General features: G+C 29.5%; 89 protein-coding genes (1 of these 89 running past the window's edge). 44 read left to right on the forward strand and 45 right to left on the reverse strand.

Going from position 1 to position 114,432, the window contains the following annotated elements:
• The 4 genes in view from ACJJVK_RS16585 to ACJJVK_RS16600 are tightly spaced (at most 25 nt apart) and all read left to right on the forward strand, a layout consistent with a single transcriptional unit that may run on beyond the window.
• On the forward strand, positions 1 to 249 hold the 3' portion of the coding sequence (locus ACJJVK_RS16585) for an RNA polymerase sigma factor (RefSeq protein ID WP_405568094.1). The gene continues 318 nt to the left of window position 1, outside the view; the window shows 249 of its 567 coding nt (coding positions 319–567); its start codon lies beyond the left edge, outside the window; the stop codon is at positions 247 to 249.
• On the forward strand, positions 239 to 763 hold the full coding sequence (locus tag ACJJVK_RS16590) for a hypothetical protein (RefSeq protein WP_405568096.1): 525 nt from the start codon (positions 239 to 241) through the stop codon (positions 761 to 763). Before ACJJVK_RS16585 ends, ACJJVK_RS16590 begins: the two co-directional genes overlap by 11 nt.
• Complete coding sequence (locus ACJJVK_RS16595) at positions 744 to 1,832, forward strand: hypothetical protein (protein WP_405568099.1); 1,089 nt, start codon at positions 744 to 746, stop codon at positions 1,830 to 1,832. Before ACJJVK_RS16590 ends, ACJJVK_RS16595 begins: the two co-directional genes overlap by 20 nt.
• Before the next feature lie 25 nt (positions 1,833 to 1,857).
• Positions 1,858 to 2,592, forward strand: a complete 735-nt coding sequence (locus tag ACJJVK_RS16600) for a head GIN domain-containing protein (RefSeq protein WP_405568101.1) — start codon at positions 1,858 to 1,860, stop codon at positions 2,590 to 2,592.
• A gap of 97 nt (positions 2,593 to 2,689) precedes the next feature.
• Here the strand turns inward: ACJJVK_RS16600 and ACJJVK_RS16605 are convergent, their stop codons facing one another.
• A complete protein-coding gene (locus ACJJVK_RS16605) occupies positions 2,690 to 3,865 on the reverse strand; it encodes a GlmU family protein (RefSeq protein ID WP_405568102.1) in 1,176 nt (391 codons plus the stop codon).
• Between the two features lie 102 nt (positions 3,866 to 3,967).
• Positions 3,968 to 4,747: a choice-of-anchor V domain-containing protein gene (locus ACJJVK_RS16610; RefSeq protein ID WP_405568104.1), complete on the reverse strand. Its 780-nt coding sequence runs from the start codon at positions 4,745 to 4,747 to the stop codon at positions 3,968 to 3,970.
• Between the two features lie 266 nt (positions 4,748 to 5,013).
• Between ACJJVK_RS16610 and ACJJVK_RS16615 the strand changes: the two genes are divergently transcribed.
• Positions 5,014 to 5,556, forward strand: a complete 543-nt coding sequence (locus ACJJVK_RS16615) for an acyl-CoA thioesterase (RefSeq protein WP_215995152.1) — start codon at positions 5,014 to 5,016, stop codon at positions 5,554 to 5,556.
• Positions 5,543 to 6,121, forward strand: coding sequence for an NUDIX domain-containing protein (locus tag ACJJVK_RS16620; protein WP_405568106.1), 579 nt, complete (start codon positions 5,543 to 5,545; stop codon positions 6,119 to 6,121). The genes ACJJVK_RS16615 and ACJJVK_RS16620 overlap by 14 nt, the downstream gene beginning before the upstream one ends.
• Positions 6,122 to 6,211: 90 nt before the next feature.
• On the opposite strand, the gene ACJJVK_RS16625 is transcribed toward ACJJVK_RS16620, so the two are convergent.
• The 7 genes from ACJJVK_RS16625 to ACJJVK_RS16655 all read right to left on the reverse strand — a co-directional run bounded on the left by ACJJVK_RS16625 (position 6,212) and on the right by ACJJVK_RS16655 (position 14,758).
• Entirely contained in the window at positions 6,212 to 6,976 is a 765-nt protein-coding gene (locus ACJJVK_RS16625) for a DUF6503 family protein (protein ID WP_405568109.1), read from the reverse strand.
• 43 nt (positions 6,977 to 7,019) lie between these two features.
• A complete protein-coding gene (locus tag ACJJVK_RS16630) occupies positions 7,020 to 7,787 on the reverse strand; it encodes a DUF6503 family protein (RefSeq protein ID WP_405568111.1) in 768 nt (255 codons plus the stop codon).
• Between the two features lie 81 nt (positions 7,788 to 7,868).
• Positions 7,869 to 9,635 (reverse strand): ABC transporter ATP-binding protein, encoded by a 1,767-nt coding sequence (locus ACJJVK_RS16635; protein WP_405568114.1) that lies wholly within the window; start codon positions 9,633 to 9,635, stop codon positions 7,869 to 7,871.
• A gap of 111 nt (positions 9,636 to 9,746) precedes the next feature.
• Complete coding sequence (locus ACJJVK_RS16640) at positions 9,747 to 10,559, reverse strand: hypothetical protein (RefSeq protein WP_405568117.1); 813 nt, start codon at positions 10,557 to 10,559, stop codon at positions 9,747 to 9,749.
• Positions 10,560 to 10,876: 317 nt separating this feature from the next.
• The gene (gene acs, locus ACJJVK_RS16645; protein ID WP_405568120.1) at positions 10,877 to 12,784 is read right to left on the reverse strand and encodes an acetate--CoA ligase; all 1,908 of its coding nucleotides are present in this window, start codon (positions 12,782 to 12,784) and stop codon (positions 10,877 to 10,879) included.
• 16 nt (positions 12,785 to 12,800) lie between these two features.
• The gene (locus tag ACJJVK_RS16650; RefSeq protein ID WP_405568122.1) at positions 12,801 to 14,489 is read right to left on the reverse strand and encodes a sodium:solute symporter family protein; all 1,689 of its coding nucleotides are present in this window, start codon (positions 14,487 to 14,489) and stop codon (positions 12,801 to 12,803) included.
• Between the two features lie 11 nt (positions 14,490 to 14,500).
• Positions 14,501 to 14,758, reverse strand: coding sequence for a DUF4212 domain-containing protein (locus ACJJVK_RS16655; RefSeq protein ID WP_215995158.1), 258 nt, complete (start codon positions 14,756 to 14,758; stop codon positions 14,501 to 14,503).
• Between the two features lie 91 nt (positions 14,759 to 14,849).
• Between ACJJVK_RS16655 and ACJJVK_RS16660 the strand changes: the two genes are divergently transcribed.
• Positions 14,850 to 15,617, forward strand: a complete 768-nt coding sequence (locus ACJJVK_RS16660) for a sulfite exporter TauE/SafE family protein (RefSeq protein ID WP_405568125.1) — start codon at positions 14,850 to 14,852, stop codon at positions 15,615 to 15,617.
• Positions 15,618 to 15,690: 73 nt separating this feature from the next.
• Positions 15,691 to 16,485: a TerC family protein gene (locus ACJJVK_RS16665; RefSeq protein WP_215995159.1), complete on the forward strand. Its 795-nt coding sequence runs from the start codon at positions 15,691 to 15,693 to the stop codon at positions 16,483 to 16,485.
• Positions 16,486 to 16,525: 40 nt separating this feature from the next.
• Here the strand turns inward: ACJJVK_RS16665 and ACJJVK_RS16670 are convergent, their stop codons facing one another.
• The 7 genes from ACJJVK_RS16670 to ACJJVK_RS16700 all read right to left on the reverse strand — a co-directional run bounded on the left by ACJJVK_RS16670 (position 16,526) and on the right by ACJJVK_RS16700 (position 21,901).
• The gene (locus ACJJVK_RS16670; protein ID WP_405568127.1) at positions 16,526 to 16,894 is read right to left on the reverse strand and encodes a glyoxalase; all 369 of its coding nucleotides are present in this window, start codon (positions 16,892 to 16,894) and stop codon (positions 16,526 to 16,528) included.
• Positions 16,891 to 17,370 carry a hypothetical protein gene (locus ACJJVK_RS16675; RefSeq protein ID WP_215995161.1) on the reverse strand — a complete coding sequence of 160 codons (480 nt, stop codon included), beginning with the start codon at positions 17,368 to 17,370 and terminating at the stop codon, positions 16,891 to 16,893. The genes ACJJVK_RS16670 and ACJJVK_RS16675 overlap by 4 nt, the downstream gene beginning before the upstream one ends.
• An 87-nt stretch (positions 17,371 to 17,457) precedes the next feature.
• On the reverse strand, positions 17,458 to 18,645 hold the full coding sequence (fabV, locus tag ACJJVK_RS16680; RefSeq protein WP_405568130.1) for an enoyl-ACP reductase FabV: 1,188 nt from the start codon (positions 18,643 to 18,645) through the stop codon (positions 17,458 to 17,460).
• A gap of 24 nt (positions 18,646 to 18,669) precedes the next feature.
• On the reverse strand, positions 18,670 to 19,335 hold the full coding sequence (locus ACJJVK_RS16685; protein ID WP_405568133.1) for a hypothetical protein: 666 nt from the start codon (positions 19,333 to 19,335) through the stop codon (positions 18,670 to 18,672).
• 1 nt (position 19,336) lies between these two features.
• Positions 19,337 to 20,284 carry a phosphoribosylaminoimidazolesuccinocarboxamide synthase gene (locus ACJJVK_RS16690; protein ID WP_405568136.1) on the reverse strand — a complete coding sequence of 316 codons (948 nt, stop codon included), beginning with the start codon at positions 20,282 to 20,284 and terminating at the stop codon, positions 19,337 to 19,339.
• Between the two features lie 46 nt (positions 20,285 to 20,330).
• Positions 20,331 to 20,951 (reverse strand): hypothetical protein, encoded by a 621-nt coding sequence (locus ACJJVK_RS16695; RefSeq protein WP_405568137.1) that lies wholly within the window; start codon positions 20,949 to 20,951, stop codon positions 20,331 to 20,333.
• Positions 20,948 to 21,901: a PhoH family protein gene (locus tag ACJJVK_RS16700; protein ID WP_215995165.1), complete on the reverse strand. Its 954-nt coding sequence runs from the start codon at positions 21,899 to 21,901 to the stop codon at positions 20,948 to 20,950. Before ACJJVK_RS16700 ends, ACJJVK_RS16695 begins: the two co-directional genes overlap by 4 nt.
• Before the next feature lie 126 nt (positions 21,902 to 22,027).
• Between ACJJVK_RS16700 and ACJJVK_RS16705 the strand changes: the two genes are divergently transcribed.
• Genes ACJJVK_RS16705 through gldG form a run of 5 tightly spaced genes read left to right on the forward strand, consistent with a single transcriptional unit; the run spans position 22,028 to position 26,088 of the window.
• Positions 22,028 to 22,888 (forward strand): S-adenosyl-l-methionine hydroxide adenosyltransferase family protein, encoded by an 861-nt coding sequence (locus ACJJVK_RS16705; protein ID WP_405568140.1) that lies wholly within the window; start codon positions 22,028 to 22,030, stop codon positions 22,886 to 22,888.
• A gap of 6 nt (positions 22,889 to 22,894) precedes the next feature.
• A complete protein-coding gene (locus ACJJVK_RS16710; protein WP_215995167.1) occupies positions 22,895 to 23,191 on the forward strand; it encodes a putative quinol monooxygenase in 297 nt (98 codons plus the stop codon).
• A 19-nt stretch (positions 23,192 to 23,210) separates the two neighbouring features.
• Positions 23,211 to 23,735, forward strand: coding sequence for a GNAT family N-acetyltransferase (locus ACJJVK_RS16715; RefSeq protein ID WP_405568143.1), 525 nt, complete (start codon positions 23,211 to 23,213; stop codon positions 23,733 to 23,735).
• Positions 23,736 to 24,455, forward strand: a complete 720-nt coding sequence (gldF, locus tag ACJJVK_RS16720) for a gliding motility-associated ABC transporter permease subunit GldF (RefSeq protein ID WP_405568146.1) — start codon at positions 23,736 to 23,738, stop codon at positions 24,453 to 24,455.
• A complete protein-coding gene (gene gldG, locus ACJJVK_RS16725) occupies positions 24,448 to 26,088 on the forward strand; it encodes a gliding motility-associated ABC transporter substrate-binding protein GldG (RefSeq protein WP_405568148.1) in 1,641 nt (546 codons plus the stop codon). Before gldF ends, gldG begins: the two co-directional genes overlap by 8 nt.
• A gap of 102 nt (positions 26,089 to 26,190) precedes the next feature.
• Here gldG and ACJJVK_RS16730 read toward each other — a convergent pair whose 3' ends face one another.
• Entirely contained in the window at positions 26,191 to 26,955 is a 765-nt protein-coding gene (locus ACJJVK_RS16730; RefSeq protein WP_405568150.1) for an NAD(P)H-binding protein, read from the reverse strand.
• A 113-nt stretch (positions 26,956 to 27,068) separates the two neighbouring features.
• Here ACJJVK_RS16730 and ACJJVK_RS16735 point away from each other — a divergent pair, with 113 nt between their 5' ends.
• From ACJJVK_RS16735 to arsB, 3 genes are all read left to right on the forward strand, one after another.
• The gene (locus ACJJVK_RS16735; RefSeq protein ID WP_405568151.1) at positions 27,069 to 27,917 is read left to right on the forward strand and encodes a DUF2911 domain-containing protein; all 849 of its coding nucleotides are present in this window, start codon (positions 27,069 to 27,071) and stop codon (positions 27,915 to 27,917) included.
• Between the two features lie 232 nt (positions 27,918 to 28,149).
• The gene (locus tag ACJJVK_RS16740; protein WP_405568153.1) at positions 28,150 to 28,782 is read left to right on the forward strand and encodes a low molecular weight phosphatase family protein; all 633 of its coding nucleotides are present in this window, start codon (positions 28,150 to 28,152) and stop codon (positions 28,780 to 28,782) included.
• A gap of 3 nt (positions 28,783 to 28,785) precedes the next feature.
• Complete coding sequence (gene arsB, locus ACJJVK_RS16745; RefSeq protein ID WP_405568154.1) at positions 28,786 to 29,835, forward strand: ACR3 family arsenite efflux transporter; 1,050 nt, start codon at positions 28,786 to 28,788, stop codon at positions 29,833 to 29,835.
• Between the two features lie 123 nt (positions 29,836 to 29,958).
• Here arsB and ACJJVK_RS16750 read toward each other — a convergent pair whose 3' ends face one another.
• The 3 genes from ACJJVK_RS16750 to ACJJVK_RS16760 all read right to left on the reverse strand — a co-directional run bounded on the left by ACJJVK_RS16750 (position 29,959) and on the right by ACJJVK_RS16760 (position 35,359).
• Positions 29,959 to 30,930: a Gfo/Idh/MocA family protein gene (locus tag ACJJVK_RS16750; protein ID WP_405568157.1), complete on the reverse strand. Its 972-nt coding sequence runs from the start codon at positions 30,928 to 30,930 to the stop codon at positions 29,959 to 29,961.
• Between the two features lie 2 nt (positions 30,931 to 30,932).
• On the reverse strand, positions 30,933 to 32,645 hold the full coding sequence (locus tag ACJJVK_RS16755; protein ID WP_405568159.1) for a sodium:solute symporter: 1,713 nt from the start codon (positions 32,643 to 32,645) through the stop codon (positions 30,933 to 30,935).
• 227 nt (positions 32,646 to 32,872) lie between these two features.
• Positions 32,873 to 35,359, reverse strand: coding sequence for a PIG-L family deacetylase (locus ACJJVK_RS16760; protein ID WP_405568161.1), 2,487 nt, complete (start codon positions 35,357 to 35,359; stop codon positions 32,873 to 32,875).
• A 221-nt stretch (positions 35,360 to 35,580) separates the two neighbouring features.
• On the opposite strand from ACJJVK_RS16760, the gene dnaN reads away from it, so the two are divergent.
• The 5 genes from dnaN to ACJJVK_RS16785 all read left to right on the forward strand — a co-directional run bounded on the left by dnaN (position 35,581) and on the right by ACJJVK_RS16785 (position 40,440).
• On the forward strand, positions 35,581 to 36,699 hold the full coding sequence (dnaN, locus tag ACJJVK_RS16765; protein WP_405568164.1) for a DNA polymerase III subunit beta: 1,119 nt from the start codon (positions 35,581 to 35,583) through the stop codon (positions 36,697 to 36,699).
• An 84-nt stretch (positions 36,700 to 36,783) separates the two neighbouring features.
• On the forward strand, positions 36,784 to 37,377 hold the full coding sequence (locus ACJJVK_RS16770; RefSeq protein ID WP_405568166.1) for an ACP phosphodiesterase: 594 nt from the start codon (positions 36,784 to 36,786) through the stop codon (positions 37,375 to 37,377).
• A gap of 37 nt (positions 37,378 to 37,414) precedes the next feature.
• Positions 37,415 to 39,112, forward strand: coding sequence for a gamma-glutamyltransferase (gene ggt / locus ACJJVK_RS16775; protein ID WP_405568169.1), 1,698 nt, complete (start codon positions 37,415 to 37,417; stop codon positions 39,110 to 39,112).
• 45 nt (positions 39,113 to 39,157) lie between these two features.
• Positions 39,158 to 39,577 carry a VOC family protein gene (locus ACJJVK_RS16780; protein ID WP_405568172.1) on the forward strand — a complete coding sequence of 140 codons (420 nt, stop codon included), beginning with the start codon at positions 39,158 to 39,160 and terminating at the stop codon, positions 39,575 to 39,577.
• Positions 39,577 to 40,440, forward strand: a complete 864-nt coding sequence (locus ACJJVK_RS16785; RefSeq protein WP_405568174.1) for an RluA family pseudouridine synthase — start codon at positions 39,577 to 39,579, stop codon at positions 40,438 to 40,440. The genes ACJJVK_RS16780 and ACJJVK_RS16785 overlap by 1 nt, the downstream gene beginning before the upstream one ends.
• On the opposite strand, the gene ACJJVK_RS16790 is transcribed toward ACJJVK_RS16785, so the two are convergent.
• Positions 40,415 to 41,908 carry a PLP-dependent aminotransferase family protein gene (locus ACJJVK_RS16790; protein ID WP_405568175.1) on the reverse strand — a complete coding sequence of 498 codons (1,494 nt, stop codon included), beginning with the start codon at positions 41,906 to 41,908 and terminating at the stop codon, positions 40,415 to 40,417. The two genes, ACJJVK_RS16785 and ACJJVK_RS16790, sit on opposite strands and share 26 nt — an antisense overlap.
• Before the next feature lie 85 nt (positions 41,909 to 41,993).
• On the opposite strand from ACJJVK_RS16790, the gene ACJJVK_RS16795 reads away from it, so the two are divergent.
• The 15 genes from ACJJVK_RS16795 to ACJJVK_RS16865 all read left to right on the forward strand — a co-directional run bounded on the left by ACJJVK_RS16795 (position 41,994) and on the right by ACJJVK_RS16865 (position 58,196).
• Complete coding sequence (locus ACJJVK_RS16795; RefSeq protein ID WP_405568178.1) at positions 41,994 to 42,524, forward strand: DinB family protein; 531 nt, start codon at positions 41,994 to 41,996, stop codon at positions 42,522 to 42,524.
• The gene (locus ACJJVK_RS16800) at positions 42,511 to 42,801 is read left to right on the forward strand and encodes a DUF1272 domain-containing protein (protein WP_405568180.1); all 291 of its coding nucleotides are present in this window, start codon (positions 42,511 to 42,513) and stop codon (positions 42,799 to 42,801) included. The genes ACJJVK_RS16795 and ACJJVK_RS16800 overlap by 14 nt, the downstream gene beginning before the upstream one ends.
• Before the next feature lies 1 nt (position 42,802).
• Positions 42,803 to 43,318, forward strand: coding sequence for a GNAT family N-acetyltransferase (locus tag ACJJVK_RS16805; RefSeq protein WP_405568181.1), 516 nt, complete (start codon positions 42,803 to 42,805; stop codon positions 43,316 to 43,318).
• Between the two features lie 2 nt (positions 43,319 to 43,320).
• Positions 43,321 to 43,980 carry a pyridoxamine 5'-phosphate oxidase family protein gene (locus ACJJVK_RS16810; protein ID WP_405568184.1) on the forward strand — a complete coding sequence of 220 codons (660 nt, stop codon included), beginning with the start codon at positions 43,321 to 43,323 and terminating at the stop codon, positions 43,978 to 43,980.
• Positions 43,981 to 44,029: 49 nt separating this feature from the next.
• The gene (locus ACJJVK_RS16815) at positions 44,030 to 45,307 is read left to right on the forward strand and encodes a hypothetical protein (protein ID WP_405568187.1); all 1,278 of its coding nucleotides are present in this window, start codon (positions 44,030 to 44,032) and stop codon (positions 45,305 to 45,307) included.
• Complete coding sequence (locus ACJJVK_RS16820) at positions 45,307 to 46,389, forward strand: AI-2E family transporter (RefSeq protein WP_405568189.1); 1,083 nt, start codon at positions 45,307 to 45,309, stop codon at positions 46,387 to 46,389. Before ACJJVK_RS16815 ends, ACJJVK_RS16820 begins: the two co-directional genes overlap by 1 nt.
• A gap of 7 nt (positions 46,390 to 46,396) precedes the next feature.
• Positions 46,397 to 47,593 carry a class I SAM-dependent methyltransferase gene (locus ACJJVK_RS16825; protein ID WP_405568191.1) on the forward strand — a complete coding sequence of 399 codons (1,197 nt, stop codon included), beginning with the start codon at positions 46,397 to 46,399 and terminating at the stop codon, positions 47,591 to 47,593.
• A 181-nt stretch (positions 47,594 to 47,774) separates the two neighbouring features.
• Positions 47,775 to 48,581 carry a formate dehydrogenase accessory sulfurtransferase FdhD gene (fdhD, locus tag ACJJVK_RS16830; protein WP_405568194.1) on the forward strand — a complete coding sequence of 269 codons (807 nt, stop codon included), beginning with the start codon at positions 47,775 to 47,777 and terminating at the stop codon, positions 48,579 to 48,581.
• Entirely contained in the window at positions 48,574 to 50,865 is a 2,292-nt protein-coding gene (locus ACJJVK_RS16835; protein ID WP_405568197.1) for an FdhF/YdeP family oxidoreductase, read from the forward strand. The genes fdhD and ACJJVK_RS16835 overlap by 8 nt, the downstream gene beginning before the upstream one ends.
• Positions 50,866 to 50,874: 9 nt before the next feature.
• A complete protein-coding gene (locus tag ACJJVK_RS16840) occupies positions 50,875 to 52,401 on the forward strand; it encodes a hypothetical protein (RefSeq protein ID WP_405568200.1) in 1,527 nt (508 codons plus the stop codon).
• Positions 52,402 to 52,435: 34 nt separating this feature from the next.
• Positions 52,436 to 54,067, forward strand: a complete 1,632-nt coding sequence (locus ACJJVK_RS16845) for a beta-N-acetylhexosaminidase (protein ID WP_405568202.1) — start codon at positions 52,436 to 52,438, stop codon at positions 54,065 to 54,067.
• Between the two features lie 5 nt (positions 54,068 to 54,072).
• On the forward strand, positions 54,073 to 55,149 hold the full coding sequence (locus tag ACJJVK_RS16850) for a mevalonate kinase (protein WP_405568204.1): 1,077 nt from the start codon (positions 54,073 to 54,075) through the stop codon (positions 55,147 to 55,149).
• A gap of 10 nt (positions 55,150 to 55,159) precedes the next feature.
• Entirely contained in the window at positions 55,160 to 56,032 is an 873-nt protein-coding gene (locus ACJJVK_RS16855; RefSeq protein ID WP_405568206.1) for a sugar phosphate nucleotidyltransferase, read from the forward strand.
• A gap of 49 nt (positions 56,033 to 56,081) precedes the next feature.
• A complete protein-coding gene (locus ACJJVK_RS16860) occupies positions 56,082 to 57,890 on the forward strand; it encodes a sodium:solute symporter family protein (RefSeq protein WP_405568208.1) in 1,809 nt (602 codons plus the stop codon).
• Between the two features lie 87 nt (positions 57,891 to 57,977).
• Positions 57,978 to 58,196 (forward strand): hypothetical protein, encoded by a 219-nt coding sequence (locus ACJJVK_RS16865; RefSeq protein WP_215995198.1) that lies wholly within the window; start codon positions 57,978 to 57,980, stop codon positions 58,194 to 58,196.
• 211 nt (positions 58,197 to 58,407) lie between these two features.
• Here ACJJVK_RS16865 and ettA read toward each other — a convergent pair whose 3' ends face one another.
• From ettA to ACJJVK_RS16965, 20 genes are all read right to left on the reverse strand, one after another.
• A complete protein-coding gene (gene ettA / locus ACJJVK_RS16870) occupies positions 58,408 to 60,099 on the reverse strand; it encodes an energy-dependent translational throttle protein EttA (protein ID WP_405568212.1) in 1,692 nt (563 codons plus the stop codon).
• 52 nt (positions 60,100 to 60,151) lie between these two features.
• A complete protein-coding gene (locus ACJJVK_RS16875; protein ID WP_215995200.1) occupies positions 60,152 to 60,334 on the reverse strand; it encodes a CAL67264 family membrane protein in 183 nt (60 codons plus the stop codon).
• Positions 60,335 to 60,450: 116 nt separating this feature from the next.
• Positions 60,451 to 61,443: a UDP-3-O-(3-hydroxymyristoyl)glucosamine N-acyltransferase gene (gene lpxD / locus ACJJVK_RS16880; protein WP_405568216.1), complete on the reverse strand. Its 993-nt coding sequence runs from the start codon at positions 61,441 to 61,443 to the stop codon at positions 60,451 to 60,453.
• Positions 61,444 to 61,530: 87 nt separating this feature from the next.
• Positions 61,531 to 62,091, reverse strand: a complete 561-nt coding sequence (locus ACJJVK_RS16885; protein ID WP_405568219.1) for a hypothetical protein — start codon at positions 62,089 to 62,091, stop codon at positions 61,531 to 61,533.
• Positions 62,092 to 62,174: 83 nt separating this feature from the next.
• A complete protein-coding gene (locus ACJJVK_RS16890; protein WP_405568221.1) occupies positions 62,175 to 64,199 on the reverse strand; it encodes an FAD-dependent oxidoreductase in 2,025 nt (674 codons plus the stop codon).
• Between the two features lie 120 nt (positions 64,200 to 64,319).
• Positions 64,320 to 65,027, reverse strand: coding sequence for a pirin family protein (locus ACJJVK_RS16895; RefSeq protein WP_405568224.1), 708 nt, complete (start codon positions 65,025 to 65,027; stop codon positions 64,320 to 64,322).
• 132 nt (positions 65,028 to 65,159) lie between these two features.
• Positions 65,160 to 66,029 carry a pirin family protein gene (locus ACJJVK_RS16900; RefSeq protein ID WP_405568227.1) on the reverse strand — a complete coding sequence of 290 codons (870 nt, stop codon included), beginning with the start codon at positions 66,027 to 66,029 and terminating at the stop codon, positions 65,160 to 65,162.
• Positions 66,030 to 66,140: 111 nt separating this feature from the next.
• Complete coding sequence (locus tag ACJJVK_RS16905; protein ID WP_405568229.1) at positions 66,141 to 66,578, reverse strand: MarR family winged helix-turn-helix transcriptional regulator; 438 nt, start codon at positions 66,576 to 66,578, stop codon at positions 66,141 to 66,143.
• A gap of 245 nt (positions 66,579 to 66,823) precedes the next feature.
• Positions 66,824 to 67,072, reverse strand: coding sequence for a glutaredoxin family protein (locus ACJJVK_RS16910; RefSeq protein WP_405568230.1), 249 nt, complete (start codon positions 67,070 to 67,072; stop codon positions 66,824 to 66,826).
• 2 nt (positions 67,073 to 67,074) lie between these two features.
• Positions 67,075 to 67,608, reverse strand: a complete 534-nt coding sequence (locus tag ACJJVK_RS16915) for an NADPH-dependent FMN reductase (protein WP_405568233.1) — start codon at positions 67,606 to 67,608, stop codon at positions 67,075 to 67,077.
• A 101-nt stretch (positions 67,609 to 67,709) separates the two neighbouring features.
• Complete coding sequence (locus ACJJVK_RS16920; protein ID WP_405568235.1) at positions 67,710 to 68,111, reverse strand: OsmC family protein; 402 nt, start codon at positions 68,109 to 68,111, stop codon at positions 67,710 to 67,712.
• A 477-nt stretch (positions 68,112 to 68,588) separates the two neighbouring features.
• The gene (locus ACJJVK_RS16925) at positions 68,589 to 70,277 is read right to left on the reverse strand and encodes a hypothetical protein (protein WP_405568236.1); all 1,689 of its coding nucleotides are present in this window, start codon (positions 70,275 to 70,277) and stop codon (positions 68,589 to 68,591) included.
• Between the two features lie 346 nt (positions 70,278 to 70,623).
• Complete coding sequence (locus ACJJVK_RS16930) at positions 70,624 to 71,148, reverse strand: hypothetical protein (RefSeq protein ID WP_405568239.1); 525 nt, start codon at positions 71,146 to 71,148, stop codon at positions 70,624 to 70,626.
• A 241-nt stretch (positions 71,149 to 71,389) separates the two neighbouring features.
• Entirely contained in the window at positions 71,390 to 72,625 is a 1,236-nt protein-coding gene (locus ACJJVK_RS16935) for a DUF6638 family protein (protein ID WP_405568240.1), read from the reverse strand.
• Positions 72,626 to 72,669: 44 nt separating this feature from the next.
• On the reverse strand, positions 72,670 to 73,254 hold the full coding sequence (locus ACJJVK_RS16940; RefSeq protein ID WP_405568243.1) for an NUDIX domain-containing protein: 585 nt from the start codon (positions 73,252 to 73,254) through the stop codon (positions 72,670 to 72,672).
• Entirely contained in the window at positions 73,247 to 74,386 is a 1,140-nt protein-coding gene (locus tag ACJJVK_RS16945; RefSeq protein ID WP_405568245.1) for a hypothetical protein, read from the reverse strand. Before ACJJVK_RS16945 ends, ACJJVK_RS16940 begins: the two co-directional genes overlap by 8 nt.
• Position 74,387: 1 nt before the next feature.
• Positions 74,388 to 76,346: an AAA family ATPase gene (locus ACJJVK_RS16950; protein ID WP_405568248.1), complete on the reverse strand. Its 1,959-nt coding sequence runs from the start codon at positions 76,344 to 76,346 to the stop codon at positions 74,388 to 74,390.
• Positions 76,347 to 76,417: 71 nt separating this feature from the next.
• On the reverse strand, positions 76,418 to 77,461 hold the full coding sequence (locus ACJJVK_RS16955; protein WP_405568250.1) for a hypothetical protein: 1,044 nt from the start codon (positions 77,459 to 77,461) through the stop codon (positions 76,418 to 76,420).
• On the reverse strand, positions 77,462 to 78,013 hold the full coding sequence (locus tag ACJJVK_RS16960; RefSeq protein WP_405568252.1) for a hypothetical protein: 552 nt from the start codon (positions 78,011 to 78,013) through the stop codon (positions 77,462 to 77,464).
• 171 nt (positions 78,014 to 78,184) lie between these two features.
• A complete protein-coding gene (locus tag ACJJVK_RS16965; protein ID WP_405568254.1) occupies positions 78,185 to 79,528 on the reverse strand; it encodes a microtubule-binding protein in 1,344 nt (447 codons plus the stop codon).
• 245 nt (positions 79,529 to 79,773) lie between these two features.
• Here ACJJVK_RS16965 and ACJJVK_RS16970 point away from each other — a divergent pair, with 245 nt between their 5' ends.
• The 3 genes from ACJJVK_RS16970 to ACJJVK_RS16980 all read left to right on the forward strand — a co-directional run bounded on the left by ACJJVK_RS16970 (position 79,774) and on the right by ACJJVK_RS16980 (position 88,832).
• Positions 79,774 to 83,070 (forward strand): T9SS type B sorting domain-containing protein, encoded by a 3,297-nt coding sequence (locus tag ACJJVK_RS16970; protein WP_405568257.1) that lies wholly within the window; start codon positions 79,774 to 79,776, stop codon positions 83,068 to 83,070.
• A 5-nt stretch (positions 83,071 to 83,075) separates the two neighbouring features.
• The gene (locus ACJJVK_RS16975) at positions 83,076 to 85,793 is read left to right on the forward strand and encodes a T9SS type B sorting domain-containing protein (RefSeq protein ID WP_405568261.1); all 2,718 of its coding nucleotides are present in this window, start codon (positions 83,076 to 83,078) and stop codon (positions 85,791 to 85,793) included.
• A 324-nt stretch (positions 85,794 to 86,117) separates the two neighbouring features.
• On the forward strand, positions 86,118 to 88,832 hold the full coding sequence (locus tag ACJJVK_RS16980) for a T9SS type B sorting domain-containing protein (RefSeq protein WP_405568263.1): 2,715 nt from the start codon (positions 86,118 to 86,120) through the stop codon (positions 88,830 to 88,832).
• A 70-nt stretch (positions 88,833 to 88,902) separates the two neighbouring features.
• Here the strand turns inward: ACJJVK_RS16980 and infB are convergent, their stop codons facing one another.
• Genes infB through rimP form a run of 3 tightly spaced genes read right to left on the reverse strand, consistent with a single transcriptional unit; the run spans position 88,903 to position 93,566 of the window.
• Positions 88,903 to 91,776: a translation initiation factor IF-2 gene (infB, locus tag ACJJVK_RS16985; protein ID WP_405568265.1), complete on the reverse strand. Its 2,874-nt coding sequence runs from the start codon at positions 91,774 to 91,776 to the stop codon at positions 88,903 to 88,905.
• 60 nt (positions 91,777 to 91,836) lie between these two features.
• The gene (nusA, locus tag ACJJVK_RS16990; protein WP_215994908.1) at positions 91,837 to 93,093 is read right to left on the reverse strand and encodes a transcription termination factor NusA; all 1,257 of its coding nucleotides are present in this window, start codon (positions 93,091 to 93,093) and stop codon (positions 91,837 to 91,839) included.
• Positions 93,094 to 93,104: 11 nt separating this feature from the next.
• Positions 93,105 to 93,566, reverse strand: a complete 462-nt coding sequence (rimP, locus tag ACJJVK_RS16995) for a ribosome assembly cofactor RimP (protein ID WP_405568268.1) — start codon at positions 93,564 to 93,566, stop codon at positions 93,105 to 93,107.
• Positions 93,567 to 93,763: 197 nt separating this feature from the next.
• Here rimP and ACJJVK_RS17000 point away from each other — a divergent pair, with 197 nt between their 5' ends.
• A complete protein-coding gene (locus ACJJVK_RS17000) occupies positions 93,764 to 94,594 on the forward strand; it encodes a universal stress protein (RefSeq protein ID WP_405568271.1) in 831 nt (276 codons plus the stop codon).
• A gap of 82 nt (positions 94,595 to 94,676) precedes the next feature.
• Positions 94,677 to 95,093, forward strand: a complete 417-nt coding sequence (locus ACJJVK_RS17005; RefSeq protein WP_405568273.1) for a lipocalin family protein — start codon at positions 94,677 to 94,679, stop codon at positions 95,091 to 95,093.
• Between the two features lie 35 nt (positions 95,094 to 95,128).
• On the opposite strand, the gene recR is transcribed toward ACJJVK_RS17005, so the two are convergent.
• Positions 95,129 to 95,746, reverse strand: a complete 618-nt coding sequence (recR, locus tag ACJJVK_RS17010) for a recombination mediator RecR (RefSeq protein WP_405568274.1) — start codon at positions 95,744 to 95,746, stop codon at positions 95,129 to 95,131.
• A gap of 94 nt (positions 95,747 to 95,840) precedes the next feature.
• On the opposite strand from recR, the gene ACJJVK_RS17015 reads away from it, so the two are divergent.
• The 3 genes from ACJJVK_RS17015 to ACJJVK_RS17025 all read left to right on the forward strand — a co-directional run.
• Entirely contained in the window at positions 95,841 to 97,277 is a 1,437-nt protein-coding gene (locus ACJJVK_RS17015) for a sodium:solute symporter (RefSeq protein WP_405568276.1), read from the forward strand.
• Positions 97,278 to 97,796: 519 nt separating this feature from the next.
• Positions 97,797 to 107,819, forward strand: coding sequence for an Ig-like domain-containing protein (locus ACJJVK_RS17020; RefSeq protein WP_405568279.1), 10,023 nt, complete (start codon positions 97,797 to 97,799; stop codon positions 107,817 to 107,819).
• Between the two features lie 1,097 nt (positions 107,820 to 108,916).
• A partial coding sequence (locus tag ACJJVK_RS17025) for a choice-of-anchor A family protein (protein WP_405568282.1) occupies positions 108,917 to 114,432 on the forward strand: 5,516 nt, incomplete at its 3' end.

Genomic DNA, 114,432 nt, shown 5'->3' on the forward strand with positions numbered 1-114,432 from the left:
ATTGAAGATGAAGCAATAAATTACACAGGTTTAAATCCTAAATTGGTTTTAAACACTTTACAAGGATTAAAAGATAATTATAGAGTTGTGCTCACTCTTAATTTAATAGAAGGTTTTGATTATGAAGAAATTGCACAAATATTAAATTACACAAACGAAAATGTGAGAACCACAGTTTCTAGAGCAAAGAAAAAATTAAAGCAAGTTATACTTGCCCAAAATATACAAGCACAAGCTTATGGAAGATAAATTACATAACTTTTTTTCTGAAAATGATTTCGATTTTCAAGAACCACACTCAGGCCATTTAGAGCGTTTTGAACGTAAACTAAATTCACCTAAGAAAGTAAACCGTACTTCTTGGAAATGGCTTTCTGTAGCAGCATCTGTAGTTTTAGTTCTTGGCTTTTGGTTAGGTAGCACTCATCAAAAAAGAATGATAGATTTAGCAGACGTTTCTCCTAAATTAGAAGAAGTACAAGACTATTTTGTAACGACTATTAATCAAGAATTAAAAACGGTAGAAAAAAACAGAAGTTTAGAAACAGAATCTATAATAGAAGAAGCTTTAGATCATTTAGAAGAATTAGAAGATAATTACAGACTTTTTATTTTAGAACTAAATGCAGATGTTAATAAAACAACAATCATCAATTCTATGATTAGAAACTATCAACAACGTTTAGAAATTTTAGAAAATGTATTGCAACAAATTGAACAGATTAAGAATCCAAACCTTTTAAATGATGAAATCTATATATAAAATTACATTCCTATTTTTACTTTTTCCACTCATAGCATTCGCAAATAGTGATGGTAAAAAACAAGAAAAAAGTAAAGTTATTACTAAAGAATACAAAGTAAATGCTAATGCTAAAGTAGCTATTAACAACAGGTATGGAAATTTAGACATTACCACTTGGGATAAAAACCAGGTAGAAATTGAAGTTACCATTACTGTAAAAGGTGATAACTTAGAAAGTTTAGAAGATAAGCTAGCTAGTATTGATGTAGAGTTTGAAACGTCTTCAAATTTTATATCAGCAAAAACAATTTTTGAAAAACAGCAAAAAAATAGTTGGTCTTTCTGGAAAAAAAGTAATAATGTTAGCTATAAAATAAATTACAAAGTAAAAATGCCAAAAACTAATACTGTTGATTTAGACAATGATTATGGAAGTATTTTTTTAGGTGATTTGTCTGGTAATGCAAATATTAATTGCGATTATGGTAAAATTATTGTTGGTGAACTATCTGCAAGTAATAACAATATTAATCTAGACTACTGCTCTTCATCTACCATAAGTTACATGAAAAGTGGAAATGTAAATGTTGATTATTCTAAAATTACTATTGATGAAGCTGAAGATTTAAAAGTAAATGAAGATTACTCTACTATTAAATTTGGTAAAGTTAAAGACATCAATTTTAACGCAGATTATGGTTCTGTAACTATTGATGAAGCTGTAAATGTAGATGGTAACTCAGATTATGCAAGTATGCGAATTGGTACTATTTATAAAACTTTAACCATAGAAACTGATTATGGAAGTGTTTCTGTAAAAAGATTGGCAAAAGGTTTTGAAAGTGTAGAAATTGACGGACAATATGCAGGTATTAAAATTGGTGTAGATGAAGATGCTGTTTTCGATTTTGTGCTAGACTTACAATATGCTGGTTTTAAATATGATGATGATCAAATTGAGTTTTTCAAGAAAATATCTAAATCAACAAAAAAATATTACGAAGGTAAATTTGGTAAAGGAAATTCTGATGCTAGAATAAAAATAAGATCTCAATATGGTGGTGTATCCATCAAAGAAAACTATTAATCAAATCAATTTAAAAAATAAAATTATGCTTAAAAAAATTACTTTATTACTATTTACAATTACTTTAAGTTTATCTACCAATGCACAAAGTTGGTGGGGAAGTAATAAAAAAATAAAAGGAAATGGAAATGTTGTTACTGTAAATAGAACAACATCAGATTACGATGGAATTTCAGTTGGCGGTTCTTTTGATGTTATTCTTGTAGAGGGTAAAGAAGGAAACATAAAAATTGAAGGTGAAGAAAACATTATACCTTATGTAGAAACAGAAGTGAGTGGAAATACACTTAAAATTAAATATGAAAAAAACATCAATATTAACACTACAAAAAGACTTACTGTAACAGTAACTTATAGAGATATAGATAAAGTTTCTTTAGGTGGTTCTGGTAATATTTCTAACGAAGGCACTATAAAAGCTAGCGATTTAAAAACTTCTTTAGGTGGATCAGGAAACATTACTTTAAAAATAGATGCTGATGAAGTTAGTGCAAACATTGGTGGTTCTGGAAATATTAAACTAGAAGGAACTTCTAATGAATTAAGTTGCTCAATTGCTGGTTCTGGAAGCATAAAAGCTTATGAACTAAGTACAGATACTTTAAATGCAACAATTGCAGGTTCTGGTTCTATAAGAACTACAGTAAAAACCAAAATTAAAGCAAAAGTAGTAGGTTCTGGAAGCATTTATTACAAAGGAAATCCTAAATATGTAGATTCTAAATCTGTAGGTTCTGGTGATGTAATTGATAGAAATTAAAGAGAAACATCATTTTAATAATAAAAAAAGACCTAAAAATGAAAATTCATTTTTGGGTCTTTTTTATTTTATAACTTTAAAAATCAGTTACTAATTTTTAATAGTTTCTGTATTGTTGCGTTTCTTCAAAAACATGTTGTAAAATTCGTTTTTCTACATCATCAAAAACTAAATTTCTACGTTTCATAACTACAGTAGCTACTTCGTAAACTTTATTAGTTTTATATTCTGTAAATCCAGATGCACCTCCCCAACTAAAAGATGGCACAAAATTTCTTGGAAAACCACTTCCATAAATATTAGCAGAAACACCAACTACAGTTCCTGTGTTAAACATTGTATTTATACCACATTTAGAATGATCTCCCATCATTAAACCACAAAATTGCAATCCGGTTTTTGCAAATCTACCAGTTTCATAATCCCATAATTTTACCTCAGCATAATTATTTTTTAGGTTAGAGTTGTTAGTATCTGCACCTAAATTACACCATTCTCCTAAAACTGAGTTTCCTAAAAAGCCATCATGTGCTTTACTAGAATAGCCCATTAAAACTGAGTTATTAACCTCACCTCCTACTTTACAATATGGTCCTAATGTGGTAGCTCCGTAAATTTTAGCACCCAATTTTAAAACTGAATGGTCACACATTGCCAAAGCACCTCTCACAACACAACCTTCCATTATTTCTGCATCTTTACCAATATAAATTGGTCCATTAGAAGCATTTAAAATAGCAAAAGATATTTTAGCTCCTTCTTCTATAAAAATATTTTCTTTGTTTACACATTGTACAGTATCAGGAATTGGTTGAGACGTTCTGCCTTCTGTAAGCAAATCGAAATCTTCTTGAATGGCTTTGTTGTTTAATGAAAAAATATCCCAAGTATTTTTTATTTGAATAATATCTTCATCAAATTCAATTGCAGTGTATTCGTCGAAATTTACTTCTTCTTGTGTATCCGAAGTAAAAAAAGCAATTACATCATCACCTTTAAAAATAGCTTCATTTTCTGATAAATTTTTAACTTTTTCTACCAAACTATTTGTTGGGCAAAAAGAGGCATTTATTAAAATATTCTCTGCCATTTCTACCATAGGATATTTTTCTTCTAAATACTCTTCTGTAACTGTAGTTGTAGTTAAGCTTAAATATTTTTCCCATTTTTCTCTAATGGTTAAAATACCTACTCTTAAGTCTGCAACTGGTTTTGTGTATGTAAATGGTAAAAGGGATTTTCTAACATCTCCATCAAATAAAATATAATTCATTTCTTGGGTTTTATAGATAAACGAATTTAGTTTTTTTAAAGCACAAAAAAAAACCGATTGCAATAAATACAACCGGTTTTCATCATTTGAACTGAAAAGATTTTACTTTTTTATAAATTTCTGACTTCCAATTTTATCATCAGAAACCACTTTTAAGATATAAACACCTTTTGATAAATCACTTACGTTAATTTTACTATTTAATTCAGTAACATTATGTGTTAAAACTAATTTACCTATATAATTATAAAATTGAACAGATGCTTTACTTGAACCAGAAGGTAATTGAATCGTTACATTTTCTACAGCAGGGTTTGGATATAAATCAAAGTTTAAACGTTGAGCTTCTTTTATGCTTAATGAAGGCGAAGATGTACTTGCTGTTACTACTTGATCTCCACCATCAAAAGCACTTCCATTTCCATTAGCTGCATTTACGGCAGTATAAAATGTTACATTACCTAAATCTGTAGAAGGCGATCTCCAGGTAAAAGACCAATCTCCAGAATTTGAAGGAAAAGTGTGTGTTACTGCTTTATTACTATTTACTGTTCTACTACCAGATCCTGCAGTAAAAGTACCAATTTTTGCGTTCGAATTACTTTCAGCTGTAAGTTGAAAACCATGAGCAGAAGAACTAGAAGTTGTATTTACATTTATTGTATAATCTGTATCTAACAGATAACCTGTAACAGGAATATTAGACGTTATTATAGCAGATGCATTAAAATTACCTCCACTATGACATGCAGCACAAGTTGCACCTCCATCTCCTGGAGAGCCAGATCTAGCATCTGTTCTACCACCAGAACTAGACATTAATAAAAAAGCTGAAACTGGTATTAGTAATAAAAAAAGTTTAAAAATGTAGTGTTTTTTCATTTGTTTTGAATTTAGTTGATTATACTTTTATCGTTAATTTTAAAACATTTACTAGAAAACAGATTATTGTTAAATAATTAATTCTATTTCCTGAACAACACTGTAAATAAAGCAATTAGACAAATAAAAACAAACAAATAGTAGTTAAGAGGGAAAAAACAACCTCTAAAAAGGAATATTATTACTTAAAAATATCCTCTTTTTAGAGATATCTAAAAAATACCAAAAAAAAAGAATTGTATTTTTGAAACATAACTTGTAGCAATATGAAATATAAACACATAAGTGAATCTCAATTAACAATCAATGAGTTAATGCTTCCTTCTCATTCTAATTTTAGTGGTAAAATACATGGTGGACATATTTTAAACCTAATGGATCAGATTGCATTTGCTTGTGCATCTAAACATTCTGGCTATTATTGTGTTACAGCTTCTGTAAACAAAGTAGATTTTTTAAACCCAATAGAAGTTGGTGAATTATTAACCTTAAAAGCTTCTGTAAACTATACAGGAAGAACATCTATGGTAGTTGGCTTAAGAGTTACATCAGAAAACATTAGAACTGGCGAAATTAAACACTGTAACTCTTCATATTTTACAATGGTTGCTAAAGATGAAAATGGTAAAAGCGTTGCTGTACCTGGTATTATTTTAACAACAAAAGATAGTATTAGACGTTTTGCAAGAAGTATTGTTAGGCAACAACAAGGTAAAAAAAGAATTTCTAGATTTTACGAAGATGCTTTTAAAATAGAAGAATACATACACCTTTTTGAAGGTAGTAATTCTAAAATTGAACTTACTTAAACATTTTTCTTTGGATGAATTAATAGACATTTTAACTCCTGATGGAAAACCTACAGGAAAAACCGCTTTAAAATCGGAAGCTCATAAAAATGGATGGTTTCATGCAACTGTACATATTTGGTTATTTACTTCGGATGAAAAAATATTGCTTCAAAAAAGGGCATTGACTAAAAAAGTATTTCCGGGTTTGTGGGATATTTCTGTTGCAGGACATATTGGTGCTGGTGAATCTATTTTATCATCAGCAAAAAGAGAAGTTTTTGAAGAAATTGGACTAGAACTAGATTCAAAAGAACTTATAAAAATTGGTACACGAATTCATGAAATTTCGCATCCAAATGGAATTCAAGATAACGAACATCATCATGTTTTTGTTGCAGAATTAAAAGTTCCTGTTTCTGATTTAACCATTCAAGAAGAAGAAGTTGACGCTATAAAATTGTTTGATTTATCTATATTAAAAGATACAAAAAACCTCGAAAACGTGTTACTTTCTCGTTTTCATGATTATTATTGTTCGGTTTACGATAAAATTAATAAACAAATACAAAATACTTTATCTTGATTTTGTTGTTGTACACTAAAAAATAGACAAAAAAAGACCCTAAAAACAATGGTTTCTAAGGTCTAAAAATTTTATTTAAAACTGATTGATTTACTCAGTTGGTTTTGTATAAAATGAATCTGCTAATTTTGCCTGACTTATTAAAGGCAATTTAAAATCAACAATTTTTGTTGTTGGTACAAATTTATTTTCTTTATCCTTTTTATACCAAGTAATTTGATTTGGTAAAATAAATCCGCTTACGTTTTCCCAAGAATTGTATCTAATATACTTGTAATTATCTGTTGGTGATTTAGACCTAAAAGTTACTGTATAAGCCAACCATTCCATTTTATAGGTTTCTGGGTTGTAATACACAATATAATTATCATCTGGAGATGTGCCTACGTTTGCTTTGTAAGAAATTTTATAACCAGGATAACTTGTTTCTTCAAACAGAAAATCGTCTACTTTTTCGTAAATAATTCCATCATCTGCCAAGACAAAAGGCATAGCATAAAAGTAAAAATACAAGTTATAATAAAAAGCAGGATCTCTTTTTAAGCTTCCTTTCACCTCTTCTAAAGACCATATTTCTTTACCATCAAAACCCAAAGAATACTTAGGTGTATTTACAACTATTTTACGAGAATGTAAATCTGATGTATGTACCTCATCTTCTTTATTAAAAGAAAGTGTTTGTATTTTTCTCCAAGCGTCAATTCCTCCATGAGCTTCAAAAACTTTCCCTAATTCTGTTGGGAAATTTTCTTTTTTATCCTCAACTTTTTTAACAACTTGTTTAGCATCTTTTTTAGGCTCATTTTTACATGAAACCGCAACTATAACAATTAATACTAAAAATATTCTTTTCATAATTTATTTTTAAGATTTTAAAATCGTTTAGTTGCAAATATATTTATTTTACTGGCTTCGAAAAAAACGATTCTGTTAAATCATTTTTACTGATTGCTGCATCTGTAAATACTGTTGCTGGTCTAGCAGGTTCTGTTGGCACACCATTTTCGTCTTTTTTATACCAAGTTATTTCTGAAGGTAAAATCAATCCATTTACATCATTCCATTTATCATATTTAATAATATTAAATTTATCGCTTGGTTTTTTAGACATAAATGTGGCTGTGTAAGCTAACCATTCCATTTGATGTGTTTCTGGGTTAAAATACAACTTATAGTTATCATCAGGAGAGCTACCAATATTTGCCTTAAAAGACATTTTATAACCAGGATATACTACACCATCAAAAGTTAATGGATCAATTTTTTCATAAGAAATTCCATCATCAGCTAACACAAAAGGCATAGCATAAAAGTAGAAGAAAAGATTGTGATAAAAAGCAGGATTACCTTTAAAAGTTCCTTTTTCTGTTTCATCTAACCACACTTCTTTTCCGTCAAAACCAACAGCGTAGTTTGGCGCATTAATTACATTAATACGAGATTGTAAATCTACAGTATGCACTTCTTCTCCTTTTTTAAAGGATAAAATTTCTGCATTTCTCCAAGCATCAATTCCTCCATGAGCTTTAAAAACTTGTCCTAATTCTTCAGGGAAAATTTCTTTTTTAACCTCAACTTTTTTAACAACTGCTTTCACCTCATTTTTAGGCTCATTCTTACAAGAAATAGCGATTACAATAATTAACAATAAAAGTACTTTTTTCATAATTTGATTATATATTTAAATTCAATAGTACAAAAGGTCGTTTTTATTGTAAGTCTTTACAAAAAAAGTAAAATTTAAATGTTAAATTTTTGCTTGATAAGTATACAAGTCATAATATCTACCTTTTTTAGCAATCAATTCATCATGGTTACCTCTTTCTGCTATTTTACCAGCTTCAATTACCAAGATTTGATCTGCTTTTTTAATGGTACTCAATCTGTGAGCAATAACAATTGTAGTTCTATCCTTTATTAATTCTGATAAACTTTTCTGAATTAAAGCTTCACTTTCTGTATCTAAACTAGAAGTAGCTTCATCTAAAATAAGAACTCTAGGATCTGCCAAAATAGCTCTTGCAATTGCCAATCTTTGTCTTTGTCCTCCAGATAATTTTACACCTCTTTCTCCAATTAAGGTATCTAAACCATTATCAAATCTGTTTGTAAACTCATTTACATAAGCTGCTTTTACAGCATTTTGCAATTCTTCTTCAGTTGCATTTGGTCTTGGAAATAGAATATTTTCTCTGATTGTACCTTCAAACAAAAACTCATCTTGTAAAACAACACCTAAATTTTTACGATAACTAGATAATTTTACTTTAGACATATCTTGATTATCAATAGTAATTACACCTGATTTCGGATTTAAAAACGTGGCTGACAAACCAGCAATGGTAGATTTACCAGAACCAGAACTACCCACTAAAGCTGTTACAGAACCTGCAGGAACTTTAAAATTGATATTATGCAATACCTGTTTTCCTGCTTCATAAGCAAATGAAACATCATCAAAATTAATTTCTCCTTTTACATTTTTTAAAGCAATTGTCCTGTTTTCATTGTCTTCTTCTGCAGTCATATTCATTAACTCTTCTGTTCTGTCTAAACCAGCTAAAGCTTCTGTTAATTGACTACCAATGTTACTCATTTGCACAATTGGTGCTACCATAAATGCCAAAAGAGTTGTAAACTTAAATAGATCTCCAAAGGTCATTGTACCTTGAATCATATAATAACCTCCAATTCCCATAACTCCTGTAGTGGCTACTCCTATTAAAAAAGTAGATGAACTTGTCATAATTGCAGTTGCTGTCATACTTTTTTTAACATTGGTAAAAATATCTGCAACTCCTTTTTCAAATATCTTGCTTTCTTGCTCTTCTGCATTAAAGGCTTTTATTACTCGAATTCCACCTAAAGTTTCTGTTAAACGCCCTTTAACTTCTGCATTAATTTTACCTCTAGCTCTAAAAATAGGACGAATGTATTTGAAAGATTTTAATGCAATAAAACCAAAAATAGACAAAGGCACAAACGTAAAAAGAGTCATCCAAACATTCATTTTTATTAGAATTACCAATGTAATTATTGCTGTAAAAGAACCACCTATTAATTGTACTAAACCAGTACCTATTAAATTTCTTACCCCTTCTACATCACTCATAATTCTAGAAACCAATGCTCCAGATTTTGTGTTATCAAAAAAACTAATTGGTAGTGTTAAAACTTTCTTTTGTACTTCTGCTCTTAATTCTGATATTAAATATTGCGCTTGTATACTCAACACTTTTGTCAACAAAAAAGAAGTAACTGCTTGTATTAAAATTGCCCCAAGTACAATGCCTACTAATGTATACAATTGATTAAAGTCTTTATTTGGCACAACTTCATCGAACAAAACTTTGCTTTGTAAGGGCAATACAAAACCAGATAAACTTCTGATAATAATTAAAATTAACCCTAAAAAAACAAGATTTCTTCTGGGCCAAATAATGGTTTTAAAAGCTTGTTTTAAAGTAACTTTTGGTTTCTTTTTATCTTTTGATGATTCTTTATAATGCTGCATAAACTTTTAATTGTCAATTTATATGCCATTAGAAATTATTATGACAGATGTGCAAACTTACCAAAAAGACCTGTCAGGTTTTAGAAAACTGACAGGTCTGATATACTAATTTTATTGGTAATATTTATATTCTGTTTCTGTTATAGTATCGATAATATTATGTTTTAAATACCTTTTTGATTTTGTTTCAAAACCTTTATTATTATAATTCTTAATTATAGAATAAGATATTTTATTTAAAGTATTATAATGTATTTCTTTTCGTGTAAACCCTACCTCATCATAAAAATAAAAATATTTTATTTTCTGATGATTACTTTTACTGTTAGCTATCCAAGTTTTTATTCTTTTAGATTTATCGCGCTTAAATTTGTTTTTGATAAAAGAGTAATAACGTATTTGATCTAATAAACTTGAATAATAAGTAATTTTAAGTGAATCCAATTTTAGTTTCTTTTTGAATTGTAATGGTTTCTTTTTTTCAATTGTTTTTATTAAACTTCCATCACCTGCATAATTCTTTTCTTTAATTAAATTGTCTTTTGTATCGTATTCAAATTTTGAAAAACTTCTTAATTGCCCAATTTTGTAAGAAGATTTTCTATAAAAAAAATTAGTAGTATCTGAATCTGTTTGATAAAATTTTATAGAAATTAGTCTACCTTTTTTATTAAAAGAATGTCTGCATTGTACCTGTTTGTTATCTGAAGATTCTAATTGTTGGTTATTCTGTATTTTAAAATGAGTAATTTCCTTAATTTTATATTTAGCTCTATATTTGGCTTGTTCTATATCTAGTTTATTAAATATAGCCTTTTCAGAATCAGTATCTTGTCTAAAAGTTATTTTTCTACCTTGGGTTTGAGAAAAAACTACATTTAAACAAAAAAAATATAGTACAAAAAATATTATTTTAAATTTCATTTATTGCTTCCATAACTTTAACCATTAGCTCAAAAATACAGGTTAATATCGATAATCAATTTAAATGCTACATATAGTTTCTAAAATTTCTAGTTCAAAAAAACTTTTAATTGTTAAAAAAACTAAAAGTTTAAATCTTTTGACTTATTAGATAGACTTGCTTGCGTGAGCGATAGAAACGACATCCTTTTTGCTTTTTCAGCAAAAAGATATAGTGGATAGCGCAGTTTTTGTTTTTCACAAAAACACGCCCTAAAATAGAATTTATCTTTAATTACCAAAACTCTACAAGGTTTTAGAAACCTTGCAGGTAACTATTATAATCGATTGTCTATAATGCTTTGTACAACTTCTGGATTTAACAATGTACTTGTGTCTCCTAAATTATTCATATCATCAGAAGCTATTTTACGTAAAATACGACGCATAATTTTTCCTGATCGTGTTTTTGGCAATCCTTCTGAAAATTGAATTTTATCTAGTTTGGCTATTGGACCAATTTTTTCTGAAATGGCTTGATTGATTTCTTTGCGTAAATTATCGTGATTTCTGCTTTCTCCTGTGTCTTTTAAAATTACATAACCATATAATGCACTCCCTTTAATATCGTGTGGAAAACCAACGATAGCAGATTCTGCTACTGCAGGATGCTCATTAATTGCATCTTCTATTGGTGCTGTACCTAAATTATGACCAGAAACTATAATTACATCATCTACTCTACCTGTAATTCTGTAATAGCCAACCTCGTCTCGTAAAGCTCCATCTCCTGTAAAATATTTATTCTCGAAAGCTGAAAAATAGGTTTCTTTATAACGTTGATGATTGCCCCAAATGGTTCTAGCAATACTTGGCCAAGGATGTTTTATACACAATCTACCTTCTACTTGATTTCCTTTTAATTCTTGTCCATTTTCATCCATTAAAGCTGGTTGAATTCCGATAAAAGGTAAGGTTGCATACGTTGGTTTTGTTGGTGTTACATAAGGAATTGGAGTAATCATCATTCCACCAGTTTCTGTTTGCCACCAAGTATCAATAATCGGACTTTTCTTTTTACCAACATTATCATTATACCAATGCCAAGCTTCTTCATTAATAGGTTCACCTACAGAACCTAATACTTTTAAGGATGATAAATCGTATTTATCAACCAATTCTGTTCCGTGTTTTGCTAATGCTCTAATGGCTGTTGGTGCTGTATAAAATTGATTGACTTTATGTTTTTCTACAATTTGCCAAAATCTACCAAAATCTGGATAACTTGGTACACCTTCAAACATTACTGTTGTGGCTCCATTTGCTAAAGGACCATATACAATGTAAGAATGACCAGTAATCCAACCAATATCTGCTGTACACCAGTACACATCATTTTCTTTGTATTGAAACGCATTTTTAAAAGTATAAGCAGCGTAAACCATATAACCTGCAGTTGTATGTACCATTCCTTTTGGCATTCCTGTAGAACCAGAAGTATATAAAATAAATAAAGGATCTTCTGCATTCATAGTTTCTGCTTCACACTCTATAGAAGCATTATCTAATAAAGGTTGTAACCATTGGTCTCTACCTTCTTTCATTACAATATCTGAATTAATTCTTTTTGCAACCAAAACATTTTCTACACAAGTACAGTTTTCTAGAGCATCATCTACAATTCCTTTTAAATCGATTGTTTTAGAACCTCTGAAAGAACCATCTGCTGTTATTACCATTTTACAATCTGCATCATTAATTCTTGTTGCTAAAGCTGATGCTGAAAACCCTGCAAAAACCACTGAATGTATGGCTCCAATTCTTGCACAAGCTAAAGTTGCAATTGCCAATTCAGGAATCATTGGTACATAAATACAAACTCGATCTCCTTTTTGAATTCCGTTTTCTTTTAAAACATTCGCAAACTGATTTACTCTTTGATGTAATTGTTTATAAGTAATATGTTGCGCTTTTTCATCAGGATTATTAGGCTCGAATAAAATAGCTGTTTTATTGGCTCTTGTTGCCAAATGCCTATCAATACAGTTTTCTGTAATGTTTAATTGTGCTCCTTCAAACCATTTTACTTCAGGTTTTGTAAAATCCCATTCTAAAACTTTATCCCATTTTTTACGCCATAAAAAATGTTCTTCTGCTATTTCTTCCCAAAAATTTTCAGGTTCTCTAACAGATTTTCTATATACTTGATAATATTCTTCTAAATGTTTTATGTGATAATTACTCATTACTTAGTTTATAGTTTTAGTGATTATGTGCTTCTCCTGCTCCACTTGGTATTCTAATATTTTCTACAATCTCTTGTACATCTTTTGGAGGTGCTACTGTAAATCTAGAAACAATAATCGAAATTATAAAATTAATTGCCATTGCAACTGTTCCAAATCCTTCAGGCGATATTCCAAACCACCAATCTTCTTTTGTTCCTCCTCCAAACCAATCGAATTTAAATTTTAGCATATAGAAAAGCATCAGTAAAATTCCTATTATCATTCCTAAAATTGCGCCTTCCTTATTCATTCTTTTATCAAAAATACCCAAAATTATTGCTGGAAAAAAAGAAGCAGCTGCCAAACCAAAAGCCAAAGCCACTGTTGCTGCCACAAAATCTGGTGGATTGATTCCAAAATACCCTGCAACACAAACAGCAACTACTGCAGATAATCTTGCTGCAATTAACTCACCCTTTTCTGTAATGTTTGGGTTAATCATTTTCTTAATTAAATCATGAGAAACTGATGCAGAAATCACCAATAACAAACCTGCTGCTGTAGATAATGCAGCTGCTAAAGCTCCTGCTGCAACTAAAGCTATTACCCAGTTTGGTAAACCTGCAATTTCTGGATTTGCTAAAACCATAATGTCTTTATCAACAATTAATTCATTTTTTTTAGCATCTGCCAAATACTGAACTAAACCATCATTATTTTTATCATCAAATTGTATTAATCCTGTTTTTTCCCAGTTTCCAAACCATTCTGGCATTTTTTCATATTCTTTATTACTTACAGTTTCAATTAAATTTGTTCTGGAAAACACAGAAATTGCTGGTGCTGTTGTATATAGAATTGCAATTAATAACAATGCCCAACCTGCTGATTTACGAGCGTCAGCCACTTTTTTAACTGTAAAGAAACGAACAATTACGTGTGGCAAACCTGCTGTACCAAACATTAAAGCTCCTGTAATTAAGAAAACATCTAAAGTAGATTTACTTCCTGAAGTATATGCTGCAAAGCCTAATTCTCTATGCAAACCATCTAATTTATCTAACAAATAAACTCCATTTTCATCTGCACCACCAAAACCTAACTGCGGAATTGGATTACCAGTCATTTGAATTGATATAAAAATTGCTGGCACCATAAATGCAAAAATTAACACACAATATTGTGCAACTTGCGTGTATGTAATTCCTTTCATACCCCCTAAAACTGCATAGAACAAAACGATTATCATCCCAATAATTACACCTGTATTGATATCAACCTCTAAAAAACGAGAAAAAACCAGGCCTACTCCTCTCATTTGACCAGCTACATATGTAAATGAAACTAAAAGCGCACAAAAAACAGCTACACTTCTTGCTACATTAGAATAATATCTGTCTCCAATAAAATCTGGCACTGTAAATTTGCCAAACTTTCTTAAATAAGGTGCTAGTAAAAGTGCTAATAAAACATAACCTCCTGTCCAACCCATTAAATAAACAGAGCCATCATAACCATTAAAGGATATTAAACCTGCCATAGAAATAAAGGAAGCTGCAGACATCCAGTCTGCTGCTGTTGCTAAACCGTTTGCTAATGGAGAAACACCACCACCAGCAACATAAAATTCTTTTGTAGATCCTGCTCTTGTCCAAATTGCAATACCTATATATAGTGTAAAAGTGATTCCTACTAAAATCCATGTCCAAACTTGAATACTCATAATTTTAAATTTTATTTTTCGTTAAAACCAAATTCTTTATCCAACTTATTCATCAATTTTATATAAACAAAAATGAGTATTACAAACACATAAATTGATCCCTGTTGCGCAAACCAAAAACCCAATTTAAAGCCACCCATTCTTAAATTATTTAATTGATCAACCAATAAAATTCCGAACACGAATGAAACAAAAAACCAAATGCTTAAAAGTATCGTTAAATATTTTAAATTCTTTTTCCAATATTTTTTCTCTTTTAGTTTATTCATTACTTCTAATTAAGGTTAAATTATTAATTTATTTTTAAATATCTACTTTTTTTATTTTATATTGAAGATTATAAATATAATTAGTTTTTTATTGATTTTTGATGTCTTTGTACAATACTGGTATATTATTGTACTTTTTTTTTTAGTTGCACTGCTCTATTCTTCAGTCGGTTTTGGTGGTGGATCTAGTTATTTAGCTATTTTAGCCTTAACAAGCATCGTTTTTACACAAATTAGAGCAACTGCTCTTTTATGTAATATTGTTGTGGTATCTAGCAATGTTTTGTTATTCTATCAACAAAGAAAAATTAATTGGAAAAAAATAATACCGCTTGTTTTATTAAGTATTCCGCTTGCATTTTTAGGTGGGAAATTAAAAATCAATCAAAATTTATTTTTTATTCTTTTAGGATTCACCTTGCTCTTTGCTGCAATTACCATGTGGATTTCTAAAAAAATTCTTACTTCGGATAAACAAAAATCAACATCAAACTCAATTAAAAATGCGAGTTTTGGTGGAATTATTGGTTTTATTTCTGGAATGGTTGGTATTGGAGGTGGAATTTTTTTAGCGCCTCTTTTACATTTAACAAATTGGGATACTCCTAAAAAAATTGCAGCAACTGCTAGTATTTTTATTTTAGTAAACTCAATAGCTGGTTTATTGGGCCAATATTCAAACCCCGATTTTATAATTGATTGGCAGTTAACTTCTGTTTTATTAATTACCGTTTTTATTGGCGGTCAAATTGGTAGTAGAATGAGCAATAATTATTTTACGCCTATTCAACTAAAAAAGGCAACCGCTATTTTGATTGCCTTTGTAAGTCTTAGAATTTTATTTAAATATCTTTTTTGATAAATAAAATTGGTTTCCATTGTATAATTAAATCAATAAAAATATATTTGAACCTCATCCAAAAAAAATAAAAATGTTAGGAATTATTTTTACCTTATTAATGTTAGTGCTTTTACAAGCCGTTTTAGGATTCGACAATTTATTGTACATTTCTTTAGAATCTAAAAAAGCACCAGAAGCAGATCAAAAAAAAGTTAGAAAAACAGGAATTTTAATTGCCATTGTTCTTAGAATTGTTTTGTTATTTGTACTTGTTTCTATTATCGACTTTTTTCAAGAACCTTTTTCTTTTTTATCAGGTGAAATTGAAGATATTATCCATTTTGCATTTAATGGTCACAGTATTATTGTTCTTTTAGGTGGTGGTTTTATTATTTATACAGCCATTAAAGAAATTTGGCATATGATTTCTACCAAAGGTTTAGAGGTTGATGATATGGCTACTGAAAAAAAATCTAAATCTGCAAATGCAGTAATTACTAGTATAGTAATTATGAATTTAGTTTTCTCTTTCGACTCAATTTTAGCTGCAATTGGTTTAACCAGCGAAATTGAAAACCCTACAACCGCTTTTATAGTAATGGCTATTGCTATTGTAATAAGTGGTTTATTAATGCTTATTATGGCTGATAGAATTTCTACTTTTTTATCTAAAAATAGAATGTATGAGGTTTTAGGTTTGTTTATATTATTTATTGTTGGAATTATGCTAGTTACAGAAGGTGGCCATTTAGCACATTTAAAACTTTTTGGAAACGAAATTGTACCAATGAGTAAAACAACGTTCTACTTTGTGTTGGCTATTTTAATTATTGTAGATGTTGTACAAGGCAGATATCAAAAGAAATTACTTTCTGAAAAAAAATAATAATTAATAAAAAACCGTTACTTACTTAGTAACGGTTTTTTTATTGTATTTCATCAATAGAATCTTGTAGTCTTTTTATGATGATTTGTTTAATTCTTCTATTAAATTCGGATGAATTGTTTTGATAAATTTCATATTCATCCATAGAAAAATGGCCTAAAATTGTACCTAAAATTTGATTCTTAAATTGTAAATCTTTTTCTAAAACAGATTTTATTTTTCCTCTTTTCTTTTGTTCTGATAAAATTGAAAAATCAACTTTTCTTTTTATTAAATACGTTTTAAAAAACGCAATTAACAAAGTGTGTTGCATTTTAATAATTGGTCTTAAAACCGTGTTTTGAAAAGCTTCTGTTTCTGTAGTACTTTCACTAACTAAATCCGATAAAATTGGTCTTTCTTTTTTCATCTATCTAACAATTCATCTAATTCCAGTTGATAATCATATTGCAAATCTTCGTGTAATTTTTCAATCGCTTTTTTTATCATTCTTACTTGTGCATCAAAAACATTTTGCAAACGCTGACTTCTGTTTATAGAAGGTTTCATTTCTTTTAATTTCTTGCAGAAATACAAAAGCAATTCAGTTTCTGTTTCTTTCTTTTTAGAATATCTGATAAACTTTTTGGTAAGCGATAAAATTTTACGAACACTTTTTCTGATGTAAAAATAACTTTTGGTATTTATATCAGAAAACTGCTCATCCATTTGATCTTTAATCGATTGAATATAACCTTCTTCATTATGAGATTCGAATAATAAATAAGTTAACAACTCTTTATTTTCTTTCTTAAATCTTGATAAATGCAAACACAACTCTTTTAACTCATCAGCAGATTTATGAGATAATTCGTCTTTAAGTTGTTTAATGGTTACTGCTTTCAAATATAATTTTGTTTAACTTATTATAATAAGTTTAAGATGAAAAAAGGAAATACCTGCAAGGTTTTGAAAACCTTGCAGGAAAATATTTTATTGTTCACTAGGTATTTTTACAACCTCGTTAACATCAGCATTATAATCTACACCATCAACTTTAAAACCAAATAGGTTAAAAAATTCATTACTGTAACCTTCTAAATCTCCTAATTCTGATAAATTTTCTGTAGTTGCTTTTTGCCAAAGTTCAGCAATTTCTGCTTGTACATCTTCGCGCATTTCCCAATCATCAATTCTAATTCTACCTTTATCATCTAAAGATAAGTCACCACCAAATAAACGCTCACTATACAAACGTTCTATTTGCTCAATACAACCTTCGTGAATTCCTTTTTCTTTCATCACTTTAAACAATAACGAAATATATAGAGGAATTACAGGAATTGCAGAACTAGCTTGAGTTACTAATGCTTTATTTACAGAAACGTAAGCATTAACGTTAATCGATTTTAAATCATTAGTAATTTCAAAAGCTGTTTTTTCTAAATCGTCTTTTGCTGCACCAATTGTTCCATTTCTGTAAACTGGTTTTGTAACTTCTGGGCCAATATAAGAATAAGCCACAGTTGTTGCGCCTTCAGAAAGTAGGTTTTCTGCTTGTAAAGCATCCATCCACATTTTCCAATCTTCACCACCCATTACTGTAACTGTATTTGCAATATCATCTCCTTCAGCAGGATTTATTGATATTTCTGATACATTACCTGTATGAAAATCTACTGTTTTATTAGTAAAAACTTCGCCAATTGGTTTTAAAACTGATTTAAATCTTTTACCTGTATTTGGGTGTTTTCTTACTGGTGATGCTAAACTGTAAATTACCAAATCTACCTGACCTAAATCTTCTTTAATTAGGTTTACAACTTGCTCTTTTATCTCATTAGAAAAAGCATCTCCGTTTATACTTTTTGCATACAAACCTGCTTTATGAGCGTGTTTTTCAAAAGCTGCAGTATTGTAATAACCAGGAGAACCTGGTCTGCCTTCTGTTGCTGGTTTATCGAAAAAAACACCTATGGTTGCTGCATCTGAACCAAATGCACTTGTAATTCTAGATGCTAATCCAAAACCTGTTGATGCACCAATAACTAACACTTTTTTAGCACCTTCAATTTTGCCTTTGGATTTTACATATTCTATTTGATTGATTACGTTTTGCTCACAACCAGTTGGATGTGAAGTTAAACAAATAAATCCTCTTGTTCTTGGTTCTATAATCATTTGTTGTTTGGTTTTATTGTACTATTAAAAAAATTCATTCCATAATTCTGAATATTTTCTAGGTATTTCATTTTCTTCTATTGCTTCTCCTTTTAAGACTATATCTTTTTGTTTTGTATAAGGAATAAACTTATTTTCTTTAATTGCATAAGCTTCACCTGTTAAATCAAATATTAATCTATCATCACCAAAAAATTCAAAATTTTTACCTGTACATAAATTTGTATTTATACAAGCATTTTTAAAAAACACTTCGCCTTTAAATAGAAATAGATTCATTAAAAACATCATTCCATCAATATCACCTCGTTTTAAAATAATATAGGAAGTATAAAGTATATCATAGCTATATCTTTCTATAAATAATCTTTCTACAAGATTATCTAATTGAACAATTTTATCTGTACTCATTGAAATAATATTATCCCTTAATAAGCCATTAAAATTTTTGTAATTATTATCACTTTTAAATTTTAATTTTTCAACTAGTTCCCAAAATTCAGATTCATTAAACTCTTCTAGATTAGTTCTTAATTCTCTATCTGTAAATAATTTTTTTAACTCTTCTTTTCTATTTTTTTCTAAAAGTTCGTCTGCTTCTTTATCATCTTTTTCTGAATTACTATTAAATAAATAATACCTAACAAGATGAAAGACAATCAATACAGCAATAAACCAATAAAAATCCATTTTATTTTGTTAAAAATCCTTGTACATTTTGCTCAATTCTATCCAACACATTTTCTGTTGATGCTTTTACAAAAGTTTCTCCAGTAATTTGTTCGTACAATTCTATGTATCTGTTCGAAATTTCGATGATTTTTTCATCAGACATTTCTGGTATTTGCTGATTTTCTTTTCCTTGAAAACCATTTTCTATCAACCATTGACGAACAAATTCTTTCGATAATTGTTTTTGAGATTCGTTATTATCTTGTCTTTCTTGGTAACCATCAGCATAAAAATAACGAGAAGAATCTGGAGTATGAATTTCATCAATCAAAACAATTTTACCATCTTTTGTTTTACCAAATTCATATTTAGTATCAACTAAAATTAAACCTCTTTTTGCAGCGATTTCTGTACCTCTTTTAAATAAAGCTTTTGTATAATTTTCTAAAATGATGTAATCTTCTTCAGAAACAATACCTTTTGCTAAAATGTCTTCTCTAGAAATATCTTCATCATGTTCACCATTATCTGCCTTAGTTGATGGCGTAATTAAAGGTTCTGGAAATTTATCATTCTCTTTTAAACCTTCTGCCATTGCTACTCCACACAATTGTCTTTTACCCAATTTATATTCACGTGCAGCATGACCAGAAAGATAACCTCTAATTACCATTTCTACTTTAAAAGGTTCGCACAAATGACCAACTGCCACATTTTCATCTGGATTTGCTATTAACCAATTAGGAACAATGTCTGCTGTCTCATTCATCATTTTGGTTGCAATCTGATTTAAAATTTGCCCTTTAAAAGGTATTTGACGTGGTAAAATTACATCGAAAGCAGAAAGCCTGTCAGAAGCAATCATTACTAAAAGTTCATTATTTATATTATAAACTTCTCTTACTTTGCCTTTATAAACAGACTTTTGTTTTGGAAACTTAAAATTGGTTTCGTTTATGGTATTCATTATTTTAGTTATGTTGTTGTTGCTGCAAAAATAAGCTTTTCTTAACTTATTCTTTTTTCTTTTGTAATACTTTTATTTGCTTTAAATTATCAGTAATTGGTGTTGCTGTAATTACTTTTTCACCAGGAATAAAATAGAAAAAATAAGCAGAATTTTGACCTATTTTACGAACATCTAATCTAGTGTTATCTTTAAAAATTAAAGTGTAATTAGGTATAATTTCTTTATTGGTATATTTATGTTTCATTCCTATTCCCATACCAGTTCTCATGGAAATAAATAATAAAAAGAAAATAAACATCATACCAGGAATTATATTTTTCTTCTCTTTTAATAACTCGTACTTTTTATCCCATTTTTCTATGTTGTACATTTTTCTGTACCACTTTTTTTCTCTTAAATAAGCGTAAAAACTAAACATCCATTTTGTAAAGTACAAATACATTAACCAAAACATAAAACCTAAAAAGAGTGATATTTTCCAGTTATTGGTTAACAAGCTGATAGGAGAAATTAAAGCATCTAAAATTGTGGTATAGTTTAAATATGAAACCCCAAAAATTCCATAAAAAATGGCATCGCTTACAATGCCTAAAATAATTAGATATAAATATCCAATATAAAAGTAGTCTTGTAAGCCTAATTTCTCTTTTTCTATCTTAATCATTCAGTTTCTATGCTTTTATATGCTGTAATTATTTTCTTAACCAGTCTGTGTCTTACTACATCTTTATCATCAAGAAAAACTTGACCTATTCCCTCAATATTTTTTAACGCTAAAAGAGATTCTTTTAAACCAGAAACTTGTTTTCTTGGTAAATCTATTTGCCCTGGATCTCCAGTAATAATAAACTTAGCACTTTTACCCATTCTTGTTAAAAACATCTTCATTTGATTATGGGTTGTGTTCTGAGCTTCATCTAAAATAACAAATGCACTATCTAAAGTTCTACCTCTCATAAATGCCAAAGGTGCAATTTGAATAACTCCTTTTTCTAAATGCGATTCTAATTTTTCATGCGGAATCATATCTCGCAAAGCATCATACAAAGGCTGCATATAAGGATCAAGTTTGTCTTTTAAATCTCCAGGTAAAAAACCTAAATTTTCTCCTGACTCTACAGCAGGTCTAGTTAAAATTATTCGTCTAACATCTTTTTCTTTTAACGCTTTAACAGCCAATGCAACAGCAGTATACGTTTTACCTGTACCTGCAGGACCAACAGCAAAAAGCATATCATTTTTTTCCATTAATGATACCATTTTTCGCTGATTTTCTGTTTGTGGTTTAATTAATTTACCACTAACACCATGCACTAAAATATCTTTTGCGTTTCTTGCTGCAGTTGTTTTTTCTTCGTTTCCTGTAGATGTTAAAATACGCTCAATGCTATTTTCATCCAACTTGTTGTAGCGATTAAAATATTTAATTAAACGTTCTAATCGTGTTTCAAATTCATCTAAAATATCTGCTTCTCCATAAATTTTAAGTTTAGATCCGCGAGCAACAATTTTAATTTTCGGGAAGTATCTTTTTAATTGCTCTATTGTACTATTCTGTGTACCAAAGAAATCTTTTGGGTTAATTTCCGTTAACTCTATAATGCGTTCGTTCAAATGATTATATTTTATAGTTTGTTACAATTTTATTTCAACTAAAAGTAGTAATTAAAACTACTAAAATGATTAGATTTGCTTAAAATAGTTAACAACTTTTACACAATTAATTAACAGTAGATAGCAATGTCTTTAATTACTTTAACAACAGATTTTGGAACTAAAGATCACTTTGTAGGTGCTGTAAAAGGGGCTATTTACTCAGAATTAGCAGATGCTAGAATTGTAGATATTACACATGAAATATCTCCATTTAACATTACAGAAACTGCGTATATTTTAAAAAATTCTTACAAAAGCTTTCCTAAAGGCACTATACATATTATTGGTGTAGATTCTGAGTTGAGTAAAGATAATAAGCATATTGCAATGTCTTTAGACGATCATTTTTTTGTGTGTCCTGATAATGGGTTAATCTCAATGATTGCATCAGAAATTAATCCTACAAAAATTGTAGAAATTAATATTCACGATAGAATTGAAAGTAGTTTTCCTGTTTTAGATGTGTTTGTAAAAGTTGCTTGTTTTATTGCCAGAGGTGGTAATTTAACGGTTATTGGTAGAGAAATTCACGATTTTAAAAAGTTAGTTGAAATTCAGCCAAAAGTAAATCAAGCAAAAAATCAAATTATTGGTGGAGTTTTATATATTGATAATTATGGAAATTTAATAACCAACATCAGTAAAAAAATGTTTAGCGATATTGGTAAAGGACGAGATTTTAAAATTAATGCATCTCGTTATTCATTTACCAAAATCTATAATAAATATAACGAAATTACTGGCGATAATTCTAAAGACTCAAGACAGTTTGATGGCAATAAACTTGCCCTTTTTAACTCTGCAGATTTTCTAGAAATTGCCATTTATAGAAGTAATTTAAAAACAGTTGGTGGTGCTTCTACTCTATTAGGTTTAGAATATAGAGATCCAATTATTATTGATTTTTTCACAGAATCTAAACCAGAATACTCGTCTTTATCTTAATTATTTATGTTTGTTAGAATTGTAAAAATGAGTTTACACTCTAAATATATTGCTGAATTTCAGGAAATGTTTGATGAAAAAAAAGCTACAATAAGAAATTCTGATGGATGTAAGTTGCTAGAACTATATCAAGATAAAAACAATCCTGAAATATTTTTTACATACTCTTATTGGGAAAATGAAAGTGATTTAGAAAATTATAGAAATTCTGATTTTTTTAAAGCCACTTGGAAACAAACTAAAGGTTATTTTAATGCCAAACCTGAAGCTTGGAGTGTAGATAAAAGAGTTAGTATTCATTAAGCAGAAAGCAAATTTAAAAATGAATTTCGTCTTTAAGAATTTTCCTGAATTTAAAACCAAAAGATTGCTTTTAAGAGAAGCTAATTTTAAGGATATAAATTCTGTTTTTGAATTACGTTCTTCTAAAGAAATTAATAAATTTGTTGGTACAAAAAGAGTACAAAATCTAGAAGAAGCTAAAGATTTTATTGAAGTTTGTAAAAGTTTATATCAAAAAGAAAAAAGAATATTTTGGTTAATAGAATATCAAAATCAAGTGATTGGTAGTGTTGTTTTACATCAAATTGATATCGATAAAAATTATGCAGAAATTGGGTATAAATTAAAACCTGAATTTCATAAAAAAGGAATAATGACAGAAGCAATGCAATCAGTTTTAACTTTTGGAAAATCTAAAATGAAATTAAAAACCATAGAAGCTTTTACGCATAAAAATAATTTAGCTTCAATTGCGTTGTTAGAGAAATTAGATTTTGTTTTTCAGCCTAACAGAAAATGTAAAACTTATGATTTTAATAGAATCTATAAATTAGAAATAAAATAAATGTATCCTATTCTAAAAAAAGAATTCAACTCATTTTTTGCAAGCCCAATTGCCTATTTGGTTATAGGAGTTTTCTTGCTGATTAATGGTTTGTTTCTATTTATATTTAACGACGATTTTAACATCTTAAATGCTGGTTTTGCAGATGTAACTCCGTTTTTTTATTTAGCACCTTGGGTGTTTTTATTTCTGATTCCAGCAATAACAATGAAAAGTTTTGCTGATGAATTTAACACAGGTACTATAGAACTTTTGAAAACAAAACCCATTTCTGATTGGCAAATTGTTCTAGGCAAATTTTGGGCTTCTCTACTACTAGTTTGCATTGCTATTGTTCCTACTTTTATATATGTGTATACTGTTTTTCAATTAGGAAATCCAACTGGAAATATAGATTTTGGCAGCACAATTGGCTCTTATATAGGTTTATTATTTTTGGCTGCAACTTACACTTCTGTGGGTTTATTCACATCAACTTTATCTAAAAATCAGATTGTTGCGTTTATTTTAGGTGTTTTTATTACGTTTTTTTTGTTCTACGGATTTGACGCAATTGCAACTTCTTTTAGAGACAGCAGTTTAACCATTCAACAATTAGGGATTAACGAACATTTTAAAAGTATTTCTAGAGGTGTAATTGATACCAGAGATATTATTTACTTTTTAAGTGTTACGTTTTTCTTTTTATTCATCACTAAAACACGTTTAGACAATGAATAAAAAAATCAAAAATATAAGTTTATTAATCGTTGGTTTAATTGTTTTAAACATTGCTAATCAATCATTTTACAAACGTTTCGATTTAACTGCAGATAAACGTTATACATTATCAGAAACTACGAATTCTATTTTGTCAAAAGTTAAAAAACCACTTTTTATAACGGTTTATTTAGAAGGCGATTTTCCATCAGAATTTAAAAGATTACAAGTTGAAACTCGTCAATATTTAGAAGAATTATCAGCTAAAAATTCTCAAATAAAAATCCATTTCGAAAACCCTGATGATCAAAGAGAAGATTTGATTAAAAAAGGAATGATGCCTAGCCAATTAACAGTAGAAGAAGATGGTAAATTATCTGAAGCCATTATTTTTCCTTGGGCAGAAATCATTTTTGAAGAAAAATCAGAAATTGTTTCTTTATTACCAACAGGAATTGTTGCTAGCCAAGAAGAACAATTGCAAAAAGCAATAGAAAATTTAGAATACAGTTTTTCTAATGCCATAAATAGTATCAATCAAAAAAAGCAAAAAAGTGTTGCTGTACTTACAGGAAATGGCGAGTTGCAAGACATTTATCAATATAGTTTTTTAAGTGAAGTTGCTAAGAAATACAAATTGGCAAAATTTACTTTAGATTCTGTTGCTACAAATCCGCAGCAAACTTTACAAGATTTAAGCTCATTAGATTTGGCTATTATTGCAAAACCAACTCAAAAATTCACAGAAAAAGAAAAGTTAGTTTTAGATCAGTACATTACAAATGGAGGTAAAACTTTGTGGATGTTAGACAATGTACAAGCAGATCAAGACAGTTTATTTAATGGTGGCAGAATGTTGGCTTACCCAAGAGATTTAAACTTAACAGATTTGCTGTTTTCTTACGGAATTAGAATAAACACAAGCTTAATTAAAGATTTATATGCTGCTCAAATTCCTTTAGCAACTGGTAATGTTGGCAACCAACCTCAATTCCAAAATTTTGATTGGTTTTATCATCCTTTAGTTGGCGGAAATCCGAATCATTCTATTACAAAAAATGTTACTCCTGTTCGTTTACAATTTGCAAATCAGATAGATACCTTAAAGAATAAAATTAAAAAAACGCCTTTATTGATGAGTTCTCCTTTAACTCAAAAAGTAGGAACACCTGTAATTATCGAATTACAATCTATTGCTGATGAACCACAGGAAAAAGATTATATTTCTGGAAATCAATTATTTGGTGTTTTGTTAGAAGGTAATTTTAAATCGGCATATAAAAACAGAGTAAAACCTTTTGAAACCAAACTTTTTAAAGACAATGCAACTAACAATAAAATGATTGTTATTGCTGATGGTGATGTTGGAAAAAATCAACTTTTAAAAGGGCAACCAACAGATTTATCTACAGACAAATGGACAAATCAACAATTTGGAAACAAAGATTTTTTAATTAATGCTGTAGATTATTTATTAGATGATTCAGGCTTAATCGACTTAAGAAATAAAAGTTTACAAATTAGAATGTTAGATAAACAAAAGGCATTTAAAGAACGTACTTTTTGGCAGTTTTTAAATGTTGTTTTTCCTTTGATTGTATTGTTTGTATTTGGGTTTATATTTAATTATTTACGAAAAAGGAAGTATAGTTAGCTGTTAGCAAAAATGAAAAATTACTCGAACTTAAAAACTTTGAAACTTTGAAACTTTGAAACTTTGAAACTTTGAAACTTTGAAACTTTGAAACTTTGAAACTTAAAATGAAAGTAAATCATCGTGAATAAACTCATAATTTAAAACTTTTTGAATTTTATCCGAAGAAATTATTTTCCATTCATAAACATCATTAAATTCAAATTCTGGTAATTCAAAACCAGCACTTAGTTTTGCTAAAGTGTAAAATTCTCTTCTTGTTGGGTGATGGTTAGAACAAGCATTAAAAGTCTCATTCCAAGAGTTTTGATTAATAATTTCGTGAATGATTTCGATACAATCTTCTCTATGAATCATATTTACAAAACCTTTTGGCTGCGGAATTTTTCTACCATTTTTAAACCAATTAAATGGTTGTCTGTTACCACCAAACAAACCAGCAAAACGAATAATGGTCGTTTCAAAAAAAGTATTTTCTCTAAATAAATTTTCTATTTCTACTAAAGGATGATTTTTAAGCACTTCGTCTTCTTCAGTCATCACTTTATTAATTCGTCCATACACAGAAGTAGAACTTATAAAAATTACTTTTTGAATTGATGATTCTTGTATTTGAGCAATTAAGTTTTCAAAACCATCTATATCTTTAGACGTAATTGCAATAATTAAAATATCTGAATCTAAAAAAGCATCAAATTCTTCATTCTCAGAAATATCAACCAAATAAGTATCAATATCTAAACTCTCTAAAACATCTATTTTTTCTTCGGATGTAGTTGAACCTTTAACAGAAAAACCATCCTCTAAAAAAGAAACAGCCAAAGGTTTACCCAACCAACCACAACCTAAAATGCTAATATTTTTCATTTAATTATATCATTAATTATACAAATATACAATCCCTTTTTAAGGTTTTGTTAACATTAGTCACTTTTTGAAATTGTAATTTTGAAAGTTGTTAAAAACTAAATCACTTATTTATGAAAAAAATTATATTATCATTATTTGTAGTTACAATGGCATTTTCTGTAAATGCACAAATTAAAACTCCAGCACCAAGTCCGTTTCAAAAAATTGAACAAATTGTAGGTTTAACAGATGTAACTGTTGCATATTCTAGACCAGGTGTAAAAGGAAGAAAAATATTTGGAGCTTTAGAAGATTATGGAAAAGTATGGAGAACTGGTGCTAATGAAAACACTAAAGTAACCTTTAGTACAGATGTAACTGTTTCTGGTACAAAAGTAAAAAAAGGTACTTATGCTTTATACACAATTCCAGGAGAAAAAACTTGGGATATTATGTTATATTCTGATGCTACAAACTGGGGAAATCCTAGAAAATGGGATGATTCTAAAGTTGTTGTAAAAGTGAATGTACCAGTTATTGAAATACCTATGATAATTGAAACGTTAACCATTTCTTTTGATGATTTAACTAATAATTCTGCAGTTTTAGGCATTATGTGGGAAAACACTTATGTAGGTTTACAATTTGAAACTCCTACAGATGCTATGGTTTCTGCTGGTATAGAAAAAATTATGCAAGGCCCTTCTGCTGATGATTATTATGCAGCTGCTGCTTATAATTTAAGTGCAGATAAAGATATTGAGAAAGCAAAAACTTGGATTGACAAAGCTGTAGAAATGACTGCTGATGCTCCTAAATTTTGGTTTTTACGTAGACAAGCTTTAATTTATGCTAAAGCAGGAGATAAACAAGGTGCTATTAAAGCTGCAAAAGAATCTTTAAAATATGCAGAAAAAGCAAATAACGCAGGTTATATTAAAATGAATACAGCTTCATTAAAAGAATGGGGAGCAATGTAAAATGCTTTTTATTTTATAAAAAATAAAAAAAACTCAAGCAAAGGCTTGAGTTTTTTTATGGGGTAATTTTAATGTTATTTAAATGTCAATAAATTAAAAATGTTTTTTTCAATTTAAATATTAATCGTAATATTGCAATATAATAATTAATTAAACTTATTTTAAGTTGATTATATCAAAAAAAAATTAACCACATTAATCGTAAAATCACAATTAATAAAATATAATACCAATGACAGCTACAGAAACAACAGTATTTAAAGACATTGAAAAAGTTATTTTAGAATTAGACCCTCAATCTATATCAGAAGAGCGAAAAGAGGTTTTACAACCTTTAACTGACTACATCCAAGAAAAAGTGAGCAAAAAAGCCGCAATTAGAATCAATTTTATTTGTACTCACAATTCTAGAAGAAGTCATTTATCACAAATATGGGCACAAACTTTAGCCACTTATTTTAATATTGAAAATGTAACTTGTTATTCTGGTGGTACAGAAGCTACAGCATTATTTCCTGTTGTTGCAGAAACTTTATCAAATTCAGGATTTCAAATTAAAACAATTTCTGAAGGTAAAAACCCTGTTTATAGTATTAAATACTCTGAAAATGAGCACCCAATTATAGGGTTTTCTAAAAAGTTAACAGATGATTTTAATCCGAAGTCAGAATTTGCAGCAATTATGACTTGTTCTCAAGCAGATGGAGGTTGCCCATTTATTGCTGGTGCAGAAAAAAGAATTCCTATTACTTTTGATGATCCAAAAGCATTTGATAACACACCTCAACAAGCAGAAAAATACAACGAAAGAAGCATACAAATTGCTACTGAAATGTTTTACATTTTTTCACAAATAAAAGCGTAACAAATGGCAAATAAAAAATTAAGCTTTTTGGATAGAAACCTAACTTTATGGATTTTTGTTGCAATGGCTTTAGGCGTAAGTTTAGGGTACTTTATTCCAACTTTTCCAGATTTTATAAACTCATTTAGCAAAGGTTCTACAAACATACCTATTGCCATTGGTTTAATTTTAATGATGTATCCTCCTTTAGCAAAAGTTAATTATGCATTGTTACCAAAAGTGTTTAAAAACACCAAAATCTTATCTATCTCATTAATTTTAAATTGGATTATTGGTCCTGTTTTAATGTTTGTTTTGGCAATTATTTTCTTGAGCAATTATCCAGAATATATGGTAGGTTTAATTTTAATAGGCTTAGCACGTTGTATAGCAATGGTTTTAGTTTGGAACGATTTGGCTGAAGGTAGTAGCGAATATGGTGCAGGTTTAGTCGCTTTAAATAGTATTTTTCAAGTATTTGCTTACAGTTTTTACGCTTGGTTATTTATTACTATTTTGCCTCCATATTTTGGTTTTGAAGGTGCAATTGTAGATATTTCAATAGCTACTATTGCAGAAAGTGTTGCCATTTATTTAGGTATTCCATTTTTCTTAGGTATTGTAAGTAGAGTTGTTTTAGTAAAATTAAAAGGTGAAGAATGGTATACTAATAAATTTATTCCAACAATTTCTCCTTTAACTTTAATTGCACTTTTATTTACAATTGTAGTTATGTTTTCTTTAAAAGGAGAATTAATTGTACAGATACCTATGGATGTTTTAATTATTGCTGTTCCATTATTGATATATTTTACATTGATGTTTATCATTGGGTTTTTCTTTACAAAGGCAACTGGCGCAGATTATGACAAAACTACTGCAGTTGCATTTACAGCAGCAGGTAATAATTTTGAACTAGCAATTGCGGTTGCTATTGCCGTTTTTGGATTAAATTCAGGGCAAGCATTTACTGGTGTAATTGGCCCTTTAGTAGAAGTACCTGCGTTAATTTTATTGGTAAAAGTTTCTTTTTGGTTGCGAAAAAAATATTTTACAAAAGCAAAAACAGCTTAATATAAATTCTTTTTTAAAAACGTGAAACGGTTTGATTGTATAATCAAACCGTTTTTTTATCTCTTTTTAAGTTGATAAAAAATATCAACCTAAATACTATTTATTAGAAATAAGATAATCTCGTTAATATACTAAGCCAATAATAGTTCTAACTTTATCTAAAGTTGATATTAAGGTTTTAGAGAATTCAAAAGTCATCATATTACTTTCGGTTTTAGCATCTCTTAACAATTGATTAAAGTGTTCGATTTCAAAATCGAAACCTCCTGCTTTAGTTGGGAATTCAATTGTGTTTACTGTATCATTTTCGGTAATTGTAACAGATGTTTGTTCAAAAAAACGAGTGTTTAATTTTACAGTTCCTTTATCAAAAATAATAGTAGCTTCTGTAGGTGTTTTTTCTTTTATGGTACTTTTTAAATTGGCTTTTACATCATTATAATTAAACACCATATTGCATTCTTCATCTGCTCCAGTATCTATAAAAGTAGCATTTGCTTCTATAGAATTTGGAATTCCTAAAGTTGATAAAGCTAAAAAAATAGGATAAATACCAATGTCTAAAAGAGAACCAGCTCCTAATGCTTTGTTCATTAATCTACTATCAGCATTATAAACAGGTTTAAAACCAAAATCTGCTTCTAAATGTGTAATGTTTCCTAATTTCTTGCTTTCCACAAGTTCTAGAACATACTGAAAACTTGGTAAAAAACGTGTCCATAAAGCTTCCATTAATAATACATTATTTTCTTTGGCAACTGCAATCATTTCTTTTACTTCTTGTAAATTCATTGCCAAAGGTTTTTCGCATAAAACTGGTTTTTTATGGTTTAAACACATTATTGCATGCATTGCATGAAAAGGGTGTGGAGTGGCTATATAAATTGCATCTACTTGACTGTCTTTTGCCAAATCTTCGTAAGAATTATAAGCTTTATCTGCATTATGCTTTAAAGCAAAAGCATCTGATTTATCTTGACTTCTAGAAGCTACAGCATACAATTCTGCATTTTCTACAACAGTTAAATCAGCAGCAAATTTGTTAGCAATTTTACCAAGACCAATTATCCCCCATTTAATAGTTTTCTTTTCCATTTTTAAACTTCACTTAATTTTAAATTTGTTTTTTTTGGTAGAATTGTCTGAATAATAATTGCAATTGACATTACCAAAACACAGCCTAATAAATTGAGCCATAAATAAGGCAACCAATCTAAAATATAGACCCCTATAATTATGGTTTGTGTGATTAAAGCTGCTATAAAAACAGCATTTCCTTTTACAAACTTTATAAAAAATGCGAGTAAGAAAATTCCTAAAACGTTACCATAAAATATAGATCCAATAATATTAACTAACTGAATTAAATTATCAAATAAATTGGCTATACAAGCCACAGAAATGGCTATAATTCCCCAAGCTAACGTAAACCACTTAGAAGCTTTTACAAAATGTTCTTCGCTTTTATTTCCTTTTACATTTCGTTTGTATAAATCCATTGCAGTTGTGCTAGCAAGCGCATTTAATTCTGATGCTGTAGAAGACATTGCTGCCGATAAAATCACAGCCAATAAAAGTCCAATTAATCCTCTTGGTAAATTGTTTAAAATAAAATGAATAAACACATAATCTTTATCATTCGATTCTATTTTATCTAAGGTATTTTCTTCATCAATTTTATCAATAATTGCTTTCGATTTTTCTTTTAATGCTAAATCAGCCTTGTTTAATTCCTGAATTTTTTCTTTTTCACTCACCTGAAAACCATCAGCAAAAATTGCTTTCTTGGTATTTTCAATATCAATATGTTTGGCTTCTAAATCTTTATATTCTTGTGCATATTTTGTTTTTACAACCTCTTCATTTGCTGTAGGATTAAAATTTAAAGGAGCAGGATTAAATTGATAAAAAACAAAAACCATCACCCCAATTAACAAAATAAAAAACTGCATTGGCACTTTTAATAAACCATTAAAAATTAAACCCAGTTGACTTTCACGTACCGATTTTCCAGACAAATAACGTTGTACTTGACTTTGGTCTGTACCAAAATAAGATAGCATTAAAAATGTTCCTCCCAAAATACCTGTCCAAACTGTGTATCTATTGCTTAAATCAAAAGAAAAATCTAGCACTTCCATTTTATTGCTTGCACCAGCAATTTCTAAAGCATTTGTAAAAGTGATGTTCTCTGGCAATTGACTCATAATCATAAAAAATGCTATTAGCATTCCTATAAAAATGATTATCATTTGTTGTTTTTGTGTAACATTTACTGCTTTTGTTCCTCCAGAAACTGTATAAATAATTACTAAAAAACCGATGATAATATTAAGTGTTAACAAATCCCAACCTAAAACTGCACTTAAAATTATAGCAGGTGCAAAAATGGTAATTCCGGCTGCCAAACCTCTTTGTACTAAAAATAAAATTGCTGCTAAACTTCGTGTTTTTAAATCGAATCTACCTTCTAAAAATTCGTAAGCTGTATAAACTTTTAATTTATGATAAATAGGGATAAAAACAACGCAAATAATAACCATTGCAATAGGCAAACCAAAATAAAATTGCACAAAGCCCATACCACTATGAAAAGCTTGACCTGGTGTAGATAAAAACGTAATAGCACTAGCTTGTGTAGCCATAACAGACAAACCAATGGTCCACCATTTTGTATCATTACCACCTTTTATATAATCAGTTACATTTGCATTTTTACTTGTAACATAAGTTCCGTAAGCAACAATAAAAATTAAAGTTACAGACAAAATAACCCAATCTACAATATGTAATTTACTAGCTATTTCCATAAGTTAAACCGTAAAATAATTTGTGATAAAATAAAACGCAATCAAATAAATAACATTAGCTACCAAAACCAAGGTATATTCTTTTTTCCAGGTGTATTTTTTATTCATTTCATGTTTTTTTGTAGCTATTTCCTGCTTTCAACACTCGCTTTTTTAGTTCAGAAAAAAGAACTAAAAAGAGCTCAAACAAATGTTTCTATCAGGGCTAAACTAGTTTGTGAACTTTATTACTTTTTGCCTACAGAAAGCATATTTGCAAACAATTTATAAGCACCAGAAACACCTGCAGGTAATTCTCTAAAAAAGCTTATACCTGTATAAATATAATTTCCTTTACCATATTTTGCAATTAGCAAACTACCTTCTTTTGCAGTTTCTCCTTTGTCGTTCATAGATAAAATAGGCGTATATTCTTCGCTCCAAGAATTAGGAAAATATAAACCTCTTTCTTGCACCCATCCTTTAAAATCGTCTTGAGTAATTTTATTTGGGTAGTTTAAAATAGGGTGTTTTTCATCTAAAATTCTAACCTCAGCAAATTCATCTGTAACTCTATCTCTAGATAAGCTTAAAGAATAAGGAGCACCAACATTTACACCTCTATTAGTGTTGTACTGTACAATTAAATTACCACCTTTTTCCACATAATCTAACAAGAATTTTTGTTTAAATTTTAATTCTTTAACCACGTTATAAGCTCTAATTCCTAAAACAATAGCATCGTATTTATGCAAATTTTCTTCATTAATTTCTGCTGGATTAATTTCATCAACTGTATAACCAATCTGACGTAAATTTTCTGGCACAACATCTCCTGCACCTTTAATATAACCAATATTATCGCCTACTTTTTTAATATTTAAACGAACAACTTTGGCTTCTGAATTTAATAAAACAGATTGCTTTGGTATATGGTTGTAATTAATTTCTACCAATTCTTTGGTAAACTCTTTTCCATTAGCTGTGGCTTTTACTTTAATTTTACCAACAGATTCATTTTTTGGCGGAAAAACAGCAAAATCAAAAGTTTCTTGATCGTTTTTCTTTTCGATATTAAAGATATGTTGTTTTGGCGATATTTGCCATCCTTCAGGTAATTCTAAAGCCAATTTACCAGAAATAAAATTTGCGCCAGCTTTTACTGTTACACTAACTTGCTTGTGATTTTCATCATCAAAAATTAAAACCTTGTCTTTTAATTTGGTAGTTACTAATGGTAAAATTTCGAAAGGTTGATAAATTTCTCCTTTATCTCTTTCAGAAAATCGTCTTACTACATTTTTGGTAAACGTAATTGGTATGCCATCTATAATTAAATTAAAATCAATCTGTACAGGTCTTTTGGTTTCTGGATTACCAATTAAAACTTGCTCATCTACATTGTACATGCCTAAAGAAGCTTCCTGTTTTAACCAATATGGATCTGAATATGCTAAATCTTTAAGATTAATTATTTCTCTAAAGTTAAACTTTTTATTGTTGCCTATTGGCAATTGTTTTGCGTATGTTTTATCATCTATTGTAGAAGTTATTGAAGACAAAATCATAAAAGATTCACTTCTATTTAATATTTCCATATCTACATTAATCTTAGAATTTGGTGTAGCATAAGAACTTTCTGCAGAAGCTTCTAAATATAAACCTGTACTTGCCTGAATAATTTCTTTAATTTGCTTTTCTTTAATCGTTTTCCAATGATTATCTTCTAACTGAATAATTAATGTGTAAGCTTCTAATAATTTTACAATATGTTTTTCTGGATGTACAAAATCGAAATTCTTTTCAATATCATATAAAATATCGCCAATTTCTCCTCCACCTTTTACACGATTCCAAGTAGTGTTAATACCAGAAAAAATATCGTTTTTATCTTTTAAAGGTTCTCCTTTTAAAAACTCAGCATATTCTGTTTGCTCTCCTCTAGTGGTTAATCTACCAAAACCTTGGCACAAATGCTGACTACTTGCAATTGATGCTAACTCATTATTAGACAATCCTTTTAAAGGATAATAAACACCAATATCGAATTTTGTATAGTCTTTAGCTATTTCTTCAAACTTAGCTTTATCTCTATAAAACCATGAGGAAGTATTATGAAATAAACGTTTTGGCTGCCAACTTTGCGTGTATTTCAGTTGGTCTTTAAAAGCTAAACTATCACCAGCAATATCAAAAGCCTCTACACTTAACATTGCAGAACTTGTATGATGTCCGTGAGTTGTACCTGGAGTTCTATGATCGAATCTATTGATAATTACATCTGGTTTAAAAGTTCTAATTGCCCATACAACATCACTTAAAACCTCTTCTTTATTCCAAATTTCTAAAGTTTCATCTGGATGTTTTGAATAACCAAAATCGTTAGCTCTCGAAAAAAGTTGCTCTCCACCATCTACATTTCTAGCCGCCAATAATTCTTGTGTTCTAATTACACCTAACAATTCTCTAATTTCTGGACCAATTAAATTCTGACCACCATCTCCTCTTGTTAAAGACAAATAGCCAGTTCTTGCTTTAACTTTATTTGCTAAATAGGCAATTAACCTGGTATTTTCATCATCAGGATGTGCAGCAATATAAAGTGCTGTTCCTAAAAAATTCAATTTTTGAATTTTCTCGTAAATCTGATTTGAGTTTAATTTTTGAGGTTTTTGTGCAAAAACCGATATTGATATCAGTAAAACAACTGAAATTGATAGTATTTTTTTCTTCATTTTTCTTTGTTAACAACGAACAAATGTAGTTTTTTAATCAGTAATAATGGGGACTCTTAACATAATTATAACGTTTTAAAATCCGAAGAAAAAGTAAAAAATTGCCTTAAATTTACATTTAGAATATTCATCAACAAATTGCTCATAACCTGTTAATAAATTAATTTTTAAAACAACATATTAAGGTTATATTTGTAAGAATAATTAAGAAAATAAAATCAATGAAATTTATTGTATCAAGTTCGCAACTACTAAAGCAATTACAAGTTTTGGGCGGCGTTATAAATAGCAACAACACTTTACCTATTTTAGATAACTTTTTATTTGAACTATCTGAAAACGAATTAAAAGTTTCTGCATCAGATTTAGAAACCACTATGAGTTCTGTGGTAGAAGTTGAAAGCGAAAGTACTGGTTCTATTGCTGTTTCTGCACGTTTGTTGTTAGATACTTTAAAAACTTTTCCTAATCAGCCTTTAACTTTTAAAACTGAAGGTGATAATACTATAGAAATTAGTTCTGATCAAGGAAAATACGATATGGCTTATTTTGGTGGTGATGAATTTCCAAAAGCGGTTTCTTTACCTAGCCCAAGTGTTACTGTTGTACCTGCAAGTATTTTAGGAACTGCAATTTCTAAAACTATTTTTGCTGCTGGTAATGACGATTTAAGACCAGTAATGAGTGGTGTATTTTTTCAATTTAGCTCACAAAGTTTAACTTTTGTTGCTACTGATGCTCATAAATTGGTAAAATATTCTAGAACTGATGTTACTGCAGATCAAACAGCAGAATTTATAATGCCAAAGAAACCTTTAAATTTATTAAAAGGTATTTTAGGTGGTTCTGAAAGTGATGTTACTATTGAATATAATGATGCAAATGCAAAATTTACGTTTGATAATGTAGTTTTAGTTTGTAGATTAATTGATGGTAAATACCCAAATTATGAAGCTGTAATTCCTAAGGAAAATCCGAATAAATTAACTGTTGATAGAGCTTCTTTTTTAAACTCTGTAAGACGTGTTTCTATTTTCTCTAGTAAAACTACTCACCAAATTCGTTTAAAAATGGCAGGAACTGAACTAAACATTTCTGCAGAAGATTTAGATTTTTCTAATAAAGCTGACGAACGTTTGAGTTGCGATTATCAAGGTGATGATATGCAAATTGGTTTTAATTCTCGTTTTTTAAGTGAAATGTTAAACAACTTAAGTTCTAGCGAAGTTTTAATTGAAATGTCTTTACCAAACAGAGCAGGAATTTTAACTCCTATTGATGGTACTGATGAAGGTGAGCAAGTAACAATGTTAGTAATGCCTGTGATGTTGAATAACTAATTAGAGATTATTAGAATCTTAGATTTATAAATTTTTAGAAAACCACAACTTTTTAGTTGTGGTTTTTTGTTTACTTTTACTTTAATGAATTTCCTAGCACACCTCTACTTATCGCAAAACAACAAAAATATTATGATTGGTAATTTTATTGCAGATCATATTAGAGGTAATAATTACGAAAGTTTTTCTAAAGAAATTCAGCAAGGTATTTTTCTACACAGAGAAATTGACACTTTTACAGACGCACATCCTATTGTTAGAAAAAGCAAAAGACGTTTGCACGAACGTTATAGACATTATGATGGTGTTATTATCGATATTTTTTATGATTACTTTTTGGCTAAAAATTGGACCAATTATTCTGCAACGCCTTTAGATATTTATGCAAATTCTGTCTATACTTTTTTTGATAAAATTTCGGCAAGTTTACCTTTAAAATCACAGAATTTTATTAAATATATGATTGAGTATAACATTTTGTATAACTATCAATTTAAAGAAGGAATTCAGAAAGTTTTAAACGGAATGAATCAAAGAACAAAAGGTAAATCACAAATGAATTTAGCCATTGAAGATTTAAATCAATTAGAAAATGAGCTAGAAGAAGATTTTACTTTATTTTTTAAAGATTTAATGGAAATCAGCAATACCAAATTAAATGAATTAATTGCCACTTAACATAAAACAAAATTGAAATAAAACTCTAACAATAAAAATGAAAAAACGAAATACATTTTTACTACTTGCATTTTTATCATTATTAATTTCTTGTAAAAAAGAAAAAGTAACTGAAAAAGAAGTGGGTTTAATTACCAAAAAAGCAATGGTAGTTTCAGCAAGAGTTGAAGCTTCTAAAATAGGAACAGCAATCTTAAAAAAAGGCGGAAATGCTTTTGATGCAATGTTTGCCACAGAAATGGCTTTGGCTGTAGCTTATCCTTTTGCAGGAAATCTTGGTGGAGGTGGTTTTATGGTGTACAGAAAAAATAATGGAGAAATTGGTGCTTTAGATTATAGAGAAAAAGCACCTTTAGCTGCTTCTAAAGACATGTATTTAGATGATGAAGGAAACATCATAAAAGGCAAAAGCACAGTTGGAGCCATGGCCATTGGAATTCCTGGAACTGTTGCAGGAGTTTTTGAAGCGCATAGAAAATTTGGAACTTTAAGTGTACAAGAAATTCTAGAACCTGTTATTGCTTTAGCAAAAAGAGGTGTTGCTGTAACTGCAAAACAAGAAAAAAGGTTGAACAATTATCGCCCTTTGTTTGATAAAGTGAATAAAGATTCTATCACTTTTACACACAAATGGAAAGAAAATGATACTATAAAATATCCTGCTTTAGCAGAAACATTAATCAAAATTCAAAAAAATGGAAAAGATGAATTCTATAAAGGTAAAACTGCAAAAACCTTAGTAAAATTTATACAAGATAATGGAGGAATAATGACAATTGAAGATTTAGAAAAATACGAAGCAAAATGGAGAACTCCTGTTACTTTTAATTATGACGATTTACGAATAATTTCTATGTCTCCTCCTTCTAGTGGAGGAGTTTGTTTGGCGCAAATAATGAATGCAATTGAGCCTTTTGAGTTAGATAAATTTGGTCATAATAGTACAAAAGCCATTCAAGTAACTACAGAAGCAGAAAGACGTGCGTATGCAGATAGAAGTCATTTTTTAGGTGATCCTGATTTTGTTGCAATTCCGCAAAAAGAATTAATCAGCAAATCTTATAGCAATAAAAGAATGTCTGATTTTAGTTTTGATAAAGCAACTTCTTCTGCTGATGTTTCTTATGGAAATATCGAAATTATTGAAAGTGATGAAACCACACATTATTCAATAATTGATCAATTTGGAAATGCAGTTTCTGTAACCACAACTTTAAACGGAGCTTATGGTTCTAAACTATATTCTTCTGAATTAGGTTTCTTTTTAAATAATGAAATGGACGATTTTAGTAGCAAACCTGGTGAGCCTAATATGTTTGGTTTAATTGGTGCAAAAGCCAATGAAATTACTCCAGAAAAAAGAATGTTAAGTTCTATGACACCTACAATTGTAGAAAAAGATGGAAAGCTTTTTATGGTAGTTGGTACTCCTGGAGGTTCTACAATTATAACTTCTGTGTTACAAACAATTTTAAATGTGCACGAGTTTAAAATGAATATGCAAACAGCTGTAAATGCGCCTAGATTTCATCATCAATGGTTACCAGATGTTGTAAAAATGGAGCCAAATAGTTTTGATAAAAAAACCATTAAAGATTTAACAAATCTTGGTTATACTATTGATGAAACTACCTCAAGAATTATTGGTAAAGTTTCTGCTATTCTAGTTTTACCTAATGGAAAATTAGAAGGTGGTGCAGATAAAAGAGGTGATGATACTGCTGATGGGTTTTAAGTTGTAAAAAAAAATTATAACTTTGAAAATTTTAAACTAATAAAAATGAAAGCACAACCATTTCACTTAGCAATTCCAGTACAAAATTTAGAAAAATGCAGAACATTTTACAGAGATGTTTTACAATGCGAAGAAGGTAGAAGTACAGATATTTGGGTCGATTTTAATTTCTTTGGTCATCAATTGGTAATTCATCAGAAAGAAGATTTTAATCCGCAAAGAATTTCTAATTCAGTTGATGGTAAAGATGTTCCTGTTCCACATTTTGGCGTGGTTTTAACTTGGGAAGATTGGCATTCTTTAGCAGAACAATTAAAAGCTACAAACACCAATTTTGTAATTGAACCTTGTATTCGATTTGAAGGAAAAGTTGGAGAACAAGCTACCATGTTTTTTAAAGACCCTGAAAATAATGCTTTAGAGTTTAAAGCTTTTAAAGATATTGGTCAGTTGTTTGCTAAATAATGCAACTTTTAGAAACTCATATTGCCAAAAAAGTAAAATACCCAATCCGTTTTCAAGAATATGGAGTGGGTATTTTTAAAACAATACCCACAAAATCTGGCATAAAAAAAGCCATTAAAAAAGGAATCGTTTTTATTGATGATGAATTGGCAACAACTTCTAGATTTATTCTTGGAGGCGAAAAAATTGAACTTTATCAATCAGAAAATTCATCAACTTTTAAAAGACTAAAACTCGATTTAGAAGTTTTATTCGAAGATGATTATTTAGCAATTATCTACAAACCTGCAGGAATTTTAGTAAATGGGAATAAATTTGTGACTATTGCAAATGCATTATCTCAAAACTTACAAAAAAGTAGTCTTCAAGATGCTGTAAAACCACAACCAATCCACAGATTAGATTACCCAACATCAGGAGTTTTGTTAGTGGGTAAAACAAGTTCATCTATCCAAAAATTGAGTGATTTATTCAAAAACAAAGTAATTCAAAAAACTTATTTTGCAGTAACAATTAGTGAAATGTGTATTGGAGGTACAATCAATTTTAAGGTTGATAATAAAAAAGCATCCACAGAATTTAAAGTTTTATCTTCTGTAAAATCAGAACGGTTTGCCTTTTTAAACTTGGTTAAACTATCACCAAAAACAGGGAGGAAACATCAGTTAAGAAAACATTTATCAGCAATTGGTCATCAGATTTTAGGGGATAAAGATTATGGAAACACTAACTTAGTGTTAAAAGGAAAAGGATTGTATTTACACGCATTTTCTTTAGAATTTCTACATCCGTTCACGAAAGAAACAATTTTTATTTCTAAAGAATTACCTAAGAAATTTAAGAAGATTTTTCCAAGTTTTTAAGTTGCTGTATTGTTTTAAAAAGTCGATTTATCAACTCATATATTTCCTCTTCATTATAAGTTGCAAAACCTAACCTAATGGCATTGTGCCCAGATTTTGCATTGTCATAACGTTGCCACTCACCTATTTCTAATTTGTTTTTTCTACCAATTTCCGCAATTGTTTTCCAAGAGTATTTTTTGTATAAAGTAAGCCATACAGCCATTCCTCCTTTTGGTTTATCAAAAGAAAAAATATCAGAAAAATTTTCTTTTAACAGTTTACAAAATAAATCTCTTCTTGCTTTATAAACTTTCATCACTTTTTTAATATGTCTATCTAAATCACCAGATTTTATAAAATCTTCAAAAGTTAATTCCAATAAAGCATCACCTTGTCTGTCTATAAATCGTCTGTGATTTGCAGCTTCATTTACAAAAGAACTTGGTGCAATAATATACCCAATTCTGTATACAGGAGCCACAGTTTTACACACAGAACCAATATAAATAACATTACCATTTGTATCATGACTTGCCAAAGGTAAAATCGGAGAATGATTGTAATTAAAATCATAATCGTAATCATCTTCTATAATTGCAAAATTGTATTTTTTAGCTAAATTCAATAAATGAATCCTTCTTTCTGCGGATAAAGTTACAGTTGTTGGATGATGATGATGAGAAGTAACATAAACTGCTTTTATTGATTTTATTTTACAAACCTCTTCAATTTCATCAGTAGAAAGTCCATTTTCATCAACATTAACTCGAATTAAATTTGCTTTTCTTTGTAAAAAATTAGTGTCAGCAGATGTATAATTTGTTTGACCAACAATAATATTATCATCTTCTTGTAATAGTAATTTTGCTGATAAAAAAATTCCCATTTGACTACCTCTTGTAATCAAAATATTTTCTTTTTTAATGTTTAAACCACGAGTTTTATTTAGATAATCAGCTAAAGTAATTCTCAGTTTTTCATTTCCAAAAAGAGATCCATAAGACATTTCTTTATAAATATCTTTTCTACTACAAATTCTTCTGTAAGTTCTTGCTAAATCTTCAGTTGGTGTTAATCTTGCATCAGAAATACCATCATTCAAATACATAAAACCTTCTGTAGGTTTAAAAAAGTTACGTTCTAAAGATTTGTCTTTATAAAAATTAAATCCAATTTTATTTTCTGAAGATAAAATATCTTTTTCAATAAATTTTTGCTGATGTAATTCTGGCAAATTAGAATTTACAAATGTTCCTTTTTTAGGCATACTTTCTACCCAACCTTGCAACAATAATTCTTCATAACAAGCAACCACAGTTTTTCTATGCACGTTTAACAAATCTGCTAAAATTCTACTTCCAGGTAATTTAGTTTCTGGAACTAATTTTCTTTCTTTTATTAATTGAATAAACTGATTTGCCAACTGTAAATACAAGGCCTGTTTGCTATTTCTATCTAAATGAAAAATTGTTTTATATGGAAACATTATCTGGACTACTTTATATTTTTATTCTGGATGATTAAAATAGACCATAAATATAGTAGTTTTAAAATATCAAACCACAAAAAAGATGAAAAAACAAGATTTAAAATTAGAAGAATTAGACATCTATTATAAAAGATATTTAGATAAATTAAACAATGAAACTGCCTTATTACATGGTTTTATTGATGGTAAATCTAATACCATAGCATTTTTTAAATCGATTTCTGAAAATAAATTAGATTTTAAATATCAACCTGAAAAATGGTCTATAAAAGAAATATTACAACATCTTATTGATACTGAAAGAATCTTTATGTACAGATGTTTTAGAATTGCAAGAAGAGATACAGTTGCTTTGGCTGGTTATGATCAAGAAATTTACAATCCCCCATCTAAAGCAAATAATAAATCTTTAGATGATTTATTGAATGAATTTACCATCAACAGAAACAATTCTATAGCTCTATTACAAAGTTTAAGCAATGATGATTTATGCTTTATAGGTAATGCAAATGGTGATAAAATGTCTGCAAGAGCAGCTGCTTTTATAATTATTGGTCATGATATTTGGCATACAGATGTCATTAAAAATAAATATTTGAATGTTAGAAATTAGACCTAATTGCGAACATTGCAATAAAGATTTACCCAACACTTCTACAGATGCAATGATTTGCTCTTTTGAGTGTACGTATTGCAAAACTTGCGCTATTGAGATTTTTAAAAATGTTTGTCCAAGTTGTGCAGGTAATTTTGTTGAACGTCCAATTCGTCCATCAAAAATGATAGAAAAATATCCAACATCAAAAGAGAAAATTTTTAAACCTAAAGATCTAAAAGCTGCAAAATTAAATTCTAATAAATATTTTAACATAAATCCAAAAGACAGATAAAATGATTGAAATAAGAAGAGCTACTGAAAATGATTCAACTTATATAGCCTTATTAGGCAGAATTACTTACACTGAATCTCATGGAGATTATATAGAAAACAAGAAAAACTTACTTGATTTTTACAATACATATTATGCTGTTTCGCAAATAAAAAAAGAATTAAATGACAAAAACAATCTGTTTTGGATTATTTTTTCTGATGAATTACCAATAGGTTTTGCTAAACTCTGTTTAAATGTAAACACCTCTAATTTAGAGGATAAAAATTACTGCAAATTACAAAGACTCTATATTTTAAATGATTTTATTGGTTTTAAAATAGGCACCCAATTACAAGACATTATACTAAAAAAAGCAGTTGAATTAAATTACAAAAAAATATGGTTAACAGCCTATTACAAAAACACAAAAGGCATAAAATTTTATAAAAGATATGATTTTAAAAAAATTGGTAGTATCGATTTTTATGTTGGTGAAATCAATTATGAGAACTTAATTTTTGAAAAAAAACTATAATTATGGAAGAATATCAGCAATCTAAAATAAACAGGATTAAAAGAGGTGCAAACAGAGGTACTTACAATGTAGAAAAAATTAATGTAATTTTAGATGCAGGTTTTTTATGTTATGTAGGTTACATTTATGATAGTAAACCAATTACAATTCCTATGGCTTATGCCAGAAAAGACAATAAAATTTACATTCATGGCTCTACAGGCAATAGAATGCTTTTATCAATTTTAGAAAGTAAATCAACCTCGATTACTGTTATGCATTTAGACGGATTGGTTTTAGCACGTTCTGGTTTGCATCATTCTGTAAATTATAGATCTGTTACCCTTTTTGGAGATTTAAAAAAAATAGAAAACGATACTGATAAAACTGATATTTTAAAAAGAATCGTAAATCAAATGGTACCCAATCAATGGAATTCTTTAAGACCTATGTACAAAAAAGAATTAGACAGAACATTGGTGGTAGAATTTACCATAGAAACTGCATCTGCTAAAATTAGAGATGTTGGTGTTGCTGATGAACCAGAAGATTACGATTTAAATATTTGGGCTGGTGTTGTACCTATAAAACAAATTGCAGAATATCCAATAGCTGATGAAGGAAAACCAAAATCAATGGAAATACCTCAACATATTTTAGATTATTATGAGAAAAACAAATAATGACTGACTAAAAATTGATAAATTCGCTTTTTAATTTATCATTTTTTTTATGAAGAAATTTTTAAAGATTATAATTGCTGTAATCCTTCTAATTATTGGTTTTGGTTTTATCTACTATTTTGTAAATAACGAAGAATTACCAGAAGGAAAAAAAGGAAAAGAGGCTGATGCTTTAGCAATAAAAATGTACAATGCTATAAATCATGAAGCTTTTGAAAATACCGAAATTTTAAAATGGAGTTTTAGAAACGAACATTTTTACACTTGGCATAAACAAGAAAATATAGTTCATGTTTCTTGGGCAGAAAAAAAAGTAACTTTAAACACAAAACAACCCGAAAAATCTGTTCTTTATATTGATGGAAAAATCACCAAAAACAAAGAATTGATAAAAAAAGCACAAGACTTTTTTAATAACGATTCTTTTTGGTTGATTGCACCTTACAAAATTTTTGATAATGGAACAGAAAGAAGTATTGTAAAACACGAAGGTAAAGATGCATTAATGGTAACGTATACTTCTGGTGGTTCTACTCCTGGTGATTCTTATCTTTGGATTTTAGACGACAACTACTACCCTACTTCTTTTAAAATGTGGACATCAGTAATACCAATTGGTGGTGTTTCTGGTACTTGGTCTAATTGGAAAAAAACAGAAGCTGGTATAAAACTACCAACAAAACATACATTATCACTTTTGGGTTTAGAGATAAATATGGGTAATGTAAAAGCTTATAATGAAAAAGCAAACCAACTTGCTGATAAAATATTAAAAGCCATTAAACATAAAGCCTATAAAGAAACTAATTTTTTAGAATGGAGTTTTGCTGGTAAAAGAAGTTTTAATTGGGACAAAAAAAATCATATTGTTGATGTTTCTTGGGATGATTTTAAAGTTAAACTACACCCAGAAAATTTAGAAAAAAGTACTGTATTCTTTAAAAATGAAAAACAAGAGGATACAGACGAAAAAGTTGTAAAAAGAGCGTGGGACATTTTTAATAACGATTCTTTTTGGCTAGTTGCACCTCATAAATTATATGATAATGGTGTTATTAGAAACATAGAAAATATAGAAAACGAAACAGCTTTAAGAATAACTTATACTTCTGGTGGTACAACTCCTGGAGATGCTTATGTTTGGGTTTTAGATGAAAATTATGTGCCAAAAAGCTATAAAATGTATTTAAAAAACAGAGGTAAACAAGGCACTCTTGTAACTTGGGATGATTGGATTACAACAGAAAGTGGTACCTTATTACCAACAAATCATACTTTTTTAAACGGAGGAAGATTAAGTATGGGAGAAGTAAAAGCATATAACTAATGACAGCCAAAACAATAGCAAACGGAATTTTAAGAGCCTTAGGAATTCTACTCGGAATTTTTATTCTAGTGTATTTCTTATACGCAATACAGTCTGTAATTATCTATTTAATTATTGCTGCAATTTTATCTTTAATTACAAGACCAATCATTCGTTTTTTAAAACGTAAATTAAAATTTCCGAACACATTAGCTGTTGTATCAACCATGTTTTTAATGCTTGGCTTACTTACAGGTTTAATTTTAATGTTTATACCTTTAATACTAGAACAAGGCAGAAGTTTATCTCTTTTAGAAGTAGACAAATTAGAAAATAATTTACAGAGAATTTTTCATCAAATAACTACTTATTTTTCATCTAAAGGAATAGATGTATTAAGCGAATTAAAAAACGTAGATTTTTTATCTCAATTTCAAGAAATACCCAATTTTCTAAATTCAGTTTTAGGGGCTTTAGGCTCTTTAAGTGTTGGTTTATTTTCAGTATTATTTATCTCTTTCTTTTTTATGAAAGACAGCCAATTACTAAAAAAAGGAATTATGACTTTAATACCAAATGGTACTGAAGGCAGGTTTTCTAAATCATTAGAAACCATTAATAATCTATTATCTAGATATTTTATTGGTTTAATAGTTCAGATAACTATTTTGTTTGTTTTTTACACCATTATTCTTTTAATTTTTGGAATTCATAATGCAATTGTTATTGCTTTTTTATGTGCACTTTTAAATTTAATACCTTATGTAGGGCCGTTAATAGGTGCTGTTTTAATGTGTATTCTATCAATGACAAGTAATATTGAGTTAGATTTTCAAACAGAAATTTTGCCAACAACAAGTTATATTATGGTTGGTTATTTAATAGCACAATTAATAGATAATTTTGCAAGTCAGCCAATAATTTTTTCAAAAACCACCAAGTCTCATCCTTTAGAAATTTTCTTAATTATTATAATTGGTGGTTTGCTTTTAGGTGTTATTGGTATGATAACTGCTGTACCACTTTACACAGCATTAAAAGTAATTTTAAAAGAGTTTTTATCAGAAAACAAAATTGTAAAATCCATTACAAAAGACTTATAATTAAAATTTGAATCCGAAAATCTTACATAAAGATGTTCAGCAATTTATACAAGAACATTTAAAATCAGACATTACAAAACTGATTTTAAAAGGAAGTCCTTTTAATGGAATTACTGTTCAAGAATTAGCAAATCAAGTCGTTGCTAAACAAAAATCAGAAAGTAAATTACCAACTTGGTTTCAAACAGAAAACATTTATTATCCACCAAAAATTAGTATTGAGCAAACTTCGTCAGAAATAACTGCAGATTATAAATCTAATTTAATTTCTGGTGATAATATTATTGATATTACAGGTGGCTTTGGTATTGATTGTTATTACTTTTCTAAACAATTTAAGGCAGTAACTCATTGTGAAATAAATGAAGAGTTATCAACAATTGTAAAGCACAATTATCAACAATTAAAATCAGATAATATTACTTGTATTTCTGCAAATGGAGTTGATTATTTAAAAAATACTACTAAAAATTTCGACTGTATTTACATAGATCCATCCAGAAGAAATGATGTAAAAGGTAAAGTTTTTTTATTTAAAGATTGTTTGCCTTATGTACCACCACAAATCGATTTCTTTTTCACAAAATCTAATTATATTTTAATTAAAGTTTCTCCTATTTTAGATATTACAAATACAATTAAAGATTTAAAAAATGTAAAAGAAGTTCATATTGTTGCCATAAATAATGAGGTTAAAGAATTACTTTTTATCTTAGAAAAAGATTATGTAAATGAAATTAAAATTAAAACGATTAACTTTCAAAAAAAGAACAAGCAAGAGTTTGAGTTTAATTTTAATGACAAAGTAGTATCTACATATTCAGAACCTCTTACCTTTTTATATGAACCAAATTCAGCAATTTTAAAGTCTGGCGGATTTCACCAAATATCAAACCAATTAGAAGTTTTTAAATTACATCAACACTCGCACTTATATACATCAAAAGAATTCATAAATTTTCCTGGAAGAGCTTTTAAAATTGAACATATTATTTCTTATGATAAAAAGAAATTAAGGAAAATTTTACCCGATAATAAAGCAAACATTACCACTCGAAATTTCCCGAAAACAGTAGCACAAATTAGAAAAGAAACAAAAATAAAAGATGGTGGAAATGTTTTTATTTTTTTTACAACCACTATAAATGGCAATATTAAATTAGTTATCTGTAAAAAAGCGAACAATAACTTATCATATTTATAATATTTCACAACTTTTATTCTTTGAAATGGAAAATATTTTTTTTATATTTGCAACACTTTATGTGTTTTATTTTTAGGGGTATAAGACACTAAAGCCCAAGTCTCGATTTCTATATCGAGACTTTTTTTATTACTAATAGTTTTTCATTAAGTTTGTATAGAAGGAATAACTTTCTACAGATATGCAAACAGCTAATTATCAGGGTTTAAAAATAACAACTAATCATCATTTAAAAATTGATGATTACTTAGTTGTAGAAGCTCCATTACAAATAAATATTAATAACGAGCCTTATACTGTTGTTATGCGAACTCCTAATGATGATTTTGAGCTAATTAGAGGCTTATTATATGCTGAAGATATTTACAAAAAAAAGGAACCTTTAGAGTTTAAAATTGAAGAAGAATCTTCTACAATACCTACAATCATAAATGTAAATATTCAGAAAGATTTCTTAGGTAAAGGATATTTAAATAAACGAACATTATTGTCTGTTTCTTCTTGTGGAATTTGTGGTAAAAAAGAATTAAAAGATATAAATATTACTGGAGAGCCATTAACTAAAAGTGTCTTTATTTCTTCGGATGAACTGCATAAAATGTATGCTAATATGAATAATTTTCAAGAGATTTTTAAAAAATCTGGAGGCAGTCATGCATCAGCAATTTTTAATAAAAATCAAGAAATTTTATCGGTAAAAGAAGATATTGGTAGGCATAATACAGTAGATAAAACTGTGGGTGATTTATTAGAAAAACAAACTTTAAAAAACGCACATTATTTATTAGTAAGTGGTAGAGTTTCTTACGAAATTGTTACCAAAGCCTTTATTGCAAAAATACCAATTATTGTAGCAGTTTCTGCTTGTTCTTCTTTGGCTGTAGATTTTGCAAAAGAATTCGGAATTTGCTTAATTGGTTTTACCAGAAACCAAAAAATGACCATTTACGCTAACCCAAATTATATTAATAAACTAGAAAATGTTTAAAAAAACAAACGCACAACCACCAGAAAAATTAACAGGAATTGAGTTAATAGACGTTCCTAAATCTGCTGTTGGTGCAAAAGCAATAGCCTCTGCACTAGGTCATATTAAAAATGAAGTTGGTGTTTTAAAAGGTATTAGTTTATTAAAAAATTTAAATCAGAAATATGGTTTTGATTGCCCAGGTTGTGCTTGGCCAGATCCAGATGAAAAACGTGCTTTTTTAGCAGAATATTGTGAAAATGGAGCAAAAGCTGTTGCAGAAGAAGCTACTAAAAATAAAGTTTCTCCATTATTTTTCTCTACCTTTTCCGTAAGGAATTTAGCTCAATTATCTGATTATGAAATTGGTAAAAAAGGACGAATTACACATCCTGTTTATTTACCTGAAGGATCAGATTATTATAAAGAAATTTCTTGGCAAGATGCTTTTAAATTAATTGCTGATGAGTTAAATATCTTAGACTCTCCTGATGAGGCCATTTTTTACACTTCTGGTAGAACCAGTAATGAAGCTGCTTACTTGTATCAATTATTTGTGCGTCAGTTTGGTACAAACAATTTACCAGATTGTTCTAACATGTGTCATGAATCTAGTGGAGCTGCACTTACAGAAACATTAGGTATTGGTAAAGGTTCTGTTACTTTAGACGATTTTAATCATACAGATTTAATTATTGTAATTGGTCAAAACCCAGGAACAAATCATCCAAGAATGTTAACTGCCTTAAGTGAAGCTAAGAAAAAAGGGAGCAAAATAATTACTATTAACCCTTTACCAGAAGTAGGTTTAATAAATTTTAAAGAGCCACAAAACCCTTTAAAATGGGCTAGTTCTGGTCAAGATTTAACAGATTTATTTTTACAAGTAAAAATAAATGGAGATGTTGCTTTATTAAAAATAATTTTAAAGTTGATGTTAGAACAAGAGGAAAACGTTCCTTATTCTGTTTTTGATTATCAATTTATAAAAGACAAAACTTACGGAATTGAAGATTTATTAGATGATTTAGAAACCTATTCTATAGATTATTTGTTGCCACAAACTGGTTTAACTTTAGATGAAATCAAGAAAGCTGCTGACTTAATTATCAACAATAAAAAAATGATAATTTGCTGGGCAATGGGTGTTACTCAGCATAAAAATGCTGTTGATAACATTAGAGAAATTGTAAACATTTTATTACTGAAAGGTAGTATTGGTAAAAAAGGTGCAGGTACTTGCCCTGTTCGTGGTCATTCTAATGTTCAAGGAGATAGAACTATGGGGGTTTGGGAAAAAATGCCAGATTCTTTTTTAGATAGTTTAGAAGAAGAATTCAAATTTAAAGCACCTCGTAAACATGGTTATGATGTTGTAGATGCAATCGAGGCTATGCACAAAAAGAAAGCTAAAGTATTTTTTGGTATGGGTGGTAATTTTATATCAGCAACACCAGATACAGAATTCACAGCAGAAGCTTTACGTAATTGTAATTTAACAGTTCATGTTTCTACCAAACTAAATAGAAGTCATCTAGTTCATGGTAAAAAAGCATTAATTTTACCTTGTTTAGGACGTTCAGAACAAGACATCCAGAGTTCTGGAGAGCAATTTGTATCCGTAGAAAATTCTATGGGAGTTGTTCATAAATCTAAAGGACATTTAAAACCTTGTTCTGAAAATTTATTAAGTGAAGCTGCTATAGTTGCAGGTTTAGCCAATGCAACTTTTAAAAAATCTACAATAAATTGGATTAATTTTGTATCTAACTACGATTTTATTCGCGATAAAATAGAAGCTACAATTCCTGGTTTTAAAGACTTTAATAAAAAAGTTAGAGTTGATGGTGGTTTTTATTTACCAAACAATGCAAGAGAAAATAATTTTAAACCAACACATACAGGTAAAGCTAATTTTAGTATAAACTCACCTTCAGATATTGTATTAAAAGACAATCAATTTATGATGATGACAATTAGAACTCACGATCAATATAATACTACTATTTATGGTTTAAATGATAGATATAGAGGTGTTTTAAATGAACGTAGAGTTATATTTATGAATCCTGATGACATGAAATCTTTAGGTTTAGAAAAACTCGATTTAGTAGATTTAACAAGCTATTTTAACGATGAAGAAAGAGAAGCTAAAGGCTTTTTAGCAATACCTTACAATATTCCTAAACAATGCACAGCAACTTATTTTCCTGAAGCAAATGTATTAGTACCTATAAAAAGTACTGCCAATATTAGCAATACGCCAACATCAAAAACAATAATTATTTCTATAAAAAAAAGATAATTTCAAATTATGAAAAAACTTTTAATTTTATTTGTAATCTCATTTTCTAGTCAATTTATATCATCTCAAACAGATAATGTTCCTGATAAAAAAACTCAGAATGCATTTGCAAAACTAGATTTTCTATCTATAAATATGCCTGAAACTTCTATACCTAATGAAGCAAATATGGGGTTTACTGGTATTCATTACAACTTAATGTTGAATGATTGGGCTTATGCAGGTACTGGTATTTATGGCGCAGTTTCAGGAGAAAGAGGTGGCTTTTTTACTTTAGGCGTAAATGCAGGAATTAAAAAATATTTTGGCGATGATTTTTACTTAGATACTGGTTTTCATTTTGGTGGTGGAGGTGGAGCTGCAGCTCCAGATGGTGGTGGTGCTTTTATTTTGCCGCATTTTAATTTGGGTTACGATTTTAAAAGTTTTTCTCTAAACTCAGGTTGGTCTTATGTTAACTTTTTTGATGATGGGCTAATCAAAGGACATCAATTTAATCTTGGTTTAGAATTCCCTTTAAACTTTGTATATGCTGATTATAAAACCTCTGAAACTGAAATTGATTTTACAGATTTAGCAAAGTCAGATTGGAACATCAATTCTAAAAAAACTTCTATGATGTTACATCTAAATACATTAAAAATAAAAGGTGATACCCAAGGCATTAATAATGGAAAAACTATAAAATTAGCAGGTTTCGAGTTCGATTCTTATATCACCGAAAACTGGTTTGCATTTTTAAAAGTAGATGGTGCTTTCGATGGAATTAAAGCCGGTTTTATGGATGTATTTTTAGGTGGTGGTTATCACTTTAACATCAACAACAACAGTACAAATATTTTAGCTAAATTTGGAATTGGTGCAGCTGGTGGTGGAGGAATAGACACACAAGGTGGTTTTTTACTTTATCCAGATTTGTCTATTGAACAAAGAATTTATAATGATTTATTTATAGCTGTAAACAAAGGTTTTGTGCTATCTCCTAACTCACATTTTAATACTTCTTCTTTGGGTGTTGGAATAAAATATTATATTGATAGAAATGGAATTATAGCGGACAAATCTTTTTCTTCTGGAAAATTTAAAGGTTTTGAAGTAATTGTAAAACAGGATCTTTATTTAGATGCTGAAAGAGATGGTCAACCTACAGAAGATTTACATCAAATTTCACTTCAAATAAATTTAGATTTAAACAAAAACGTGTATGTTGCTGGGCAAACTGCATTTGCTAATTTTGGTAATGCTGGTGCTTATGCAGAAGGTATTGTTGGTTTAGGTGCAAAAACAAATCCTATTGCAAACGATAAAATCACCATTTTCGGACAAGTTTTAACGGGTGCTGCTGGTGGTGGAGATATTAGTACTGGTGAGGGCTTAATTTTAAAACCAAGTGCTGGTTTAAGCTATAAACTAAACAATACTTTAAGTCTTAGAGCTGCTGGTGGTTATGTAAAAGCTAAAGGAGGTCAATTAAGTAGTACTTTCTTTAACTTCGGATTAAAATATCACTTGTCATTTTTAAAAATGAACGAATAAAAGCTTATTTTTAAGAAATAATCACATCCCAAAAATGAAAATTAAATTTATAGTTTTTTTCAGTTTGTATCTTTTGTTAAACACTCAAATTATTACATCACAAGAATTACATATTACACCTCGTCCTCAAAAAATAATTACAGGTAATAAATCATTAAAAATAAACTCAGAAACACAAATTGTTTTTGATGATGATAGTAAAATCATAGCTAATAATTTACAGCAATATTTTAAAGACGAATTTAACTTAAACTTAAAAACTACTGATTTTCAAAATCTTAAAATAAATTTTATCAATTTTAAAATTGATAAAAGTTTTGCCGAAGAAAGTTATGAACTCAATGTAACTATAAATAATATTTTAATTACCGCTAAAAATGAAAGAGGTTTATTTTACGGATTACAAACTTTAAAACAGTTGTGCTCTTACAATGCCAATTTTTCTAAATATGAAAAGTATTTAGATGTAAAAGTGGTTAAAATAGAAGATTGCCCAAGGTTTAAATGGCGTTCTTTTATGTTAGATGAAGCTCGGTATTTTAAAGGAATGAAACAAGTAAAAATGCTTTTAGATGAAATGGCATTTTTAAAAATGAATGTTTTTCACTGGCATTTAGTAGATGATCAAGGTTGGCGAATTGAAATAAAAAAATATCCAAAGCTTACAGAAATTGGTTCTAAAAGAAAAAGCACACAAATTGGACCTTTACAATGGGAAAGCCCAATTCAATCTGCAGAACCACATGAAGGATTTTATACACAAGAACAGATAAAAGAAATAATACAATATGCTAAAGAAAGGCATATAACTATTGTTCCAGAAATAGAAATGCCTGGACATTCTACTGCTGCAATTGCTGCGTATCCTTGGTTAGGAACTTCTGGAAAAGAAATTGAAGTACCTATAAAATTCGGAGTTGGTAAAGATGTTTACAATGTTGCAAACCAAAGAGTAACTGACTTTTTAAAAGATGTTTTAGATGAAGTTATGGCACTTTTCCCATCCGAAGTTATTCATATTGGTGGTGATGAAGTAAAATACAATCATTGGAAATCTTCTGCTTATGTTCAGAAATATATGAAAGAAAATAACTTGGCAACTCCTGCAGATTTACAAGTGTATTTTACCAATTCCATTTCTAAATATTTACAAAGTAAAGGTAGAAGAATGATGGGTTGGAACGAAATTATGGGGCATAATTTACATCATTATCAAAATAAAAACGATACAAAAACGACTCAAAAATTAGCACAAGAAAGCATTATTCATTTTTGGAAAGGTGATGTAGAATTGGCAACAACCGCTGCAAGTAATGGCTACGAAATTGTAAATTCGCTACATACTTTTACGTATTTAGATTACAGATATAAAAACTTACCACTTTCAAAAGCCTATTCTTTTGATCCTGTTCCTGAAAAACTCGATCCTAAATATCATAATAAAGTGATTGGTTTGGGTTGCCAAATGTGGGGAGAATGGATACCTACAGATGGAAAAATGCATTACAAAGTTTTTCCAAGAATTGCTGCTTATGCAGAAGTTGGTTGGACAGATAAAAAACAAAAGAATTTTGGTGTTTTTAAAAAATCGCTAAAGAATTTACAAAACAGATGGACTGCCAAAGAAATTTATTTTGCTCCTGATGATTTTGTAGAAAAAAAATAATTCGTTTGAAAGAAATTATATCCATAGCACCAGGAAGAACTTGTTTGTTTGGCGATCATCAAGATTATTTAGGGTTACCCATTATTGCTTGTGCAATCAATAGACACATCACTTTAAAAGCTACAAAAAACAATTCTGAATCTTTTAATATTGATTTGCCAGATATCAATAAAAAAAGAAGAATTCAAATTTTTGAAGAGGTAGAAAAACTAGAAAAAGAAGATTTTTTACAATCGTCTTTAAAAGTTTTAAAAAGATATAATTGCATTCCAGATTCAGGTTATGATATTTTGATTACTGGTACAATTCCAATAAATTCTGGTACTTCTAGTTCATCAGCATTAACAGTGGCTTGGGTACAATTTTTATTAAAAGCCTTCGGTCCAGAAAAACTATTAACTCCAGAAAATATATCTCAATTGGCTTTTGAAGCTGAAGTTTTAGAGTTTAATAATCCAGGAGGTAAAATGGATCAATACAGTATTGGTTTAGGAAATATTATTTATTTAGAAACTGGTGATGATTTTTCTTATGATGTTTTAAAAGCACCTTTAACTGGATTAATAATGGCAGATTCTGGTGTTCCAAAAGAAACTACTGCTCTGCTAAAAAGATTAAAAACAAATTCTTGGTTGGCTATTGAAGAAGTTAAAAATAAGATACCCAATTTTAAAGTTGAAACAGCAAATTTTGATGATTTACAAAAATATTTAGATTGTGTTTCATCTGATTTAAAACCTTATTTAGAAGCTGCAATTGGTAATTTTACAGTTACAAAAAGAGCTTTAATAGAATTTAAAAAAGAGCAATTAAATTTAGTGAAAATTGGTAAATTGATGAATCAACATCATCATTATTTAAAAAATCTATTAAAAATAACAGTTCCTAAAATTGATGCTATGATTGATGCTGCTTTAAGTGAAGGAGCTTTAGGAGCAAAAATTGTGGGTTCTGGAGGTGGAGGAAGTATTGCTGTTTTATCACCTAAAAATAAAGAAACCGCTATTAAAAAAGCACTGTTTAATGCAGGTGCAAAAGATGTCTATATTGCTGCTGTAGATCAAGGAGCAAGAATCGAATAAATAAAATACTATGCATAATAATTTGGTAATTTTAGCTGGAGGAATGTCATCCAGAATGAAGAAACCTTCTACCTCAAAATCTATTAATGAACAAGAAACTAGCCAAGCAAATAACAGAAGTAAAAGCTTAATTAGTGTTGGTAATTCTGGCAGACCTTTAATGGATTATCTTTTATTTAATGCAAAAAAAGCAGGTTATAAAAACATCTATATTGTTATCAACGAAAAAGGTGGTTTGTTTAAAGAGTTTTATGGAGAAAAAAGTAAAAACAATAATTTTAACGGATTAAACATCTCTTTTCCTATACAGTATATCCCAAAAGAAAGAGTAAAACCTTTTGGAACTGCAGATGCAGTTTTTCAGGCTGTAGAGCAATTTACAGAATTACTATCACAACAGTTTACAGTTTGTAATAGCGATAATTTATATTCAGAAAAATCTTTGAAAACACTTAGAGAGACTAAAATTTCGAATGCTTTAGTTTCTTTTGATAGAGATGCTTTAGAGTTTTCTTTAGAAAAAATTTACTCTTTTGCAATTATGAATTTAGATGAAAATAATTATCTAAAAAATATAATTGAAAAACCAACATTAGAAGAAGCTGAAGCGTATAAAGACGAAAAAGGTAAAATTAGAGTAAGTATGAATATTTTTAAAATGGATGGAAAAATGATATATCCTTATTTAAAAAACTGTCCTATTCATCCAAAGCGAAATGAAAAAGAATTGCCAACAGTAGTTTTAAATTTTGTTGCAGATTATCCTCAGGCTTTTTTAGCAATTCCACTTTCTGAACACGTGCCAGATTTAACTGCAAAAGACGATATCATCATCATAAAAGAATATTTAAAACAGCATTACCCAGAAAGATTAAATTGGTAGTTATTAAATATTTATATTGCAACTATCCTAACAATCAATAAAAAACTTTATGATCAATTTAAGTACATTAGATTATGTATTAATCATTTCATTTTTTTTAATCACTTTATTTATTGGAATTTACGTTTCTAAAAAATCAGGCAAAGACTCAACCGAGTTTTTTCTTTCTGGTAGAAATATGCCTTGGTGGTTATTGGGGGTTTCTATGGTTGCTACTACTTTTTCTACGGATACTCCTAACTTTGTAACTGATATTGTAAGAAAAGATGGAGTTTCATCGAATTGGATGTGGTGGGCTTTTCTAATTACAGGATTATTGACTGTTTTTGTTTATGCAAAATTATGGCGAAAATCGGATGTAAAAACAGATATAGAATTTTATGAATTACGTTATGGAGGTAAACCTGCAAAGTTTTTAAGAGGATTTAGAGCTTTATATTTAGGGTTTCTATTTAATATTTTTGCTATGGCTGGTGTAACTTTAGCCGCTATAAAAATAGGCAGTATAATGTTAGGTTTACAACCTTGGGAAACCATAGTTTATGCAGGAACTGTAACTGTAATTTTTAGTGCTTTAGGCGGATTTAAAGGTGTAGTTTACACCGATTTTATACTGTTTTTCACAGCCATGGCTGGTGCAATTGGTGCAGCTTATTATCTAGTTAACTTGCCAGAAATTGGCGGAATTGAAGCTTTAATTACCCATGAAAATGTAGTAGATAAATTATCGATATTACCAGATTTTAATAATACAGAAGCAATTATTACACTTTTAGTTATTCCTTTAGCTGTACAATGGTGGAGTTCTTGGTACCCAGGTTCTGAACCTGGAGGTGGTGGTTATATTGCTCAAAGAATGTTAGCTGCAAAAGATGAAAACCACGCAATGGGTGCCACTTTTTTCTTTAACATTATGCATTATGCTCTGCGTCCTTGGCCTTGGATTTTAGTAGCTTTAGCTTCTTTAATCATCTATCCTGATATAGCAAGTATTCAAGAAGCTTTTCCTAATATATCTGAGAGTAAATTAGGTGATGATTTAGCGTATTCTGCAATGCTTACAAAATTGCCAAGTGGTTTATTAGGCTTGGTTTTAGCCTCTTTAATTGCTGCATATATGTCAACCATTTCTACGCATTTAAACTGGGGATCATCTTATATTGTGAATGATTTTTATAAACAGCACATAAAGAAAGATGCTTCAGAAAAACATTTGGTTGCTGTAGGTAGAATTTCTACAATTTTATTAATGATTTTTAGTGCACTTTTTGCTTTGTACTTACAAAATGCAAAACAACTTTTCGATATTATAATTATGTTTGGTGCTGGTACTGGATTAATCTTTATTTTAAGATGGTTTTGGTGGCGAATTAATGCTTGGAGTGAAATTTCTGCAATGATTGTTTCTGGTGTTATTTCATTAATTTTTTCATCAGAAAGTATTGGTATTCTATTTTTTGGTGATGAAGGCTTTTTGCCTATTTGGGCTAAACTACCAGTTGTTGTATTTATAACTACTGCAATTTGGCTTTTATTTACCTTTATCACTAAACCAGAAAAACAAGAAGTTTTAATTAAATTCTACAATAAAACGCAACCTGGTGGTCCAGGATGGATTCCTGTTTTGGAAAAAGTTGAAAACAATAAAATTATATTAGAAGAAAACAAAAACTGGAATGTACCCTCAGGGATTTTAGCAATGTTATTGGGTTGTATATTAATTTATAGTTGTCTCTTTACAACTGGTTATTGGATTTATGGAGAATATACTATAGCTATAATTACATCTGTAATAGCAATTATCTCTGCCTTTTTATTAATTAAAACTTGGAAAAAAATAAAAACAGATATTTTATAAATCTTAAAATTTTCTTAAAATTATTAAAATAATTAAAAAAACAGCTTATATTGCAGCATATTTAACCCCTTAAAATTCCCTAACATTATGGACAAAGATACCATAAGGCAAGTTTTTTTACTTGCAATATCTTCTATAGCTTTATATTTCTCAGGTTTACATTTAATGTCTATTGGTAAAATAAAATCATTAGAAGACGGACTTATTGTAATGATTTTCTTTTTTTCAGTTTTCCCTTTTTTAAGTCTTTTAACTATGTTAACTATTAAATTACTTAAATCATTTTTAGGAGCAAAAAACTACTAAAAACAAATAATATACTGAACAAAAAAATAGCTGATATAAAATCAGCTAAAATTGTTGTTTAAAAATAAAGGTTTTTCTTAAAATAAATAAGGGTTTTTCCTCATAGTAAAAACTTTAATAATATATACTTTTGTATACACCCCCAACTTTTTAAGTTATTTGGACTGATTTAAATCTTCATTCTCTCACCAAGAATGAAGATTTTTTTATTTTATCTAATTAACTTTTTATACTTAATACGTTTTGGCATTAAATCTCCACCCAAACGTTTTTTCTTATTTTCTTCATAATCAGAAAAAGAACCTTCAAAGAAATACACTTGGCTATCTCCTTCAAAAGCTAAAATGTGTGTACAAATTCTATCTAAAAACCATCTATCGTGACTAATAACTACAGCACAACCTGCAAAGTTTTCTAAACCTTCTTCTAAAGCTCTTAATGTATTTACATCTAAATCGTTTGTTGGCTCATCTAAAAGTAAAACGTTACCTTCTTCTTTTAGGGTCATTGCCAAATGCAATCTATTTCTTTCTCCTCCAGAAAGTGTAGAAACTTTTTTGTTTTGCTCACTTCCAGAAAAATTAAAACGACTTAAATAAGCACGAGAGTTCACTTGTTTACCTCCCATCATTACTAAATCTTGACCATCAGAAAAGTTTTCCCAAATTGTTTTATCTGGATTGATATCTGAATGTGCTTGATCTACATATGCAATTTTAGCAGTTTCACCCACTTTAAAGTTTCCATTATCAGGATTTTCTTCTCCCATAATCATTTTAAAGATGGTCGTTTTACCAGCACCATTTGGTCCAATAATACCAACAATACCTGCTTGTGGAAGGTTAAACTCTAAATTTTCATATAAAATTTTATCATCAAAAGCTTTAGAAACACCTGTTGCTTCAATAACATTGGTTCCTAAACGAGGTCCATTAGGAATGTAGATTTCTAATTTTTCATCAACTTGTTTTTGATCTTGACTCATTAACTTGTCGTAATTCTTCAAACGTGCTTTTTGCTTTGTTTGACGACCTTTTGCACCTTGACGAACCCACTCTAACTCTCTTTCTAAAGTTTTTTGACGTTTAGAAGCTGTTTTACTTTCTTGTGCCATTCTGTTAGATTTTTGATCTAACCAAGAAGAGTAGTTTCCTTTCCAAGGTATACCTTCTCCTCTATCCAATTCTAAAATCCAGCCAGCTACATTGTCTAAGAAATATCTATCGTGAGTTACTGCAATTACAGTTCCTTTATACTGTGCTAAATGATGTTCTAACCAATGTACAGATTCTGCATCTAAATGGTTAGTAGGCTCATCTAACAGTAAAATTTCTGGTTCTTGTAATAATAATCTACATAAAGCAACACGTCTTTTTTCTCCTCCAGAAAGGACTCCGATTTTTTTATCAGAATCAGGAGTTCTTAAAGCATCCATTGCAATTTCTAATTTGGTATCTAATTCCCAAGCATTGGCAGCATCAATTTTATCTTGTAATTCTGCTTGTTGGTTCATTAGTTTTTCCATCTTGTCTGCATCAGAATAGACTTCTTCTAAACCAAACATGTCGTTTATTTTATTGTATTCATCAAGAATTGCAACAGTTTCTGCAACACCTTCTCTTACAATTTCAATTACTGTTTTTTCTGGATCTAATTGAGGTTCTTGTTCTAAATATCCAACTTTATAACCAGGAGAAAAAGTAACATCACCTTGAAAATTCTTTTCTACACCAGCAATAATTTTTAATAATGTTGATTTACCTGATCCATTTAAACCAAGAATACCAATTTTTGCTCCATAGAAAAAGCTTAAATAAATATCTTTTAAAACTTGTTTACCTGTTGATTGATAGGTTTTAGAAACCTTATTCATCGAAAAAATGACTTTCTTATCGTCTGACATTTTAATATTTTTTTTTAAATAAATGTGAAATTGCTACAGAAATTTGTAGACTTTATACTCTTCCTTTAAGAGCATTAAATACCCAAGCTATACAGAAAAAACCAAAACCAACAGTTGCAAAACCCCAACCTGCTACATCTTCGTATCTGTATCCTCCTAATAAAATTAATACTATACCCATTACTATCATTAATAAAGTAGCATAACCTAATACAGTATTTTTATTCATTGACATATTTCCAAATTGTTTATTCTGTACAAATATCGTTAATTAATTAGAACTGTCAAATTATAGGTTTAGTAAAAAACCTTCAAAACAGTGTCGCTAAAGAACAAAAAGTCTTTTTAATTTTAGTTTTTTGCCAGTTTACGTAAAGCAACCCATTGTTTCATCTTTTCTCTCGAATCACAAGCAGGATAACCAACAACTGTTTTACCAGCAGCAACATCACTTATAACCCCAGAACCTGCACCTACTTTTGCGCCAGAATGAATAGTTACATGGTCTTTTATAGAAGCACTTCCGCCAATAATTACACCATCTCCTAAAGTTACAGAACCTGCTAAACCACTATTCCCTGCCATAATACAACATCTTCCTAAAACAGAATTATGACCAATTTGTACTAAATTATCTATTTTGCAACCATCACCTAAAATAGTAGAACTAAATTTACCTCTATCAATACAAGAATTTGCTCCAACTTCTACTGCATTACCAATTACTACATTACCTATATGTATAATTTTTACTAAACCTCTACCATCATTACTTGGCCTGTACCCAAAACCATCAGAACCAATACTTACATTAGTATGAAAAATACAGTGACTTCCAATTTTAGTTCGTTCTCTAATAACAGTTCCAGACCATACAACTGTTTCATTTCCAATCGTAGAATCATCAAAAACAGAAACATTGGGATATATTATTACATTATCTCCTAAAGTTACATTTTTACCAATGTAAGAATTGGCACCAATTTTACAGTTTTTTCCTAATTTTACAGTTTTATCTATGACTGCTGTTGAATGAATTTCTGTTTCAAAAAAAGGAGCTTCTGCTTGAAAAGCTTCTAAAAGAACAGCCATTGCTAAATCTACATTTTTTACTTTCACAAATGCTTTTCCTTCTTCTGGAAGAATTTTTATTCCTTCAAAAACAATAGCAACACTTGCATTAGAGCTTTTCCATAAACGTTCATATTTCGAATTCCCTATAAAAGTAACTTGCCCTTTTACTGCTTTTTCAATTTGCTCTGGTGCATTAATTACATCTTCGCAGTTTCCTATTAATTCGCCATTAATAAGTGAACATAATTCTTTAACTGTAAATAGTTTCATGGTATTTTTTTCTAAAAATAGTGTTTAATTTTACTTAAAAACAAAAAAATCCTATTAATATAGGATTTTCTTAAAATAGTCTTTATTTTATTGCCTTCTCTCACCTCTACCTCTACCACCTTCTTCATTATTATGTTTTTTAGGTTCTAGGCTATCTCTCTTATTCTTTTGATATTTTACCCATTTTTTAAATTGTTTTTCTGATAAAATATTTTCTAAGTTTTTATTCAACTCTTCTTCATGTATAAGAATTTCTTCTTTAACAGGTTTGATTACTTCTTCTACTTTTTCTCTCATTTTTACACCTTCTTCTCTATTACCTGAACTCATTGATGTATTTACAACAACATTTAAATCAGAAAATTTTACTGAATTTAAAAATGCAATTTCTTTAACTTTAAAATTGTAATTACTTATAGCTTTTTTTACTTTAATTTTTAATTGATCGTCTTTAACTTTTATTTTCTTTATAACTTCATCAGTTTCATAATAAAAAATACCTGCAGCCTCACTCGCCTTAAATTCCTTAACCTCTCTTGTTTCTCCTTGTCTATTTTGTTGATTCATTCCACCTCCACCATTTCTCATACCTTGAGAAAAAATCAAACTATTTACCAATAAAAGTGCTGCAAAAAAAATATGTTTCATAATGACTTTTTTAAATGTATATAAGTTTAGATTCTATTTTTATTAAAAACTTGCGTTTCAAAATTAAATTAATAAAAATATAATTACAATTTAGCCGCTAATCTTGCTCCTTGATTTATAGCTCTTTTTGCATCTAATTCACTTGCAAAATCTGCACCTCCAATTACATGTACATTTTTACCTATGTCTAATAAAGGTTGATAAAGTTCTTTAAATGGTGTTTGACCTGCACAAATTACCACATTATCTACATCTAAAACTATTTGCTCATTATTTTGAGTATAATGCAAACCATCATCGTCAATTTTATTATAAGTAACTTCACTTATAAAATGTACTTTTTTCTTTTTTAAAGTAGATCTATGAATCCAACCAGTTGTTTTACCAAGGTTACCACCAAATTTACCTTTACTTCTTTTAAACATGTAAATTTCTCTTGGTGATTCTTCAAACTCAGGTTTTACACCTTCAACTCCACTTCTAGCTTTTAAAGAATTATCAATACCCCATTCTTTTAACCAAGCATCAATATTTAATGCTGTAGATTCACCTTTATGAGAAAGATATTCTGAAACATCAAAACCTATACCTCCTGCTCCAATAACTGCAACTCTCTTTCCTACAGGTTTTTTATGTCTTAAAACATCAATATAACTTAACACTTTTGCATGATTAATACCTTCTATCTTTAATTCTCTTGGCTTTATACCTGTTGCTAAAACTATTTCATCAAAATCTGATTCTTTCAAATCATCCTCAGAAATTTTGGTGTTTAATTTAACATCAACATTATGCAAATCAATTTGTTTTTGAAAATAACGTATTGTTTCGTAAAATTCTTCTTTACCAGGAATCTGTTTCGCCATATTAAATTGTCCCCCAATTTCTGTTGAAGCATCAAACAAAATAACAGAATGACCTCTTTTTGCAGCAATTGTTGATACTGCTAAACCTGCAGGCCCAGCACCAATTACAGCTATTTTCTTTTTATTATCTGTTGGATTGTAGTTCAATTCTGTTTCATGACAAGCTCTTGGGTTTACTAAACAACTAGCTACTTTTTGCTGAAATACATGATCTAAACATGCTTGATTACAACCAATACAAGTATTTATTTCATCACTTTTATCAGCTTTTGCTTTATTTACCCATTCTGGATCTGCTAAAAAAGGACGAGCCATAGAAATCATATCAGCATCTCCTTCTGACAATATTTTCTCAGCAGTTTCTGGCATATTTATTCTATTAGAAGTAATTAAAGGAATTGATAATTCTTCTTTCATCTTTTTGGTAACCCATGTAAATGCTGCCCTTGGAACTGATGTAGCAATTGTTGGTATTCTAGCTTCATGCCAACCAATACCTGTATTAATAATTGTTGCACCTGCTTTTTCAATTTCTTTACCTAATTGTACAACTTCCTCCCAAGAACTTCCATTTTCTACCAAATCTAACATTGATAGTCTATAAATAATGATAAAATTTTTACCAACAGCTTCTCTAGTTTGTTTTACAATTTCTATTGGTAAACGCATTCTGTTTTTATAATCTCCACCCCAATTGTCAGTTCTTTTATTGGTTCTTTTTGCTATAAATTGGTTAATTAAATACCCTTCAGAACCCATAATTTCTATGCCATCATAACCTGCAACTTTAGATAATTTTGCAGAGTTTACAAAATCTCTAATTGTTCTATTAATACCAGATTGAGTTAATTTAAATGGTTTAAATGGTGTTATTGGCGATTTTATTTTTGATGGTGCAACACTAAAAGGATGATAACCATATCTACCTGCATGCAAAATTTGCATACAAATTTTACCTCCTTCTTTATGTACAGCTTCTGTTATTTTTTGATGATGAATAGCATGTTTTTTTGTAGACATTCTTGCCGAAAAAGGCCCTGTCCAACCTTGTATGTTAGGAGATATCCCTCCTGTTACTATTAGGCCTACACCTCCTTTTGCACGTTCTGCATAATATGCAGCAATTTTATCAATTCCGTTTTTTTCTTCTTCTAAACCTGTATGCATAGAACCCATTAAAATTCTATTTTTTAAAGTTGTAAATCCTAAATCTAAGGGTTCAAAAATGTGCTTGTATTTCATATCTTTTGGAATTAATTTTATTATGCATGCATAATACTTTGCAAGATATGTTTATTTTATGAAATTAAAAAGCCAAAGAATTGTATTCTTTGGCTTGTATAAATTTATTTGAAATATGTTTTAACTCATTGGAACATCAACAATTAGTAATTTACTGTTTTTTAATGCTTTTAAAGTTACATTTTCTGTATCCTCTATTCCTATTGCATCTCTATTTACTAAAGTTTCATCTGCAATAGAGACTGAACCATTAATTAAAAAGAAATAGGCTCCATTTTTTAATTTATATGCTGTTTCAAATCCTTTTTCTAAATCAATCATAAAAATATATGCTTGCTGATTTATTGATAAGGAACCTTCTACTTCTTTATCTTTTGGAGAAACCAACGTTTGAAATTTATTTTTTCTTTCTGATGCTAAAAACTCTTTCTGATTATAATATGGAATAACTTCATTTTTTTCTGGAATTATCCAAAGTTGTAAAAAATTAACCTCAACTGTTTTACTATCGTTAAATTCTGAATGTGTTAAACCTGTACCTGCACTCATAACTTGTACTTCACCTACTTCTATAGAACGTTTGTTATTCATACTATCTTTATGAGAAAGTGCGCCAGAAATTGGAATAGAAATAATTTCCATATTTCTATGAGGATGTGTACCAAAACCCATTTTTGGTTGTACAACATCATCATTCAAAACACGTAACATTCCAAAATTCATTCTTTCCGAGTTTTGATAATTAGCAAAACTAAAAGTGTGATGCGATTTTAACCAACCATGATTGACAAAACCTCTTGTATCTGCTCTGTGAATTGTTTTTTTCATAATTAATACTTTTACAAATTGCTCTACTTTAGTATTTGATACTATTTGCGTTAGCGATTGAAATGGCATCCTTTTTTGTTTTTTACAAAAAAGATATAATGGAAAGCGCGACCTTTAGGTAACGCCCAAAAACTAATACAAATATCCCATTTTACCTTGCTGATAATCTCTCATAGCTTCTAAAATTTCGGTTTGAGTATTCATAACATAAGGGCCATATTGCGTTACTTTTTCTTTGATTGGTGCTCCTGATAAAATTAATAAAGTACTTTCTTTTTTAGCGTCAAATTTTATGGTATTTCCATCTTGATTGAACGTAATCATTTGATTTTCTCCTTTTTTTAGAACATCAGAATTATTTACCAAAATTTCTCCATCTAATAAATAAATTAAAGATTGATGATTTTTTGGAATTTCGATTTCTATATTTCCTTCTTCATTGGCATTTGCTGTATACACATTTACTGCTGTTTGTGTTTTTATTAAACCTGTTTCATTTTTTAGATTACCTGCAACTATGTTTATTTGTACTTTTTTATCATCAGAATAAACTGTTGGAATTTGTGCTTTTTCTAAATGTTGATAATGAGGAGTTATCATTTTGTCTTTTGCAGGAAGATTCAACCATAATTGAATTCCTTCTAAATCGCCACCTTTTTTTACAAATTCTTTGGTTGGTGCTTCTGCGTGAATAATTCCACGTCCAGCAGTTGTCCATTGCACTCCACCAGCTTTTACAATCATTTCATTACCAAGTGAATCTCTGTGTAATTGTTCGCCTTTAAATAACAAAGTTATGGGCTCAAAACCTCTGTGTGGATGAGGCCCTAAATCAAAAGGATTATTAAATTCTGAAATTGCATAAGGACCATAATGATGTAACAATAAAAACGGATCTACATTTTCTAAGCCTTGTGTAGGCAATGGTTGACGTAATTTTATGGATCCCATATTTACTAATGGGCTTGTTACTTTATGTTGTATTGTTTTGTAGTTTTTCATAATTCTTTTGCTTTTTAATATTCTCTATACAATTTCGATAAAATCGAAATCACTGGAACTGACAGCCTCCATATCATATATTTTCCAAGGAAAGTATTTAGATAATTTTTTTTATCTAATTTTATCTAGAAGATTGCTTAAAGTTGCAGCTTCTTTGTCTGTAAGATTATCTAAAAATGATAGGTTTTTATAATCGTCAATTGTCAATAATAATTCTAAACCTTGGTTTGTAATTTTAACATAAACTACTCTTCTATCCTCTTCACAACGTTCTCTTTCTATTAGGTTTTTATCGCACAACTTATCCATTAAACGAGTTGCATTTGGCGCTCTTTCAATCATTCTATCTTTTACAATTTGCACTTTTACTCTTTCTTTTGCACCTCTTAAAATTCTTAAAATATTGTATTGTTGAGGCGAAATTCCATAAGGTTTAAAAAAATCTGTTTCCCTGCTGCTTAGCCAATTAGCTGTATATTTTATATTTATTAAAGCTTTTACTTTATTACTTATAAATTTCGATTTTATGTCTTTTGATATATCCCCCATATATTCAGTATTCAGTATTCAGTATTCAGTGTTCAGTGTTCAGTGTTCAGTGTTCAGTGTTCAGTGTTCAGTGTTCAGTGTTTAAAATTAAAAAACTTCGTTAAGCTTACTCTAACGTTTAATTATTTTATTAAAATTTTTGTTTCTTGTTTCTAAAACATAAAAAACACACAATTACATAGAAAGCATTAGGTTTTGTTCTAAACTGAGTCTCTAATCTTTTTCTTTTCTCTAAAATCAAAAGATTACGCTCTCAACTTTAAATCTTGCATTATTTTATTAAACTCTTCTGTTGTAGGTGTTAAAAACACTTTATCATCTACAAACAAAGTTGGATACTTTGCTACTCCATTGTATAATTTTTTGCTGTGCTCTCTTGCTTCAACATCCTTAGAAATATCTTTATAAGTATAAGGAACATCTGTTGAATTTAAGAAATTTTTAAAAGCAACAGTATACGCGTGTCCTGCTTTTCCATATAAAACTATCTTCATAATTATTGATTTACATTGTTTTCGAACTCTACAACTTTTGATTTTAAAGCTACTAAAAGTTCTTCGTTAATTAATTTACCTTCTTTAAAATTATCGTAAAAACTTGGTAAAGAAAAAGTGGTAATTGTTTTTGCTCCTTGTCTTGGAAACCTTTGTTCTGCAGCTGCAAGTACAAACCTACCTCCCATTCCTCCAGGAGAAGTTGCCATTAATAATAGTGGTTTTTCTCTAAATACATTTACTTCTAATCTTGAGCTCCAATCAAAAATATTTTTAAATGCAGCTGCATAAGAACCATTGTGTTCTGCTAAAGAAAGGATAAAGCCATCGTAATTATTTAATAATTCATTGAACTTTATTGCATCTTCTGGAAAACCTTTTTGTCCTTCATCTGTGCTATAGATAGGGAAATTAAAATCTTTTAAATCTACCACATCAAAAGTTGCATTTTCTAAATTTTCTGCTGCAAAAGTTGCCAATTGTTTATTGATTGAAGTAGAACTTGTGCTACCCGCAAATGCTAATATTTTTTTCATTTTTTATTTTGTTTTTAAAGTGTTCTCGATACAATTTTTCAAAAAAGAAAAATTACTCGAAATGACATACTGAAAACTGAGACTACCAACTAGCTAATGAACTACTGAATACTAGTTGCTATTTCTGTTTCTCCTTTTACCATTTTTGCAACCGGACATTTCCCAGCAATTATTAACAATCTTTTTCTTTGCTCTTCTGTAATTTCTTTTTCAAAAGAAATATCTTCTTCTAACCATTTTTTAATTCCATTAGCAGTATGTTCTTCTTTTTGAGAAACATTTACCGTTATTTTTCCTACATCCCAACCTTTTCTTTCTGCATACATTCTTAAAGTTATAGATACACAACCACCAACTGCCGTTAATAAATATTCAACTGGAGTTGGCCCATTGTCATCTCCACCAGAAGCAACAGGTTCATCAATTGTTAAAAAATGATTTCTTGTTTTTGCTTCTGCTAAATAATTTTTGTTTGATAAAACTATTTCTGATGTTTTTTCCATTAGGATTGTATTTTTTTGTTTGTAAAAGATGATGTTATAAATAAAAACATAACAATTTTTGCTACCAAATGTTATCCATCATCTTTTATAATTTTGTGTAAAAAAGCTAAACTAAACGTAAAGAAAAACCAGCATCAGACCATTCTTTTATTAGTTTTCATAAAAATTTAAATAACACAACAAAGTTACAATAAATTAAACTATTTACCAAGGAATATAAATCCAAGGAAATATATTTATATTCAAATTAATAAAACTTCTCCATAAAGTTAAGATGATTATTGGAAGTTATATCTACAATAGAATGCTAATTAATTTTCTATTTCTCTTATCAAATTAAATAAGTTGGCAAACTAGTTTAGCCCTGATTGAGCGACCTGTTTGAGCTCTTTTTTGTTTTTTCAACAAAAAAAGCGAGTAGCGAAAGCAGGAAATAGCTTCTAAAAATCAAAAGATTGCTTCGTAAACTCGCAAACATTAATTGTTCATCTTAATAGAATCTATCTGCTTTTGTAATCTTTGTATTTCTTGAATCTTTTTCTGTTGATTAGACAACAGCTGAATAGAATCTAATATTGCTCTGTTTTGCTCTAAAATGGTTTTCTCTTTTTCGAAATAAATATTCTGATTTTCGCTACTTCTCCAAGCTTCATTTAGTTGTAAATATACCTCTTCATTCCATTTACTTGGATGTTTGGCATCAATCCAAACTACATCTCTGTATTCACTATCAATTAAAGCCAAATCTGGAGTTGCAGAACCATCAAACTGTGAGTTTTCCTTTTTAATGGCAGATATTGTACTTAAAAAGAACATACGTTTTCTACCTGCAATTTCTTTAATATAAGGTCTAAATTCAACAGGTTTATTTACAGACCAATCGTATTCTTTTCTAGATTCAATTACCTTTAAAGGCATTGCAGAAACCCCTGCATACCCTTCTTTTTTAGAAGCATGATCGTAAAAATACAACGCATTTGTACCATCTGCAGGTATAAAAACACTAAAGGTTAAACTGGTTCTTTCTGAGCCAACTGGCTCTAAACCAAACCAATGATACAAACCACTGTAAGCACCTGTTTTGGTATCTGAAAAATCGAAATCAGTTACAAAAGGCTGCTGATTTTGATCGTCTGCTAAATCTGGAATTTTAACAGCAGTCTTCATATTCCAAGGTAATGGATCTGAAAAACCTGCTAAAAATTTTAAACTTTCTGCTTGTAAACGCGACACTTTTTCTGCTACTGTATTTTGTCTTGTTAAATAATTATAATTTTTCATTTCATCTGGTGAAATGTATTCTCCTTTACCAATGGTAATTCTTTCTAAATAATCAGAAAAAGTATGTTCTCCATTTTCGATAACCATAACTCCACCAAAAGTTGGATAAGGAAAAAAGAAACCTTTCCATTTAATTAAACTCACCACTTCTACCCAAGCACCTTTATCATTTTTCATATAATACGTATCACTTGGTTCGTAGTTGAACAACATCCAAGGGTTTAAACGTTGCACAACTGCATTGTATGTATTTCTACTAAATTTTAAAGATTCGCCAATTGAGAAAGTAACAGGAATTCTATTTTCTGATGAAAAACGTGGAAATGGTGTTGTACTTGATACAGAAAAAACTTCTTCTGTATTGTCTTTTAATCCTTGCCAATAGTATTTTTCTGTTGGCTGAATTGCCATTGTCCATTGATTAGAATCGTCTATTCTTACCAAATGTGGTAATGAAACATCTTTGGTTTCTCCCACAGATTCATTTGCCATAGAAAAAATATTTCTTAAAGGCTGAATTCTTTCGTTTTGGGTTAATGGTAATTCTACAATTTCTATTCTGTTTAAATCGTTAAATACATTATAGGTTTGCATATAATTGTACATTTTAGAATGAAAACCTATATAATAAATAGCTCCAAAAAATAAGGCTAGAAAAAATAAAATTCCAATTCTACTCCCTGTTTTTGCTGATTTTCTAAACCTTCTTAATCCGAAGAATAAAACCGAAAAACATAAAATTATTATGAAAATAAATTTTCTAAAAAATAATAACGCAGGTTGATAATCGTCTCTTAAAAAGAAAAGTAACCCAATGAATACTATACTTAAAAGAATGACTATTCTTTTTTGTTTTGCTCCTTTATTCCAATAATTTTTTATCATTTTAAAGCCCACCTTAATCCTCCCAAAGGGAGGAAACTTGCAGCGTGAGTTACTGTGTTTTATATTTTTATAAATTAATTTTCACTTTCTTTATTTACCTGAATAATGCTACCAATCATTGCAATGCTTATAGAAATTAAAGATATAAATGGTAGTAAGTTTCTCCACGCAAAATAATTATTCTAATCTAGAATAATAAATTGAATACTAATTAAGGCAATTTCAGAAATTAGTACAACATATCTAACTTTATTTCCCATAACGATAGTTTTAATTAAAATTTAAATATTTAGAAATCAATTCACAAATATTTTTTACTGATAACTGCCAACTGAAGACTGCATACTTATAACAATCCTTTATCTTTTAATCTGTCTCTAGCACTTTTTTGATTTTCTTTTGGTGCTTCTTTAATTTCTTCTTGAGCTTTTTCTATGGCAACTGGTTCTTTATTCTGAATATCTTCGATAAAATCTTTTCCTTTTTCGATAACATCTTGAAATTTATCTTCTAAAGATTCTGATTGTTCTTCGATTACTTCTGATGATTTAAAAATAAAACCTGCAACATAGGTACCTAATAAAGTACCAAAAATCATGGAAGCAAATAAAGAAATTGTTGCCAAATCTATAGGAATTAAAAAACGAGTTATAATGATACCTATTAAAAAAAAGGCAACAATAAAAATCAATCTTAGAAAAAATGATTGTTGGTATACAAAACCTTTTTTATCTGTAGGTTTCATTTGTAATTCTTTGGAGTTCATTATTTTATTAAAAAAACGATATACTCCATTTGTTTGAGATTCTCTCCAGAAAATAACGGCTCCAAATAAAATGGATGCTATGAAAATTATTAATTCTAATGTCATATTTTTTTATTTATCCTGCAAGATTTTGTACACCTTGTTGGTTTGTTATATTTTTTTGATTTTATGTTTTAACGCAACTTGTAAAAAATAGATTTTATATTGATTAGATTTTGATTATGTATACCTGCCAGGTTTTTGAAACCTGCCAGGAAATGAATCTTATTTTTTCTTTTTATAAATATACAATTTTCTAGATTCAACTTCATTTTTCAATTTAAACTTCTATCGTCAATATTTAAATCTAAAACTCACTCATAATCGTTTCTACAACCCAATCTTTTTTTGATTCTTGCCAGGTTTTAAAGTTCTGATAAAAATCTTCTTTGTCATACCAATACCAAAACAATACATCTTTTGGAGCTATATTAATTAGTAATTTCCAAATTAAATCTTGATGATTTGGTCTTAATGATGAATGTGGTTTGTGTAATGAAAAATAAAATTCTTCATCTACAATATCCTTAATTTTAATATCTGGATTGATTTGTTTTTTCTCCAAATATCGTTCTACACTCATTACTTTTTTTCGTGTTTTTATATCAACCTTATTCAAATAACTTTTAAATAACATTTTGTCTTTTAAAATATCGTTTACCGGATGTTGTGTTTCTTTTAAAGCTTCTCCGAAAATAAATTTCTTAATTCGTTCATATCTTTTTGAGGTAACTTCCTTAGTTAAATCGCATTCAATAATTACGTGATCTCTTAATTGTGTAATCAATTCTGGTTGTGAAATATGAAACATCAAAACATCGTAAGTGGTGTCGTTAATTGCTTCTTTATATGCTTCTTTATCCTCAAAAACTAGAATTGGAGTTATAAAGTTTCTTAACAAATAAATACCTCCAAACGCCTTGGTATAAAATGAATCTGATGTATAAATAATAGACTCTAAACTAATATCTCTTTCTCTTAAATCACCATATTTTTTTGCTGATTTTAATAATTTTTGATGTAAATTTTCATCAATAAAATTATTGTCTTTATGAAACGCTTCTATTAGTTTTAATTGCTCTTTTTTTGCTTTGTGCAAATTATCTATTAAATGAAATTTGATTTCTACATCTATATATTTTAATACATCTAAAGGTTCGTAAAATACATCAATACTTTGATCAAAATCAATACAAAGTGCAGAATCTCTTGTTATATTTTGAATTTTTTTTGAGTGTGTTCTAAACACTAATTTCATTAATTCTACATCAAAAGAATGAAAAGGATTGTAAATTGGCAAACCTTTTTGCAAAGGTGTAATTATTATTGCATGCGGATTTGCTTCACCATTATTTAAATAAAATACCTCATTTTTTTCTTCTGCAATTTCTGGGCTCCAACCAATTCCGTCTATAGAAAATGAAGTCAATTTGGTTTTTGTAAAACCTAATTTTTCTAAACATTTATTATAACGTTCTACTAATTTTCCGCTGATGGGAATTAGTTCGCTTCTGTATAAATTTGCTTTTATTAGTTTTTGCATTCCTTTTTGTCATTCCTGCTTACGCAGGAATCTCATAATTAATTTTACATTAACTTATTAATCTGTAAATATTGCAATAACATAATTGTTCTTGCATCAATAATTTCTTCGGTTGCTATCATTTTTAACGCGTCTGAGAATTCAGTTTCTAACACTTCTATTTCTTCATCTTCTGCTAATACTCCTCCTCCATTTTCGGTTTTATTTTCATCAGAATATTCACCAATAAAAAGATGCACTTTTTCGTTTACAATACCTGGAGATAAAAAAACCGTACTTATTCTTTTAACTTTATCTATTTTGTATCCAACCTCTTCTTCAGTTTCGCGAATAGCAGCACTTTCTGGAGATTCATTTTCATCTATTGCACCACCAACAACTTCAATCGAAAATCCATCAGAAATTCCGTGAACATAAACAGGTACTCTAAATTGTTTGGATAAAATTACTTTATTAGTTTTAGGATTGAATAACAAAATGGCAATCCCATCACTTTTACCATAAATCTCGAAAGTTAGGTTTTTTGATGTTCCACTCTCAAAAGTATAGTCAAAATTAATGTCTTCTAATTTTCCCCAACCATTCGATTTTAAGGTTGATGAAACGTTATTTATTTTCTTTTTATTCATTATTCTCTTCATTTTGCAAATCTTTCCATTTAATATTCCAATCAAAAAGAATATTTTTATTTACTAAAAAAATTTGAAACTTATTAAATACATCAATGAGACCTTTATTAGGAATTATTTTACCATTTGATTTATAATAATATCCTTCTGAAATCATTTGATGTATTAGTTCTGAATTCTCAATATAATTTTCTCCAAAAATTTCAGAAAATTTCCCACTAATATTTTTAATGGAAACATTTTCCTTTTTTATTATTTTAAAATATTCACTGATAATTTTTTCTCCATCTTCAATATACCTCTTAAAGATAATTTCATGCCCGTAATTAAATTTATCAATATTTTCTTTTTTAAACTCTTCAACTATTTTTTTTCTCTTTTTTAATTTTTGAAAAAATTTTATTTTATTTAATGTATAAATAATAATAATCAGAATAACTATCCAAAAAAAAAGAAAAAATGTTCCTCTAGCAAACTGTATCCAAATATTACCCTCGAAAACATTATTTATATATCCAATATCTTCCTTTTTATCTTTAACTTCAGATAAAAAAATATCTTTTTGACCAGCAATTTTACCAAGAGACATAAGTTTTGGTTCTTCTTCTATATTATGTAAAACCAAAAACTTAATGATTAAAAAATCATTAGGTTCAAATATTAATTGATTAAATTCAACTTTTTGTTCATCTAGTAAATTAATACGAAAATAATCTTCTAAATATTTACTGTTAGAATCTATTAGTTCAGGTTTTTCTATAATTTTTCCTGATTTAACTTTTATACCTATTGGCGCTCTTTTATCAAAATATTCAATTAAAATCTCTCTATCTCCATTATTTATAAGCTTTAATGTATAAACTTTTAAGTTTGACTTTGTAGTTTTTAAGCTAGTACTATCATAAAGAATGTCTAATTTCCCAATATCTTCTTTTAAATCTAATACATTGATATTAGATAAAATTTCAAACTCTAAATTTGATTTTTTATCATATATGAATGCATAAATCGTAAGGATAGTTGCAATGAAGCTAATTATTCCAAAAACAAACTTAAAAAGGTTACTTTCTAACAAGTTAGTCTTTATCTTTTGGAGAGTAGAATTATTTATTCTCGATTTATCTTCTTTCATATTATTTTTTCTCAAATTGTTCTCTCGCTTCTAAATCTATATTTAATTGATTTACTCTTGCATCAACTTTACGTTTAAAATCGGTATCTGCAATAGTTGCAACATTGTCTAAATATCTAACAACTTCTTGTCTTCTAATTTCAGAAAAATCGAGGCCTTTCATATTGGCTTTCATTAATTCTTGTAACATATTAAACTTCGTTTGATAATCTTTTTTAAAGTAAATTCCAGGATTATCGAACCAATCTTGTTCTAAATCAAAATCTGTTAATCGCAAAGAAATTGCAGACTGAATGTTTCTAACATCTCTAGATGAAAAGAATGGAAATATATTTTGAATTTCTTTATACAAACTTGCAAAAAACGAATGTTCGTTGGTTTTATGATTCTGACTTGCTTTGTCATAGGCTTCTAAAACCCTTGCTTCTGATGGTTTCTCTATTGCATTTAGAATTTCGCCCATACTTTTGGTTAAACCTTGATCTTGTAAAAAATCATAATTTTTAGGATTTTGCATATTCACAAAATCTGGAATTGTTTTTTCAAATTTCTTCCACCAAATGTAATCTTGATCTAAAAAATCGTGCTCAGTTCTTGCTCCATCAATCTTAAATCTACCTTGAATTCTAGAAATTACAGCCTTGTCTAACATTTCTGGCAAATTGGTAAATAAACCTACTGAAGAATTTCCATAATTTACGGCATAAGCACCTTCTGTATATCTTAAAAAAACTCCAATAACTTCCTTAACTCCTGCAGAAACACCTTGTGCAGTTCTTTCTTGTAAATTATTTTCTGCATCATCAATAGGCGCAAAAATTATTTTTGTAGGATCTTGCATAGGTTTCATCCATTCTACCATTTTTTCTGCAGAACCTCCTTGAAAAGTTGAGATTAACGTGTCAGGCATTGGATGAAATAAAAACGGAATATCTAAATTGTCACAATGTTCTTTTAAACGAGTGGCTATGGCTGCAATTAGCATCGATTTTCCTGTTCCTGGAATTCCATATCCCATAAAAACAGGCATAAATCCACCTAATTCTTGAAACGGATTTTTCTGTGCCTCAAAATCATAACTCAGCATTCTTTCTGTTAATCTACGTGCAAAATGTTTGGCATCTTTGTTACCTACAATTTGCTCGAATTGAATTTTATTAAATTCAACACTTTTTGCTGTACCCTGAAAAACATTTTCCCAACCAGAAACTGCAAAATCAGAATTTTCTAGTTTGTATGTTCTATCAACAATGGTTTCTGTGTGTTCTAAACTACTTTTACGTAACTGAATTTCATCAATTAAAGCTTCGAAATACACTACTGTAAAATCGATAACATCTTTATCTGATTTTATGATTTCTGGATGCCCAAGGTATTTATCAAAATAAAATAAAGCACAAGCAATTCCTTTTAAAGGTGATAAAAATGATACTTCTGGAATACCTGCAAACTTTTGTTTCATTACAGATAAATCATCTGAAGCAACAGGTTTTAAATCGTGCAAAATTTTATAAGCAGTTGCAAATAATTGAAATGCTGTTGCTGTTTGTAATTTACTTTCGAACTCTCTTTTTTGGGATGAATTTAATGCTGATTTACGTTCGTTTAAAGAAGATAAACCTGATGCATCATAATAGGAATCTTTAATCCAAATTCCTAAAGTTAAGCCTTCTTGCACTGCAAATAAAGTCTGATTTAAATGCACAGGAATTGCAATTGAATCTGGCAATAATCTTTTTTTAAGTGCTAAAATGGTTTTAGAAACAGATGTAATTTCTACATTACTTCCATTATTTGCTCTTGATAAATACAGTAAAATAGAATCGTCTTTCGCATCTTTTTCCCTACTTTTTGCTTTATTACCTTGCTCCCATTGAACGGATTTTATATAATCTGTAGCTTCATCACGAAGCATATCTAATTCATTTTGTTTTATAGGGAAAGTTGAGTTGTGTTCCATTTTTTTTTAGCTTTTAGCAATTTGATTTTGGCTGTTAGCCACTTACTAATTTTGTAATTCTTTTTCAAATTTTATTTAACTTTCAAATTTGCCATTTGAATAGGTTCTTTGGCTAAATTATCTAGTGACCTAGGAATTTGATTGTGCAAAAGTTGAATAATTCTATGTGGTGCAAAAAGGTATTTTTGTTTGATAACATCACTCCATTTTTGCATTGTCTGTTTTGAGAAAAATCCGCCTTCTGTAAATGTGTCTCCAGAAAAAACTTCATCAATAGTTAATGATACAGCGTAAGACTCTAAAGAAACTGTTTTGCTCGAAATCCCGCCTAAAATTGCGTGAGTAATTAGATTTTCATCCTTAGCAAAAACGTTGTGTAAAGGTCCAAGATCTATTCTTTTGATGTGTTTGGGTTGAATTCCTGTTAATTTTCTATCAATATTATAAGCCATTGTGTCTAAAGACATTTCTCTATCTGCACTTTCTTTTAAAGTTTGATAAATTTTTTCTTTATCCTTAATCGCATTATTTCCATCGTAATTGAAATACATAAAACAGATAAATGGTCTATTATGACTAACATCGTAAAAACTCCAGCTTGTTACATAATCATAATTTGCATCTTTTGGAGCCTCTAAAATTTTACCTTGCACAAAGCGATTAAAGATGTATTGTCTTTCTACAGAAGTGTAATAAATTATTGATGATGCTTTAAATAATTCTGTTTTTTTAATTGGTTTCTTTTTTCTTAAAAGCGTATCTAAAAATTGTTCTTTTAAAATACTTGTATCTACTAATTTATCTAAGTATTGTTTTCTAAGCTCTAAATCGTTATACAGATATCTAAACTCTAAATAATTAGGAAAACCAGAATCTGTTAAATCTACTTTCATATTATCCTCTTCATCATACATATACTTAATACGCATTGCTTCAATAGAATATAAAAGTAAATCTGAATATTGCTTAAAAAACACCACTTCTTGCTGGCTGCACAATTGCTCTTGTTGTATTCTTACAATGATTTCTTTTAAAACAAAATCTACCATTTTGTGATAAAAAACGTATTGTTCTTTGGTGTTTAAAACAGCAGAATCTAAAGGTGTTGTTATCATTTATAAATGGTTATTTTTACTAACAATAAAGTGAAATTCTCTTTCTAAATCTCGTTTCAGTTTTTTTAAACCACTCCTCATTGCAAAATATGGAATACCAAACATAAAAGCAGCGTGAATAATTATAAATGGAATTGCAATATAACTTCCATCATCAAAAGAATTTGCATTAAAAAAAAAGCTTAGTATAAAAACTGTATAAATCAGTATTGCAAAACCAAAAAAGAAATACATAAAATTATTCCAAGATTTTATTTGTCCAGTAACTATTAATTTATCATCCTTTTCTCTATAATTTCCTGTAGCTTTTGCAAAACCAAACTGCCTATCAAAAAACCTTTTACGTTTTCTTATTTTAAACCCTGAGTGATTTGCTCTACCCTTAAAAACGTTTTTACTTTGTGAGAAAATTTCAAAAGCACTAGAAAAAAGACTATCAATATCATCTTCATCAACGTTCTTTCTCAAAGCTGTAACAAAATCATTTTTATTTGTATTTAACGAAATTGAAAAATTGTCAATTAGTTTTATTTTTCTTAAAAACTCTTCCATAATCTAATTTGATATTCTTTTAGCTATTTAAAATGAACTACCTTTTTAAAGAAGCCTGAGTTAAGGATTGAAATGGCATCCTTTTTTCTTTTTCTGAAAAAAGATATAATGGAAAGCCTGACCCTGATTTTTCATCAGGGAAACGCCCTTCAAATAATTTTCTTTTAAAAATTAGCTTAACATATCATCATCAGAAACCTCTTTTTTAGGTGCTTCTGTTGTGGAATTATCTTCTAAAACTGGAGTTTCTTTATCAGCTTTATAGAAATCTTCGAAAATCTCTTTCATATCAATTCCATATCTGTCTGCAAAGTTCTTTTGAATGTCTCCATCCTTTTCTCTAATTTCTTGTAACGCTTCTGCATAAGTGCTGTACACACCTTTCATTACTTTTTCGTGAACAGGAATATTATCCATCATTTCTTGACGAGCTCTGGCACTTGCAGAATGCATTGACGCTAAAGTTGCACCTATATGTTCATCGGTTTTTACTCCTAAGTGTTCTAAAATAGCCGCAAATTCTTGATCTGTTCTTGCTTTTAAGGCAACTACATATCCATCATAATACTTTAATCTCTCTTCAGTATCTGACTTTAATTTTGCTCTGTGTGTTTGTAAATTAGAACGTAAAGAAGTTAATACTTTAATGGTTAAATTATGTTTATGCACAAAACTATCTTTTGAGGCAGCTAATGTTGTATACGCATTTTTAAGACCTTCTAACTCTTCTACTTTTTGCTCAAAAGTGGTTACTTTACCTATGGCTTCTGAATATTCTGTAGATTGTTTGTCTGCAATTTCATCTAATTCTTGACGAGATTGTTTTAATAAAGCATATTGCTCTTCTAACTTACCTTCTATTTCTTTCTTTTTTTCTAAAGCTTTGGTATGGTTTTTAGAAGCCTCTACTATAGCAGTTTTTAACTTTTCTTCTACTTCTTTAATTTCTACCTCTCTATTTTTTAAACGACTAACAGCGGCTTGAGATTTGTAAGAGAGTTCGCTCAATAATGTTTGAATATCTGCACTTTCTATACGTTGTTGAAACATTGCTTTCGCTTTATTATCAGCTCCTGATCTAATTTTTTCTGCTTCTGCAAACTCAACTTCTTCTTTTTTAATCTTCGATTTACGTCCCCAAAGGTTATTCCACCAAGTATCTGGTTTGTTTTGTGCATCTTCTAATTCAATTCTTGCTCTTTCTAGTTCTTTTTGAGCATCATCTATAACTTTTTGTTCTGTTGGGTTTAATGCCGAAAACTTTTCGAACATTATACCAACTTCATCTTGATAATCTGTAAGGTCTTTAATTGCATCTAAAAGCGTTGTTCTATCTTTTTCTGCCATGTGCACAACATCATCTAAGGTAGCATTTAAGATTTTTTGACGTTGTTGAGGGTCATCTTCTTGAGCCAATTTAGACTTCATAGTATCTACAGCTTTACCCCAATTTACATCTACCTTTTCAGTTTTTTCAGCAGAATTAGTTTCTAATAAATCAAAATCATCAGACATATTTTTTTAGTTTTTAAGGTTGTACAATTTTTAGACAAGCAATTTCGTTATTTTTTTTTAGTATAAGAAATAATATTATCACTAAATATATGTTGTCAAAATTTAAATTTTGTTACAATTATTTTTACTTTTTTAAGAAAAATCTTACTTAAACTTTAAAATCATTAGTATTTAACATTGTTAAAAAAAATATTTTTCAATACTTTTTAAATATATTTGAACTCTTATTTTTCTAAAATTCTTAAATGAAGAAATTATTACCTTTTTTTATATTTATTTTTACAATTAATTTATTCTCTCAAAAAGAAGCTAACATTTGGTATTTTGGTCAAAATGCTGGTTTAGATTTTAGTACTAGTCCACCAACAGCACTTACAGACGGTCAAATAAATACAGATGAAGGTTGTTCTTCATTCTCTTCTCCTACTGGAGAATTACTCTTTTATTCTGATGGTATTGAAGTTTACACTAAAGAGCATCGTTTAATGACTTATTCTGATGGTAGTTTGGCTAATAATTTAAAAGGAAACCCATCTAGTACACAATCTGGTATGATTATACCTAAACCTGGCTCAACTACTATTTATTATTTATTTACAGTTGGTACAGATTTTGTTGGTAGTGCAAATAATCCGAATCCAGGTTTTAATTTTTACACTATAGATATGTCTAAAAATAGTGGCTTAGGAGAGATAACTAGAGGGCCTACAAATTTAGCTATTAATCCTAACACAAATACAGACAATAGCAGTATTTGGTCTGAAAAAGTAGCTGCTGTTAAAGGAGCTGATTGTAATGTTTATTGGGTAGTATCTTATGCTGGAAACACTTTTTATAGTTATAAAATTACAGATGCTGGAGTTGACATCAGTAATATAATAACAAGTCAAGTAAATTTTTCTGCTTCTGATAAAAGAGGGTATTTACAAGTATCACCCAATGGAAAAAAAATTGCTTTTGCAGATTTTAATTCTTCAGGAAGTAATATAAGTGGTAGTTTAGTTTTATTCGATTTTGATAATGCAACTGGTAAAGTTGATCAATTTTCATCAGAAACATTAATTTCAAGATTTTCAGGAGAATCTCCTTATGGAGTTTCTTTTTCTCCTCAATCTAACAAACTATATGCCTCTAGTTATAATGGAGGTTTTTCTGTTTTTCAATTTGATTTAGAGAGTAGTAATATTGCAGCAAGCAAAAAAACAATTGTAAATAGAAACGGATATAGAGGTGCTTTACAGTTAGCTCCTGATGGTAAAATATATGCATCCATTCCTGATTCCTTTTTTCTAGATGTTATAGAAAATCCAGATGAAGATGCTGATAAAGTTGTTTACACAGAAAATGCAGTAAATTTAAATGGTAGACTTACAGATGAAGGTTTGCCTCCATTTATATCATCATTATTATTACCTATCGAAATTTTAGATACTGACACTAATGTATCTATTAATAATACAGACGCACAATTTTGTATTGGTCAAGATAAAACCATTATTTCTGAAGACATTACAGGAACTGGAGCTACTTATAGTTGGACGTTTGATGATGGTATTAATCCGCCTACAGATATTACACCTACAACAAACCCAGGAACCTTAGTTTTAACCAACATTCAACTTTCTAATGCAGGAGAATATGCTTTAAAGATAGAAATAACAGATGATTGTGGTGTAGTTACGCAATATAATGGAACTTTTAATGTAGAAGTTTTTGAAGCTGCTTATGCTAACAAACCTGATGATATTTATTTTTGTGATATAGATAGAAATGGTTTTAATAAGTTTGATTTTCAAGCAGATTTAAATAATGAAATATTAGATGGTTTAGACCCAAAAGTTTTTGATGTTTTATATTTTAACACATTAGATGATGCCAATTCTGGTAACAACCCTTTACCAAATCCTTATAGTAATCCTACTGCATTTTCTTCTGAAACTATTTATGCTAGAGTTCAAAACACTAATGCTATAGATGCTTGTTTTGCAATTACTGATTTTGTTTTAGCTGTAACAGATTACCCAACACCAACACAACCACAACCTTATCGAATTTGTGATAACACAGAAAGTTCTAGTGATACTGATGGAATTGTAAATACCTTTTTATTAAATACTAAAGATTCTGAAATTTTAGGTTCTTTAAATAGTACTCAATATCTTATAAGTTATCACACCACTCAAATTGGAGCAGAAAATAATGATGTTGCAACAATTGTTGATAAAGACTCAAATTATTCAGTTACTAACTCACAAACTCTATATATTAGAGTAGAAAATAAAGATAATTTTGGTTGTTATGATGCCAATACAAGTATAGAATTAATTGTAGATTCATTACCAGATACAACTCAAGAAGTAGATTTGTTACAATGTGATGATGATTTAGATAGAGTTTCTACAGTAAATCTAACAGAAGCTGAAATTAGTATTTCTACCAATTCCCAGAATGAAACTTTTGAATACTTTGCAACAGAAACAGATGCAATTGCTGGCACTCCAGAAGTTGCTGATAAATTACGTTATCCTGTAAATCAAACTGGTGAAGCTTGGGTTAGAACAATTTCAGATCAAAATTGTTATCGTATTTCTAAAATAAATTTATCTGTAGAAGCTTCTGCAGATGTTATTTATTATAAAGAGTTTCCTGCTGTTTGTGATGATTTTTTACAAAAAGATGGAACAGATGGTACTTTAAATGATGATACTGATGGAATTACTAATTTTGATTTTAGTGATGCAAATACTGAAATTTTAGCATTTTTCCCAGTTCTATTACAACCTGATTTAGAAGTTTCTTACTACGAAACTACAGAAGACAGAACTGCTGTAATCAATGCTATTGTAGACATATCTAATTATAGAAACACAGCATATCCATCAAACATAACAAGACAAACAATCTATTTTAAAATTACAAACAAAAACAATAATAATTGTTCTGGAACAGGAGAGTTATACTTAAAAACAAATTCAGTACCAACAGCTGAAATAGTTCCAGATTTAGAATTATGTGATGACGTTTTAGATGGTGATACTGCAAACGGAATTGTACAATATTTTGATTTAGAATCTCAAACAACAGACATTTTAAATGGTCAAAATTCTGCTGATTTTACTGTAACCTATCACGATTCTAAAACTGATGCTAATTCTGGAATTGACGAATTAACTTCTCCTTTTGAAAACACAATTCGCGATTCTCAACCAATTTATGTTCGTGTTACAAATAATACAACTGGTTGTTTTACAGATCATACTTCTTTTAATCTAATTGTAAATCCTTTACCAATTGCCAATTTTGCTTGGGTAGTAAAAGGAGCCAATAAAACATTTTATCCAAATGCGAGTATCAATATTTTTAATAGATATGGTAAATTAGTGGCACAAGAACCTATAGACAGCCAAGGTTGGGATGGAATGTATCAAGGAAAACTACTACCTTCTGATGATTACTGGTATAATATTACACTTGTACCGCCTGAAAATTCGGGCAGACCAATTATTAATAAAAAAGGAAATTTCTCTCTAATGAGAAAATAAAAAATATGCTATACAAAAGACCAACTTTAGTTCTACTCTGTTTATTTATAACTTATTTTACTTACGGACAAAGAGAAACTGATAATTGGTATTTTGGTAATTTAGCTAGTCTTAATTTTGCAAACGGAAAACCTGTAGTAATAAATGATGGAAATTTATCTACCCCAAAAGGTAGTACCTCAATTTCTGATAAAAATGGAAACTTATTATTTTATACGGATGGTGTTTATGTATTTAATAAAAATCATTTCGGAATGCAAAATGGTGCTTTATTAGCAAGTGATGATGAAGTATTGCAAAGTTGTATTATTATTCCAAATCCAGATGATGAAAACATCTATTATCTTTTTACTTTAAAAGTTACTAATGACACACCTCCTTTGGGTGCTGCAATAGCTCCAGGTCTATATTTCTCAACAATAGATTTATCACAAAATGGAGGCCTAGGTGCAGTAACAAAAAAAAATACAGCATTAACTTCTTTAGCGTCAGAAAAACTTACAGCTGTACATGCTAAAGATGGTAAATCTTTTTGGGTTATTACTTTTGGTAAAGAAAATTCATCTAGTATTAATTACAATACATTTTATGCATATAAAATTGATGAAACAGGAGTAAATAGAACTCCAGTTACATCAGAAATAACTATTCCTGCTAGTGAAAATAATGGAGCTTTAAAAGTATCTCCTAATGGAGAATACATAGCAATGAGCAATAATAATACTGCTATATTTGCCAATTTTAATACTGAAACTGGTAGTATAACTTCAACAGATTTTTTAAGTGTTTTAGAAGGTTTTTTTCCTCCAAGGCCATTTCCAACTATACACGCAATTGAATTTTCGCAAGATTCAAAACACGTTTATGTAGAATCTGTAAACATACCCAATGGAAATAACACCATTTTTCAATTTAAAACTGATGATTTAGATGATAGACAAGTAGTTCATGTTACAGATAATATTGATGCTTATGCAAATGGAAATTACATGCAATTGGCTAAGGATGGGAATATTTACTTAACAACATCTAAAAGTGAGACTGAAGGAGGTAATTATTTAAGTCAAATTGTACCCCCAAAATCTCTAGATAAAACTTTGGCTACTTTTAATGAAAATACTATTGATTTATTATCTGCAGAATCAATATTAGGTTTACCTAACTTTGTTCAATCTTATTTTAGAACAAGAGTAATAGCAGAAGATGATTGTATAAATACTAGTCTTTTTTTTGAAGTAGATACTTATGCAAATATTACTGCAGCAGAATGGGATTTTGGTGATGGCACAACATCTTTAGAAATTTACCCAGAACATATATATACTTCTGCTGGCCAATATAAAATTACAGCAACAATTACCATAAACAATAGACAAATAACTGTAGATAAAAACATTACTATTTATTCACCTCCTGAAGTAATAGAAGATCAAAAAATAATTCAGTGCGATTTTGATAATAATGGTACAGATAGCTTTAATTTAACAACTATTAGTAATGATATAACACCTTTTGGTAATAGATTAGAAATATATTATTATGAAACTTATACAGATTATTTAAATGATAATCCTATAGCAGATCCAGAAGATTATACCAACATCAGTAATCCACAAACTATTTATGCAAATATAATTAATAGTTATGGTTGCTCTAGCTTAGCAGAATTTACAATAGAATCGTTGTTTGTGGAGTTAGATAATATTTCTAATATGTATTCATGTTCTTTGCCTAATGATGGCTTAAATGGTAGTTTTAGCTTAGAGCTTAAAGAAGAAGAAATAAGAACTAATTTAGGAATACCTACAACTACAAACCTCAGATTTTATCCAGATTCAAATAGTGCACAAACAAATAGAAATGAATTAAGGATGCTTAATTTTGTTTCTCCAACAACAACAATTTGGGTAAGAGCAGATACTTCTTTGGGTTGTGGAGGTATAGAACCTATAAATTTAATTGTAAATACAGAACCTAAAATAAATATTGCAGATAGTTACACCATCTGTTTTGATCCTAGTGTAAAACCGCCTGTAATTATTTCTGCAGATAGTATAAACGAACGTTTTGAATGGAGAAATAGTAAAGGTGATATTATCAGTATAAATCAAGATTTTACTTTGGATGCTGTAGGTGAATTTTCATTAACTGTTTACAAATCAGAAAATGGTTTACTTTGTTCTAACACCAAAACATTTACAGTTGTAAATCCTGAAAAAGCCATTTTTGGTAACATCTTAGTAAACACAGAAGACGAAACCAATAATATTGTTGAAGTTTATTTAAACGGAAATAGTAATTACGAATTTTCTTTAGATAATATTACTTTTTACGGTAACTCAACTTCTTATACATTTACTAATGTAGAGCCTGGTTTAAGAACTATTTATGTTAAAGATATAAATGATTGCGAACAACCAGTTGAAGCAGATATTACTGTAATTGGTTTTAAAAAGTTCTTTACACCAAATGGTGATGGAGATAATGACTATTGGAATATTAAAGGGATAGATGCCAACGAATTTAAGTCTATTAGTGTAATGATTTTTGATAGATATGGAAAAGTTATTGGTTCAATTACAGATTTTAATTCTTTAGGTTGGGATGGTACTTATAATGGTAAAAGCCTAATCTCAAACAATTATTGGTTTAAAGCAGAAATTATTGATAAAGAAGATAATATAATAGAAGAAGCTGGTAATTTTAGTTTAATTAGAAACTAATAGACTTTTAAAAAACAAAAAATTATTTCAATTTCTTTTTAACTATTATTTAAAAACCCTAAAATTTTCGGTTTGTAAGAAATAATTAAACCTTAAAAAATACTCTAAGGTTTGGGTTATTAAAATTATTTTCTAAATTAGAAGCATATTTAGGATGCAAAACAAAGATTATTAGCAGTTTAAGAACGTAAAAAAAGTCAATATTGGGTTAGAATAAATCAATACCATCTGATTATTATTGACACAAGATTACATTTATTCCTGCTGATACTAATCAACCTTACATCAATAAAAAAGAAAATTTATCATTCTCAAAAAAGAATTATGCTATACAAAAGAACAATACTAGTTCTAATTTTTCTGCTTATAACTTATTTATCTTATGGGCAAAGAGAAACTGAAAATTGGTATTTTGGTAAATTAGCTAATATAAATTTTGCTAAAGGAAAACCTGTAGTTATAAACGACAGTGAAATGCATGCCCCAAAAGGAAGTACAACAATATCAGATAAAAATGGTAATTTACTTTTTTATACTCAAGGAATTTTTGTTTTTAATAAATATCACTATGGAATTCCTAATGGAGGCAAACTAGGTAGTGATGTTGAAGTTTTGCAAAGTTGTATTGTAATTCCTAATCCAGAAAACGAAAACCTATATTATTTATTCACTTTAAAAGGTATTACAAATAACCCTTTGGCAGATCATGTAGGTCCTGGTTTATATTTTTCTATTGTAGATTTATCACAAAATAAAGGTTTAGGAGCTGTATTTAAAAAAAATACTTTAGTTAATGATTTAGTCTCAGTAAAATTAGCTGCTGTACATGCCAAAGATGGTAAAAACTTTTGGGTATTAACCTATGGAAAAGAGGATAGTGCAAGTACTAATTTTAATACCTTTTACGCATATAAAGTAGATAAAAATGGAGTTAACCGAACACCAGTTATATCACAATTACCAATAGAAACTTTAGAGAATAACGGATCATTAAAAATATCTCCTAATGGAGAATATATTGCAATGAGCAATAATTCTACTGCTTATTTAGGAAAATTTGATAGTGAAACCGGAAAAATAACCTCAACAGAAATTATTAATGTTTTTGAGGACTTTACTCCTTCTAAACCATTTCCTACAACTCATGGTATTGAGTTTTCTCGAGATTCAAAATATCTATATGCAGAATCCATAAATTCTAATAATCAAGAAAATATTATTTTTCAATTTAAAACTGATGATTTAGATGATAGACAAGTAGTTAATGTTACAGATAATATTGATGTATATTCTAATGGAAATTATATGCAATTGGCTAGTGATGGTAATATTTATATGACAACCTCTAGAAACGAAATAGAAGGTGGCCATTACTTAAGTCAAATTAATCCCCCAAAAACCTCTGATAAAACTTTGGCTAACTTTAATGAAAATTATGTTGATTTACAAAATGGAAGATCTATTTTAGGGTTACCCAACTTTGTACAATCTTACTTTAGAACAAGAATTCTAACCGAAAAAGGGTGTATAAATAACAATATTATTTTTGAAGTTGATACCTATGCAAAAATTACTGCTGCAGAATGGGATTTAGGAGATGGTACAACATCTTCAGAAATTTCTCCAGAACATATATATACATCAACAGGACAATATAAAATTACAGCTACAATTACTATTAACAATAGACAAATTACAGTAAATAAAAACATTAATATTTACTCTTTACCACAAGTAAATAATAACCAAAAAATTGTACAATGCGATTTAGACAATAATGGAACAGATATTTTTAATTTAACTACCATTAGTAATGATTTAACTTCTCTTGGTAATAGATTAGAAATATATTATTATGAAAGTTATGCTGATTATTTAAGTAATAATCCTATTGCAGATCCAGAAAATTACACCAACATTAGTAATCCACAAACCATTTATGCAAAAATTTTTAATAGTTATGGATGTTCCAATTTTGCTGAATTTACAATCGAATCTGTTTTTGTAGAACTTGAAAGTATATCTAATTTATATACTTGTTCATTACCAAATGATAGCTTAAATGGAAACTTTAATTTAGAACTTAAAGAAGAAGAAATTAGAACTAATTTAGGAATACCAACAAGTACAAACCTTCGTTTTTATCCAGATACTTATAGTGCAGAAGTCGATAAAAATGAAATAAGAGAGCTTAAATTTATATCTCCAACAACAACAATTTGGGTAAGAGCAGATACATCTTTAGGTTGTGGAGGTATAGAACCTATAAACTTAATTGTAAATTCAGAACCTAAAATAACAATTGCAGATTCTTATACCATTTGTTTTGATCCAAGTGTAAAACCCCCAGTAATTATTAGTGCTGATAATATTAATGAACGTTTTGAATGGAGAAATAACACTGGTAATATTATTAGCATAAATCAAGATTTTACTTTGGATGCTGTTGGCGAATTTTCATTAACTGTTTACAAATCAGAAAACGGATTACTTTGCTCAAACACTAAGAGTTTTTCAGTTATAAACCCTGATAAGCCCACTTTTGATAATATTGAAGTTAATACAGAAGATGAAACCAATAATATTGTTGATGTTTATTTAACCGGAAATAGTAGTTACGAATTTTCTTTAGATAACATTACTTTTTACGGTAACTCTACTTCTTATACATTTACTAATGTAGAACCTGGTTTAAGAACCATTTACGTTAAAGATATCAATAGTTGCGAACAACAAGTAGAAGCAGATATTACTGTAATTGGTTTTAAAAAGTTCTTTACACCTAATGGTGATGGTGATAATGACTATTGGAATATAAAAGGGATAGATGCAAACGAATTTAAATCTATTAGCGTAATGATATTTGATAGATATGGAAAAGTAATTGGTACTATTACAGATTTTAATTCCTTAGGTTGGGATGGCACTTATAATGGTAAAAGCTTAATCTCTAACAATTATTGGTTTAAGGCAGAAATTATTGACAAAGATAATAATGTAATTGAAGAGGCTGGTAATTTTAGTTTAATTAGAAACTAAGAAACTTTAAAAAATAAAAAAAGACCAAAACTAAATCAGTTTTGGTCTTTTTTTTATTTAAAGAAAGAAATTATTTCAGTTTCTTTTTAACTGCAACTTCTGTGTATGCTTCAATAATATCACCTTGTTCAATATCGTTGAAATTTTTAATCTGAATTCCACAATCATATCCTTTAGTAACTTCTCTTACATCATCTTTAAAACGTTTTAAAGCAGTAAGAGTACCATCATGAACCACAATACCTTCTCTAATAATTCTAATTTTAGAATCTCTTTGTATTTTACCAGACATTACCATACAACCTGCAATGTTACCAACTTTAGAAATCTTATAAATTTCTCTAATCTCAACATTACCAACAACCTCTTCTTTCATTTCTGGAGATAACATTCCTTCCATGGCATCTTTTAAGTCGTTAATAGCTGCATAAATAATAGAATAAGTTCTAATATCTACTTCTTCTCTATCTGCAACTGCTCTTGCATTTCCTTGTGGTCTTACATTAAACCCAACAATAATTGCATCTGATGCTGTTGCTAATAACACATCACTTTCAGTAATGGCTCCAACACCTTTATGTAAAATATTAACTTGAATTTCTTCAGTTGATAATTTTTGGAAAGAATCTGTTAATGCTTCTACAGAACCATCTACATCCCCTTTAAGGATAATGTTTAATTCTTTGAAATCACCAAGTGCAATTCTACGTCCAATTTCATCTAGTGTTAATGTTTTCTGAGTTCTAACAGATTGTTCACGCTGTAATTGAGAACGTTTAGAGGCAATTTGTTTTGCTTCTCTTTCATCTTCAAATACATTAAACTTATCACCTGCTTGTGGTGCACCATCTAAACCTAAAATTGAAACTGGTGTTGATGGGCCTGCTACTTTTAATTTTTTACCTTTATCATTAAACATAGCTTTTACTTTACCACTATGTTTACCTGCTAAAATATAATCTCCTACTCTTAAGCTACCAGCTTGAACCAAGATTGTGGTTACATAACCTCTACCTTTATCTAACTGAGCTTCTACTACAGTACCAACAGCATTTTTATTTGGATTCGCTTTTAATTCTAAAATTTCAGCTTCTAATAATACCTTTTCTAAAAGTTCTTCAATTCCTTGACCTGTTTTTGCTGATATATCTTGAGATTGGATATTTCCACCCCATTCTTCTATCAACAAATTCATTTGAGATAATTGTGTTTTTACATTATCTGGATTTGCGTTAGGCTTATCAATCTTATTAATTGCAAAAATAATTGGTACACCTGCTGCTTGTGCATGAGAAATAGCCTCTTTTGTTTGTGGCATTACATCATCATCTGCTGCAGCTACAATAATAACTAAATCTGTTACTTGAGCACCTCTGGCACGCATTGCTGTAAAGGCTTCGTGACCTGGTGTATCTAAAAATGCAATTTTTTGATCGCCAACATTTACAGAATAGGCTCCAATATGTTGTGTAATACCTCCACTTTCACCTTCAATTACATTTGCTTTTCTTATATAATCTAATAAAGAAGTTTTACCATGATCTACGTGACCCATTACAGTAATAATCGGGGCACGAGTTTCTAAATCTTCTGGTTTATCTTCTACTTCTTCAATAGACTCTTCTACTTCTGCACCAACAAATTCTACTTTATAATTAAATTCTTCAGCAACAATAACTAATGTTTCAGCATCTAAACGTTGATTCATAGTTACCATCATTCCTAACATCATACAAGAAGAAATAATCTGAGTAACAGGTACCTCCATCATTGTTGCTACCTCACTTACAGTAACAAACTCAGTTACTTTTAAGATTTTATTGTCTAAAGCTTGTGCTTCTAATTCTGCTTCTGTTTGCTCTCTGTGAGCATCTCTTTTATTTCTACGATATTTAGCTCCTTTACCTTTAGAAGATTTTCCTTGTAGCTTTTCTAGAGTTTCTCTTACTTGTTTTTGAATATCTGCTTCTGTTGGCTCTTCTTTTTTAACAGGTGTTCTTTGGTTTCCTCTACCTCTAAATCCTGGTCTATTATTACCTTGACCACCTCTGTTGTTACCTTGACCACCTCTATTATTTGAGTTACTTCTATTGTTACTAGAAGTATTTGGTTTGCTTATACGCTTACGCTTTTTCTTTGCATCTGCAGCAGCTGGCTTTTTAACCTCTGGTTTTTTCTTTTTAGGTCTTTCAAATTGTTTTAAATCAATTTTTTTACCTGTAAAGTTTGGCCCATCTAATTTCTTATACTGAGTTTTAATAGATTCAGCATTTTCAGCAGTAACTTCTTCAGTTTTTTCTTCTGATTTAGCATTGCCTTTTCTTACTTCATTTTTCTTCTCAGTAACTTTAGATGCAGCTTTCTCAATTTCTGAAACTGGTTTTTTAACCTTAGGTGCTTCTACAACTGGTTTCTCTACAACTGGTGTTTCTTCTTTCGGAGTTTCAACTACAGGTATTTCTTTAACAGGTGCTTCTTCTACCTTAACTGGCTCTTTAACTTCGACTTTAGGTTCAGTTATGGCAACAACCTCTTCTTTAGGTTCTTCTTTTACTTCCTCTTTTTTCTCGACAGCTTTTTTACCAACATTATCGATATCGATTTTACCAACAGTTTTCAACTCAAATCTATCTGCCTTGGCTTTAAGAATTTCTTCTTTCTTTGCTTCTTCTGCTCTTTTCTTTTCTAACTTAGCTTCAGCTTCTAAACGAATTGCTTCTTTCTCTTTACGTTTTTCCTCTCCTACTTCTTTAGATGCGGCTTTCTTGTTCGCATCTGTTTCAAAGCCATCAAGTAAAACTTGATAAACATCTCCCGTAATTTTAGTGGTTGGTCTTGATTCTATTTCATGACCTTTATCTGCTAAAAATTCGACAGCTCTATCAAGAGAAATGTTTAATTCCCTTAAAACTTTATTAAGCCTCATTGTTTTGCCTTCAGACATATATTCTATTTAACTTTATTTTTGTAAAAATATACTTTTTACCTTACTTATATACTATAATTAGTCCTCGAATTCTTCTTTTAAGATTCGTTGAACATCTACAATCGTTTCTTCTTCTAAATCAGTTCTCTTAACCAATTCGGCAACGCTTGTTTCTAAAACACTTCTTGCTGTATCTAAACCAATTTTCTTGAATTCTGTAATAACCCAATCTTCGATTTCGTCGATAAATTCTGTTAACTCTACATCTTCTTCTTCTAAACCTTCTCTCTGAACGTCTATTTCGTAACCTGTTAACTCACTTGCCAATCTAATATTAACACCACCTCTACCAATTGCTTTAGAAACTTCTTCTGGTTTTAAAAGTACACTTACTCGTCCTTTTTTACCATTCTTTTCTTCTTCATACATTGTTATTTCCATTGATGTCACTTTTGCAGGACTTAATGCTCTTGAAATAAACAATTGCTCGTTTTTGGTATAGTTGATAACATCTATGTTTTCGTTACCTAATTCACGAACAATACCATGAATTCTAGATCCTTTAACACCTACACAAGCTCCAACAGGATCTATTCTATCATCATAAGAATCTACAGCTACTTTTGCTTTTTCTCCTGGTATTCTTGCAACACCTTCTACAGTAATTAAACCATCGAAAACCTCAGGAATTTCTTGTTCAAATAATTTATTTAAGAAAGCTGGTGCTGTTCTAGATAAAATAATTGCTGGTTTATTACCTCTTAATTCTACTGTTTTTATAACACCTCTTACAGAATCTCCTTTTCTAAAGAAATCTGAACGAATTTGCTCACTTTTTGGTAAAACAATTTCATTACCATCATCATCTAACAAAATAATTGCATTATGACGAATATGGTGCACTTCTGCACTGTATAAATCGCCTTCTAATTCTTTAAAGTGTTTAAAGATGTTTGTGCTATCGTGCTCGTAAATTTTAGAAATTAAGTTTTGACGTAATGCTAAAATTGCTCTTCTTCCTAAATCAATTAACTTTACTTCTTCAGATACATCTTCGCCGATTTCAAAATCTGGCTCAATTAATCTTGCTTCAGCTAATTCTATCTCTTCATTATCATCTTCAGAAAAACCATCTGCAACAACAACTCTATTTCTCCAAATTTCTAAATCTCCTTTATCTGGGTTAATAATAATATCAAAATTATCATCTGAACCAAACTTACGTTTTAAAGCAGCTCTAAAAACCTCTTCTAAAATAGACATTAATGTTACTCTGTCTATACTTTTATTATCTTTAAATTCTGAAAACGAATCAATTAACGCTATATTTTCCATTACATCTTTACTTAAAATACAATCTTCACTTTTGCCTCTTTAATATCTTTATATGCTATAGTTGCTGTTTTTTGCACAGTAACTTTTCCTTTACCTATTGGTTTTGGCTCTCTTGCTTTCCAATTTAGTACAATTATTTCATCATCTGCTTCTATTAAAGTTCCTTCTACTTCTTGTTCTGCAGTTTTAACTTTTAAAATTCTGTTTACATTCTTTTTGTACTGTCTTTTTTCTTTTAATGGATGAGAAATATCTGGAGTGGTTACTTCTAAAGAAAAATCTTCTTCTTCTCTATCTAAATTATGCTCTACATTTCTACTAATTCTAATGCATTCGCTTAAAGGAACTCCATTATCTCCATCAACAGTAACTTGAATTTTATTGTTTACAGATATTGATAAATCAATCAAAAATAAACTTTCATTTAAGGCTAATGCTTCGTCTACTAAATCTTTTATTTTGTTTTGATCCATTTTGTAATTTTTATAAACACCTCAAAAATATTGATTTTGAGTATAAAAAGAGGGGACTTTAAGTCCCCTGCATCCTTCATTTATTATTAAAATCGGTGCAAATATACGAAATCTTTAGTATTTAACAAACTGAATTATATCCAATTATTTTTGTAACTTTAAATATCATATTCATTTAACTTAAAAAAACTGTTATTATGGAAAAAATTTTAGTTCCTATCGATTTTTCAAAAAAATCTGAATACGCTTCAAAAATGGCTGCAAGAATTGCTAAAAAATCTAACAGTGTTGTTTACCTTTTACATATGATAGAATTACCTACAGGTGTTGTAGATATGGGAGCAAGCAGTAAATTTAGCATTCCAGAAAGCATGTTGTACTTAAGAAAAGTTAGAGAACGTATGCTTGAATTTAAGGAGAAATTCTTTCATAAAAAAACAGAAGTAAATCATATAATTAAATTACAAAATCCACATGAAGGTATTTTAAAATATGCTGATAAAATTAATGCTGATTTAATTGTTATGGGTTCTAAAGGGCATTCTAATTTTGAAGAAATACTAATTGGTTCTAACACAGAAAAGGTAGTAAGAACCTCTAAAGTACCAGTTATTGTTGTAAAGAGGGATAATGAAAAATTTAGAATGAGAAATTTAGTTTTTGCTTCTAGTTTTAAAAATGAAGACAAAAAAGCGGTATTTAAAAAGTTTTTAGATTTTGCAAATCATTTTAAAAGCGAGATTCATTTATTAAAAGTAAATACGCCTTCTAGATTCGAAAGCACACAAGAAGCCACAGAAAAAATCACAAACTTTATTAAAGATTTCGACCTACCAAAATATTCTATAAATATTTATAATGATGCCACTATTAACAAAGGAATTTTAAATTTTTCGAAAGATATAGATACAGATTTAATCGCTTTAAGCACGCATGGCAGAAGTGGATTATCTCATATATTTTCTGTAAGTGTAACCAAAACTTTATCTAAAAAAGCTTTAAAACCTATTTTAACAATTAGAGTTTAATATTAATTTTACTTACTTGTAGGTATAAAACGCAATCTCATTTATAGTTAATTTTATTTTATAATTTTAAAACTGAATCATTATGAAAAAATTACTTTATCTGTTTATTGCAACTGCTTTTTTAATTTCTTGTGAATCTAATGAAAACCCTCTTTCTGATGACCCAATTGTTGGTAAATGGCAAGTTAGTTCTCAGACTTACAATGGTGTAACTGAAAGTAACTCTTGCTCTTTACAAAGCACTGTTACTTTTACAGATAATGCACAGGCTAATACAATAAGTTTTTATAACGATGAAAATGATAACTGTGTAAGTGAATCTTCTAGTTTTACTTGGGAAAACTTAGGCAATACAAATTACGAAATTGATTATGGAGATGGAGAAACAGAAATAATAGAAATTACTTTCTCTAATAACAATAGTACATTTAGCTTAACAACTTACGATACTTACAACAATGTAACAAACACCTACACTAGTGTTTACAACAAAATTTAATAAAACAAAGAGGTTTTAAAACCATAAAACCTCTTTTAACTTTTTATACTTTGTTCAAAAGGAATTCTGTTGATTATACTTCTACCCAAAGTAACCTCATCTGCATATTCTAACTCATCTCCTACTGCAATACCTCTTGCAATTGTAGATGTTGTAATATCAAATTTTTGCAATTGTTTATAGATGTAAAAATTGGTAGTATCACCTTCCATAGTTGAGCTCAATGCAAAAATAAGCTCTTTAATTTCTCCTTGTTCAACTTTATTAATCAAAGAATCTATTTGTAAATTTTGAGGTCCAATACCTTCTATTGGCGATATTTTACCACCTAAAACATGATACAATCCTTTAAATTGTGCAGTACTTTCTATAGCCATTACATCTCTAATATCTTCTACAACACAAATAATTTCTGGATTTCTTTTTGGGTTTTGGCAAATATCACACAGAACAGTATCAGAAATATTATGGCATTTTTCGCAGGTTTTTACATCATTTCTTAAATGCAACAAAGCTTCAGATAAATATTTTGTGTTTTCTGCTGGTTGTTTTAGTAAATGCAACACCAAACGCAAAGCTGTTCGTTTACCTATTCCTGGCAAACGAGAAACTTCATTTACTGCATTTTCTAAAATCTTCGATGAAAAATCCATAGTTTGCAAAATTACAACTTCTATAGAAAAAAGAATCAAGAAAAAAGACAAAAGACTATATTCGTGTTTTAGAATTGATCATCCATAATTTAATATGCAACCACTTCACATCATTTTATTAATAGTAGGCTATTTTACCGTACTTATTCTTATTTCTTATATCACAGGAAAATCTGCCAATAATAAAACTTTTTTTAAGGCAAACAATTCATCACCTTGGTATTTAGTGGCTTTTGGCATGATTGGAGCTTCACTTTCTGGAGTTACTTTTATTTCTGTTCCTGGTTGGGTAGAAGCACAAAGTATGAGTTATATGCAAATGGTTTTAGGCTATGTAATTGGTTATGCAGTAATTGGATTGGTATTATTACCACTTTATTATCGACTTAATTTAACATCAATTTACACCTACTTAGAAGATCGATTTGGCAAATATTCATACAAAACAGGTGCTTCTTTCTTCCTATTATCAAGAACAATTGGTGCTGCTTTTCGTCTATTTTTAGTAGCAAACGTACTTCAACTTTTATTGTTTGATGCTTATGGAATTCCTTTTTGGGTAACTGTAACTATAACTATTTTATTAATTTGGTTATACACTTTTAAAGGAGGAATTAAAACTATTGTTTGGACAGATACTTTACAGACTTTATTTATGCTAATTGCGGTTGGTGTTTGTATTTATACCATTTCTGATGAATTACAGATAACTAATCTATTCTCTTATGTTGCTGATAGCGAACTTTCTAAAACTTTCTTTTTTGACGATGTAAAAACTGGCGATTATTTCTGGAAACGCTTTTTGGCTGGTGCTTTTGTAGCTATTGTAATGACTGGCTTAGACCAAGATATGATGCAAAAAAATCTTACTTGTAGAAATTTAAAAGATGCTCAGAAAAATATGTTTTGGTTTACGATTGTTTTGGTAATTGTAAACTTTTTCTTTTTAGCTTTAGGCGTACTTTTAACAGATTATGCCCAGAAAAACGGAATTGACGCTCATAAAGATCAGCTTTTTCCAATAATAGCAACAAAAGGTACTTTAGGCTTAGCAACTGCTATTTTCTTTTTATTAGGGCTAATTGCAGCTGCATATTCTAGTGCAGATTCTGCTTTAACTTCCTTAACTACTTCCTTTAGCATAGACATTTTAGAGATTGATAAAAAGAAAAACGAAGTAGAACAAGAAAAATCTAGAAAGAAAATACACATCATCTTTTCTTTTGTTTTAATTGCAACCATTCTTATTTTTAAATATTTTATAGCTGATGAAAGTGTTATTGCTAAAATATTCACATTTGCGAATTACACATATGGTCCTCTTTTAGGGTTATATGCATTTGGCTTATTTACACAATTAAAAGTAAAAGATAAATTTGTACCACTAATTTGCATCTCCTCTCCTTTTATCACATTTTTAGCAAACCTTTTATGTTTAAAATATTTTAATTTCGACTTTGGTTTTGCTCTTTTAATCTTAAATGGAGCAATTACATTTTTAGGATTAACTCTTGTAAAAAAGACAGCCTAAACCATCAAAACAAAAAAAGTAGAATTATTGTTTTTATTGATTAACATAAACTATTCTTTTCTCAATTTTATAAAAAAAGCACATTAAAACAAAAACTTTTAACAAATTGAATTAACCCTCCACCTGTATTCCTCACAGCAAAACATATTCTAAACTTTAAAAATAAAAACAATAAAATACTGATTAACAACTACTTAACTAAACAACAAAAGCCAATAAAGCCTTTTTTAGAAAAAATATTTAAAATAACGCTTTGATTATAAATATTTTACTATATATTTATGGTGTAATTTAAACTCCCCCAGAATTATGCACATTACTACTCAAAAACATCTATTTTCAGATAGATTATTTTACTCAATTTTACCGTTTTTCGATTCTAATTTCTACAGTAAGTTTAAATTATTCCATTCAAAAAAAATTAAAAAGAAACATTTTCTTCGACATTAGTATATATCATTTTAAGAAGCCTACATTATTTTTATTTAATTATTAGAAATCATCACATTTCCCCCAGTTATGAAATCACAGAACAAATTATCGTTTGTAATTGCTATTATCCTATTATCTATTACATCAATCTATTCTTCAAATTCTTACACAGAAAAGAAAGTTAAACCAACTAAAGAAAAAAATTCTTTTTGGGTAAACCACCAAACAAATTGGCAAAACACCAATCATTTTAATTCAAGTTCTTATTGGCAAGAACAAAAAACAGCAACTTTATATAATGATCGTACAATAACGATTTCTGATAAAAAAATTGCAACCTCACAAGATGATTCATATCAAGATAAAAATGGAAACAACAAACCAACATCCATAGAAAACGGAAATGTTAGATGGAAAGGTTTTCGATTTCAAAACCTTAACATACCATCAAATGCCACAATAACAAATGTAGAACTTACATTAATAGGTTACGAAAAAGGTGGTACAACAGTAAATGTTAAAGCAGAAAATTTAAATTCCCCTACTTCATATTCAGATGAAAAAAATTATTTATCATCATTAAGCACAACATCTGAGTCAGTAGATTGGTATATACCAAACCTCTCTAATGGCCTAGAATTAGTCTCCCCCAACTTAAAAGATGTTGTGCAAGAAGTGGTGAATAGCAAAGGCGGAATTACTCATTTATCTTTGGTTATATCAGCTTCTAAAAAATGGATAAGCTGGAACTATGATGATAAAAGTTCTTCTTATTATCCAAAAATAAATATCAGCTATACTATATCCACTCCAGAAGTATCTGATGACACATATTCATTAGACGAAAATACTGTTGCAACACTTGCTATATTTGACAATGACAGCAATGTACCAACAAATGGTACATTAAATATAAGTGACAATGCAAATAATGGAGAAGTTAAAATAACTGACCCTAATAACACCCCAAACAATCCTTCTGATGATATAGTTACTTATACACCAAATGATAATTTTGATGGTACTGACACTTTTAAATATACAGTTTGCGACAATAGTGATAATTGCGACTCTGCAAATGTTTCTCTTAACATAAACTCTGTTATAGATCCTTGTGATGCTGCTCTTTCTGGAAATTTAGACACAGATAATGATGGTATTGCAGATGTTTGTGATTTAGATGATGATAATGATGGAATTCTAGATGAAGATGAATGCCCAACTGTAAATCCTTTTTCATTTGAATTAAACGAAAACAACAAAACATTTACAAACAGTGGTTTAGCTGGTAATATTGGAGATGTAATGCTTTATAAAAATGTTGGTACACATTTAGGAATTAATATAGATTTAAAAGTTACAGTTACTGCAAATTCAGATCCAGAAAACATGACTATTAATATTAGTGGTTTTAAATATGGTGATGATTTATACCCTGTTTTATTAGATGGTAATAACACTAAAGACATACCTTATGCCATAGTAAAATTCGAATTCTATAAAAACGGAACTAACGAATTAGTAAATGTTGCACCATCTTTTATGTTTAAAGATATCGATTTTTTAAGTGATGGTACAGGAGAATCTGTAGAAATAAATAAAAACTTAGTAAGTAGCTATTCTTTATCTAGCAACCCAGAAACTAGCTTGTATATTGTAGACGATATTTCTACAAATTACACTGGTACTAATGGTAATTTTCTTAGAGTAAACTCTAAAAAAGAAGCTGGAGGCTTAAACAATGAAGATATGTGGATTGGTTTACAGCTTTCTGAAGTAAATTCTTTTAACATCAACTTCTTAAAAAGAACAGGTAACACAGGTTATGTTTTTGAATCAGATTCTTTTTCTAAATCTGCAGATACAGTTCAATTAGATGCTGATTGCTCTTTAGATTCAGATGCAGATGGTATACCAGATTATTTAGATACAGATTCTGACAATGATGGTTGCCCAGATGCAACAGAAGCAGAAAAAAACATGACAACTACTGCAGTTTTATCTGGAGGTAGTAATGGAGGTAGTTCTGCTAACTTAGGTACAAAATCTAACAATTACGGAATTCCTATTCCTTTTGGTACAGAAAACGGAACAGAAAAAGCGGGTCAAAACAGTACAGATGCAACAAAAACTGCTGAAAAAATTACTATCAATAATTCTGAATTTACCATTTTAAAAGACAAACACATTAATACATCAATTACTATTGATGCAAGTGCTGCAAAAACAAATACTTTTGCAAATGGAGTACCAAATTACGACAATCCTAATGGTACAGACACTTCGAATTCTTTAACTTATAAGTGGTATAAGAAATCTAATCCTACAAAAAACTTATCCAGTAATAAAACATTAAATTTTTACTATTTACAAACTTCAGATTCAGGAGAATATATTGCTACAGTTACAGGTACAAACTCTAGTTGTACAGAAGAAGTTACTTTTACATTAGTTATTAATGATGTTCCAGGAGCAAAAGACGATTGGTTTAATGCAAATGAAGATGAAATCAATACTTCTTTAGACGTTTTAAACAACGATGACTTAGGAGATGATGATACTACATCAGGAAAAATCACTTTAATTAGTGATAAATCAGAAAAAAATGGTACCATTTCTATTAATGACAATGGCACTCCAGATAACCCACAAGATGATACCATATTCTACACATCTGCACAAGATTATTTTGGTTCAGACAGTTTTACATATACAATTACAGATGCAAGTGGAGACGAATCTACAGCAACTGCAAACTTATATGTAAATGGCACAAATGATTTACCAACTGCTGTAAATGATGCTATTACTATTGATGAAAATAGTGCAACAATTTCTATAGATGTTACACAAAATGATGATTTTGGTGGAGATGGACCAAACTCAGGACAAATTTACATTACAGATAGCAGATCAGACCAAAAAGGAAGCATATCAGTAAATAATAATGGCACAAACATTTCTTCTGATGACAAAATAACTTACACTCCACCAACAAATTTTAGCGGTACAGATTCATTTACCTACAATATTCAAGATGCAAATGGAGATGCTTCTAAAGCAACAGTTACTATAACTGTAAATAACGTAAACACATTACCAACTGCAACAACAGACTCAATTACAGTAAATGAAGACAGTGCTGCAAACGCTATAGATGTTTTAGAAAATGATAATTATGGTGGAGATGGAACTAATTCTGGTTCAATTCTATTAACTAACACAACATCAGAAAAAGGAGGAGCTTTAACAGTAAATAAGAACAACACACCTAACAACCCTACAGATGATGTAATTATTTACACACCATTAGCAAATTATAATGGTACAGATAGTTTTGAATATTCTATAGAAGATGCAGATGGAGATACTGCAAAAGCTACTGTAACAATTACTGTTACCAGTGTTAATGATACACCAACAGCTAAAGCAGATAACATAACTGTAAACGAAGACTCTAACAACAACTCAATAGACGTTTTAGCAAACGATTCTTTTGGTGGTGATGGATCAAATACAAGCGCAATAACTTTGGTTACTACAACATCAAACCAAGGTGGGCAATTAACTGTTAATGACAACAACACTCCAAACAACCCTTCAGATGATTCAATTAACTATACACCATTAGCAGATTTTAATGGAACAGATTCTTTTAAATATACAATTAAAGATGCAGATGGAGATACTTCAACAGAAACTGTAACTATAACAGTTAGCGCAATAAATGACTTACCAAATGCAGTTGCAGATACTATAACTGTAGATGAAGACAGTTCAGAAACTTCAATTAACCCACTCACAAACGATTCTTTTGGTGGTGATGGACCAAATTCAGGAACAATAATCTTAACTAACGAAACTTCTACTAAAGGTGGTAAAATTTCAGTAAACAATAACAACACTTCTAGTGACCCTACAGATGATACAATTACTTACTCACCTGCAGAAAACTTTAATGGTACAGATTCTTTTAGTTATTCAATAATAGATAAAAACGGAGATACTTCATCTGCCGAAATTACGGTAACTGTTACCCCTATAAATGATTTACCTACTGCAAATTCAGATGCCATTGCTGTAGATGAAGATAGCTCCAATAATAGTATAAATGTTTTAGAAAATGATTCTTTTGGTGGTGATGGACCAAGTTCTAGTTCAATTTCTGTTACCAGCACTACAACAGCTCAAAATGGTACAATCTCTATTGATAACAATACTACAACAACAGACCCTACAGACGATAAAATAATTTACACACCCTTAGCAAACTATCAAGGTCTAGATACTTTTAGCTACACAATTACAGATGCAGATGGCAATACAGCAACAGCAACAGTTACTGTAAATGTTAATTCTGTAAACGATATACCTACTGCAACTGCAGATTCTGTAACAGTAGATGAAGACTCTACAAACAACTCAATTAATATTTTAACAAATGATTCTTTTGGTGGTGATGGACCAAGTTCTGGTACAATTTCAATAGAAAATACAACATCAGAAAATGGTGGCTCTATTTCTGTAGATGATAATGGAACTGCAACAAACCCTACAGATGATAAAATTATTTACACTCCTTTAGCAAATTATAATGGCTCTGACTCTTTTAGCTATGCTATTACAGATTCTAATGGAGATATTTCTAAAGCTACAGTTTCTGTAACTGTAACTTCTGTAAACGACTTACCAACTGCAACTGCAGATACAGCAATTGTAGATGAAGATAGCTCATCAAATTATTTAGATGTTCTAAATAACGATTCTTTTGGAGGTGATGGTTCTAATACGAGTGCAATCACAATAACTGCATCAACATCAACACAAGGTGGTCAATTATCAGTTAACAACAATAATACACCAAACAATCCAACAGATGATGGTGTAATTTATACTCCAGCAGCTAACTTTAATGGTACAGATACTTTTCAGTATTCAATTATGGATGCAAATGGAGATACATCTACAGAAACAGTAACAATAACTGTAAATTCTGTAAATGACGAACCTTCAGCAACTGCAGATTCTGCAACAGTAAATGAAGATTCTACAACTAATTCTATAGATGTTTTAGTAAATGATTCTTTTGGTGGTGATGGTTCAAATTCAGGAAGAATAGCAATAGCATCAAGTAATTCAGAAAATGGAGGAACAATTTCTGTTGATGATAATGGAACTGCAACAGACCCTACAGACGATAAAATTATTTACACTCCTTTAGCAAATTATAATGGTACAGATTCTTTTGAGTATACAATTACAGATGCAAATGGAGACACAGCAACAGAAAAAGTTACCATAACTGTAAACGCTGTAAACGATTTACCAACTGCAACAAACGATGCTATTACAGTAGATGAAGATTCATCAGAAAATACCATAAATGTATTATCAAACGATTCTTATGGTGGTGATGGTTACATTACAGGTACAAGAATAGTTTTAAACACAGAAAACACATCAGGTACTGTAACTTTAAATACTAATGATACAAGATTTAATCCTTTAGATGACACAATACTCTACACTCCAATTACAGATTTTAATGGTACTGATTCTTTTGAGTACACTATTACAGATGCAAATGGAGATGAAGTTACAGCAATAGTTAACATTACTGTAAATGCTGTAAACGATACACCTACAGCAACAGAAGATGCAATTACAGTTGAAGAAGATTCAAGTAACAACCCTATTAACGTTACAAATAATGATGATTTTGGTGGAGATGGTTCTAGTTCTGGCACAATATCAATTGCAGCAACTACAACCACTAAAAACGGAACAATTTCTATTGATGATAATGGAACAGCAACTGATCCAACAGATGATAAAATTAACTATACACCTTTAGCAGATTTTAACGGAACTGATTCTTTTGAGTATACTATTACTGATGCAGACGGAGATGAAGCTACAACAACAGTTACATTAACAGTTACTTCAGTAAACGATGTTCCAACAGCAAATACAGACTCAGTTTCTGTAGATGAAGATTCAACAAATAACTCATTTAATGTTTTAGCAAATGATTCTTTTGGTGGTGATGGACCAAGTTCTGGAACTATTACTATTTCTAACACAACTTCTAATGAAGGTGGAACAATTTCTATTGATGATAATGGAACAGCAACAGATCCAACTGATGATAAAATCAACTACACACCTTTAGCAGATTTTAACGGAACTGATTCTTTTGAATACACCATTACTGATGCAGATGGAGATGAAGCTACAATTACAGTTAGCATAACAGTTAACCCAGTAAATGATACACCAACAGCTACAGCAGATACAGCAACTGTAGACGAAGACTCAATTAACAATACCATAGACGCTTTAACAAACGATTCTTTTGGTGGTGATGGTGCAAATGGTGGTACTGTAACCTTAACAAACACAACAACTAGTAAAGGTGGTACAATTAGCATTAACAATAATAATACAGAAAATAACCCAACAGACGATACTTTTATCTACGCTCCTATAACAAACTTTAATGGTACAGATTCTTTTGAATATGCTATTACAGATGCAAATGGAGATGTTTCTAAAACAACTGTAACAATTACAGTAACTGCTGTAAACGATTTACCAGAAACTACAAACGATACTATTTCAGTTGATGAAAATTCAAGTAGCAATTCAATTAATGTTTTAGCAAACGATACTTTTGGTGGTGATGGATCAAATTCAGAATCAATTACAATAGAAAATGAAATCACAGAAAAAGGAAGCACAATTTCTATTGATGATAATGGAACAGCAACAGACCCAACTGATGATAAAATTAACTATACACCATTAGCAAATTTTGCGGGTACAGATACTTTTACCTATTCAATTACAGATGCTAATGGAGATATTGCAACAGGTACTGTAACTATTTCTGTAAATGAAACAGGTACACAATACAATCCTTTAGCAATTACAGAATGTTTTAACATTTTTGTAAAAAACAACCTTAACTTAGGTTCTGGAAGTACTTCTGGAAGCATTGCTGCTGGTGGAGATTTAACCTACAATAAAGATTACTCAATTGCATCTCAAGATTGTGGTTGTTTTGCAGTAAATGATGTAAAAATTGGCTTATTGATTGGCGGAAAAGTAAACTACCCAACAAATGGAGTTTTAAGCTTAACAAGTCAAAATCAATATGTGAAAATTGGCGAAGACAATAATGCAACAGTTTGGTATCAAAACCCAGATAATACTGGATCTGCAATTAGAATTACACCAGATGCAAATTACGATGCAACTGCTCACATTCAATTAGCTGCTAATTCTTCTTCGTTTAATGCATCAAACAGTTCTAATCCTGTTATTGATAAAAATATTATCGATTTTGCAAGTGCATTTCAACAATTAAAAGATGCTTCATTAAGTTTATCAAGCGAAGCGAATAATGTCGTAGTTTTAGATTCTGATTATCAAGAAATTTCAAACACAAATTTACCATCAGAAATTGTTATCAACCTAGAGAACAACATCAACTATTTAAACATTTCTAAAAGCGATTTAAACAATGTTTCTAAAATTAATTTCTTTGAAAAGCCAAATGCAAACAGAATTTTAATTATAAATATAAATGCTGCTGATGTTTTTGATTGGGATGTTTGGCAACAAAATAATATTACTGCAGAAGAAGGTAAATACATTATTTACAACTTCTACAATGCAACTACTTTAAATATTAATGGTGTAAATAATGTAATAGGTAGTGTTTTTGCAGCAAATGCAAACATTACAAAAACTACAAATACAGCAGCTATTTCTGGTCAAATTATAGGGCAATCTTTAGTTATTGAAGATAGTAATATAAACTGCCAAGTTTTTGAAAACAATGTTTACAGCCCAGAAGATGCTAAAGTTGCACCTGTTGCAGATTTTTCTATCAACAATAACAATCAATGTTTTGCTGATAATAGTTTCGAATTCACAAATTCAAGTAATACAGGTTTAAACACACAACCAACTGCACCAATCAGTTATGCTTGGAACTTTGGAGATGGAACAACAAGCCATTTAATGAATGCTTCTAAAAACTATACAGAAGCTGGCACTTACAACGTAAAACTTACAGCAACAAATACTTACGGCTCTACTAACAAAACTTTACAAGTAACTATTGAAACTGTAACTGCTGCTGATGTAATTGAAAGTAATAGCATAAAAGATGAAAGTACAGGATCTGTAACCAAAGAATACACTTTAAATAATGATACAGATTTTACAAGTTTTTCTTGGAGTATAGATGGTTTTGATACTAGTTCTTTTAACAATCAAAAAACTGTTTCTTTCGATTTTATAGAAGAAGGAGAACACGTTTTAGAAATTACCACAACCAATAATAGTTGTACTAATATTATTCAAATTCCTGTTACAATTACTTCTGATGAAGTTAGCACAGGTAATGATGGTGGTTTAGAAAGTGAAAGTTTAGGTGATGCTATTTCTATTAGATATTTACAAAGAAAAAAGAAAAGTGTACCTACAATTTTTAAGAAAACTAGAGACATCATTTACAACAAAAAGAAAATGGTTAAATCTTTAGTAAAAAAATCTGATGAGTTAACAATGTTAGAAATGTTTCCAGAAAGATTAGTAGATGGAGATGTTGCACATGTTACATCACCAACAGATATTTTAGATTATACAGTTGCAGATGAAGTTTTAAGTGTAGATTTTTCTATAGATGATAAAACAGTTGGTGTAGTATTAGGTGTAAAAACTTTAGATCAAATATACAACCACACCAAAGCAACTTGCGATAGATTAAGAGGTGCAGAAATATTAAGTGTAAAAACAGTTGCTGTAGACAGCATTAACTTTTTACAACAAGCTATTCAGCAAAGAAATGGAGTTATAGAACACGCTATTTCTTTTGCAGTAAGCAAAAATGATGCAGAAGAATTTTACAAAATACAATCTAATTGGTATGTGTTTGATTATACAGCTGCAGATGAAGTTTACAACTTTCAAGTATGGGCTACAGAACCAGCAAATACTTTAAAAATGGTTACTGATATTATAGAAAACTTAAGAGCATCTAAAGTTGTTGAACAAACAGAAAAGCAAAAAGTACCAAGAACTTTTGTTACAAGAGTAGCTAGAGTTGCAGACAAACTAAATTTAAATTTAAAAAGTTCTGAAGAAACAGAAGATTTAGAAATTTCTATTGAAGAAAAACTAAATGAAACTGCTAGTGACTTAAATTTAAGATATTCGCCATTAAATAATAAAACTGAACAAACCATTCAATTAGATATTAATGATGGTTATGAATATGATGGAGATATTACTTTTGATGGAGAAGTACAAGATGCTTTTTATCATGCAGATGGTAACTGGGGATTAGAATACGATACTAGATACACAACTGTAAATGAATATGAAGTTACAAACAACTTTAATAGAGAGTACAAAGAAGACGAAATGCCAATCAATAGAAATATTTCTGTAAAAGCATATAGTGAGTATGATTATTTATCAGTTTACAAATCTCTTTTACCTGGTACTTTAGCAGCAGATTATACAGAATACAAATATTTATCTTTTACTGCCACAGGTAATGGGCCAACTCAATTGGTTTTAGTAAAACCATCAATAGAAAATTGGGGAGAGCAATATAGAGCAACAGTAAATTTAACAGAAGAAGAACAAACATTTTTTATTCCTTTTGAATCGTTTACATCTACTGCAACAACAGATAAAATTATTGCTGATGATTTAACAACCATTTCGTTTACTTATGTAGCTGTTGATGCTGGCACAAATAATTTAGACATGACAATTAGCGATGTAAAATTCACGAAAACAAACTCAGCTTTAAGTGTAGATGAATTTATATCACCAAAAAACAATGAATTTTTTGCTTACCCTAACCCATCAAAAGGAGATTTAAACTGTACAATTTTTAGTGAAGTATCAACTAAAGCAAAAGCTACTTTATATGATATTACTGGAAAAACAGTCTACGAAGGTAATATTGAATTATCAGAAGGTAAAAATGAATTAAAATTTAACTTTAAAGCTAAAGCTGGAGTTATGTTCTTAAAAATTAATAGTTCAGCAATTAATTACGGAACTTCTAAGATAATTTTTAGATAAACAAAATTTAAGTACCCCTAAAAACAAGATTCTTTCAAGTTATAAACTTGAAAGGATTTTTAATTTAACCCTTCCAGAAATAGTTGTTTTTTACATTATTTTAACATAATTTTTATTAAAAAAAAACCACATATTTAACTGATTTTCAGTATATTTAAAGTGTAAAATAATACGTATTTATTATCAATGAACTCCCCCCTAAACTTCATTAACGAATACTAAAATTTTTATAAATCTATCCCCTTACAAAATACCCCTAACAGGAATCCTTTCAAGATAAAATTATAATCTTTGAAAGGATTTTTTTTTATCAGTAAATAAATCATAAGCATCTAAAAAATTATTTTTAGGCTATTTAAAAATTACAGAATAGGTAATAGACAAAAAAACACACAACTTCCTGAATACCAAACTTTTTTAACAAGCTTTTAACTTAAAAAGAATTATAAAAATTATAAATTTTAAATTAATATTTATTATATTTGGATTATAATTTAAAACCCCCTAACAATGTACCCCTTAAAAAAAACAACTTACATTCCTATTTTTTAGCTTTAGTTTTCTTTAATTATATGAAAATAACTCATAGAGTTAAATTTTAGAAATAATTTTATATATTTGCAAAAGTTTTAAAATAAGTTTTTAGTGTTAAATCACTGAAAACAACCCCAATCTTCATATAATTAGTAGTAAAGTACAAAGACACGAATCTGTATTTCACCCCATCAGAATCGTTATTTGTCGAATTAAAATTTTAAAAAAACCAAAATCATATAATTTTGGTTGTAATAATTAAAAGTAATTAACCCTAATTAAAAGCTTTTTCAATGAAGAAAAATGTAAACTCTAAACTACAAAATCTACTGATAACATCAGTATTCACAAACCTAAATCTATTCAACAAATCTAAATCTGAAAACAAAATAAGCGCTTAACAACTAAGCTTTTATTAGATTTATTATTGCTTTTATTTTTTACCCCAAAATAAATACTCAGCAATAAATAAGTCACACAAAAACTATTTTCCCTAAGTCCAACCCCTAATCTTGTATCAAGGAGAATAAAAGTTGTAATCCTAATTATAATTTTTTCGTACCATGAAAAACCGAATTACCTTTAACCAAACCCAGAATAATCCTTTTTATTATACAAAAGGATTAAAAAAATTATTATTTATTCTTGCATTCTTTACTTCTTTAGGATATTATGCTCAAACAAGCACATCTACAGGAATTAGTGGTAAAGAAGATGTACGTCTTATTACAGGATCTAGCTCTAAATCTAAATCAAAGGTTAGTGTAGAAGACTTATCAATAATAAATTCTTTTACAAGTAGAACAAATGTATGTTCTCCTGAAACATCATTAATAGTTACAGAAGAAAGTACTTGGGGTATTTCAAGGTCTACTTTAAATAACAGTGGTGTTCCTTCTTTTTGTTTAAGTTTAAATGATGATGCTCCAAATGTTGATGATGTGTATAACACAACTTTAACTCCTAGTACAGACATTAGCTTTAACAATAGTAATTATACTACAAATCAAATTTTAGATAAAGTACAACGTACTCTTTCTATAATGAATCATTCTAGTTATGCTCCAAGCTCTCAACCATCTAATATTACTGATAGCTTTCACCAAGCTATTGCAATAGCTGTTTGGCACTGGACAAATGATTTAACTATATCAAATAATATAGATTATTCATGGACTGCAACAAATGGAAGTACTTATAAAGCAAGCAATATAGTAAGTTGGGTAAATAATGGTACTTTACAAGCTTCTGATGTTTTTTGGTTAATTCCAGAAGACAATAATAATCAACCAGAAGTATTATTGAACGAAAACACTTCTTCTGATTGTTGCCCTACTTCACCATCAATAACAACAAGTATAGAAAGTTCAGGAGATATCATTTTAGATTCAGCTTCTAATGCATACTACTATGGAGTAAGCACTATGAATGCTGGTAGTTATGATGGTCCTACAACAATTGCAACTGCAACAGAAATTCCAAGTTCTTTACCTTCTACAATATTTACAAATCCATCTCAAAATGCAGGAAGTTATATTGTAAGAGTTTTTAATAATATAGATAGTTGCTATACAGATTACACTTATACTGTACCAGGTTCTCCTGCACAAAGTTGTACATCAACTTACGCTTCTTATGAAAGTGATATTAATAATGTAAATGGAAAATATAATGCAGAAGGTGCTCCTGATGGGGCTTATGCAGAAATTTACAGTAGAAATCAACAATTAATATTAGATTTCAATCAAGAATTCCCTGCAGGAACCGAGTATATAATTACTTGGAGAATGAGAAGTAGCGAAAGTGGAACAGCTCAAATTTATTTGTCAGAATCTACTTCTGCAAGTTCTGGATTTACCAATAATCCTGCTTCACCACAAACAACTACAACAGGTAGTTTTATTACAACTACTGTAACATCAAACGTAAACTTTAGGTACATTGCTTTTGATAGAGGTTCTGGTACAAGAGATTATGATTTAGATGCTGTAGCAGTAAGTGTTTGTGTTACTTGTGATGAAGCTGATAATACAACTACAACTGCTTCAATTACAGAAAGTGAAACAAAAACTTTATCAGGTTTACCTGCTGGTGGTACTTGGTCAATCGTTTCTGGTGGTGGTGCTATTAATGGTACAACTTATACTCCAGACGATGTAAATGCAAATACAAATGTAACCTTAAGATATACAATTGCTGCTGATGGTTCTTGTGATGCAACTACTGATGATGTAACATTTACAGTTACAAGTTTAAATTGTGATAGAACAAGTCCTACTGAACCTGCACTAGACTTTAATGTTTTCACATTAAATAGTTTAAATTTACAAACCAACGAAACAGAAGGAAGTATAGCTACAGGTGGAGATTTAACAATTTTGGGTAACTACCAAGTAGCAATTCATAATGCAGGTACATATCAAGTAAATAACACACCTATTGGTTTATTAGTTGGTGGTAAAATTGTTTATCAATCAGGAAACTCTCTACAAGTAGGACAAAATAGTTATGTTAAAATTGGAGATAATCAAAACTCTACAGTTTGGTATACTGACCAAAACAATGCATATTCTAACATAAGAATTACACCAAGTTCTGACTATAATTCTTCACCTAGAATTGAGTTACAAACAAATGCAAATAACCTTAATGTATCTGCAACAAATAATCCTGTATTTGAAAGCAATTTAATAGATTTTGCAACAGCATTTCAAACATTAGAAACCAACTCAACTACATTGTCTCAAAATGCAAACAATGCACAGTTAACAAATGCAAATGGACAATCTATTTCTAATACATCTTTACCTAATCAAATAAAAATTAATTTACAAGATGGTGTTAACTATTTAAATATTACAAGTACTGATTTAAATAATGTAGATAATTTTACTTACAACACTGCACCAACTGCAAATAAAGTTTTAGTAATAAATGTAAATGCTCCAGGAACTTTCAATTGGGATGTTTGGAACCAATCTGGTGTTGGTCAACAAAACGCACCATACATTATTTACAACTTTTACAATACTACAACACTTAATATCGAAGGTAATTCGACAATTGAAGGTACAGTTTTAGCTCCTTTTGCTAACATTAACAAAACAGTAAACCAATCTAATATAGAAGGGCAAGTTATAGGTTTATCATTTAACCATGCAGGTGGTGAAGTACATTCTGCTAATTTTACTCCATCTTTAATCAATTGTACAGTAGCTTCTTGTGATGTAGCTGATAATACAACTTCTGCTGCTTCAATCACAGAAAATGAAACAAAAACATTAACAGGATCTCCTGCTGGTGGTACTTGGTCTATCTTTTCTGGTGGTGGTTCAATCTCTGGTAACACTTATACTCCAGCTGATATCAACACCAATACTACTGTTAAAATTAAATATACAATTCCTGCTGATGGATCTTGTGCAGAAACTTCAGACACTGTTACCTTTACAGTAACTCCAGTTTGTGATGTAGTTGCTGATAATACAACTTCTACTGCTTCTATTACTGAAGATGAAACTAAAACTTTATCTGGTGCGCCTACTGGTGGTACTTGGTCAATCGTGTCTGGTGGTGGGTCAATCTCTGGATCTACGTATACGCCTGATGATATCAATACTGATACTACTGTAGTAATTCGTTATACAATTGCTGCTGATGGTGATTGTGCTGCAACTACTGATGATGTTACTTTTACAGTAACTCCAGTTTGTGATGTAGTTGCTGATAATACAACTTCTACTGCTTCAATCACGGAAGATGAAACTAAAACTTTATCTGGTGCGCCTGCTGGTGGTACTTGGTCTATCGTGTCTGGTGGTGGGTCAATCTCTGGTTCAACATATACACCTGATGATATCAATACTGATACTACTGTAGTAATTCGTTATACGATTGCTGCTGATGGTGATTGTGCTGCAACAACTGATGATGTTACTTTTACAGTAACTCCTGTTTGTGATGTAGTTGCTGATAATACAACTTCTACTGCTTCAATCACGGAAGATGAAACTAAAACTTTATCTGGTGCGCCTGCTGGTGGTACTTGGTCTATCGTGTCTGGTGGTGGGTCAATCTCTGGTTCAACATATACACCTGATGATATCAATACTGATACTACTGTAGTAATTCGTTATACGATTGCTGCTGATGGTGATTGTGCTGCAACAACTGATGATGTTACTTTTACAGTAACTCCTGTTTGTGATGTAGTTGCTGATAATACAACTTCTACTGCTTCAATCACGGAAGATGAAACTAAAACTTTATCTGGTGCGCCTGCTGGTGGTACTTGGTCTATCGTGTCTGGTGGTGGGTCAATCTCTGGTTCAACATATACACCTGATGATATCAATACTGATACTACTGTAGTAATTCGTTATACGATTGCTGCTGATGGTGATTGTGCTGCAACAACTGATGATGTTACTTTTACAGTAACTCCTGTTTGTGATGTGGTTGCTGACAATACAACAACTACTGCTTCAATCACGGAAGATGAAACTAAAACTTTATCTGGTGCGCCTGCTGGTGGTTCTTGGTTGATCGTTTCTGGTGGTGGTTCAATCTCTGGTTCAACGTATACTCCTGATGATATCAATACAGATACAACTGTAGTAATTCGTTATACAATTGCTGCGGATGGTGATTGTGCTGCAACAACTGATGATGTTACTTTTACAGTAACTCCTGTTTGTGATGTAGTTGCTGACAATACAACAACTACTGCTTCTATTACTGAAGATGAAACTAAAACGCTTTCAGGATCTCCTGCTGGTGGTACTTGGTCAATCGTGTCTGGTGGTGGGTCAATCTCTGGTTCAACGTATACACCTGATGATATCAATACTGATACGACTGTAGTAATTCGTTATACGATTGCTGCGGATGGTGATTGTGCTGCGACAACTGATGATGTTACTTTTACGGTAACTCCAGTTTGTGATGTAGTTGCTGACAATACAACAACTACTGCTTCTATTACTGAAGATGAAACTAAAACTTTATCTGGTGCGCCTGCTGGTGGTTCTTGGTCAATCGTTTCTGGTGGTGGGTCAATCTCTGGTTCAACATATACACCTGATGATATCAACACTGATACAACTGTCGTAATTCGTTATACGATTGCTGCGGATGGTGATTGTGCTGCAACAACTGATGATGTTACTTTTACAGTAACTCCTGTTTGTGATGTAGTTGCTGATAATACAACTTCAACTGCTTCTATTACTGAAGATGAAACTAAAACTTTATCTGGTGCACCTGCTGGTGGTACTTGGTCAATCGTGTCTGGTGGTGGTTCAATCTCTGGTTCAACGTATACACCTGATGATATCAATACTGATACAACTGTAGTAATTCGTTATACGATTGCTGCTGATGGTGATTGTGCTGCAACAACTGATGATGTTACCTTTACTGTAACTCCTGTTTGTGATGTGGTTGCTGATAATACAACTTCTACTGCTTCTATTACTGAAGATGAAACTAAAACTTTATCTGGTGCGCCTGCTGGTGGTACTTGGTCAATCGTTTCTGGTGGTGGGTCAATCTCTGGTTCAACGTATACTCCTGATGATATCAATACTGATACTACTGTAGTAATTCGTTATACGATTGCTGCTGATGGTGATTGTGCTGCAACAACTGATGATGTTACGTTTACTGTAACTCCTGTTTGTGATGTAGTTGCTGACAATACAACTTCAACTGCTTCTATTACTGAAGATGAAACTAAAACGCTTTCAGGATCTCCTGCTGGTGGTACTTGGTCTATCTTTTCTGGTGGTGGTTCAATCTCTGGTTCAACGTATACACCTGATGATATCAACACTGATACTACTGTAGTAATTCGTTATACGATTGCTGCTGATGGTGATTGTGCTGCAACAACTGATGATGTTACCTTTACTGTAACTCCTGTTTGTGATGTAGTTGCTGATAATACAACTTCTACTGCTTCTATTACTGAAGATGAAACTAAAACTTTATCTGGTGCGCCTGCTGGTGGTACTTGGTCAATCGTTTCTGGTGGGGGGTCAATCTCTGGTTCAACGTATACACCTGATGATATCAATAC

Origin of the sequence: Polaribacter sp. Asnod6-C07 (assembly GCF_045063625.1) — a bacterium.
Classification (GTDB): domain Bacteria; phylum Bacteroidota; class Bacteroidia; order Flavobacteriales; family Flavobacteriaceae; genus Polaribacter; species Polaribacter vadi_A.

Coding starts and splice junctions, on each gene's coding strand:
- ACJJVK_RS16760 (WP_405568161.1), bottom strand. CDS start 35,359: ATGAAGAAAAAAATACTATCAATTTCAGTTGTTTTACTGATATCAATA.
- ACJJVK_RS16635 (WP_405568114.1), bottom strand. CDS start 9,635: ATGCAGCATTATAAAGAATCATCAAAAGATAAAAAGAAACCAAAAGTT.
- ACJJVK_RS16895 (WP_405568224.1), bottom strand. CDS start 65,027: ATGAAAAAAACAATTCACAGAGCAGATACAAGAGGTTTTGTCAATCAT.
- ACJJVK_RS17005 (WP_405568273.1), top strand. CDS start 94,677: ATGAAAAAATTACTTTATCTGTTTATTGCAACTGCTTTTTTAATTTCT.
- ACJJVK_RS16960 (WP_405568252.1), bottom strand. CDS start 78,013: ATGGAAGAGTTTTTAAGAAAAATAAAACTAATTGACAATTTTTCAATT.
- ggt (WP_405568169.1), top strand. CDS start 37,415: ATGAAAAAACGAAATACATTTTTACTACTTGCATTTTTATCATTATTA.
- ACJJVK_RS16615 (WP_215995152.1), top strand. CDS start 5,014: ATGAAATATAAACACATAAGTGAATCTCAATTAACAATCAATGAGTTA.
- ACJJVK_RS16950 (WP_405568248.1), bottom strand. CDS start 76,346: ATGGAACACAACTCAACTTTCCCTATAAAACAAAATGAATTAGATATG.
- ACJJVK_RS16845 (WP_405568202.1), top strand. CDS start 52,436: ATGAAAATTAAATTTATAGTTTTTTTCAGTTTGTATCTTTTGTTAAAC.
- lpxD (WP_405568216.1), bottom strand. CDS start 61,443: ATGAAACTATTTACAGTTAAAGAATTATGTTCACTTATTAATGGCGAA.
- ACJJVK_RS16705 (WP_405568140.1), top strand. CDS start 22,028: ATGTCTTTAATTACTTTAACAACAGATTTTGGAACTAAAGATCACTTT.
- ACJJVK_RS16900 (WP_405568227.1), bottom strand. CDS start 66,029: ATGAAAAACTACAAAACAATACAACATAAAGTAACAAGCCCATTAGTA.
- ACJJVK_RS16910 (WP_405568230.1), bottom strand. CDS start 67,072: ATGAAGATAGTTTTATATGGAAAAGCAGGACACGCGTATACTGTTGCT.
- ACJJVK_RS16650 (WP_405568122.1), bottom strand. CDS start 14,489: ATGAGTATTCAAGTTTGGACATGGATTTTAGTAGGAATCACTTTTACA.
- ACJJVK_RS16840 (WP_405568200.1), top strand. CDS start 50,875: ATGAAAAAACTTTTAATTTTATTTGTAATCTCATTTTCTAGTCAATTT.
- ACJJVK_RS16855 (WP_405568206.1), top strand. CDS start 55,160: ATGCATAATAATTTGGTAATTTTAGCTGGAGGAATGTCATCCAGAATG.
- ACJJVK_RS16610 (WP_405568104.1), bottom strand. CDS start 4,747: ATGAAAAAACACTACATTTTTAAACTTTTTTTATTACTAATACCAGTT.
- ACJJVK_RS16945 (WP_405568245.1), bottom strand. CDS start 74,386: ATGAAAGAAGATAAATCGAGAATAAATAATTCTACTCTCCAAAAGATA.
- ACJJVK_RS17000 (WP_405568271.1), top strand. CDS start 93,764: ATGGAAAAAATTTTAGTTCCTATCGATTTTTCAAAAAAATCTGAATAC.
- ACJJVK_RS16605 (WP_405568102.1), bottom strand. CDS start 3,865: ATGAATTATATTTTATTTGATGGAGATGTTAGAAAATCCCTTTTACCA.
- rimP (WP_405568268.1), bottom strand. CDS start 93,566: ATGGATCAAAACAAAATAAAAGATTTAGTAGACGAAGCATTAGCCTTA.
- ACJJVK_RS16865 (WP_215995198.1), top strand. CDS start 57,978: ATGGACAAAGATACCATAAGGCAAGTTTTTTTACTTGCAATATCTTCT.
- ACJJVK_RS16730 (WP_405568150.1), bottom strand. CDS start 26,955: ATGAAAAATATTAGCATTTTAGGTTGTGGTTGGTTGGGTAAACCTTTG.
- ACJJVK_RS16590 (WP_405568096.1), top strand. CDS start 239: ATGGAAGATAAATTACATAACTTTTTTTCTGAAAATGATTTCGATTTT.
- ACJJVK_RS16905 (WP_405568229.1), bottom strand. CDS start 66,578: ATGGGGGATATATCAAAAGACATAAAATCGAAATTTATAAGTAATAAA.
- ACJJVK_RS16640 (WP_405568117.1), bottom strand. CDS start 10,559: ATGAAATTTAAAATAATATTTTTTGTACTATATTTTTTTTGTTTAAAT.
- gldF (WP_405568146.1), top strand. CDS start 23,736: ATGTATCCTATTCTAAAAAAAGAATTCAACTCATTTTTTGCAAGCCCA.
- fabV (WP_405568130.1), bottom strand. CDS start 18,645: ATGATTATAGAACCAAGAACAAGAGGATTTATTTGTTTAACTTCACAT.
- ACJJVK_RS16875 (WP_215995200.1), bottom strand. CDS start 60,334: ATGTCAATGAATAAAAATACTGTATTAGGTTATGCTACTTTATTAATG.
- ACJJVK_RS16975 (WP_405568261.1), top strand. CDS start 83,076: ATGCTATACAAAAGACCAACTTTAGTTCTACTCTGTTTATTTATAACT.
- gldG (WP_405568148.1), top strand. CDS start 24,448: ATGAATAAAAAAATCAAAAATATAAGTTTATTAATCGTTGGTTTAATT.
- ACJJVK_RS16710 (WP_215995167.1), top strand. CDS start 22,895: ATGTTTGTTAGAATTGTAAAAATGAGTTTACACTCTAAATATATTGCT.
- ACJJVK_RS16820 (WP_405568189.1), top strand. CDS start 45,307: ATGACAGCCAAAACAATAGCAAACGGAATTTTAAGAGCCTTAGGAATT.
- ACJJVK_RS16690 (WP_405568136.1), bottom strand. CDS start 20,284: ATGAATACCATAAACGAAACCAATTTTAAGTTTCCAAAACAAAAGTCT.
- nusA (WP_215994908.1), bottom strand. CDS start 93,093: ATGGAAAATATAGCGTTAATTGATTCGTTTTCAGAATTTAAAGATAAT.
- ACJJVK_RS16755 (WP_405568159.1), bottom strand. CDS start 32,645: ATGGAAATAGCTAGTAAATTACATATTGTAGATTGGGTTATTTTGTCT.
- ACJJVK_RS16780 (WP_405568172.1), top strand. CDS start 39,158: ATGAAAGCACAACCATTTCACTTAGCAATTCCAGTACAAAATTTAGAA.
- ACJJVK_RS16980 (WP_405568263.1), top strand. CDS start 86,118: ATGCTATACAAAAGAACAATACTAGTTCTAATTTTTCTGCTTATAACT.
- ACJJVK_RS16750 (WP_405568157.1), bottom strand. CDS start 30,930: ATGGAAAAGAAAACTATTAAATGGGGGATAATTGGTCTTGGTAAAATT.
- ACJJVK_RS16665 (WP_215995159.1), top strand. CDS start 15,691: ATGTTAGGAATTATTTTTACCTTATTAATGTTAGTGCTTTTACAAGCC.
- ACJJVK_RS16805 (WP_405568181.1), top strand. CDS start 42,803: ATGATTGAAATAAGAAGAGCTACTGAAAATGATTCAACTTATATAGCC.
- acs (WP_405568120.1), bottom strand. CDS start 12,784: ATGAGTAATTATCACATAAAACATTTAGAAGAATATTATCAAGTATAT.
- ACJJVK_RS16655 (WP_215995158.1), bottom strand. CDS start 14,758: ATGAATAAACTAAAAGAGAAAAAATATTGGAAAAAGAATTTAAAATAT.
- ACJJVK_RS16785 (WP_405568174.1), top strand. CDS start 39,577: ATGCAACTTTTAGAAACTCATATTGCCAAAAAAGTAAAATACCCAATC.
- ACJJVK_RS16930 (WP_405568239.1), bottom strand. CDS start 71,148: ATGACATTAGAATTAATAATTTTCATAGCATCCATTTTATTTGGAGCC.
- ACJJVK_RS16795 (WP_405568178.1), top strand. CDS start 41,994: ATGAAAAAACAAGATTTAAAATTAGAAGAATTAGACATCTATTATAAA.
- ACJJVK_RS16935 (WP_405568240.1), bottom strand. CDS start 72,625: ATGCAAAAACTAATAAAAGCAAATTTATACAGAAGCGAACTAATTCCC.
- ACJJVK_RS16885 (WP_405568219.1), bottom strand. CDS start 62,091: ATGAAACATATTTTTTTTGCAGCACTTTTATTGGTAAATAGTTTGATT.
- recR (WP_405568274.1), bottom strand. CDS start 95,746: ATGGATTTTTCATCGAAGATTTTAGAAAATGCAGTAAATGAAGTTTCT.
- ACJJVK_RS16925 (WP_405568236.1), bottom strand. CDS start 70,277: ATGATAAAAAATTATTGGAATAAAGGAGCAAAACAAAAAAGAATAGTC.
- ACJJVK_RS16715 (WP_405568143.1), top strand. CDS start 23,211: ATGAATTTCGTCTTTAAGAATTTTCCTGAATTTAAAACCAAAAGATTG.
- ACJJVK_RS16600 (WP_405568101.1), top strand. CDS start 1,858: ATGCTTAAAAAAATTACTTTATTACTATTTACAATTACTTTAAGTTTA.
- infB (WP_405568265.1), bottom strand. CDS start 91,776: ATGTCTGAAGGCAAAACAATGAGGCTTAATAAAGTTTTAAGGGAATTA.
- ettA (WP_405568212.1), bottom strand. CDS start 60,099: ATGTCAGACGATAAGAAAGTCATTTTTTCGATGAATAAGGTTTCTAAA.
- ACJJVK_RS16595 (WP_405568099.1), top strand. CDS start 744: ATGATGAAATCTATATATAAAATTACATTCCTATTTTTACTTTTTCCA.
- ACJJVK_RS16770 (WP_405568166.1), top strand. CDS start 36,784: ATGAATTTCCTAGCACACCTCTACTTATCGCAAAACAACAAAAATATT.
- ACJJVK_RS16940 (WP_405568243.1), bottom strand. CDS start 73,254: ATGAATAAAAAGAAAATAAATAACGTTTCATCAACCTTAAAATCGAAT.
- ACJJVK_RS16735 (WP_405568151.1), top strand. CDS start 27,069: ATGAAAAAAATTATATTATCATTATTTGTAGTTACAATGGCATTTTCT.
- ACJJVK_RS16965 (WP_405568254.1), bottom strand. CDS start 79,528: ATGTCTGATGATTTTGATTTATTAGAAACTAATTCTGCTGAAAAAACT.
- ACJJVK_RS16740 (WP_405568153.1), top strand. CDS start 28,150: ATGACAGCTACAGAAACAACAGTATTTAAAGACATTGAAAAAGTTATT.
- ACJJVK_RS17015 (WP_405568276.1), top strand. CDS start 95,841: ATGCAACCACTTCACATCATTTTATTAATAGTAGGCTATTTTACCGTA.
- dnaN (WP_405568164.1), top strand. CDS start 35,581: ATGAAATTTATTGTATCAAGTTCGCAACTACTAAAGCAATTACAAGTT.
- ACJJVK_RS16695 (WP_405568137.1), bottom strand. CDS start 20,951: ATGATTAAGATAGAAAAAGAGAAATTAGGCTTACAAGACTACTTTTAT.
- arsB (WP_405568154.1), top strand. CDS start 28,786: ATGGCAAATAAAAAATTAAGCTTTTTGGATAGAAACCTAACTTTATGG.
- ACJJVK_RS16670 (WP_405568127.1), bottom strand. CDS start 16,894: ATGAAAAAAGAAAGACCAATTTTATCGGATTTAGTTAGTGAAAGTACT.
- ACJJVK_RS16790 (WP_405568175.1), bottom strand. CDS start 41,908: ATGTTTCCATATAAAACAATTTTTCATTTAGATAGAAATAGCAAACAG.
- ACJJVK_RS16920 (WP_405568235.1), bottom strand. CDS start 68,111: ATGGAAAAAACATCAGAAATAGTTTTATCAAACAAAAATTATTTAGCA.
- ACJJVK_RS16685 (WP_405568133.1), bottom strand. CDS start 19,335: ATGGATTTTTATTGGTTTATTGCTGTATTGATTGTCTTTCATCTTGTT.
- ACJJVK_RS16630 (WP_405568111.1), bottom strand. CDS start 7,787: ATGAAAAAAGTACTTTTATTGTTAATTATTGTAATCGCTATTTCTTGT.
- ACJJVK_RS16800 (WP_405568180.1), top strand. CDS start 42,511: ATGTTAGAAATTAGACCTAATTGCGAACATTGCAATAAAGATTTACCC.
- ACJJVK_RS16970 (WP_405568257.1), top strand. CDS start 79,774: ATGAAGAAATTATTACCTTTTTTTATATTTATTTTTACAATTAATTTA.
- ACJJVK_RS16955 (WP_405568250.1), bottom strand. CDS start 77,461: ATGATAACAACACCTTTAGATTCTGCTGTTTTAAACACCAAAGAACAA.
- ACJJVK_RS16915 (WP_405568233.1), bottom strand. CDS start 67,608: ATGAAAAAAATATTAGCATTTGCGGGTAGCACAAGTTCTACTTCAATC.
- ACJJVK_RS17020 (WP_405568279.1), top strand. CDS start 97,797: ATGAAATCACAGAACAAATTATCGTTTGTAATTGCTATTATCCTATTA.
- ACJJVK_RS16625 (WP_405568109.1), bottom strand. CDS start 6,976: ATGAAAAGAATATTTTTAGTATTAATTGTTATAGTTGCGGTTTCATGT.
- ACJJVK_RS16860 (WP_405568208.1), top strand. CDS start 56,082: ATGATCAATTTAAGTACATTAGATTATGTATTAATCATTTCATTTTTT.
- ACJJVK_RS16890 (WP_405568221.1), bottom strand. CDS start 64,199: ATGAAATACAAGCACATTTTTGAACCCTTAGATTTAGGATTTACAACT.
- ACJJVK_RS16835 (WP_405568197.1), top strand. CDS start 48,574: ATGTTTAAAAAAACAAACGCACAACCACCAGAAAAATTAACAGGAATT.
- ACJJVK_RS16810 (WP_405568184.1), top strand. CDS start 43,321: ATGGAAGAATATCAGCAATCTAAAATAAACAGGATTAAAAGAGGTGCA.
- ACJJVK_RS16815 (WP_405568187.1), top strand. CDS start 44,030: ATGAAGAAATTTTTAAAGATTATAATTGCTGTAATCCTTCTAATTATT.
- fdhD (WP_405568194.1), top strand. CDS start 47,775: ATGCAAACAGCTAATTATCAGGGTTTAAAAATAACAACTAATCATCAT.